Origin of the sequence: Paraburkholderia sp. RL17-347-BIC-D, assembly GCF_046027915.1 — a bacterium.
Taxonomy (GTDB): Bacteria; Pseudomonadota; Gammaproteobacteria; order Burkholderiales; family Burkholderiaceae; genus Paraburkholderia.
Genome location: NZ_JARESS010000022.1, coordinates 1 through 113,466, shown reverse-complemented (window position 1 = coordinate 113,466; position 113,466 = coordinate 1). Strand labels below are relative to the sequence as shown.

Genomic DNA, 113,466 nt, shown 5'->3' with positions numbered 1-113,466 from the left:
GACCGGCAGCAGCATCGCCCCGCCCACGCCCTGCATGATGCGGAAGGCCACGAGCTGGTTCAAGGTATGCGCGTTTGCGCATAGTAACGAGGCGACGGCGAACACGAGGATCGCGCTGAAGAACACGCGTCGCGTGCCGAGCTTGTCGGCGAGCCAGCCGGACACCGGGATCATCACGGCCATCGTCAGTGAATAGGCGATCACCACCGATTGCATGCGCAGCGGCAACTCGCCGAGGCTCGTCGCCATCGCGGGGAGCGCGGTGTTGACGATGGTCGAGTCGAGGGTCTGCATGAAGAAGCCAGTGGCGACGACCCACAGCATCACGGTGAGCGAGCGGGGCGAAGGTGTACTGGACGTACCGGGCGTGGTGGCGGGCGGAGTCGGCGTGGACATGGAGGGCGGCTAGGCGCGCAGGGACGGGCTGGGACTCGCTATTCTAGGGAAAAGCGCGGGCCGGCGCTCATTCAGAACTCACTCCGACGCCGGCAACGCCGCCGCGGCGCGAAAGAACGCCTGCGCACGCGGGTCATTACCGAATGCGATGTGAATCCTGGTCCACGGGCTCACTTCCATATTCGGCCGGAAGTGATTGCCCGGCACGACGGTCACCCCCAGCGGCACGCCGCATTCCACCAGCCGTTCCGCATTGGCGACATGCGGCACGCGAGCCCACACGAATTTCCCGCCCACGGGCTTGTCGAAAATTTCCCAACCCGCGTCTTCGAGCGTCTGAATGGTCGAGCCGAGCGCATCGCGCATACGCCGACGCAGGCGCTCCAGATACTTGCGATACGCGCCGCGCTCCAGCATCGCCACGGCGACCGCTTCGGCAAAACGCGAGCCGCCGATGCTCGTCAGCATCTTGATGTCGACCAGATCCTTGATGATCGCGTGGCTCGCGACCACACAGCCGATCCGCAGCGACGACGACAGCGTCTTCGACAGCCCGCCCACATAGATCACATGTTCGAGCTGGTCGAGCGTGGCGAGCCGATCGGTGAGGTCGGTCTGGAAATCGGCGTAGATATCGTCTTCGATGATCGAGAAGCCGTGCTCACGCGCCAGTTGCAGCAGCCGGAAGGCAACCGGCGGCGCCACATTGGTGCCGGTCGGATTGTGGAACACGGTGTTGATGAACAGCAGCTTGGGCCGATACGACTTCAACTGCTCCTGCATCACATCCAGATCGGGACCGTTGCGTGTGCGCGGAATGCCGACCAGTTTCACGCCGTGCAGCTTCAGCAGACCGTGGAGGTTGTAGTAACCGGGGTCTTCGACAAAGATCGTGTCGCCTGCCTTGAGCATGTAGCGCATCAGCAGATCGAGCGCCTGGCTTGCGCCGTTGGTGATGAGGATCTGCGACGTGTCAGCCTGAATCCCCAACTGGCCGATGCGGCTTTGCAGATGCTCGCGCAACGTCAGGTTGCCGAGCGGGGTGGCGTAATCGACCATGCTCGCGAGATCGGTGCGCGACACGTGGCGGATTGCCTGCGCGATGCTGTCCGTGTCGCGCCACGCTTCAGGGATGAAGCCGCTACCGAGCTTGAGCGTTTCGCCCGGATGGTTGAACTGCTGCAGGAGATGGTCCGACTCGTCCTCGGCGCGGCGGGGATCCGAGGAGCCCTGGCAGTGCGTGCCCGCCGGCTGGCGGTCGGCGACATAGAAGCCGGAGCCGTGGCGCGAGTCGACGTAGCCCAGCGACACCAGCCGGTCGTAAGCCTCGATCACCGGAAAGCGGCTCACGCCGTAGTTGGCGGCGAACTGGCGAATCGACGGCAGCTTTGAACCGGGGTGCGCGATGCGCGAGCGGATCCACGTCGTGACGCCGGTGACGATCTGCTCGGTCAGCGGCACGCCGTTGTCTCGATCGAGCTGGATTTCGAGTTTCATGAGGATCTACCTTCACCGAATCGCAGGCCGGATGCGCTCGAACTCGGCGCTAAAAAACATGCTGCCCGCGCTAACTGTCCGGTTTTTCGACTGAACAGTTCCGACGGAAGTGTTCGGAACTGTGCATTGGTATCTGATCATCGCACGTCAATAATCGGTGCAACAGAAAAGTTCTTTGAAGGAGAGCGCGATGCGTGAAGTCCGGATTTTCGAATTGGAACATGGCGAGCCCGCGACGGCCTGGCGTGTCGCGCGTCCGTCGATCTTCAAGGTGATCTCGGGTGAGATCTGGCTGACTATCGCAGGCGACAGCGAGGATCACTGGCTCGCTACCGGCGAGTCGATCGAACTGCCGCGTCGCGCAGTGGCGTGGATCAGCGCGGGGCAGACCGGCGCGCGCTTTGCGCTGGCAAGCGGCTCCGAGCGCACCGCAACGAAGCCGATGCTGGGTACGCCGGTCTTGAACTGGCTGCCGCGCTGGCTCGGCGCGGTCTGACGATTCGTCGAGCGAATCAGGCGGGTTTGCGGCGCCTCAGTCCGGCCCGGCAGCCTCATATTCCCCGATGTAACGCGCGCGCGGCCGGATCAGGCGGCCGTCGCGCGTCTGTTCCATGGCGTGCGCAATCCAGCCGACCACTCGGCCGACTGCGAACAGCGTGAAGGCGGCGCCAGCCGGCAACGCCAGCACTCGCTCGATGGCGGCGAGCGCGAAGTCCACCGTCGGCTCCGCGCCGGTCGTGTCGCGCACCGTGCGCACGAGTCCCAGCACTTCAGGCAACGGCGAACGCGCCGGCGCGCAGTCGGCGAGCATGGCCAACAACAGCCGCGCCCTCGGGTCGCCGTCCGGATAAAGCTGGTGACCGAAGCCCGACAGCACTGGCCCATGCGCGCCGTGTTCGACGCGGGCGAGACGGTTCGCCAGATAGCGGTCGAGATCCGGCGCGCGCGACGCTTCTTCGAGCAGCGCGGCGATGCGCACCGTTTCGCCGCCATGCCGCGGTCCCGACAAGGCGGCGAGACCGCCCGCCACCGCGCCGAACAGGTGCGTCCCCGTCGACGTGATGCAGCGCACCGTGAAGGTCGACGCATTCAATTCATGATCCGCGCAGGCCACCAGTGCCGCGCGCAGCAAGCCGGCCTGCTGGCGGTTACGCACATGCCACGCTAAAGCCAGTTGCCGATGCAGCGGTTCGTTCGACGGCGCCGCCGAGATCATCGCGGCGGCCAGCAGGCGCATGACGGCGCAGGCCGTATCGAGTTGCGCATCGCGGCCGAGCGCCCACACCCGCGGCATTTGCGCCGCGGCGGCCGGCAACAGCACGAGCGCGCGATCGAGCGGCGTGCTGTCGCCCCAGAGCTTGAGCCACGCGGCCCACTGGGCGGTGGCGAACGGCACGGCCGGCGCATCGGTAATGCGCCTTGTGCTGCATTCCCACAGCAGTGCCGCGATGTCCTCGAGCGACGCGCTTTGCGCCAGTTCGATCGCATCGTGCCCGCGATACAGCAGACGCCCATCGGCGACCAGCGTGATGGACGATTCGAGCACCGGCACGCCCCAGTCCAACACCTTCTGCGCGACCTTGCCCGCGCGCTTGCCGTCTTCCTTGCGGCGCGCGAGGCGTCGCACTTCGCCGGCGTCGTAGAGACGATGCTTGCCCTGCGCATCCGGCGACGAACTCAGCATGCCGCGGCTCACATACGCGTAGAGCGTGGGCAAGCTGATGCCGAGTGTCGCGGCGGCTTCAGCGGCGGTCAGGGAGTTTGAAGTCGGCATGGGTCGGCATGGAAAAGTGCGGAAACCGAAGAAATCAATATATATTGATTATCATAATCAAGATTGATTGCGACGGGGCGAAATTCTAGACTCGGTTCACTTCTTCCTGCTTTGCTAGGGACGACATGACACCTGAACTCGCTCTCAAACATATCTGGACGCTCGCCGGGTGCGATCCGACGGCGCTGCATTCCGTGACGCTGACCGGCGCCGATCCGGGCTTGCCGTCGGTCTACCGGGTCGGCAGCCTGGCCTCGGCGAGCATCGCCGCGACCGGCCTTGCGGCGGCCGAATACCACCGTTTGCGCACCGGACGCAGGCAGCATGTGACGGTGGAAATGCGGCGCGCGCTGGCGTCGTTTCGCAGCGAGCGCTACTTGCGTGTCGACGACGGACCGCCGCCCGCCTTGCGCGATCCGGTGACGGGTTTCTACGAGACGCGCGACGGCCGCTGGATTCAACTGCACACGAACTTCGCGCATCATCTCCAGGGCGTATTGCAGGTGCTCGGCTGCGAGAACGATCCTGCGGCCGTGGCTGCCGCAATTCGCGATTGGGACGGCGCGCGGCTCGACCAGACGCTCGCCGACGCCGGCCTCTGCGCGGCGTTGATTCGCACGCCCGACGAGTGGGCCGCGCTCGATCAGGCGAAAGCGATTGCGGACTTGCCGCTCTTCGAGATCGAGCGCATTGGCGACTCGCCGGCCGAGCCGCCACGCGAGGGCGGTGTGGATCGGCCGCTGGCGGGCGTGCGCGTGCTGGACCTGTCGCGCATCATCGCCGGGCCGGTGGCCGGGCGGGCACTCGCGCAGCATGGCGCGGACGTGTTGATGATCAACGGACCGCATTTGCCGAATATCGCGCCGCTGGTGATCGACAACGGGCGCGGCAAGCGTTCGGCTCTGGCCGATCTGCGCGACGCGGCGGGGCGCGAGGTTTTGCGCGGTCTCGCTGCCGACGCCGATGTATTTCTGCAGGCATATCGCCCGGGAGCACTGGCCGCGCGCGGTTTCGGTCCCGAGGAACTGGCGCGTGTGCGGCCTGGGATCGTCTATGTTTCGGTGTCCGCGTATGGGCACGAGGGACCGTGGGCTCGACGGCGCGGGTTCGATAGTCTGGTGCAGTCGGCGAGCGGGATTGCCTTTACTGAGCGGCAGGCGGCGGGATGGAACGCGCCCAAGCATTTGCCGTGTCAGGCGCTGGATCATGCGACCGGTTATCTGGCGGCTTTCGGCGCAATGGCCGCGTTGGCGCGGCGGGCTACAGAAGGCGGCAGCTGGCATGTGCGCGTCTCGCTCGCGCAAACGGGCCGGTGGCTGCAGTCGTTCGGGCAGATTCCGGAGGGCTGGAAAGCGCCTGACGTCACGCTCGAGGATGTGCGCGATTGCCTCGCTACCGTGGAGTCGGAGTTTGGACGCGTGCTGGGCGTGCAGCCGGCTGAGGCTTTAGACGAGACGCCTGCGTATTTCGCGCTGCCGCCGACCCGAGTGGGCGCGCATCAGGCTAAGTGGGAGTGAGGACTTTAAGTAACCGCTGCCCGTGGCGAGGCGCGTGCCGATACACAACCGGCGCATGCCCCGCACACAGCGCAAAAGACCCGGCCACCTACTTCCTCAACTCCGCGACAAAGTCGTAGTAATCATTGCGGCAGTACGTGTCGGTCAATTCGATCGCCCGCTGATCGGCGGTGTAGCCCACACGCGTGATCAACAGCAGCGCCTCGTTCGGCGCGATGCTCATCTGCTGCGCGATTTCCTCGCTCGCGTTCACCGCGCGGAAATGCTGCAACGCGCGGACAATCGTCAGTCCACGATTCTCCAGATACGTGTACAGCGAATCGCCGATCGCTTGAGGATCGGGAATCACCGCGGCGGGGAAGGTGGAGTTCTCAACCGCCATCACAATGCCGTCGGCCATCCGCAGGCGCCGCAACCGCGTCACCGCCGCCGCTGGCGACAAGCCGAGCTGAATCACTTCGTCGCGATTAGCCGGCAAAATTTCGCGCGAGAGCCACTTCGAACTCGGCGTAAAGCCTCGTCGCCGCAGCATTTCGCTAAAGCTCGACAGACGCGATAGCGGATCTTCGTAGCGTGGTGTGATGAAACTGCCCGCGCCCTGCGTGCGCCGAATCAAACCCTGCTCGACCAGCAAGGCAATCGCCTTGCGCGAAGTGATCCGCGATACGCCGAGCGCCTCGGAGAGCACACGCTCCGAAGGCAGTGCCTCGCCCGCGTTCCAGCGGTTCTCGTGGATGGCGGCGCCGAGTTTGCGAGCCAGTTGCAGATATAGCGGCGTGTCGTTTTCCGGGTCCGGGCGCAGGTCGCGCCAGCGGTCTTCCGAGGCAGAGGTCATGGAGCTCACGCAAGAAGGGCAAGCGGCAATTCTATGACATCGGCGCGTTGTGTTATAGCGGGCTTTTGCCTGGTGGCCGATCGAATGCCGATTGAACCGCTAAACTCGTCGCTATGATTTTCGTGGCATGCGGCGCGCATTCGTCTGCGCAGCGGCTTTGCCGACCATTGAGCCACTTCGAGGAGTCAGCATGACGAGCGACATCGCAAGCGTGAGCCTGCCCGACGGCGAACACATTCCGAAACTGGGTCAGGGCACCTGGGAGATGGGCGAAAAGCCGGCGCGGCGTGCCGCTGAAATCGACGCGCTGCGTTGCGGCATCGAATGCGGCATGACGTTGATCGATACGGCGGAAATGTACGGCGACGGCGCGACCGAAGCGCTGCTGGGCGACGCGCTCGCCGGCTTGCGCGACAAGGTGTTTCTGGTCAGCAAGGTGTATCCGCACAACGCCAGCCGCCGCGGCGTGATTGCGGCCTGCGAGCAGAGTCTCAAGCGTTTGAAGACCGATCAGCTCGATCTGTATCTGCTGCACTGGCGCGGCTCGGTGCCGCTCGCGGAAACGGTCGAGGGCTTCGAGGCATTGCGCCGGGCCGGCAAGATCCGCCATTGGGGCGTTAGTAATTTCGATACCGAGGACATGGAAGAACTCGTCGCCACGCCGGGCGGCGATGCCTGCGCAACGAATCAGATTCTCTATAACGTGGCGCGCCGCGGGCCGGAGTTCGATCTGCTGCCGTGGCTCGCCGCGCGCAAGATGCCGGGCATGGCGTACAGTCCGGTCGATCACGCGCGCCTGCCGAAGCGCTCGCCGCTCGACGATATCGCCGACGCGCGTGGCGTCTCGGTGTTCCAGGTGGCGCTCGCATGGGTGCTGCGCCAGCCCGGCGTGTTCGCGATTCCGAAGGCGGCGCGCGTCGAGCACGTGCGCGACAACCATCGCGCATCGCAACTGCAACTCGGCGCGGACGAACTGACCGCTATCGACGCTTATTTCAAGCCGCCGCGCGGCAAGCGTCCGCTCGAAATGCTGTAAGCGTAGCGGGGCGCCGCGCGCGCCCGTCAATTGCAGCCGTGGTGCATGTGCACGGAGCCGAGCACCGCGACTTCCGCGGGGGTGTGCTTGAGCGAATCTTCATTGACCTGGACGGCGTCCGCGACGAATTCGTCGACGATCGACGACACCTGCGTATTGCGCAGGCACAGCGATACGCGCTGCGTTTCATTGGCCGGCAACGCGGTGCGCTGACTGAGGAACAGCACGCCGTACTGATAGCCGTGGATGATGCCGCGAATCGCGCCGACGCATTGGCCTTGCGCGACGTTGTCGTTCTTCCGCTTGCAGGTCTGAGCAAGCGAATACGCGGAGAAGGTGGGATCGACCGGCGGTGCGGCTTGCGACAATGTCGGTGAGAGCGGCTGAGCCGCTGGCGCTGTTTGCGTTGGTGTTTGCGCTGCCGTTTGCGCATGAGCGAGCGATGCGACGCTGAGCGTGGCGCCCATCCACAAGCTGGTGACCACGCGTGCCGCGGAGGGGGGGACGTTTCGTTGCATGTTGTGGTGCCCTCATATCGAACGTTGAATCTGATATGAGGCGATCGCTTCGGTTTGGTTCCGGTTACGCGCGCACGGGCGGCCGATCGTTCGAGTTATAGCCGCCTGCGAGCGCTTCGGCGTACGCGGTTTGAGTGTGCGGTCCGAATCTGCATCACCGCGGGTTATCGGCCCGCTTATGTGGATCGCTCAAACCAACCGGCCTCGGGCGGTGACGCTCGGCCGGGGGACCGAGACATCACCGCCGATGCCGGCGGACAGCGAACGGTAAACCGGAACGTGACATTGGTGACGTTAGGGCGCGGGGGGCACCCCAACCAGAGACCGGGCGATTGCTAGTGCCCGTTCCCTCCACCATTGCCACCACCGTTACCGCCGCCACCCTTGCCTCCGTGACCGCCGCCGAAGCCTCCGCCAAAGCCTCCGCCGAAACCGCCACCGAAGCCGCCGCCAAAACCACCACCTTTACCACCGCCAAAGCCACCACCTTTACCGCCACCTGCGCCGGCGCCGCCGCTGGAGCCTCCGCAACCGCAGCCGCCGCTTCCGCCGCCACTGCTTGCACCGCCGCTGTTGCCGCCACCGCCGCTTCCGCCGCCACTGCTGCCACCACCGCTGCCCCCATTACTGCTCCCGCCGCCACCCCCTTTCCGCTTCCACCTCCACCGGAGTTGCCGCTGCCCGAACTGGCGCCACCGTTCCCCGAACTCGCGCGCCGTTACTCCCGCTGCCGCCGCCGTGAGGCGCGCATTCACTGACGTTGGCGCCGCTGCAGTCGTGCGGTTGAAATACCAGGGCGGCGTCGTCGGCAGCAGTCGGCTCGCCGGCCGCTGCGCCGGTCGCCAAATCTCCCGGCGCCACACCGTCGTTCTGCGCGAGTTGCGCTGTGCCCTGCATGGCGCTGGCAGGCAGCGGCGCGTCGGCGAGGACCATCCATTTTGGGATCACGTCCGTCGAGGCCGGAAACGCGACTTGATTCGTCAGAGCGACGACACCCGCTACGATCGCCGCACGCCGAATAACCCCGCAGTAGTACTGATTGAGTCTTATGGTTTTCACCGCGTCTCTCCCGAGGGAACGACGACACCTCGTTGCCGCCATTTCTCGCGCCGAGTCTGCATCGGCGGGCCTGTCTGTACGCGGGCCTCGTCGTCCCCCGAATTGTCTTGCCGATGTCGGTCAAACACTCATCGTTATCTTCCCGGCTGCGTAGCCCGGTGTGTACAAGCGCTTCCGCACGCTTGCCCGCTCACCGTTTTGCCCCCGTCGCCATGCAATGCGTCGCGATGTCTGGTCACTACTTAGCGATATCCATGCCATTGGCCGGAAAGCCTTGAGCTAACAGGCGTCGGATAGGGATGTGCGATGCGCACGCTGAAAAAACACGGGAAAACGTTTCGGCGTTGAAACGCGAGGGCTCGATGCCGCGCTATGCCGTGTTATTCGTTACGGCCGGCATTCTCGGGCGCGTTTTCCGAGCCTTTGTCAGGGACTTTGCCCGTGACTTTTCCAGCCTCACCGCGTGATGCGGTTTGCAGCGCGCGCAATTCGTCGACGGGGATGTGGCAGCGGATTCGATGCGCGGACGGCGTTGCGGCGTTGCCTTCGCCTGCATCGGCGAACGGCGGGTCTTGCTGTTCGCAGATCGCGCCGAGCTTGCGCGGGCAGCGCGTGTGGAACACGCAACCGGACGGCGGCGATGCCGCGCTCGGCAAATCGCCGGACAGGCGGATGCGGGTCGCGCCACCGTGACCATCGAGTGTCGGCACCGAGGACAGCAACGCTTCCGTATAAGGATGATGCGGTCCTTCGAACACGGCGGCAGCCGGTCCGATTTCCAGCAGCCGGCCCAGATACAGCACCGCGATGCGATCCGACAGATAGCGAACCACATGCAGGTCGTGCGAGATGAAAACGTAACTGACGCCCCGCTCGCGCTGCAGATCGGCGAGCAGGTTCAGGATCGCGGCCTGCACGGAGACGTCGAGCGCGGAAGTCGGTTCGTCGCAGACCACCACGCGCGGCTCGCCGGCGAACGCGCGGGCAATCGCCACACGCTGTTTGAGCCCGCCGGACAGTTGCCGCGTGCGCGAGCCGAGATAGCGCTCCGGCAACCGCACGGCGGCCGTCAATGTGGCGAGCCGTTCGTCGATTGCCGGCCCACGCAGCGCGGTGAGGCGCGACAGCGCACGGCCGATCAGCCGCTTCACCGAATGCGCCCGATTGAGCGCCGAGTCCGGATTCTGAAAGACGATCTGCAGGGACTTGACCTGATCGTTGTTGCGCCGCGTGACGCGCGCGGCGAGCGGGGCGCCGTCGAGTTCGAGCACGCTGCCGGCATCCGGCGTGAGCAGGCCGAGCATCAGTTTGGCGAGCGTCGTCTTGCCGCTGCCCGATTCGCCGACAAGCCCGAGCGTCTCGCCGCTAGCGAGATCGATTGAGACATTGTCGACCGCGCGTAGCGGGGCACCGGACACGTGAAATGTCTTCGAGAGTTTTTCTGCGCGCAGCACGAGAGCAGGCGGCTTGCCGTCGATCGACGCGCCATTGCGTTCGGGCAAGGCTTCCGCGCTCGCACGGGGCAATTCGATCGCGCGTTCGTGGTAATGGCAGCGCGACATCTGATCGCCGCGCGCGGCGCTCACGCGATACGGCGGCGGCGCTTCACGGCGGCAGCGGTCGTCGGCGAGGCGGCAACGGTCCGCGTAGATGCAGCCCTGCGTGACCGAACCCGGCAAGGGCAGACTGCCCGCGATCGTATCGAGCCGCTCGCTGTCTTTGCTGCGCCCGGCCGTGGGCAAACAGCGCAACAGTCCGACCGTATAGGGATGGCGCGGCCGCGTGAAGACATCTTGCGTCGCGCCTTCCTCGACCAGTTTGCCCGCGTAAAGCACGCCGACGCGTTCGCACATCCGCCCGATCACCGCGAGGTTGTGGCTGATGAACAGCACCGCCGTGCCGAGTTCCTTGCGCAACTGCGCGACGAGGTCGAGCACTTCCGCTTCGACGGTAGCGTCGAGGCCGGTGGTCGGTTCGTCGAGAATCAGCAGCGCGGGGTTCGAGGCGAGCGCCATCGCGATCACCACGCGCTGTTGCATGCCGCCCGACAGTTGATGCGGATAACTCTCCATCACCCGCTCGGGCGATGCGATGCGCACGCGCTGCAGCATCTCATGTGTGCGCCGCAACGCTTCATCGCGCGCGACACCGGCGGCTTCGAACGCCTCGGAGACCTGACGCGCGATCGTCAGCGACGGATTCAGCGCGCGCCCCGGATCCTGATAGACCATCGAGATCGCATTTGCGCGCATGTTGCGCAACGCGTCGGCGTTGAGCTTCTGCACGTCCTCGCCGGCGATGATGATCTTGCCGGCCTTCACTTTGCCGTTACGCGGCAGATAGCGCAGCGCAGCCATCGCGACGGTCGACTTGCCGCAGCCGGACTCGCCGACGAGGCCGTACGCTTCGCCGCGCCGCACGCGAAACGAAATGTCCTGCAGCACTTCGCGATCGCGTCCGCGCATGCGGTACGTGACCGTCAGACCGACGACGGTCAGCGCGTCCGTGCGGTCGCTCTTCGAGACGTCGAAGGCGGGGAACGAGGAGGGCGGCGGGCCGTTCATCGGTCGAGCACGCCTTGCACGCTGTCGGCGATCAGATTCACGCCAACCACCAGGCTGGCAATCGCGCCGGCCGCGAATACGACGGTCCACCACGCGCCGCCCGCCATCAGCGTGTACGACTCGGACAGCGCGAGACCCCAGTCGGCCGACGGCGGCTGAATGCCGAAGCCGAGAAACGATAGCGTGGCGACCGCGAAGATCGCGTAACCGAGCCGCACCGTCGCTTCGACAATGATGGGCGGCAGCACGTTCGGCAGAATCTCGGCGAACATGATGTAGGGCGCGCGTTCGCCGCGCAGTTGCGCCGCGGCGACATAGTCGAGATGCCGTTCGGCGAATACGGCGGCGCGCACGGTGCGCGCGGTGATGGGTGTGAACGTGATGCCGATCACGAGGATGACGGTGAAGTTCGACGCGCCGACCGCGGCCAGCGCGAGCAGCGCGACGATCACGAGCGGCAGCGCGAGCACGGCGTCGATCGCGCGTCCGACCACGTTGTCGACCCAGCCTTCGAAGTAGCCGACGATCAAGCCCAAAGCGGTACCCGCTACCGTGCCGAGCAACGTCGCGAGCGGCGCGATGGTGAGAATGTCGCGCGCGCCGACGATCACGCGCGAGAACACGTCGCGTCCGAGTTGGTCGGTGCCGAACCAATGCGTGCTGTCGGGCGGCGTTAGCGAGTTGAGTGGATCGGACGCGTACGGATCGATGCGTACGATCCACTGCCCGGCAATGGCACAGACGATCCACCACGTGACGATCACCACGCCGACCACGAAAGTGGGCGAGCGCAGCAGCACGCGCAACTGGTCGAAGCGCGGCTCGGCAGCGACACGCGGAGTCGGCGGAACGATGGTACTCATTCGGCGCTCCTCACCCGCAGCCGCGGATTGAGCAGGACATGCAGCGCGTCGGCAACGAGATTGGCGACCGTGTAGACCACGCCGATCGTGAGCACGCCCGCTTCGAGCATCGGAAAGTCCTTGGCTTTGGCGGCGTTGTAGATCAGCGAGCCGATGCCCTGATAGTGGAACAGCGTCTCGACCACCACGAGGCCGCCGATCATATAACCGAGTTGCGTGGCGGCGACCGTGATGGTGGGCAGCAACGCATTGCGCAACACGTGCCGCCAGATCACGACATGGCGCGGCAGGCCTTTGAGAATCGCGGTGCGCGTGTAGTCCGCATCGAGCGCTTCGACGGTGCCGGCGCGCGCCATTCTCGCGATATAGCCGAAGAACACCAGCACGAGCGGCAGCACCGGCAGCACCAGATGGCGCAACTGTTCGAGTGCGCTCGCTTCGGGCGGATACGACGCTTCGATCGGCAGCCAGCGCAGCCACACGCCGAACACCAGAATCAGCACGATTGACGAAACGAATTCCGGCACCACCGTCGCCGACAATCCGGCAATGCTGATCGTGCGATCGAGCCAGCGTCCCGCGTGCATGGCCGACCACACGCCGCCCGCAATGCCGAGCGGCACGACCACGATGAACGCAAGCAAGCCAAGCTTGGCGGAATGCGCGAGCGCCTCGGCGATAAACGGCCCGACCGGCTCGCGATACGCATAAGACAGCCCCATATCGCCGCGCACGAAATGCGAAATCCATTCGACGTATTGCGTCATGAGCGGCCGGTCCGCGCCGAGTTGATGATTGAGCGCGGCGACCGCGCGCGCATCGGCGAGCGGCCCGAGGACCGCGCGGCCGATATCGCCGGGCAGAAGCTGCCCGCCCGCGAACACGATCACCGAGAGCAGCCACAGCGTGATCAGCGACAAGCCGACGCGCGTCGCCAGAAACCGCACGACGCGGCCCGCATTGCCGTTCGGCGCAGAGGAAGCGGAAGGGGTCACCGTGGTCGACATCGTGCTCTCCTGCCGAAACGCCTGCGCTTACGCGCTCAACACCGCGCGGTCGAAATAGAGTTGCGCGAGCGCGGTGAAGCGCACGCCGTTCACACCCTTGCGCATGGCGATCAGTTGATCGTAGAAGAACGGAATGATGATGGGCGTTTCGTCGAGCAGCAGCGTCTGGATTTGCCCGGAGATCTTCTTCTGCGAGCCGAGATCGATGGCGGCGACGAATTGCGCGACCAGTTGATCGTATTGCGGATTTTTGAAGTGCGCGGCGTTCCACGTGCCGGTGCTGGTGAGCGGCGCATTCAGGAACACATTCGGCACGCCGCGATGACCGTAGTCGGTGATGCCGAGCGGCGAGTCCAGCCAATCCGATTTGCCCGGCGTGCCCGCGCCGTAATAGAGCGACTGGCTCTCCACCTTCAGATTGATGCGCACGCCGATGGCCTTCGCCGCGTTCTGCACGACCACCGCGAGATCGGGAATCTCCATGTATTTTTCGGTGGTCAGCGTCACGTCGAAGCCGTTCGGCACGCCCGCTTGCGCAAGCAGTTGCTTGGCCTTCGCGACGTCGATCTTGCGTTGCGGCACGCCCGCATCCGACGACGGAAACACGGGAGCGAACGGACTGTCGTTGCCGAGTTGCGCGCGCCCTTTGAAAAGGCCGCGCACCAGCACGTCGCGATCGAGCGACAACGCCAGCGCCTGGCGCACACGCTTGTCCTTGAACAACGGATTGTCGTTGCGCATGTGAATCTGCCGATGCGCGCTCGACTTCACACCCACGGCCTTGTAATCCGGATTGTTCAGAATGCCGGCGCCGCCCTGCACGGTGAAGGTGCCCATCACATCCGCCTGATGGCCTTGCAGCGCGAGTAACTGCGCCTGTTCGTCGGCGTAGAAGGAGAACTGTACGCGTTGTGGTAGCGCTTTGTCGCCCCAGTAGTCGGGATTACGCACGAACGATGCGCCCACTTTCGCCTGATACTTTTCGAGCTTGAACGGACCTGTGCCGATGAAGCTCTTTTCATAACCGCCCGCATAGTTCGCGGGCAGGATCACGGCGTTGTAATTGTCCGAGGAAACGTAATAGGGGAAGTTGCCGTTCGGCGCATCCAGATGAAACGCGATCGTGTGGTCGTCCACCACTTTCGCGCCGCCTTTCGACAGCACGCCCTTGAGTACGGACAGCGCGGCCGAGCCGCTGGCCGGATCGGCGAGGCGGTCGAACGTGGCGGCCACGTCTTTGGCGGTGAACGGTTGGCCGTCGTGGAACTTGACGTTCGGACGCAGCTTGAAGGTCCACACGTCGCCCTTGTCGTTCGGCTTCCATGACAGGGCGAGCGCCGGCTTCAGCACGAGTTTTTCGCCGTCGTCGTCGATCAGGAATTCGCCGGTCTGATTCAGCAGCGCAAGACTCGCGGCGTCCGTCACCGTGAGCGGATCGACCGCGCCCGCAGGCGTCAGGTGAGCCACGCGGATCGTCTGATTCGACGCGCCAGCGGTGCCTTGCGCGCGGGCTCGCGGCGCATTCAGCACGCCGCCGCCCACCAGCGACAAACCGATCACGCTGGCATAGCGCAGCAGATCGCGGCGCGTGATGCGGCCGGCGAGAAATTCGTCGATGGCGTGGTTGCCGTAGGCGTCGGCGGTGAGGCGGGCTGCGTCGAGTGCGAGAAATCGGTCCGCGGGAGTCTTCATCGATGGAGTGTCCAGTCCGTTCTGTTGCCGGTTCTGAAGGGCCGCGCCAGATGCGCGCGACAGGGCGACGGTATTGCAATGACGAAAGTGACGAGGCGAAGCGGGTTCAGTGTAAGCGATTGCCCGTGGATTCGGAGCGCCTGCGGCGCTGCCGGGGTCCCGATTGGGGGCTAAAAGGGCTGGTGTGTATCGTCACCACAACGCTCTGTATGGCCGCGGCGCGAGGCATGCCCGGTACGCCGACCGCCGCAGCAGCGCAACGGCTAATGCCGCGAATGGAAAGCTTACCGATCGTGTCGCGCGGCCGGTGTTGGATTTACCGCGCGACCGCACCTGGGCGCCGCCAGCGATGGAACAGCACCGAGCCGATCCAGCACGCCATGAACATCGCGACGATGCCGTAACCCAGCACACCGAAGCGCTCGTTCATGCTGGCCACCGCATCCCACACGCCGCCGTTCAGACCGAGCTTGTCCGACAGCAGGCCCAGCGCCTCGACGCCGCCGATCACAATTGCCACCACCGCCGAGACGAAGGTGATGCTCGCGTTGTAGTAGAGCTTGCGTTTCGGGTCGTCCATGGCCCAGCCGTAGGCGTGGACCATCAATACGTTGTCGGTCGAATCGACCAGCGTCATGCCGGCTGTGAAGAGCGCGGGGAACACGAGAATCGAATAAAGCGGCAGACCTTTGCCGGCTTCCGATGCGGCGATCGCCAGCAGGCCGATCTCGGTCGCGGTATCGAAGCCGAGGCCGAACAGCACGCCGACGGGGTACATGTGCCAGCTTTTCGTCACGAGCCTGAAGAGCGGCCGCAGCGCGCGCGACAGCAGACCGGCCGGCGCAATCGAGTCCGGCGTTTGCGCAGGCAATTCGCCGCTGCGTTGGACGTGCCGGTAACGGCGCCACACGTCGCGCAGAATCACGAGGTTGACGGCGGCGAGCACCAGCAGAAAGCTCGCCGACACCAACGTGCCGATCGTGCCGCCCAGCGCCTTGAAGGTCTCGAAACGGCCGTGCAGCGAATGCGCGGTCCACGCGATGCCGATCGTCGCCAGAATCACGATCGTCGAATGCCCTAGCGAAAACGATAGCCCGACGCCGAGCGGACGCTTGCCGGTTTGCATGAGCTTGCGCGTGACGGCGTCGATCGCCGCGATGTGATCCGCGTCGACCGCGTGACGCAGGCCGAAGCCATAGGCGAGCAGCGCGGTGCCGAGCAGCAGCGGATAGTGGCGAAACGCGATCAGGGCCCACGCCCATGCGCCGAGATTGGCGGCGATCAGCACGGCGTACAGCGTGAAGAGGCGTGGGCGCAGGGAAGCGGTCGGCGTCATGAGTCGCGTGGCAAGAGTTAGTGATCGTGCGGATGCTTGTGAATCGGATCGACCCAGAACACCGTCTCGGGCTGTTCCACGGCGTCGATGTTCAGATTGACCACCACCGCTTCGTTGTCGCTGCGTACCAGCACGCATTCGAGCGGGTCGTCGGTGCTTGCATTGATCTCCTGATGCGGAACATACGGCGGTACGAAGATGAAGTCGCCGGGGCCGGCTTCGGCGGTGAACTCCAGATGCTCGCCCCAGCGCATGCGCGCCTGCCCGCGTACCACGTAGATCACGCTTTCGAGCGCGCCATGATGATGCGCGCCGGTTTTCGCATTCGGATGGATCGTCACGGTGCCGGCCCAGATCTTCTGCGCGCCGACACGTGCCGCGTTGATCGCGGCCGCGCGATTCATGCCCGGCGTCTGCGCGGTGTTGCTATCGAGCTGATCGCCTTTGATGACCTTCACGCCGTGCTCGCGCCAATCGACCGGCGCAGCCGGCGGCACGTCTTTGTAATGCGGGTGTTCGTGATCCTGGCTCATGATGTGTCTCCTCGAGGGCGTAAGTCCCGGCGTTCGGCACGGCGCCGTCTGGCATTTTTGCATGTTCAAAAACGTGCGTGTGAAGAAGCCCCGTGTGCGGCGCGGCGGACGAAAAAAAAGCCCGTCCACAGAGGACGGGCTTCGAGCCGTTGGCGTGTGCTGCCTTCGGCTGGATGGTGGATCGCGCTTACTTGTGCTTCGCGTTGATCACGGCTTCAGCGACGTTGTTCGGCGTTTCCGCGTAGTGCTTAAACTCCATCGTGTAGGTCGCGCGGCCCTGGGTCGCGGAGCGCAGCGACGTCGAGTAGCCGAACATCTCCGCGAGCGGCACTTCGGCGCGCACCAGCTTGCCGCCGCCGCCGGCGATGTCTTCCATGCCTTGCACCATGCCGCGACGGCTCGACAGATCGCCCATCACGTTGCCCATGAAGTCTTCCGGCGTTTCCACCTCGACGGCCATCATCGGTTCGAGCAGCACGGGCTTGGCTTTGCGCATCGCTTCCTTGAAGGCCATCGAGCCGGCCATGCGGAACGCGTTTTCGTTCGAGTCGACGTCGTGGTACGAACCGAAGGTCAGCGTCACCTTCACGTCGACCACCGGGTAGCCCGCCAGCACGCCGGCCTTCAGCGTTTCGACGATGCCCTTGTCGACTGCCGGAATGTATTCGCGCGGAATCACGCCGCCCTTGATCGCGTCGACGAACTCGTAACCCTTGCCTTGCGGCGCCGGCTCCAGCGTGATCACCGCGTGGCCGTACTGACCGCGGCCGCCCGACTGCTTGACGAACTTGCCTTCGACGTCTTCGACCTTGTTGCGCACCGTCTCGCGATACGCGACCTGCGGCTTGCCGACAGTCGCCTCGACGCCGAACTCGCGCTTCATGCGATCGACCAGAATTTCCAGGTGCAACTCGCCCATGCCCGAGATGATCGTCTGGCCGGATTCTTCATCCGTCTGCACGCGGAACGACGGATCTTCCTGGGCAAGACGGTTAAGCGCGATGCCCATCTTTTCCTGGTCGACCTTGGTCTTCGGCTCGACAGCCTGCGAGATCACCGGCTCCGGGAAGATCATGCGTTCGAGGATGATCACGTTGTTCGGATCGCACAGCGTGTCGCCCGTGGTCGCTTCTTTCAGGCCGACGGCCGCGGCGATGTCGCCCGCGTAGACTTCCTTGATTTCCTTGCGCTCGTTGGCGTGCATCTGCAAGATCCGGCCAAGGCGTTCCTTCTTTTCCTTGACGGCGTTGTAGACCGTGTCGCCCGAATTCACCACACCGGAATAGACGCGGAAGAAGATCAACTGGCCGACGAACGGGTCGGTCATGATCTTGAAGGCGAGCGCCGAGAACGGATCGGTGTCGCTCGGATGGCGCTCGATTTCCTTGTCGTATTCGTCGTGACCGGTAATGGCGGGCACGTCGACCGGCGAGGGCAGATAGTCGATCACCGCGTCGAGCATGGCTTGCACGCCCTTGTTCTTGAACGCGCTGCCGCACAGCATCGGCACGATTTCGTTGGCGATGCAGCGCGTGCGAATGCCGTACTTGATTTCCTCTTCGGTCAGGGTTTCGCCACCGAGGTATTTGTCGAGCAATTCCTCGTTCGCCTCTGCTGCGGCCTCGACCATCTTGTCGTGCCATTCCTTCGCGGTCGCCGCGAGTTCCGGCGGAATATCACGGTATTCGAACTTGATGCCCTGGTTCTCTTCGTCCCAGTAAATCGCCTTCATCTTGACCAGATCGACCACGCCCTGGAAATGATCTTCCGCGCCGACCGGAATCTGGATCGGCACCGCGACGCCCTTCAGGCGATCGCCGATCTGCCGCTGCACGCGGAAGAAGTCCGCGCCCACGCGGTCCATCTTGTTGACGAACGCAATGCGCGGCACCTTGTACTTGTTCGCCTGGCGCCACACGGTTTCCGACTGCGGTTGCACGCCGCCGACCGAGTCGTACACCATGCACGCGCCGTCGAGCACGCGCATGGAGCGCTCCACTTCGATCGTGAAGTCGACGTGTCCGGGGGTGTCGATGATGTTGATCCGGTGTTCCGGATAGTTGCCGGCCATGCCCTTCCAGAAAGCGGTAGTGGCCGCCGACGTGATGGTGATGCCGCGCTCCTGCTCCTGTTCCATCCAGTCCATCGTTGCCGCACCGTCGTGAACCTCGCCGATCTTGTGGGTCACGCCGGTGTAGAACAGGATGCGTTCAGTGGTGGTGGTTTTGCCGGCATCGATGTGAGCGCTGATGCCGATGTTCCGGTAGCGCTCGATGGGAGTCTTGCGGGGCACGTGAACCTCCTTGGAATGGCGCGCCTGAAACGCTTGCCGGGCGGCAGTCTGTGCTGCCCGGGGAGCCTGGATGCTGCTTTACTAAGATTACTAGGATAGCGCGTCGGCCCGTCTTTTGCAGGAATCTTGCCAGCCGGACGTGAACGCCTGCTGGCAAGGCTTCGGCTGCCGGCGCCGCGCGATTCGATGTGGTGCCAGGCGAGGCGATCGTGCCCGCCCGCCGATGCCGCGGCGCGGAAAAGAAAAAAGCCGGCGCCCTGGAACAAGGCACCGGCTCTCGGAAAGCGGTGGGACGAAGCGGCGGCGTTTTCGCGCGGCCGGCGCGGTTTTATTGCGCGGCCGGCAAGCCCTGGATCTTCATCCCCGGTTTGATGCCCTTCGACGTGAACCAGCCTTTGCTCATCTCCAACGCATACACGCCGTTGTTCTTCGGGCAGTGATTGTTGGTGGTTTCGGCCTGCATCTCGTCGATGTCGGTGACCGTGCCGTCGGCGCGCATGAACGCGATCGACAGCGGGATCAGCGTGTTTTTCATCCAGAAGCAATGCACGGCGTTTTCGCCGAAGACGAACAGCATGCCTTCGTTCGGCGCGAGACTCGTGCGATACATGAGACCTTGCTCGCGGTCCGCGTCGTTCGCGGCGACGGCGGCGTCGATCACGAACATGCCCGCGGTCAGTTTCGCGCGAGGAAATTCGCTGGGCTGTTTGGCGCCGGCCGGCATCTGCTGCGCATGCACGGGAGCAGCAGTGGTAGCGACAAACGACAACGCGGCGAGCGGCAGTGCAACGGCAACAGCGAAACGCGCAATCAACGAGCGCATGGGAAATCGCACGGCATGACTCCTTGCTGGAAATTAACCCGCGAATGTTACGCGAGCGCGTCAAAAACAAAAAGGCAGATCGCCTTGCGGTGATCTGCCTTTCAACGCCGTAAGAACGGCAATGAAGCTAGTTCTTGACTGCGTTTTTACAACAAACTTACTCCGAAGCGCCCGAAGCTGCAGCAGCAGCTGCTGCCTTCTTGTGCGACTTCTTGTGAGCGTGCTTCGTGGTCTTCTTTGCCGACGAAGCTGCTGCTGCCGGAGCTGCCGAAGCTGCTGCCGGTGCCGAAGCTTGTGCGAATGCTGCCGTTGCGAAGAGACCAGCGACCAGAGCGGCGATCAGTTTGTTCATTTTGTGAATCCTCAGCTTTAGTTAATTAACCAAATGACCCGGTTATATATGGAGTCATGTCGGTAAACGTGCCATCCACCTTTCGGTTGACAGCCGCATCGACAAATTTTTCGACACGTCTGCTTTAGCGCTCAGACTCCCTGCACTGACCGCAAGAGCGGCTTGCACAAAGGCCCTTAAGGCTGAATGCCGGATAGCTTCGGGCGGCATCTGCGTCGAATAACGCCTGAGCTCATGCGCCGGTTGACGTGAATTTCGTGGAAATTTATATGCGGCTGCGTTGATGCGAATGAGAGGCCGCGGCGTACGCGCGCATGCAATTGTTTCACGCGTTTTTCACCGTAGTTTCACGCGCTCTTTTGTTTGCTGATACAACGAGTTAGCTTATTTTTTCAGCAGCGTGAAGTGCGAGCGTGTTGCGGATTCCATCATCAGTCGATGCGTGCGTGCAGATGATCAGGCGATGCCTTCCCACGGCGCCTTCGGTGGCAATTCGACGCTCTCTCCCGGTTGCAGCCTGAGCGAAAATATGTCGAGCGCGCCGATGCCGACGCGCACCAAACGCAGCGTCGGGAACCCCACCGCGGCAGTCATGCGACGCACCTGGCGGTTCTTGCCTTCGGTGATCGACAGCTCGATCCATGTGGTCGGTATCGCGGCACGGTAGCGAATCGGCGGCGTGCGTGTCCAGAGCGCGTCGGTCGGTTCGACGTATTCCGCACGGCATGGCCGCGTCACGTAATCGCCGAGATCGACGCCGCGTGCGAGTTTCTTCAGCGTGGCCGCATCGACCACGCCTTCCACTTGCGCCCAATAACGTTTGACAAGCTTGTGACGCGGCTCGGCGATGCGCGCTTGCAATGCGCCGTCGTCGGTGAGAAGCAGCAGGCCTTCGCTATCGGAATCGAGCCGGCCCGCCGGATACACGTTGGGCACCTTGACCCAGTCCGCCAGCGACGCCCGCGTCTCGTGCGGCGAGAACTGACAGATGGTGCCGAACGGTTTGTTCAGAGCGAGAAGGCGCATAGGGAGTGGAGAGTGAGTCGCGCAGCGCCGCCGGTCTCCAGGAGACGCCGGACCAAGAGTAAATGGCGGGATAATAAAGCATATTGCACGTTGGCAGGCTCCATGTCTTGTATAAGACATAAGACTCATGCCTTGCGGATTTGCGTTTCGTCCATGTTGGAAAACCCCGAGCCGTTGCCGCCTCGGGGCAGCGGCCGTGTGGGCTAGAATAGCTGCCAGGCCGCTTGCAGTCGTCCGGCATTGCGCGTAGCGAGGAGCGCCCCATTTCGCAGTCTCCCCATCAGCTTTCAGCACAGCCTTCACTGGAGTCCGATCATGCCGTATCAGCACATCAAGGTTCCGACCGGTGGTGACAAGATCACCGTCAACGCCGATTTCTCGCTCAACGTGTCCGATCAGCCGATCATTCCGTATATCGAAGGCGACGGTACCGGTCTCGACATCACGCCGGTCATGATCAAAGTGGTGGATGCCGCGGTCGAAAAAGCGTACGCGGGCAAGAAGAAAATCCACTGGATGGAAATCTACGCTGGCGAAAAGTCGACCAAGGTGTACGGCCCGGACGTGTGGCTGCCGGAAGAGACGCTGCAGGTGCTCAAGGAATACGTCGTATCGATCAAGGGCCCGCTCACCACGCCGGTCGGCGGCGGCATCCGTTCGCTGAACGTCGCGCTGCGCCAGGAGTTGGACCTCTACGTGTGTTTGCGTCCGGTGCAGTATTTCAAGGGTGTGCCTTCGCCGGTGCGTGAGCCGGAGAAGACCAACATGGTGATCTTCCGCGAGAACTCGGAAGACATCTACGCCGGTATCGAATGGCAGGCTGAATCGGAGCAGGCGAAGAAGGTCATCAAGTTCCTGCGCGAAGAGATGGGTGTGAAGAAGATCCGCTTCCCGGATACGTCGGGGATCGGCATCAAGCCGGTGTCGCGTGAGGGCACGGAGCGTCTGGTGCGCAAAGCGATCCAGTACGCGATCGACAACGAACGCCGCTCGGTCACGCTGGTGCACAAGGGCAACATCATGAAGTTCACCGAAGGCGCGTTCCGCGACTACGGTTATGCGCTGGCGCAAAAGGAATTCGCCGCGGAACTGATCGACGGCGGCCCGTGGATGAAGATCAAGAATCCGAAGACCGGTGGCGACATCGTCCTGAAGGATGTGATCGCTGACGCGTTCCTGCAGCAGATCCTGCTGCGTCCGGCCGAGTATGACGTGATCGCCACGCTCAACCTGAATGGCGACTATGTGTCGGACGCGTTGGCCGCGCAGGTCGGCGGTATCGGTATCGCGCCGGGCGCGAACATGTCGGATTCGGTCGCGATGTTCGAAGCCACGCACGGCACCGCACCGAAGTACGCCGGCAAGGACTACGTGAACCCGGGTTCGGAAATTCTCTCGGCGGAAATGATGCTGCGCCATCTCGGCTGGACCGAGGCGGCGGATCTGATCATCAAGTCGATGGAAAAGTCGATTCTGCAAAAACGCGTCACGTACGACTTCGCGCGTTTGATGGAAGGCGCGACGCAGGTGTCGTGTTCGGGCTTCGGCCAGGTGCTGATCGAGAATTTGTGAGCGGTTCGCGTTGAATTGACGTAGGTCGTATCTGCAACCCCGGCGCTGAGAGGCGGCCGGGGTTGTTTGTTTTCTGGCGCGCGGAACGTCGCGCGATTAGATATTCGCGATGCTGCAAAAAAGCGCTATAGGAACCTGCCATACGGTTGCCTATATTTCGCTCCGTGCTTGCCCCTGATCAGTGCAAAAGACCGACGGACGGCCATCATCGCAAAAGCGGAAGTGGACAGCAGGCCGAAACGCTACCCGATATGTGGGACGTGCATGCAATAAGCACGGCTGGAAGCCGACGTCCAAAAAAAGAAACCCGGCACGAAGCCGGGTTTCAAAGGACGGGTATCGACCAGTATCAGGCAGGTGCCTGGATGTTCGATGCCTGTTTGCCTTTCGGGCCTTGCACGACCTCGAAGGTTACCTTTTGGCCTTCCTTGAGGGTTTTGAACCCATTCATCTGGATGGCCGAGAAGTGTGCAAACAGATCCTCACCACCTTCATCAGGCGTGATGAATCCGAAACCTTTTGCGTCATTGAACCATTTGACCGTACCAGTTGCCATTCCAACTTCCCCTGTAACTCATGTCACTACCACGAGCCCTCGAAAAGCTCGACGACCGCGCGAGGCAGCCGCTCCCTCCTCACAAGCTCACCATCGGCATTTTTTCGAAATTATGGCGCAGTGAAAAAAGTGCCAGCTTGATTGTTGAGGCTCTTTATTCGGGTGTCAAGAAAATTTTGAGACGTAGTTGTGGCGTTGCAAACCGGCACTTTCCAGGGTTTTTCCCGCTTTCGTTATGTGCGGTTGCGCAAGCGGGCCGTCTTGAAAAGTCGCATAATCGACTCACATGCTGTTCTGCGGGTCGCACCGCCGGCGATGAGGCCAGGCGAGCCGTCAGCCAGCTACGGCAGGTTGTGCGATACTCGATCCGACTGCGGTGCAACACAACCGCAAGGCATCACAGGATAGGGGCCGGCTCCGCAATCGGCTCGTCGATTTAACGCACGCATGGCGGGGTAATCACCCATCAAGCGGTAGCGAACGGGCTCACCGGCCGGTCGGCCGGGTTTTGACAGGATTGCGGGCCTGTCCTAGTTGTTTAGAATGGGTGTATGGCGATTATCCCGGACAAGCAGGACGGCACCGTACTGGAGCGGCAGGAGAAGAAGCTCAAGCCGCCATCCATGTACAAGGTGGTGCTGCTGAATGACGACTTCACGCCAATGGAATTTGTCGTGATGATCGTGCAGGAATATTTCAATAAAGATCGTGAAACCGCAACACAGGTAATGTTGAAGGTGCATCGCGAGGGCAGGGGAGTTTGTGGGGTCTATACGCGGGACATCGCGTCGACCAAAGTCGAGCAAGTCGTTACCCACGCACGGCAGGCCGGGCATCCGCTGCAGTGTGTGATGGAGGAAGCATGATTGCCCAGGAACTGGAAGTCAGCCTGCACATGGCGTTCATGGAAGCACGCCAGGCGCGGCACGAGTTCATAACGGTCGAACACCTTTTGCTGGCCCTGTTGGACAATCCGACAGCGGCGGAGGTGTTGCGTGCATGCGCGGCCAATATCGAGGATCTGCGCCAGAACCTGCGCAACTTCATTCATGACAACACGCCGACCGTGCCTGGCACGGATGACGTCGACACGCAGCCCACGCTGGGTTTCCAGCGTGTGATCCAGCGCGCGATCATGCATGTGCAGTCCACCTCGAATGGCAAGAAGGAAGTGACCGGCGCGAACGTGCTGGTTGCGATCTTCGGCGAGAAGGATTCGCACGCGGTGTACTACCTGCAACAGCAGGGCGTCACGCGCCTGGACGTGGTGAATTTCATCTCGCATGGCATCGCCAAGACGAGCAGCACGGACGCCGCGAAAGCGAGCGACGCGAATGCCGAGTCCGACGAAGCCGCCGCGCAGAAGGAAACCCCGCTGGCGCAGTTCACCCAGAACCTGAACCAGATGGCGAAAGACGGCCGCATCGATCCGCTGATCGGACGCGAGTCGGAAGTCGAGCGTGTGGTCCAGGTGCTGTGCCGCCGCCGCAAGAACAATCCGCTGCTAGTCGGTGAGGCCGGCGTCGGCAAGACGGCGATCGCCGAAGGTCTCGCGTGGCGCATTACGCGCGGCGAAGTGCCGGACATTCTCGCGGATGCGCAGGTGTATTCGCTCGACATGGGCGCGCTGCTCGCCGGCACCAAGTATCGCGGCGACTTCGAACAGCGCCTGAAGACGGTCCTCAAAGAATTGAAGGAACGTCCGCATGCAATCCTGTTCATCGACGAAATTCATACACTGATCGGCGCAGGCGCCGCGTCGGGCGGCACGCTGGACGCGTCGAACCTGCTCAAGCCGGCGTTGTCGTCGGGCACGTTGAAGTGCATCGGTGCGACCACGTTCACGGAATATCGCGGCATCTTCGAAAAAGACGCGGCATTGTCGCGCCGTTTCCAGAAGGTCGACGTGACCGAGCCGACCGTCGAACAGACGGTGGCGATCCTGCGTGGCCTGAAGTCGCGTTTCGAAGAGCACCACGGCGTGAAGTATTCGTCGGGCGCGCTGTCGGCGGCGGCTGAGTTGTCGGCACGCTTCATCACGGATCGTCATTTGCCGGACAAGGCGATCGACGTGATCGACGAAGCGGGCGCGGCGCAACGCATCCTGCCGAAGTCGAAGCAGAAGAAGACCATCGGCAAGAACGAGATCGAGGAAATCATCTCGAAGATCGCCCGCGTCCCGCCGCAAAGCGTGTCGCAGGACGATCGCAGCAAGCTGCAAACGCTGGATCGCGATCTGAAGAGCGTGGTGTTCGGGCAAGACCCGGCAATCGACGCGCTGTCGGCCGCGATCAAGATGGCGCGTGCGGGTCTCGGCAAGCTGGACAAGCCGATCGGCGCGTTCCTGTTCTCCGGCCCTACGGGCGTCGGCAAGACGGAAGTGGCGAAGCAACTGGCGTTCACGCTGGGCATCGAGCTGATTCGCTTCGACATGTCGGAATACATGGAGCGTCACGCGGTCAGCCGTCTGATCGGCGCGCCGCCGGGCTATGTCGGTTTCGACCAGGGCGGTCTGCTGACCGAAGCTGTCACGAAGAAGCCGCATTGCGTGCTGCTGCTCGACGAAATCGAGAAGGCGCATCCGGACATCTACAACGTGCTGCTGCAGGTGATGGACCACGGCACGCTGACGGACAACAACGGCCGCAAGGCGGATTTCCGCAACGTCATCATCATCATGACGACGAATGCGGGCGCCGAGGCGATGGGCAAGTCGGTGATCGGCTTCACGAATCGTCGCGAAACCGGCGACGAAATGGTCGACATCAAGCGCATGTTCACGCCGGAGTTCCGTAATCGTCTGGACGCAACGATCAGCTTCCGCTCGCTCGATGAGGAAATCATCATGCGCGTGGTCGACAAGTTCCTGATGCAGCTGGAAGATCAGTTGCACGAGAAGAAGGTCGATGCGCTCTTCACCGACGCGCTGCGCAAGCATCTCGCCAAGCACGGTTTCGATCCGTTGATGGGCGCGCGGCCGATGCAGCGTCTGATCCAGGACACGATCCGTCGTGCACTGGCCGACGAGTTGCTGTTCGGCAAGCTGATGAACGGCGGCCGCGTCTCCGTCGATGTGGATGCGGAAGACAAGGTGCAGTTGACCTTCGACGAGCATCCGGCGCCGCGCAATCCGAATCCGGAAGCGGTGGAAATCGAGTAAGTTCGAGTCGGCATCAGAAAGCAGAACGGCGCGGGTTTAACCCCGCGCCGTTTTCTTTTGTGCGCTCGTTTTTGCTTCGATCTACGCTCGTTACAGTCGGTAGACCGAAGCAATCGAATCGATCAGTGCTTGCCCGTGCTGCCGAATCCGCCGGCGCCGCGCTCGCTGGTTTCGAAGTCGTCGACGATATTGAACTCCGCTTGCACGACCGGCACGATCACCAGTTGCGCGAGGCGTTCCATCGGATTCAGCACGAACGTGGTCTCGCCACGGTTCCACGTCGAAATCATCAGTTGACCTTGGTAATCCGAATCGATCAGGCCGACCAGATTGCCCAGCACGATGCCGTGCTTATGCCCCAGTCCCGAGCGCGGCAGAATCAGCGCGGCATAGCCCGGATCGCCGACGTGAATCGCCAGACCCGTCGGCACCAAAGCGGTTTCGCCGGGTTTCAAGGTCAATGGTTCGTCGAGGCATGCGCGCAGGTCGAGGCCCGCGCTGCCGTTGGTGGCGTAAGCCGGGAGCTGCTCGCGCATGCGCGCGTCGAGGATCTTGAGGTCGAGTTTCATGCAGATTCGAAGGTTAAGAAGTGGAGGCCGGGCGTCCGAGCTGGAACGCTTCGGCGAGAAGTTCATAGGAGCGCAAACGGGCGCGGTAGCTGCCCGCAACGGTGAGCACGATCAGTTCGTCGGCCTCGAACTGTTCCTGCAAGGCATGCAGCCGCTCGGTGACGGATTCCGGCGTGCCGATGATGCTGCGCGGCTTCTCGCGATCGATCACCAGACGCTCGCGCTCGCCGTATTCCTGCGCGACGCCCTGTTCGATCGTCGGGATCGGTTCGTTCAGGCCATAGGCCATTTGCACGCGGCGCAGATCGACGGCTTTCTCCAGATCCGCCGCTTCCTGTTCGGTGTCGGCGCAAATCACGAACACGGCGGCCGCCAGATACGGTTGCTGCATGTCCTGTCCGGCCTTGAAGCGCTCACGATACGCATGCGCGACCTGGTGCCCGAAATGCGCGTTAATGAAGTGCGCAAACGCAAAAGGAATGCCGAGTTGCGCCGCCAGCAAGCCGCCGAATTCGCTCGACCCGAGCATCCACAGTTGCGGACGCGTATCGATTTGCGGCTGCAGCAGCACGCCGCTCGCAATGTGATCGGCGGGCAAGGTGCCGTGCATCAGACCGAGCAGATCGGCCACCTGCTGCGGAAAGATATCGCCGCGATTGTAGTCGCCGGCAGCGACTGCTTGCGCCGTGCGCATGTCGCCGCCCGGCGCGCGTCCCACGCCCAGATCGATGCGATTGGGGAACAGCGCTTCGAGCATCATGAATTGCTCGGCGACCTTGAACGGGCTGTAGTACGGCAGCATCACGCCGCCGGAGCCCAGTCGAATGTGTTGGGTCACGCTGCCGAGCCGCGCCAGCATCACCTCGGGGCAGGGGTTCGACACGCCGCGCAGCCCGTGATGCTCGGCGCACCAGTAACGCGTATAGCCGAGGTCGTCGGCGAGCTGCGCGAGTTCGACCGTGGCGGCAATCGCGTCCGCCACCGAGTGCCCGGCGATCACGGGCGTTTGATCGAGTACGGATAGTCGCGTCATGTCAGTACCGCTCCAGTTGATTCCATTCGCTAGTGCGACGCGTGGCGACTGCGCTGACGCGTCGCGCGCATGGCTCAGCGAATCAGACTTGTGTCGGGCAGACGCCTGGCGATCTCCGCGATCAGAGCGCGCGCGAGCGTGTGCTTGTCGGCGCGTGGCAGCTTCGTCGCGCCGCCTGCTTCGAACAGGATCACTTCGTTGTCGTCGAGGCCGAAAGTCAGTGGGCCGAGATTGCCGATCAGAAGCGGCACATTTTTGCGCACGCGCTTTTCTTCGCCGTGAACTTCCAGATCGCCGCTTTCGGCGGCGAAGCCGACCGCGAACGGCGGATGCGGCAGTTTCGCCACCGAGGCCAGAATGTCCGGATTTTCGACGAAAGTGAAGCTCGGCAGCGCGCGCTCGGCGGTCTTCTTGATCTTGTGCTCGCTGGCGTGATCGACGCGCCAGTCGGCCACCGCGGCCACGCCGATGAAAATGTCGGCGTCCGCGACCGAGCGCATCACCGCGTCATGCATTTGCTGCGCGGTTTGCACGTCCTGGCGGAATACGCCCCACGGCGTATCCAGCGCGACGGGGCCGGCGATCAGGTGGACTTCGGCGCCGGCCTGTTGCGCGGCGCGCGCCAGCGCGAATCCCATCTTGCCGCTGGAGCGATTGGTGATGCCGCGTACCGGATCGAGCGGCTCGAACGTTGGCCCGGCGGTCAGCAGCACGCGCTTGCCGGCGAGGATTTTCGGCGAGAAGAACGAGGCGATCGCTTCGTAAGTGGCCGCGGCTTCGAGCATGCGGCCGTCGCCGACTTCGCCGCACGCTTGCGGACCCGAATCGGGTCCGAGCACTTCGATGCCGTCCGCGCGCAATTGCGCGACGTTGCGCTGCGTCGCCGGGTTCTGCCACATCTGCCGGTTCATGGCCGGCACGACCAGTAGCGGACAATCGCGGGCGACACACAGCGTCGACAGCAGGTCGTCGGCCATGCCGTGGGCGAGTTTGGCGAGGAAATCGGTGGAGGCGGGCGCGATCACGATCGCATCCGCTTCACGCGACAGGTCGATGTGCGCCATGTTGTTCGGCACGCGCCCGTCCCACTGGCTCGTGTAGACCGGACGGCCCGAGAGCGCCTGCATGGTGACGGGGGTGATGAATTGCGTGGCCGCTTCGGTCATGACGACCTGCACGGTCGCGCCGGCCTTGGTCAGCAGACGCGTGAGTTCGGCGATCTTGTAGCAGGCAATGCCGCCCGTCATGCCGAGGACGAGGTGTTTTCCTGCGAGTTCTGCGGTTGCCAACGAAAGCCTCCGACTAAGCGTGGTGGCGGGCAGCGAGGCGTTGCGTCCCCGCCGCCATGTCTTTCAAAGCGTACTGGTGCGCAAACGCCAGCGCGCGCTGTCAGCGCGCGCCGCGCACGCGCCGCAGTTCGTCGAGCACGAGCAGCACCGCGCCGATCGTGATCGCGCTGTCGGCGAGATTGAACGCCGGCCAGTGCCACGTGCGTACGTGGAAATCGAGGAAGTCGATCACGTGGCCATACGCGAGCCGGTCGATCACGTTGCCGAGCGCGCCACCGAGAATCAGCGCGAGCGCCGTGCAGAACATTTTCTGCCCGCCGTGGCGCTTGAGCAGGTAGCAGATCACCAGCGCGGCCACGACGCCGAGCGCGGTGAACGCCCAGCGTTGCCAGCCGCCCGCCATCGCGAGAAAACTGAATGCCGCGCCGCGGTTGTACACGAGGATCAGGTTGAAAAACGACGTGACCTCATGCGCGACACCGTAGGCGAACACTTTCTGGACCGCGATTTTCGTCAACTGATCGAACAGGATGACGATCAACGCGACGCCGAGCCAGGGCGCCAGCGAACCGTTTGCAGCAGATGTTTTCGGCGCGGTTTTCGACATGGTTCTCGCCATTATGCCGCGCTCCTGATTTCACCGTTGCCGAACAGATTGCTGAAGCAGCGGCCGCACAGCGTGGGGTGCTCGGCATTCGCGCCGACGTCCGCGCGGTAGTGCCAGCAGCGTTCGCACTTCAGATACTTCGAGGCGATGACTTCGACGCCTTCTTCCGCTTCGCTGTCGACCTTCACGACGCTCGCCGCCGACGTGATCAGCACGAACTTCAGGTCGTCGCCGAGGCTCGTGAGCGCGTCGTAGCGCGCGCCGCTCGCACGGATTTCGACTTCCGCCTGCAAGGACGAGCCGATCAGGTTCGCCACGCGCGCTTCTTCCAGCGCCTTGGTCACGTCGCTGCGCGCGGCGCGCAGGAGCGTCCATTTGTCGAGCAGGGCGCCGGCTTCGGGCACGGCCGGGAATGCGTGATACGTCTCAGTGAAGATCGTCTCGCTGTTCGGTTGGAAGATCTTCCACGCTTCTTCGGCGGTGAACGACAGGAACGGCGCCATCAGACGCAGCAGGCCGTGCGCGATGTGATACAGCGCGGTCTGCGCCGAACGGCGAGCGACGGAGTCCGCCGCGGTCGTGTACAGGCGGTCTTTCAGCACGTCCAGATAGAAGCCGCCGAGGTCTTCCGAGCAGAACGTCTGCAGCTTGGCGACCACCGGGTGGAATTCGTACTTGTCGTAGTGCGAGAGGATGTCGTTTTGCAGATTCGCCGACAGCGCCACCGCATAGCGGTCGATCTCGAGCCAGTCTTCGACCGGACGCGCGTGCTGCGCGAAGTCGAAGTCCGACAGGTTCGCGAGCAGGAAGCGCAGCGTGTTGCGGATACGGCGATAGCCTTCCGTCACGCGCTTCAGGATTTCTTCCGAGATCGCCAGCTCGCCCGAATAGTCGGTCGACGCGATCCACAGGCGGATGATTTCCGCGCCGAGGCGGTTCGCCACTTCGTGCGGATCGATACCGTTGCCGAGCGACTTGCTCATCTTGCGGCCTTCGCCGTCCACGGTGAAGCCGTGCGTGAGCAGCGCGTTATACGGCGGACGGCCGTCGAGCATCGAAGCGGTCAGCAGCGACGAGTGGAACCAGCCGCGGTGCTGGTCCGAGCCTTCCAGATACAGGTCGGCCGGGAATTGCAGTTCGTCTTTGTGCGAGCCGCGCAGCACGTGCCAGTGCGTGGTGCCCGAGTCGAACCACACGTCCAGCGTGTCGCGGTTCTTTTCGTACATGTTGGCGTCGTCGCCGATCAGCTCGCGCGGGTCGAGGGTTTGCCAGGCTTCGATGCCGGCCTTCTCGACGCGTTGCGCGACTTCTTCGAGCAACTCCAGCGTACGCGGATGCAGTTCGCCGGTTTCCTTGTGCACGAAGAACGCCATCGGCACGCCCCATTGGCGTTGACGCGACAGCGTCCAGTCCGGCCGGTTGGCGATCATGCTGAACAGGCGCTGCTTGCCCCACGCCGGATAGAAGGCGGTGTTTTCGATGCCTTCGAGCGCGGTCTCGCGCAGCGTCTTGTCGGTGTCGTTCGGCTGCACGTCCATGCCGGCGAACCATTGCGACGTCGCGCGGTAGATGATCGGTGTCTTGTGGCGCCAGCAGTGCATGTAGCTGTGCGTGTACTTCTCGGTGCGCATCAGCGAGCCGGCGCCTTGCAGCGCTTCGACGATCTGCGGGTTGGCCGCCCAGATCGACAGGCCGCCGAACAGCGCGAGCGATTCGATATAACGGCCGTCGCCCATCACCGGATTGATGATGTCCGAGTCCGCCATGCCGTGCGCCTTGCACGACACGAAGTCTTCCACGCCGTACGCCGGCGACGAGTGCACGATACCCGTACCCGTTTCGGTCGTCACATAGTCGCCGAGATACACCGGCGCCGTGCGCTTGTAACCAGGATGCGCGGACGCGAGCGGGTGGTTGAAGCGCAGGTTGACCAGCTTTGCACCCGGCGTGGTGGCGACGATCGTGCCTTCCAGGCCGTACAGCTTCAGGCAGGCTTCAACGCGCTCTTCGGCGAGGATCAGCAGGCCGCGCGGCGTGTCGACCAGCGCGTAGACGATTTCCGGATGCAGGTTCAGCGCCTGGTTGGCGGGGATGGTCCACGGCGTGGTGGTCCAGATTACGATGCCGCCTTCGTTGCGCGGCAGCGCATTCAAACCGAACGCTTGCGCGGTCTTTTCCGGTTCGGCGAAGCTGAACAGTACGTCGATGGTCGGATCGGTCTTGTCCTTGTATTCGACTTCCGCTTCGGCCAACGCCGAGCCGCAGTCGAAACACCAGTTCACCGGTTTCAGGCCGCGGAACACGTAGCCTTTTTCCATGATCTTCGCGAGCGCGCGGATTTCGCCGGCTTCGTTCGTGAAGTTCATGGTCTTGTACGGGTTGTCCCAGTCGCCGAGCACGCCCAGCCGGCGGAAGCCGACCTTCTGCTTCTCGATCTGCTCGGTTGCGTAGGCACGCGCCTTCTGCATGACTTCGGCGGCCGGCAGCGACTTGCCGAACTGCTTTTCGATCTGGATTTCGATCGGCATGCCGTGGCAATCCCAGCCCGGCACGTAGACCGCGTCGAAGCCCGCCAGATTGCGCGCCTTGACGATCATGTCCTTCAGGATCTTGTTCACCGCGTGGCCGAGGTGGATGTCACCGTTCGCATACGGCGGGCCGTCGTGCAGGATGAACTTCTTGCGGCCCTTGGAGGCGGCGCGGATCTTCTCGTAGACCTTGCGTTCCTGCCATTCCTTGACCCATTGCGGCTCGCGCTTGGGCAGGTCGCCGCGCATCGGGAACGGCGTGTCGAGCAGGTTGACCGGGTAGCGTGACTGCGGTTTCGAATCGGCTTTCTTGTTGCTCATGATGAGGTCGCGGTGAATTCTTTCTATGCGCAGCAGGGCGCGGAATGCGCACGATGCGCGAGGGCGTTGGGCGCGCCCGGCAGGCATGTCGCGTGATCCACGGACGCCTTTCGATGCGCGCGGCGAGGGTCCACACACGCGGCGCTTGAGCGCCTGCACGGACCACGGCGGTTATCTAATTCGATCAGTGGCCGAGGTGGAGAAGCCGGTGGAGCGGCTGCCCGGCGTGTCGGCGCCGACGGCCGCGAACCACGCGCGCGCGTTGACGACGTCGCGCTTGATGGCGGCGGTTAGCGTTTCGAGGTCGACGTACTTTTCCTCGTCGCGCAGCTTCTTCAGGAATTCGACGCGCACGAGTTTGCCATACGCGTCGCCGTGCCAGTCAAGCAGGTGAACTTCGAGCAGCACGCGGCCGGAATCATCCACCGTGGGGCGCAGGCCGAGGCTCGCGACGCCCGGCAGCGGTTCGTCCGCCACGCCGTGAACGCGCACCACGAAAATGCCCGCGAGCGCCGGACGTTTGTGGGCGATCGGCAGATTGAGCGTGGGAAAGCCGAGATCGCGACCGAGCTTCATGCCGTGCACGACATGGCCGCTGATCAGATAGTCGCGGCCCAGCGCGGCGCGCGCCGAGTCGAGGTCGCCCGCCACCAGCGCGGCGCGCACGCCCGAACTGGAAATGCGCGCGCCCGACGGATCGGCCACGGTAGCCATCTGCTCGACCTCGAAACCGTATTGCTGCCCCGCGGCCTTGAGCGACCCGAAGTCGCCCGCGCGCTTCGCGCCGTAGCGGAAGTCGTCGCCGATCATGACCCAGCGCGCGTGCAGCCCGTTGACGATGATCCGTTCGACGAACGTGTCCGGCGACTGGCTCGCGAACGTGTGGTTGAAGTGCTCGACCACCACCCGGTCGACGCCGTTGGTGCGCAGCGCCTCGAGCTTGTCGCGCAGCATGGCGATACGCGGCGGCGCGCCCGCCGGGTTGAAGAACTCGCGCGGGTGCGGCTCGAAGGTCATCACGCAGACGGGCAGGCCGCGTGCATCGGCGGCGGCGCGCACATGGGCGAGCAAAGCCTGATGGCCGCGGTGGACACCGTCGAAGTTGCCGATGGTCAGTGCGCAAGGCGCACGGCTTTCAGCATTGGGAAGACCGCGGAAGACTCTCACGATAGCGGGTTTGAGGTGGAGCGGGCGGAGTGCCGCAAAACAAACGATTATAAACGTTCAGCGCAGCGGACGGCGGCGCGTCGCGGTTTCGGTGTTCCCGAATGATAAAATCCGCGGATGAAAAAACTCGTCATCCTGATTTCCGGACGGGGAAGCAACATGGAAGCCATCGTTCGAGCCTGCTCGGACGAGGCCTGGCCGGCGCAAGTCGCCGCCGTGATTGCCAACCGTCCTGATGCCGCGGGCCTTGCGTTCGCGGCGTCGCACGGTATTGCCACGGCGGTGGTCGACCACCGCCAGTTTCCGGACCGAGACAGCTTCGACGCCGCGCTCGCCAAAGAAATCGATAGTTTCGCCCCCGACCTGGTGGTGCTCGCTGGATTCATGCGGGTGCTGACAGCCGGTTTCGTCGATCATTACGCCGGTCGCATGCTGAACGTGCATCCGTCGCTGCTGCCGAGCTTTCCGGGACTGAAAACCCATCAGCAGGCGCTCGACGCGGGCGTGCGGCTGCACGGCGCGTCCGTGCATTTTGTCACGTCGCAACTCGATCACGGGCCGATCGTCGCGCAGTCGGCGGTTCCCGTGGAAACAGGCGACACCCCAGCCATGCTCGCCGAACGCGTGCTGGCAACCGAACACATCATTTATCCACGCGCGGTGCGCTGGTTCGTCGAAGGGCGTCTTGCTCTGGATGGCCTGCGTGTCACGCTTACGCCGCCGGAGCCGCAATGGCTCTTTGCCGGTCACACCGCCGGAGAGGGCGCATGAGATTGCATGGTTTTTTGATTGGACAAACTGAGACTTTGTTGGCTGAAGTCCTAAGACTCAACGGCCCTGCCGACGCTACCACGAGCCGTTTCTTCCGCGCGCATCCGAAGCTCGGGCACGGCGAACGCGGCGTGATCGCCGAGGCCGTTTTCGCGGTGCTGCGTCGCCGGATGGAATTCGCCCATCTGGCCGAAGGCGGCGCGGGCAGCCCGGCGCGCCGCATGGCGCTGCTCGGTCTGATGCAGACGGCGGGGCGTAACGCGCTCAAGCCGTTCGTGTCGGAACAGGAGTTGAGCTGGCTCGAACACGTGTCGAAGATCGACCCGGAAAGCCTGCCGCTGCGGATTCGCCTGAATCTGCCCGACTGGATATACCAGGCGCTCAGCAAGCGCTTCGAGCCCGACGAACTGGCGCAACTGGCCGCCGCGCTGAACTACCCGGCGCCTCTGGATCTGCGCGCGAACCCGATCAAAGCGAGCCGCGACGACGTGTTGAACGCGCTGTCGAAGGCCGGCATCGAGGGCGGCGCGACGCCGTTCGCGCCGTTCGGCGTGCGCGTGGTCGGCAAGCCGCCGCTCACCAAGCTCGACGCGTTCCAGCACGGCTGGCTCGAAGTGCAGGACGAAGGCAGCCAGCTGTTGTGCTCGCTGGTCGCGCCCAAACGCGGCGAAATGATCGTCGACTTCTGCGCGGGCGCGGGCGGCAAGACGTTGGCGCTGGGCGCGGCAATGCGTTCCACCGGCCGGCTCTATGCGTTCGACATCTCCGAGCGGCGCCTCGCCAAGCTCAAGCCGCGCCTTGCGCGCAGCGGTTTGTCGAACGTGAATCCGGTACTGATCGACAGTGAACACGACGCCAAGATCAAGCGGCTCGCGGGCAAGATCGACCGCGTGCTGGTCGACGCACCGTGCAGCGGCTTGGGCACGCTGCGCCGCAACCCGGACCTGAAGTGGCGCCAGTCGCCGGAATCGGTGGCCGAACTGGCGCCGAAGCAGGCGTCGATTCTGGCCAGCGCCGCGCGTCTGGTGAAGAAGGGCGGCCGCCTCGTCTACGCCACCTGCTCGATTCTGGAGGCCGAAAACGAAGCGGTGGTGCAGCAGTTCCTCGCCGACCATCCGGATTTCGCGGTGGTGCCCGCGCGCGACGTGCTGGCCGAGCAGCGCATCGATCTGGAAATGGGCGATTACCTTTCGCTGTGGCCGCACCGCCACGCAACCGACGGCTTCTTCGCCGCCGTGCTGGAACGCCAGAGCTAAGCGCAACAGGCTTTTGCCGGCGCGCGCGAGTTCGATTCCTGAACCCGGCCGTGCGCCGGCGATTTCGGCGACATCATGCAAAACCGTCTTTTTCCTCATATGTTCAGCGACCTCGCACGCGACTTCGGCCAGCCCGTGATGCTGTGGCAGGTCGGCGTGCTGGTCGCGACGCTCGCGATCGCGTGGCTGGTCGCGCGCGTGTTGCGCCGTGCGCTGGATCTGCGCCGCCAGACGCGTTACCAGACGCTGCGCTTCGGCGCGGAAAGCCTGAACCGCGCGTTCTTCCCGTTGATCGGCGCGGCCCTCGTGTGGCTTGCGCGGTCGATCACCGGCCAGTTCATGCATACCGCGCTGCTCGATCTGGCGCTGGTGCCGCTCTTCGGCATCGGCTTGATTTACATCGTGTTTTTCTTCGCGCGACGGGTGTTCAGCCACGACGGCGAGACGCACCCGGTGCTGTTCCTCGTCGAGAGGATCGTCTCGACGGTGGTCTGGATCGGCATGGTGCTCACGGTGATGGGCATCCAGGACGACGTGATCACGTGGATGGCCGGGGTCCATTTCAGCGTCGCCAACGCGCATCTGACGCTGCTCTCGCTCATCTCGGGCCTGCTGTGGGTGTGCGTGACGATGATCGTCGCGATGTGGCTCGGCTCCACCTTCGAAGACCGCCTGATGCGCTCGAAGACGCTCGATGCCAACCTGAAGGTGGTCGTGGCGCGGGTCGGCCGGGCGGCGTTCGTGCTGGCGGCGGTGCTGATCAGCCTGTCGCTGGTCGGCATCGATATCACGGTGCTGGGCGTGTTCGGCGGCGCGCTGGGCGTCGGTCTCGGCTTCGGCCTGCAGAAGATCGCCAGCAATTACGTGTCGGGCTTCATCATCCTGATCGACCGCTCGCTGCGCATTGGCGACACGATCAACGTGGGCGGCCTGCAGGGCATGGTCACGCAGATTCGCACGCGCTACACCGTGGTGCGCGGGCTGGACGGCATCGAAACGCTGATTCCGAACGAAAAACTGATCACGGACGTGGTGCAAAACCAGTCGTCGTACCTGACGCGCGGCCATGCAAAGGCGGCCGTGCAGGTCGCGTACACGTCCGACGTCGAGCAGGCCATGGCGCTGCTTGCGCAGGCCGCTCAGGGCGTACCGCGCGTGCTGCAGGAGCCGGCGCCGACAGCTTATCTGGCGGGTTTCGGCTCAGACGGCATCAACCTCGAACTAGGTTTCTGGATCGAGGACGCGGCCACCGGAACCTCGGGCGTGCGCTCGGCCGTCAACCGCAATATCTGGCGTCTGTTCTCCGAGCACGACGTTTCAATTCCCCTCGCGCAACGCGAAGTGCGAATCGTCGGCAACATGGGCGACGCCATGCCGCAGCCGGTAACAATGACTGCTCCGGCAGTCAATCCGTCCGACAGCGCGCGCTGACGGGCACTTTGAGCGCGCCAGTGGGTCTTAGAAAGACCTTCGGCGCGTTCCTTTTGTTGATGCCGCACAAAAAATCCCTATTTGTTACAAACACTTGGAACGGTTCAAGTAGAATGTCGTCCAATCCCGCTGTATGCTTTCACTTTCTTGACACGCGCATTTTGCGTGTGTCTGGTGTCTCTCGTTCCACAGGTAAATTGCCTTGTTGAATTCTTTGCTCGATTTCCTTGCCCACGGTCTGTTGCACTTCTCGTGGTGGCAACTTGTGCTGTACACGGCGATCGCGACGCACATCACGATCATCGGCGTGACGGTCTATCTGCATCGCTGCCAGGCGCACCGCGCGCTGGAGCTGCATCCGATCGTCAGTCATTTTTTCCGCTTCTGGCTGTGGATGACCACGGGCATGTTGACCGGCCAGTGGGCCGCGATTCACCGTAAGCACCACGCCAAGTGCGAGACCGAAGAAGATCCGCACAGCCCGCAAACGCGCGGCATCTGGAAGGTGCTGCTCGAAGGCGCGGAACTCTATCGCGTCGAAGCGAAAAACGAAGAAACGATGCGCAAGTTCAGTCACGGCACGCCGAACGACTGGATGGAGCGCAACGTCTACACCAAGTACCCGATCCTCGGCGTGAGCCTGATGATGGTGTTGAACGTCGCGCTGTTCGGCGTCGTCGGTCTGACGATCTGGGCTGTGCAGATGGTGTGGATCCCTTTCTGGGCCGCCGGCGTGGTCAACGGCCTCGCGCACTTCTGGGGCTACCGCAACTTCAATTCGTCGGATGCCAGCACCAACATCTTCCCGTGGGGCATCATCATCGGCGGCGAAGAGCTGCACAACAATCACCACACGTATGCGACGTCGGCCAAGCTGTCGAACAAGTGGTACGAGTTCGACATCGGCTGGATGTACATCCGCATCATGTCGGCATTCCGTCTGGCCAAGGTGAAGAAGGTGGCGCCCACGCCGCGTCTGACCACTGGCAAGATGGTGCTCGATCAGGACACGCTGCAAGCCGTGCTGGCCAACCGCTACGAAGTGATGGCGCGTTACGGCAAGGCGCTCAAGCGCGCGTATCGTCAGGAACTGGCGCATTTGAAGGAAGTCGGCGCGCGCGAGAAGTATCAGGTCATGCGCGGCGCGCGTAGCTGGTTCCACAAGGAAGAAGCGGGTCTCGACGAGCCGCAGAAACGCCAGCTGCCGCAAATCTTCGCGAACAGCCAGAAGCTCAAGACCTATATCGACATGCGCAATGAGCTCGCCGCCATGTGGGAGCGCTCCAATGCATCGCGCGACCAGTTGCTGATCCAGTTGCAGGACTGGTGTCATCGCGCTGAGCAGAGCGGTATTAAAGCGCTGCAAGAGTTTGCGATGCGACTGCGTCGTTATGCCTGATAGCGAAATCCATTAAAATCTCAGTACGTCACAAAACCCCGCGTTGGCGGGGTTTTGCTTTTTGGGCCGCGGAAACTTCAATGACACGCGATTGACAGTCCGCGGCGGCAGAGCGAAGGCAGAGGAGATCATGGATCAGCAGGCGATCAGGGCCGTGGAATACGACCGGCCGCAGGCGCAGGGCACAACCTGCGGGATCGGGCAGGCGTGGGCGAAGGTGCCCGACGTGCCGTCGGCGGAGGAGAAGGTGGCGCTGAAGGCACGTATCCGCGCATTGCTCGAGCGCGAGAAAGCAGTGCTCGTCGCGCACTATTATGTCGATGCGGAATTGCAGGAGCTGGCCGACGAGACCGGCGGCTGCGTGGCCGACTCGCTGGAGATGGCGCGCTTCGGGCGCGATCACGCGGCGCAGACGCTGGTTGTCGCGGGTGTGCGCTTCATGGGCGAGACCGCGAAAATTCTGAGTCCGGACAAGCGCATTCTGATGCCGGATCTCGACGCGACCTGTTCGCTTGATCTCGGCTGTCCGGTCGATGAATTCTCGGCTTTCTGCGACGCGCATCCGGATCGCACGGTGGTCGTGTATGCGAACACGAGCGCGGCGGTGAAGGCGCGCGCGGACTGGATGGTGACGTCGTCGATAGGCCTTGAGATCGTTGCCGATCTGCATGCGCGCGGCGAAAAGATCATTTGGGCGCCGGACCGGCACCTCGGCAGCTATATCCAGAACAAGACCGGCGCGGACATGCTGCTGTGGCAGGGTTCATGTCTGGTGCACGACGAGTTCAAAAGTATCGAACTCGATCTGCTGCGCGCCGAATATCCGGGCGCGAAAGTATTGGTGCATCCGGAGTCGCCGGCTAACGTGGTTGCGCAAGCGGACGTGGTGGGCTCGACCACGCAATTGATCGACGCGGCGCAAAAACTCGACGCGACGCATTTCATCGTGGCGACCGATCTCGGCATTTTGCACAAGATGCAACTCGCCGCACCCGGCAAGACCTTGATTGCCGCGCCGACGGCCGGCAACAGCGCGACTTGCAAGAGTTGCGCGCATTGTCCGTGGATGGCGATGAACGGCCTCGCGAATCTTGCCGACGTGCTCGAGCGCGGCCACAACGAAATTTTCGTCGATCGCGCGATCGGCGAGCGGGCGCGTCTGCCGATCGACCGGATGCTGGACTTCGCGGCGCGCCACAAGAAGCGGGTGCAAGCGAGTGGCGATCTCGCGCGCGACGCGCAACTGTATTCGAATGTGGGGGCGGCTTGATGGGCGCGGTAGAAAGCAACAAGCTCGAAGCGGTGTCGCCGCTGTTCGCTGAAATTCACGCACAATACGGCGAGGCATTCGACGCCGCGCTGGCGCGTAATGTGGCCGATGCATTGGCCGAAGACATCGGCCCGGGCGACCAGACAGGCCGCCTCGTTCCCGCGGACGACGTTCGCGAGGCACGCATCATCGTGCGCGAAGATGCCGTGCTGTGCGGCGTGCCGTGGTTTGAAGCAGTGATGCGCCAGGTCGATCCGCGTATCGAAGTCCAGTGGCGCTATCGCGAAGGCGAGTTGATGACGGCCGACACAACGGTGTGCGAAATGCGCGGGCCCGTTCGCGCGTTGTTGACCGCGGAACGCAACGCGCTGAACTTCCTGCAACTGCTGTCGGGCGTGGCGAGTGCGACGCGCCGTTATGTCGATGCGGTCGCACATACCCGCACGCGCATTCTCGACACGCGCAAGACCTTGCCGGGCTTGCGGCTCGCGCAGAAGTACGCAGTGCGCGTCGGCGGTGGGGCGAATCAACGGCTCGCGCTGTACGACGGCATCCTCATCAAGGAAAACCACATTGCCGCGGCCGGCGGCGTGGGTGCGGCCATGGACGCGGCATTGGCGTTGAATGCAGGCGTCTCAATCCAGATCGAAGTCGAGACGCTCGAGCAGTTGGAGACCGCGCTGGCTCATCGCGCGCAATCCATTCTGCTGGACAATTTCTCGTTCGATGCCATGTGCGAAGCGGTGCGCATCACAGCGGGGCGCGCGGTGCTGGAGGTATCGGGCGGCGTGAACTTCGATACGGTGCGTACGATCGCGGAAACCGGTGTCGATCGCGTGTCGATCGGCGCGCTGACCAAAGACGTGCGCGCAACGGATTACTCGATGCGGATCGTCTGACGCCCAAGTCCGCAATCACTTGCATTCAATCGGAGAAAAGGCCATCGCCGGTTCATTTCGGCGATGGCCTTTTTGTTTCAGGTGGTCTCGATCACACGTTGCGGTTGCGCACATGCTCCGGTGAGAGCACCGTCGGCAGCGCCTTGGGTAAGGTCGCCGGCCAGTCACGGCTAAAGTGCAGGCCGCGGCTTTCACGCCGCGAACGCGCGCCTTCGACGATCAACGATGCCACGTCCACCAGATTGCGCAATTCGAGCAGGTCGCGGCTCACCTTGAAGTTCGCGTAGTACTCGTGGATTTCGTCGCGCAGCAGGGCGAGCCGGTGCTTCGCTCGCGCGAGCCGTTTGTCGGTCCGTACGATACCGACGTAATTCCACATCAGCCGGCGCAGTTCGTCCCAGTTGTGGGCAACCACGACCTCCTCATCCGGATCGGACACGCGGCTTTCGTCCCAATCGGGCAGCGGTGCGTGGACGGCAGCGCTAAATCCTTCTTCCTCGATAGCCTGCGCGGCGGAGCGTCCGATCACGAGGCACTCGAGCAGGGAATTGCTAGCAAGCCGGTTCGCGCCGTGCAGACCCGTGCATGACGTCTCGCCCACCGCATAGAGGCCGGCCAGATCCGTGCGGCCCGCCAGATCGGTTACGACGCCGCCACACGTGTAGTGCGCGGCCGGCACGACCGGAATCGCTTGCTTGGTGATGTCGATGCCGAATTCCTGGCAGCGCGCCAGAATCGTCGGGAAGTGTTCACGCAGGAATTCAGGCGGCTGATGGCTGATGTCGAGATACACACAATCGATGCCACGCTTCTTGATTTCGAAGTCGATCGCACGCGCGACGATGTCGCGCGGCGCGAGTTCGGCGCGTTCGTCGTGATTCGGCATGAAGCGGGTACCGTCCGGCAGTTTGAGAATGCCACCTTCGCCGCGCACCGCTTCCGAAATCAGAAAGGACTTCGCGTACGGATGGAACAGGCAGGTTGGATGGAACTGGATGAACTCCATATTCGACACGCGGCAGCCGGCCCGCCACGCCATCGCGATGCCGTCGCCCGTCGCAGTGTCGGGATTCGTGGTGTAGAGGTAGACCTTGCCCGCGCCCCCAGTGGCGAGCACGGTGTGGGGCGCCTCGATCGTGACGGTGCGCCCGCTTTGCAGATCAAGCGCGTAAAGGCCGTGACAACGACGTCCTGGCAAGCCGAGGCGGTCGGACGTGATCAGATCGATGGCGTAGTGATCTTCGAGCAGCGTGATGTTCGGGTGACGGCGCACCCGCTCGCTGAGCGTGGCCACCACGGCATGGCCCGTTGCATCGGCAGCGTGAATGATCCGGCGATGGCTATGACCGCCTTCGCGCGTCAGATGGAAACCGAGCTCGGCGGCGTCGTCCTTGGTGAACGGCACGCCTTGCTCGATCAACCATTCGATCGCCGCACGCCCGTGTTCGACGATAAAGCGCGTTGCCGCTTCGTCGCACAGCCCGCCGCCGGCGATCAGCGTATCGCGCACGTGATTTTCGATGCTGTCCGCCGAATCCAGAACCGCGGCGATGCCGCCTTGCGCCCAGTCGCTCGCGCCTTCGGTCATCGATCGCTTGGCGACCACTGCCACCCGCCGGGTCTCCGCCAGATTGAGCGCGACGCTCAAACCAGCCAGACCGCTACCGACAATCGCCACATCGAATTCCATTGCCTACATCTCCGTCTTTTCGTTTTGCGGTGACGGCGTGCCATTTGCTCGCCGCTAAAACGAGAAAGGATACGCGCCGCGACGGATGAGGGAAAGCTGGCCGAACGACATAAGACTGTTCGCGTCGGCGAATAAACAGAAGTAGAAACTCAAAAGCAGAAACATGCGAACGCTGAAAACAAAAAAGCCTCGCACGAATGCGAGGCTTTTTTGCATGTCTTTTGCCTTCGTCAGGCAGGAGCCAAGATTTATTTAATCTTGGTTTCCTTGTACTCAACGTGCTTACGGACGACCGGATCAAACTTCTTGATCAGCATCTTTTCCGGCATGTTGCGTTTGTTCTTGGTCGTCGTGTAGAAGTGACCCGTGCCTGCGGTCGATTCCAACTTGATCTTGTCGCGTGCGCCTTTCGCCATGATTTACTCCTTAGGCTTCACCGCGTGCGCGCAGATCTGCGAGCACAGCGTCGATACCGTTCTTGTCGATCAGGCGCAGGCCGGCGTTCGAAACGCGCAGACGCACCCAACGGTTTTCGCTTTCCACCCAAATGCGGCGGTTTTGCAGGTTCGGCAGGAACCGGCGCTTGGTTTTGTTGTTCGCGTGGGAAACGTTGTTGCCGCTCATCGGCGCTTTCCCAGTTACTTGGCATACGCGTGCCATGAGAGCACTCCTAATACGCTAATTCTGAGTTCGAACGCCGTGAAAGTTTCCCGAAAAGAGCCGCGCTGAAATTCAGGCACGTTTCCTTTCCGGAACGCCTTGGTGGCTTCGGAACAGGGGGTTGGAAATAGGCAAACCGGAATTATAGCGGAAAAAAAGCCGCAAAATCAAACCTTATTTGCGATGCCGGACACGACGCAACGTCTGCGCGACCCTGGTTCATGCCGTCTCACGGCCAGCCGGCGCGGGCGAAGGAGTAGACGCTGTCCGTGCCGATCACCAGGTGATCGACCAGTTGCACGTCGATCAGTGTGAGGGCGTCGCGCAGCGTGTGCGTCAGACGGCAGTCGCTCGCGCTCGGCTGGACGGCGCCGGAGGGGTGATTATGCGCGACGATCAGGCTGGCCGCATTCAGGCTCAGCGCGCGCCGCACGATCTCGCGCGGATACACGGCCATGCGCGTGAGCGTGCCCTGTGCGCTTTCTTCGCAGCGGATCAGCCGATGCCGGGCGTCGAGGAAAAGCGACACGAAAACTTCCTGCGGACGGCCGCCGATCCGCAGGCGCAGGTAGTTTTCCACGGCTTCGGGTGAATTCATCAGCGAGCGCGAGCGCATTTTTTCGACCAGCGAGCGCCGCGCCATTTCCATGATGGCCAGCAGCTGCGCCTTTTTCGCCGGGCCGATGCCGCGCAGGCCGTCGAAATCCGTGTAGGTCGCGTCGAGCATCGCGCGCAGCGAGCCGAAACGGTCGAGCAACGCGCGCGCGACACTGAAGACGTCGTGGCCGGGCAGGCCGGAGCCGAGTATCAGCACGATCATCTCGGTATCCGAAAGCACGCCGGGCCCCAGTTCGAGCAGCCGCTCGCGCGGCATGTCGTTTTTTAGCCATTTACCCCGCAGGAGCGGCGGGGACGCGGGCTCGCCGCAAGCCGCTACGTTGGGCGCCGACGGCTCGGGGGCGGCCGTTTCAGGGGTTGCCTCGTCAAATAGGGTGGCGCGATCTGCCATATATAGAGTGTCCTCCGCTTCGAGTTGGGGGCGCCACGGACGCAAGCCGCCGCCCGCTATGTGGCTTACAATAGACGCTTTGCGCACGGCACCCCGACGGTTTGCCACACGCGTCGACTGCGCCAGCGGCGCACGCGTGCAGCGCGCTTCGACTGAGCGAGCATTGCATGAGCATCATCGACATTTCCGAAGTGAAACCCGGTTCACACGTGACGCTTCACTACCGGCTTTCCCTTGCCGATGGCGCCGAAGTCATCAATACGTTTAACGACAAACCCGCCACGCTGCTACTCGGCGCCGGCCAACTGGCGCCGCCGCTGGAAGATATTTTGCTAGGTTTGAAGGTGGGCCACCATTCGACCTTTCAGCTAGCGCCAGGGCAGGCGTTCGGTCCCCGCAATCCGGAATTGATCCAGCGCGTGTCGTTGGCCACGCTGCGGGAAAACAGCATGATCGGCGAGGATTTTTCGCCGGGCGACCTGGTCGAATTCAACGCGCCAGGTGGCGGCCGCTACGCCGGCGTCCTGAAAGAAGTCGGCGAAACGTCGGCCCTGTTCGATTTCAACCACCCGCTTGCCGGCCAGGCGCTGGCGTTTGAAGTGAAAATCATCGGGATTCTGTAAACATGAGCATCACGGATACGACTCTTGCTGAAACCGAGATCCTGCTGGCGCAGCCGCGCGGGTTCTGCGCCGGCGTCGACCGGGCGATCGAGATCGTCGAGCGGGCTATCAAGCTGCACGGCTCGCCGATCTACGTGCGTCACGAAATCGTCCATAACGCCTACGTTGTCGAGGATCTGCGCAAGAAGGGCGCGATCTTCATCGAGCGGCTGGAAGAAGTGCCGCCCGGCAATACGGTGATTTTCAGCGCGCACGGTGTGTCCAAGGCCGTGCGTTCGGAAGCCGAGTCGCGCGGGCTGCGCGTGTACGACGCCACCTGTCCGCTCGTCACCAAGGTGCATATCGAAGTCGCGAAGATGCGCCAGGACGGCTTCGACATCGTCATGATCGGCCACAAAGGCCATCCTGAAGTCGAAGGCACGATGGGCCAGGCGGGTGAGGGCATGCATCTGGTGGAGGACATCGAAGACGTGCAGGCCTTGCAACTGGCCGACCCCGAGCGGATCGCCTTCGTCACGCAAACCACACTGTCGGTCGACGACGCCGCCGAGATCATCGGCGCCCTGAAGGCCAAATACCCGTCCATCCGCGAGCCGAAGAAGCAGGACATCTGCTACGCGACGCAAAACCGCCAGGACGCGGTGAAATTCATGGCACCGCAGTGCGATGTCGTGATCGTGGTCGGCAGCCCGAATAGTTCAAACTCCAACCGGCTTCGCGAGTTGGCGGAAAAGCTCGGTGTGCCGGCCTATATGGTGGACTCGCCCGACCAGATCGATCCGGTCTGGGTCGAGGGCAAACGCCGCATCGGCGTGACGGCCGGCGCCTCGGCGCCGGAGGTGCTGGCGCAGGCGGTGATCGCCCGGCTGCGTGAGCTTGGCGTGCGCAACGTGCGCGCGCTGGACGGCATCGAGGAAAACATCGCGTTTCCGTTGCCGCGCGGGCTGGGTTTGCCGGCCTGACGATCCGCCGACTGCTGAAAGAAAAGCGCGCCCGAGGGCGCGCTTTTTTTATCTCCAAGTTTGCACAAGCTCGCACTAAATAAAGTGCCAGATCATAGAAAAGTGTTGAATTTGGTGTCCTCTCGCACAAATTTCTTTGAAATGTGATCCGGTTTTTTATAGATTTATAAGCGATGCGTCCCCGTTTTATAAGACCTAAACGGGCTGCGCGGTTTTTTGACGCACTAAGATAGTGCGTGCGTCTCGATATTGCTGGAAACGTAATACTTAACGCCAAGCGCGGTGCAATCGGGCGTCGGGGGAATTCGCCGCAACACTTGATGCCATTGGGTGCAGCGCTGGTGCAACTGATGCACGAAAAATAATCGCAACCGGGTTGCGCCTATTAGCGGATTTCGCTCTCAAAATAAGGTTGCAATGCAGGAAAACCCTGCCGGTTCAACAATATTGCCCGTCGCAAAATTGGAGTTACAATGCGCGCGTTCTCAAGGCCTTAGGGCCCCGAACAATAGTTTTTGGAAGGCGCAGGAGACCTACTTAATGCGAGTCAAATTTGCTTACGCCGTGTCCATCGCGGCCGCGGTTGCGATGTTGACCGCGTGCGGCAAGAAACAGGATGGCGAGGCGGGAGCGGGGGCGTCGGCGGCTACGGCCGCGGCGGCACCGGCGAGCGAAGCGACTATCGTCAAGATCGGTCATGCGGCCCCATTGACGGGCCCCATTGCTCACCTCGGTAAAGACAATGAAAACGGCGCGCGTTTGGCGGTTGATGAAATCAACACACAGGGTTTGACCATCGACGGCCACAAGATCCAGTTGGAGCTCGACGCACAAGACGACGCCGCGGACCCGAAAACGGGAACGGCGGTCGCTGAAAAATTCGTCGACGATCACGTCGTCGCCGTGGTCGGCCACTTGAATTCGGGTGTCTCGATTCCTGCGTCGAAGATCTATAGCGATGCCGGCATCGTGCAAATCTCGCCGTCTTCGACGAACCCGGGTTACACGCAACAAGGTTTCAAGACGACTTATCGTGTGGTCGCGACCGATGCCCAGCAAGGGCCGGCGCTTGCCAACTACGCAACGAAGGTGCTTAACGCGAAACGCATCGCGATCGTCGACGACTCGAGCGTCTACGGCAAGGGATTGGCCGACGAGTTTGCGAAAGCAGCCCAGGCGAGCGGGGCAAAGATCGTCTCGCGTGAATCCACGAATGACAGGGCTACGGAGTTTCAAGCCGTCCTTAAAAAGATCAAGCGTGTTCAGCCGGACGTGATCATGTTCGGCGGCATGGACGCGACGGGCGGGCCGTTCACCAAACAGGCGGCGGCGCTCGGTATCAGGGCAAAAATCCTTGGCGGCGACGGTGTGTGTACCGACAAGGTGGGTGAGCTGGCGGGAACCGCCGTGCAAAACCTGGTCTGTTCGGAGGCAGGACTTGCGCTTTCGAAAATGGACAAGGGAGCGGACTTCGAGAAGAAGTACGTGGACCGCTTCCACACGCCGGTGCAGATTTACGCACCGTTCACGTATGACGCTGTGTACGTGATTGTCGATGCAATGAAGCGCGCTAATTCGATCGAGGCGCCCAAGGTGCTGGCTGCGATGCCGTCGACTGATTACAACGGGGTAATCGGTCACATCGCGTTCGACGACAAGGGTGATTTGAAAGAGGGCGCCATTACGCTTTACGACTTCAAGGACGGCAAAAAAGCAGTTCTCGACGTCGTGAAGATGTGATGACGGGACGTTCAGCCTGACGGCACCGAAACCACCCAACGGTGCCGTTTTTGCATCCGCCCAAGGCAAGCCCGCGACTGTCATCCAGTCGCCAAGGCGAACCGGCAGCGGATAACCCTTACCGGTCTTTTACATCAGTACCCGCAGTGCCGTTGAGATTGGCGTACCGCATCACCGCCCACCGGCTGATGAAGAACGCGAATCCAGTCGCACGGGCTAAGGAGCATTAAATGGATATTTTCATCCAGCAGGTCCTCAACGGGCTGGTGCTTGGCAGCGTTTACGCCATCATCGCACTGGGCTATACGATGGTTTACGGCATCTTGGGCATCATCAACTTCGCTCACGGCGATGTGTTGATGGTGGGCGCGATGGTTGCGCTCTCAGCCATAGGCGTGCTTCAGAACCACTTCCCCGGCCTCGGCAATGTGCCGACGCTCATCATCGCGCTGATCATCGCGGCCATTGTGTGCGCGGCAGTCGGCTACACGATCGAGCGCGTGGCCTACCGGCCGTTGCGTAAAGCGCCGCGTCTCGCACCGCTGATCACCGCGATCGGCGTGTCGATCCTGCTGCAGACGCTGGCCATGATGATCTGGTCGCGCAACCCGCTGCCGTTCCCGCAGCTGTTGCCCACCGACCCGCTCAACGTGATCAAGGCCACCGACACGACGCCTGGCGCCGTGATCTCGATGACTGAAATCGTGATCATCGTGGTGGCGTTCCTCGTGATGGGCGGCCTGCTGCTGCTGGTGCACAAGACCAAGCTCGGTCGCGCCATGCGGGCGATCGCCGAGAACCCGGGCAATGCCTCGCTGATGGGCGTGAACCCGAACTTCGTGATCTCGGCCACCTTCATGATCGGCTCGGCGCTCGCCGCTCTGGCCGGTGTGATGATCGCGTCGGAATACGGCAACGCACACTTCTATATGGGCTTCATCCCCGGCCTGAAGGCCTTTACCGCGGCGGTGCTGGGCGGTATCGGCAATCTCGGCGGCGCGATGGTGGGTGGCGTGATTCTCGGCCTGATCGAACAGTTGGGCGCCGGCTATATCGGCAACCTCACCGGCGGTGTGTTCGGCAGTAACTATCAGGACGTGTTCGCTTTCATCGTGCTGATCATCGTGCTGGTGTTCCGTCCGTCGGGCCTGCTTGGCGAACGTGTTGCGGATCGCGCCTGATCCCGGGAGAAAACAGACATGACCTCAATTCAACCGATCGAGCCGTCCACGACGCTCATCCCTGAAAAGAACCTGACGAAGACGCTGACCGTCGGCATCATCACCGCGATCTTCGTGATCGCGGCGCCGATGATCATCGGCACGGCCGGCGGCAACTACTGGGTCCGCGTGCTCGACTTCGCGATGCTGTACGTGATGCTCGCGCTCGGCCTCAATGTGGTGGTCGGCTTCGCCGGCCTGCTGGATTTGGGCTACATCGCGTTCTACGCGGTCGGCGCCTACACTGCCGCGCTGCTGAGCTCGCCGCACCTGGTGTCGCAATTCGAGTGGATCGCGCATCTCGCGCCGAATGGCCTGCACGTGCCGTTTCTCATCATCGTGCCCTGCGCGATGGCTGTCGCCGCGTTCTTCGGCGTGATTCTCGGCGCGCCGACGCTGCGTCTGCGCGGCGACTACCTCGCCATCGTGACGTTGGGCTTCGGGGAAATCGTGCGGATCTTCCTGAACAACCTCGACCGCCCGGTGAATATCACCAACGGCCCGAAGGGGATCACGGGGATCGACCCGGTGCACGTGGGCGACTTCAGCCTCGCGCAAACGCACTCGCTGTTCGGCTTCCAGTTCCCGTCGGTGTACTCGTACTACTACCTGTTCGTGCTGGCCGCGCTGCTGGTGATCTGGGTGTGTACGCGTTTGCAGCACTCGCGTATCGGCCGTGCCTGGGCCGCGATCCGTGAAGACGAAATCGCCGCCAAGGCGATGGGCATCAACACCCGTAACGTGAAGCTGCTGGCGTTCGCGATGGGTGCGTCGTTCGGCGGCCTGTCGGGCGCGATGTTCGGCTCGTTCCAGGGCTTCGTGTCGCCGGAATCGTTCACGCTGCCGGAGTCGATCGTCGTGCTGGCGTGCGTGGTGCTGGGCGGCATGGGCCACATTCCGGGCGTGATTCTCGGCGCGGTGCTGCTCGCGGTGCTGCCGGAATTCCTGCGCTCGACGATGGGTCCGCTGCAGAACATGATCTTCGGCCATGAAATCGTCGATACGGAAGTGATCCGTCAGCTGGTCTACGCACTCGCGATGGTGCTGATCATGCTGTACCGCTCGGAAGGCTTGTGGCCGTCGCCCAAGCACGAAGACAAGATCGCGAAACTGTCGAAGCGTAGCGGCAAGAAGCCGATACGGGCTTAACGGACCGGAGAGAAAAACATGAGCGACAACATTCGACTGTCCGTGAAAGGCGTCAACAAGCGCTTCGGCGGTTTGCAGGCATTGTCCGACGTCGGACTGGAGATCAAGGAAGGCACGATCTACGGTCTGATCGGCCCGAACGGCGCCGGCAAGACGACGTTCTTCAACGTGATCACGGGGTTGTACACGCCGGATTCGGGCGACTTCAAGCTCGACGGCGTGAACTATACGCCGACCGCGGTGTATCAGGTGGCGAAGGCCGGCATCGCGCGCACGTTCCAGAACATCCGTCTGTTCGGCGGCATGACCGCGCTAGAAAACGTGATGGTTGGACGTCACGTGCGCACGAAACACGGCCTGATCGGCGCGGTGTTCCAGACGCCGGCCGAGCGCAAGGAAGAGCGCGAGATCAAGGAACGCGCGATTGAACTGCTGGAGTACGTCGGCATTGCGCAGTACGCGGACTACACGTCGCGCAACCTGTCGTACGGCCACCAGCGCCGGCTGGAAATTGCCCGCGCACTGGCGACCGATCCGAAGCTGCTCGCGCTGGACGAACCGGCCGCCGGCATGAACGCGACGGAGAAGGTCGAGCTGACCAAGCTGCTCGACAAGATCCGCGCGGACGGCAAGACGATCCTGCTGATCGAACACGACGTGAAACTCGTGATGGGTCTGTGCAACCAGATGACGGTGCTCGACTACGGCAAGGTGATCGCGCAGGGTCTGCCGCACGACGTGCAGAAGGATCCGAAGGTGATCGAAGCTTATCTGGGTGCGGGGGTCCACTAATGGCAACGGCAATGTTGAAAATCAAGGGCCTGCAGGTCAATTACGGCGGCATCCAGGCAGTCAAGGGGATCGACCTCGAGGTCGCGCAGGGCGAGCTGGTCACGCTGATCGGCGCGAACGGCGCGGGCAAGACCACGACGATGAAGGCGATCACGGGTCTGAAGCCGTACACGATCGGCGACATCGAGTACATGGGCGAGTCGATCAAGGGCGTGCCGCCGCATCTGCTGCTCAAGCGGGGTCTCGCGATGGTGCCGGAAGGCCGCGGTATTTTCGCGCGCATGTCGATCGTCGAGAACATGCAGATGGGTGCTTATCTGCGTACGGACACGGACGGCATCAAGGCGGACGTCGATCGCATGTTCGGCTTCTTCCCGCGTCTGAAGGAACGCGCGGCGCAATACGCGGGCACGCTTTCGGGCGGCGAGCAGCAGATGCTGGCGATGGCGCGCGCGATCATCTCGCGTCCCAAGCTGTTGCTGCTGGATGAGCCGTCGATGGGCCTGTCGCCGATCATGGTCGAGAAGATCTTCGAAGTGGTGCGGGCGATCTCGGCGGAAGGCATGACGGTGCTGCTGGTCGAGCAGAACGCGCGTCTGGCGTTGCAGGCGGCGAATCGCGGCTACGTGATGGACTCGGGTCTGGTGACGATGTCGGGGGACGCGAAGCAGATGCTGGATGATCCGAAGGTGCGGGCGGCTTATCTGGGTGAATAAGCCCCGTTAGTTTGCTCTGCCTATGAAAAAAGGCCGCATGCGTGAACTACGCATGCGGCCTTTCTCTATTCTGCGGGGCTTTATACTTTATACGGCAGGCACCGCGTCCGCGAATTCACCCAGGCGCTTGCCGAGACTGACCACCGCATCGGCGCGATAACCGAGCGCCTCGTAAAACGCGCGCACATCGGCCTTCGCGGACAACACCTGCAGATTCAGCTTCGGGCAGCCACGCTCCGTCAGCGCGTTTTCGACATGCGCGACGAGGCGCGTGCCGATCCCATGACGACGCAGCGACTCATCCACCGCGAGCGAATACAGCCAGCCGCGGTGACCGTCGTAGCCGCCCATCACCGTGCCGACGATTCGCTCGCCGAGCACCGCGACAAAGAACAGTTCCGGTTGCGTCGCCAGCTTGTTGGCGATCGACAGATGCGGATTGCGCTGCGGCCTCGTGACGTCCCGATACTCCGGGAAGGCCTCCTGCCACAGTGCGACCACGGCATCGGTGTCGCTCGCTTCGAAGCGGCGGATCGATAACGATGCGCTCGATGTCATACGCGCGGTCCCGTTCGATTACAGCGTGTCGAGAATCGAACGCAGCATCGCCATCATCTGGTCGATTTCTTCGTTCGTCACGTTCAGCGCCGGCATGAAGCGCAGCAGGTTCGGACGCGCCGCGTTCAGCAGCAGGCCGTCGGGTTGCATGTCGCGCGCCTTTTCGACGATCTGGTTGCCGATGTCCTTGCCGAGCAGCAGTGCGCGCAGCAGGCCTTCACCGCGCTCGCCCAGGAAGCCGCGTTCTTCCGACAACTCCAGCAGCTTCGAGCGCAGATACTCGCCGCGCGCCCGCACGCCTTCGAGGAAGCCCGGCGCCGTGAGTTGCGAGATCACCGAGTAGCCGACCGCGGTCATCAGCGGATTGCCGTTGTAGGTGCCGCCCTGATCGCCCGCTTCGAACACGGCGATGTCCGCTTTCGCGAGCAGCGCCGCGAGAGGCACGCCGCCGCCGATGCCCTTGCCGAGCGTCATGATGTCCGGCTCGATGCCCGACAACTCGTATGCGAACAGCGTGCCGGCGCGACCGCAGCCGCTTTGCACTTCGTCGACGATCAGCAGCAGGTTGTGCTTTTTGGTCAGCTCGCGCAGTTGCTGCATGAACTCGCGCGTGGCGGGAATCACGCCGCCTTCGCCCTGAATCGGTTCGAGCATCACGGCAACGGTCTTCGCGGTGATGAGCTTCTCCACCGATGCAATGTCGTTCAGATCCGCCTTCGGGAAGCCCGGCACTTGCGGTGCGTAGATCGTGTCCCAGCCCGGCTTGCCGCTCGCCGACATGGTGGCGAGTGTGCGGCCGTGGAAGCTGTGATCGAACGTGATGATCTCGAACGCGCCGTCCTTGAACTTCTTGCCCCACTTGCGCGCGAGCTTGATCGCGCCTTCGTTGGCTTCGGCGCCGCTGTTTGCGAAGAACACCTTGTCAAAGCAGCTGTGTTGCGTGAGCAGGCCGGCGAGTTGCGCCATCGGCTCGTTGTAGAAGGCCGGCGACGGATTGAGCAGCAGCTTGGCCTGCTTGTTCAGCGCTTCGATCATGCCGTCGTTGCAATGGCCGAGACTGTTGACCGCCCAGCCCTGGATGAAATCCAGATAGCGCTTGCCGTTATTGTCGTAGAGCCACGAGCCTTTGCCGTGCGTGAAAACGATTTCGGGCCGGTTCGTGATGTACATCAGCGACTCGATCGGATATTCATTGAAATTCATGACGGCAGGCTCCAGACAGCGGGGTGAAGGGTGGATGAAGATTGGCCAACTACGAAACCAGGGGCCGAAAAACAGAAAAGCCACGGCATGCCGTGGCTTTCATGATTCGAACAGCTTGCGCCTTTGTGTGGCGCGAATCCGTGACGAAGCCAGCGGCGTCCCTAAGGGAGCGGCGAGCGGCGACGTCGAAGTTCGGATTGGATGCGGTTCATGCGCGAAAGAATACGACAAGGAAAGCGCTGGTGTAAACCATGAATTTGCGTCGGAGGGATATTTTTGTCCATCGCGCGAGTTCATGCTGCTTGCCGATTATGAGATGTCCGGCTGACTAAAATGTGACGGCGGTCGTTTGAACCGCCTGCCCGGCGGGCGGGGCAGGTCACGAAGAACGGCCGCTGGAAATGCAAATGGGCGCTCGACTGAGCACCCATTCTGAATCAGGAAGCCGGGGGTCCGCCCATCCGAAGATAGCTGCCGACGCTGATCCCGACTTGTCGCTGACAATTCTAAAAGCCGAGGAGGCGCACGTCGATGGGCCATCTCACAGACCAGGAAATTTCAGCCGTCGCAACACTGCTTTCCGGAGAGCGCCTGAGCACTTTTCACGCAATGGCGAGCACGACGCGCGCGGCCGTTGCGCTTCATCAACAGATGCTGCAACTCGCCGGGGCGTTGATGAGCGTTACGGCAGTCGTCGAAATAGCACTGCGCAATGCGGTGTGCGACAGGCTGGGCGACCACTTCGGCGTAGACGGCTGGTTGTGTCGTCCACCGTCGCCTGGAAGGACGAGGAGCGAGGCAAGATCGAAGCGGCGGTTCGCGGTGCACAGCGCGCAGCGTATGCCAAGCTGACAGCTTCCGACAAGCGCGCACTCGATCAAGCCGCGTTTCGTCGCGGTGTGCCGCCGGGCCTGGAACATGAGTATCGGGTCGATGCGCGGCAAAAAGCGATCGCTGTTAGAAGCGGTAAGGTGATTACCCAACTCACGATGTACTTCTGGAAGCGCCTTTTTTCCCGCGATTACGAACAGACGCTATGGAAACCAGCGTTGAAGCCAATTTTCCCGAACAAGCGGATCGACCGGTCCGCGGTCGCTGTTCAACTGGAGCGCATCTACCAGACACGCAATCGCGTCGCACATCATGAACCGGTGTATGGTCACCGGCTATTCGACACACTGAACGCGGTGAATTTTCTGGCTTCGAATCTGGGAACGGCCGGCAGCGATGGCCGCACCGCATTGCATAAAATGCTGCGGTCCGAGCATGCCGCGCTCGAGAATCAGGCGCACGTACTTCAGCTCAGAATCGAGACTTGCGCCGGTGCAAATCATCAATGCGCGAAGCGCGGCCATTTGCATAGCCGCGCTTCCAGAAGTCCGCATGGCGAGCATCGACGCATCTGCGCCGACGCCTCTCCCATCAAACCGCGTTCGCGAGATCCGCTGCGCTCGTGAACGAATCCGCGTAGAACTCGTCTTCCGGCAGACCATGATGCTGCGTGAAATCGCGCTGCGCCGACTCGACCATCACCGGCGCGCCGCACGCATACACCTGGTACGCCGACAGATCCGGCAAGTCCTCGATCACCGCGCGATGCACGAAGCCGACGCGGCCCGTCCATGCGTCGCCCGCGTCCGGCTCCGACAGCACTGGCACGAACTTGAAGTTCGGAATCTCGCGCGCCCATTGCTCGGCCAGTTCGAGCAAATACAGATCCTTCTTGCGACGAGCGCCCCAGTAGAGCGTCATCGGCCGGTTCAGGTTCTTGAACACCGCGTGCTCGACGATCGCCTTCAGCGGCGCGAAGCCCGTACCCGAGGCGAGCAGCACGATCGCCTTCTCCGAATCTTCACGCAGGAAGAACGTGCCGAGCGGCGCTTCGAAGCGCAGAATGTCGCGCTCCTTCATGGCGTTGAATACGTGATCGGTGAAGGCGCCGCCGGGCATGTGACGGATGTGCAATTCGATCGGGCCTTCCGTGTGCGGCGCGTTCGCCATCGAATAGCTGCGGCGCTTGCCGTCTTTCAGAATGAATTCGAGGTACTGGCCGGCGAGATATTGCAGCCGCTCGTTGGCGGGCAATTGCAGCTTCAGCACGACGACGTCGTCGGCCTTGCGCTCGATCGCGTTCACGCGGCACGGCAGTTTCTTGACCTGCACGTCGCCGACGCCCGCCACTTCGCGGATATCCACTTCGAGATCGGTGCAGGCAGTCGCGCAGCAGAAGAGCGCCATGCCGCGCGTTTTTTCGTCGTTCGACAAAGCCGACGACGAATGCGCACGCTGCTCGATTTCCCCGCTGACCACAGTGCCCTTGCAGGAACCGCAAGCGCCGTTCTTGCAGCCGTACGGTAGGCCAATACCCTGGCGCAAGGCGGCGCTCAGCACCGGTTCGTCCTGTTCTACCTGAAACTGCCGGCCGCTTTGCCGGAGCGTGACGTTAAATGCCATAAAGTGTTCGAAATCGAAAAAGTCGGTAATCGTTATCGGAGCTGCCGTGTCAACGGCGCGGTGCCTGCCGCGCGTGACGGCTACAATGCGTCCACTATGAAAGCGACACGAAACTTCCGCCGGCCGCGCGTGTTAATCGTAGGTTGCGGCGATGTCGGCATGCGCTGCGTGCCCTTGTTGCGGCCACGCGCGCATGTCTTCGCGCTGACCAGTCACGCCGGGCGCTGCGCCGAATTGCGCGCGGCGGGCGTGACGCCGCTGGTCGGCGATCTGGATGTGCGCCGCAGCCTGAAAAGACTCGCGGGCCTCGCGCCGACGGTGCTGCATCTCGCGCCACCGCAGAAAACCGGCGACGACGACCGCCGTACCCGCGCCTTGCTCGCTACGCTGGGCGCGCGCCGCGATTCAGCGCGGGCCGCTGTGGCGCCTGCCGTTTCGCCGGTGGGGCGGTTGCGCCAACTTCGTGCCTCGTGGGCGGAATCTGGAACAGCCAATATTGTACCCGACGGGGTGCGCCGGACCGCCGGTTCGCGCGCACCGGTGCGACTCGTGTACGCGAGCACGACGGGCGTCTACGGCGACTGCGGCGGCGCGTGGATCGACGAGACCCGCGTGACGCAAGCAGCCAATCCGCGCGCCAAGCGCCGTGTCTCGGCCGAACGGCAATTGCGGCGCGCGACCGCGCGCGGCAGCGTCGCGGCGAGCATCGCGCGGATTCCGGGCATCTATGCGGGCAACCGCCTGCCGCTCGCGCGGCTCGAAAAACGTACGCCGGCCTTGATCGATGCCGACGACGTCTACACCAATCACATTCACGCCGACGACCTGGCTGCGATCCTCGTGCGCCTCGCCACACATGGGCGGCCGGGGCGCGTGGTCCACGCGTCCGACGACACGTCGCTAAAAATGGGCGAGTACTTCGACGAAGTCGCCGATGCGTTCGGCCTCGCGCGTGCGCCACGCATTACGCGAGCCGAAGCAGAGTCGCAGATCGAGCCGACCTTGCTGTCTTTCATGCGTGAATCGAGGCGGCTGGTGAATCGGCGTCTCAAAGAGGAATTGCGCGTGCGCTTGCGGTATCCGAGCGTCGAAGATTTTCTGCGTGAAGGCGTGAAGGCGTGAAGGCGTGAAGGCGTGAAGGCGTGAAGGTCTGAAAGGGAAGGTTGAAGAGCGTCGCTTCAACCTTCCCACACACCGCAAAAACCCACAAAAAAGCGCGGCAAAAAGCCATCTCTCCAGGCACCGCCCGGAAAAAATCCGACCCGCGCCGCGCTCCACTGCAGCGGCGCGGCGCGGCGTCGCGAGGCCTACGTCAGCGCGGGCAATGCTTCCAGCAGCAGGAAACACAGCATCGCGCCGATCAATGCGCCGATCAGGTTCGGATGATATTTGTGCCGCAGCCGCATCATGACCAGCAAGCCGCCGATCACGACCAGTCCAAGGCACAGAAAAGCAATCATCACCGCCGGAATCTGGAAACCGTTTTGGATGATCATGGCGCCCCTCCCTGAACCCTTTGTAGTCATTGTTTAAACGAGTATAGGGCGAGGTGTAAGGAAGATCATGCTGCGACGCAGCGCGCGAGCAGGCGCCGCGCGCGCTATGTGCGCAGCCGCGCATGCGATTTCCTGCTGCATCAAGAGCTTAAATGGGCGCTACCGGTTTACCCGCTCCGTAGAGATCCGAGGTCGGTTTCATCGAGCCATTGCCACGCGCCTGGCGCAAGCGTTTCGGGCAAAGCAAGTCCGCCGATCCGCTCGCGATGCAGCGCCTCGCAGCGGTTGCCGGCTGCGGCGATCATCCGCTTGACCTGGTGATACTTGCCTTCCATCACGGTGAGCGCGAGCGCGTGATCGCCGCGTGCCTTTGCGTCGACGGCTGCAATCGGTTTGGGCTCGCCGTGCAGCAGCACGCCGTCGCGCAGCGCGCTCAATTGCGCGTCGTCGATCGGATGACGCGTGGTCGCGACATACACCTTCGGCACTTTGCGTTTCGGCGACGTGAACAGGTGCACGAACTTGCCGTCGTCGGAGAGCAGCAGCAGGCCGGTCGTGTCCTGATCGAGCCGGCCCACGCATTGCACGCCGCGCTCGGCGAACTGCGGCGGCAACAGACTGAACACGCTCAGATGATGCTGCGGATCGCGCGAACACTCGTAGCCCGCCGGCTTGTTCAGCAGCAAATAGGCCTGCTCGCGATACGGCCAGACGACGCCGTCCACGCAGAAGGAGAAGGTAGTGTCGCCGGTGGGGAAATCGGCGTCGGCATCGGTGCAGACAGCGCCGCCGATGCTCACGCGCGCGTCGGCGATCAGCGCGCGGCATTGGCGGCGCGAGCCGAAACCTTGAGTGAAGAGAATGCTTTCGAGATTCATGGCGAGCGAAGAATAACACCGCAAGAAGCGGAGCGCCTCACGGCCCGAGCCGGACCACGATGAACGCTTCCATGTCCCGTCGCAGGAGCTCATTGATGCACGTCCCATCCTCCGCGTTATCCGTACACCGACTGCCGGCCGCCTTTCAGCGGCTCGCGTGGTCGAACCTGGTCGCGCAATCCGCCGAGCAGATCAGCCTCGCCGCGGCGCCGCTCGTCGCGGTCTTCGCACTCGGCGCCGACGCGCGCGACACGGGTCTGCTGCAAGCCGCGCAGACGCTGCCGTTCCTGTTGCTGTCGATACCGCTCGGCGTCTGGGCCGACCGTCGCTCGCGCCGCACGTTGATGACGCTCGCTGAAAGCGTGCGCGTGATCGCCATGCTGTGCGTGCTGCTGCTCGTGATGACCCATGCGTTGAGCTTGCCGCTGCTCGCCGCGCTCGGCTTCATCGCCGCGACCGGCACGGTGGCCTACAACGTCGCGGCGCCTTCTCTGGTGCCCGCGCTCGTGCCGCGCGAAGCCTACGCCAGCGCGAACGGCCGGCTGGAACTTGCGCGCAGCGTGGCGTATTCCGCGGGGCCGGCGCTCGGCGGACTGCTGGTCGGCTGGATCGGCGCGGGTTGGGCGTATGGCTGCGCGGCCGCGCTGTCGGGGTTGGCCGTCGCGTTGCTGGCGGGCTTGCGCGAGCCGCCGCGCGCGGCCGCTCCGCAGCGTCACTTCATGCTGGAACTGCGCGACGGTACGCGTTTCGTGCTGCGCGATGCGCTGCTGCGTCCGATGCTCGCGACCGCGGTGTTCTTCAACCTCGGCTTCTTCGTGCTGCAAGCGGTATATGTGCCGTACGCGGTGCATCGGCTGGGTCTGAGCGCGTCGGCGGTCGGCGTGACGCTCGGCGCCTACGGTGTCGGCATGGTGTGCGGCGCGCTCGCCGCGTCCGCCATCGCGCGACGCCTCGCATTCGGCCGTGTGCTGATCATCGGGCCGTCGTGCGGACTGCTCGCGTCGCTCGTGATGGTGGCGACACTCGTTGCGCCGTCGTTCTGGCTGGCGACGCTGAGCTTCTTCCTGCTCGGCGCCGGACCGATTCTGTGGGTGGTCGGCTCGACCACGCTGCGCCAGGCCATCACGCCCGAACGGATGATGGGGCGCGTCTCCGCGCTCAACAGCACCGCTACCTACGGTGCGCGGCCGCTCGGTGCATTGCTCGGTGCCGCAATCAGCGCGCGCTGGGGCATGGACGCGTGTCTGGTCGCTGCTGCGGCCGCCTTCCTCGTGCAGGCGCTGATCATCGTCATGTCGCCGGCGGCGCGGCTTGCGCGCATTCCGGAGCAAAGCGCCGCGGCTTGCTGAAAACAGATTTTCACGAAGCCGCGCCGGTGAGCGATTGGGATGCGTAGTTTGTACGCGGGTCGTCGGTGAAAACCCTCGAAAATGAAAATGAATTTTTTTCTGCGAGATTTCCGTGTAAATATACTTTCATTCATTTTCATTACGCCCCCAAGCACCGCGCCCTCGCATGATTCATCAACCGTCCGTTGCTTCCGATTCCGCCGAGCAGGCCATCGCCGCGCGTATCGCCGCGGCCATGCCGACCCTCACGCCGATTCATCGGCGCATGGGCGACTACGTGCTGGCCAATCTGTTTCGCGCGGCGACCATGCGGATCGACGAGCTGGCCAGCGTGGTCGGTGCGTCGGTGGCGACGGCGAATCGCTTTGCGCGCGCGCTCGGTTTCGACGGCTATCCGCAGTTTCGTGAGGCGCTGGTCCGCGGCTTCGAGGCGACGCTCGCACCGGTCGAGCGCTTGCGCAGTGCGCAGGAGTCGCTCGCAGCCGGCGACGATGTGGTCGACGCATCGCTCGAACAGGCCGCCAACAATCTGCACGCCACCCGCACGGCGATCGACAGCGCCGCGGCCGAAGCCGCCGTCGAAGCGATCATCGCCGCGCGCCGCGTGTTTGTGCTCGGCTTCGGCGCCAGCGCGTTTCTCGCGGGTCTGATGGAACACGGCCTGATGCCGTATCACGACAACGTGCAGTCGCTCGCGCTAATGGGCGGACCGTCGCACGCCGCGCGGCGTCTGTTTGCTTCCAACGAGGGCGACCTCGTCATCGGTATCGCTTTTCCGCGTTACGTCGAAGACACGATCGAGCTCGCGCATCGTGCGGCGGGCCGTGGCGCTCGCGTGCTCGCGCTTACCGACAGTCCGCGTTCGCCGCTCGCGCAGTTCGCCGACATCTCGCTCTACGTCCGCGCCGACCGGCGGCTCGCGGCGAATGCCGATTCGGCCGTGCTCGCCGTGATCGAGGCGCTGTGCGACGCGGTGGCGTATCGGGCCAAACGCTCGGTGAAGGCCGCCGCCGAAGTCAGCGAATTCCTGCTGCCGTGGCTCGTCGACCCGCAAGCCGAGGCTGCCGGCACGAGCGCGCGGCCCGCGCGCGGCGCGACCCGAACCACCCGAACTTCCCGCACTCCTCGCACTACGAAAGCCAAACGATGAACTCCAACGCAGTCATTGCCATTCATGGCGGGGCAGGGACGATCCTGCGCTCGTCGATGTCGGCCAGCGCCGAAGCCGACTACCACGCCGCGTTGCACGCGGTGCTGAGCGCCGGCCAGCGCGTGCTCGCCGACGGCGGCAGCGCGCTCGACGCCGTCAGCGAAGCCGTACGCCTGCTCGAAGACTGCCCGCTCTTCAACGCGGGCCGCGGCGCGGTCTACACCGCGGCCGGCACGCACGAACTCGACGCGGCGATCATGGACGGCAGCACGCTCGACGCCGGCGCGATCTGCTGCGTAAAGCGCGTGCGCAATCCGATTCTGGCGGCGCGCCGCGTGCTCGAACGCAGCGAGCATGTGCTGTTCACCGGCGAAGGCGCGGAAGCGTTCGCCGCCGCGCAAGGACTCGAATTCGCCGAGCCCGAGTATTTCCATACCGAAGCGCGCCATCGCCAATGGCTGATCGCGCGCGGGCAACAGCGCGCCATGCTCGATCACGACGGCGCCACGCTCGCCGCCGCGCCGTCTCCCAGTGACGACGATCCGACGCCGCACGAACCGATCGATCCGAACCGCAAGTTCGGCACCGTCGGCGCCGTCGCGCTCGATCAGCACGGACACGTGGCGGCAGCGACATCGACGGGCGGCGTCACCAACAAGCAGGCCGGCCGGGTCGGCGATACGCCGCTAATCGGCGCGGGCTGCTATGCGGACGACGCGACCTGCGCGGTCTCGACCACCGGCTCGGGTGAAATGTTCATGCGCATGGTCGCGGCCTACGATGTCGCCGCGCAAATGGCTTACCGCAATGTGTCGTTGCAGGAAGCAGCCGACGACGTGGTGATGAACCGCCTGCCGAAGATCGACGGACGCGGCGGCCTGATTGCCGTCGATGCGCGCGGCAATGTCACGCTGCCGTTCAATACCGAAGGCATGTATCGCGGTTTTGCGCGGCTCGGCGAAGCGCCGGTGACGGCGATTTACCGCTAGTCAGTCTGGCCGCTTACAGCATGAACCCCCGTTAGCCGCGTTCGAATTCAAAGGAACCACCGTGCCGACCTCATCGCACACCGCCCGTCCGCTTATCGAAACCTTGCCGCCGCAACGCGTGCTCGCGGTCGACGATCTGTCGGTCGCATTCCGCAGCGGCGACACCACCTTCAACGCGGTGCGCAATCTCTCGCTGACAGTCGAGCGTGGCGAGACGCTGGCGATCGTCGGCGAATCGGGTTCGGGCAAATCGGTCACTTCACTCGCGTTGATGCGGCTGATCGAGCATGGCGGTGGGCGCCTTGCCGGCGGCAGCATCGCTTTCCGGCGCCGCGACGGCAGCGTGCTCGACCTCGCGAAAGCGTCGTCCGGCACGATGCGTTCGATTCGCGGCGCCGACATCGCGATGATCTTTCAGGAGCCGATGACATCACTCAATCCGGTCTTCACGGTGGGCGATCAGATCAGCGAGGCCATCGCCTTGCATCAGGGCAAGAGCCGCTCCGCCGCGCACGCCGAGACGCTGCGCCTGCTCGAACTCGTGCGCATTCCGGAAGCGCGGCGCGTGGCGGCGCGTTTTCCGCATCAACTGTCGGGCGGCATGCGCCAGCGCGTGATGATCGCGATGGCGCTGTCGTGCAAGCCGGCGCTGCTGATCGCCGACGAACCGACCACCGCGCTCGACGTGACGATCCAGGCGCAGATCCTGCAATTGATTCGCGGCTTGCAGGACGAGATGAACATGGGCGTGATCTTCATCACGCACGACATGGGCGTAGTCGCCGAAGTGGCCGATCGCGTGCTCGTGATGTATCGCGGCGAGAAGGTGGAAGAGGGCGCGTCCGACGCGTTGTTCGCCACGCCGTCGCATCCTTATACGAAGGCGTTGCTCGCCGCGGTGCCGCGTCTCGGTGCGATGCAGGGCACGGATCAGCCGGCCAAGTTTCCGATCCTGACCGTCGAGCAGGCGAGCCTGAGCGGCACCGATCAGGCCGTGCGTCCCGCTGCCGCCGTCGCCGCGGAAACGCAGCCGCTGGTCCACGAAACTACGCCGCCGATTCTGCGGGTTCGCGATCTGGTCACGCGCTTTCCGGTCAAGAGCGGATTTTTCGGCCGCCTGACGGGCCGCGTGCATGCGGTGGAAAAAGTCAGCTTCGATTTGCGGCCCGGCGAAACGCTCGCGCTGGTCGGCGAGTCGGGTTGCGGCAAATCGACCACGGGCCGCTCGTTGCTGCGTCTCGTCGAAAGTCAAAGCGGGTCGATCGAATTCAACGGCAAGGAAATCAGTTCGCTGACCGGCCCCGCGTTGCAGGCGCTGCGCCGAGATATCCAGTTTATTTTCCAGGACCCGTTCGCCTCGCTGAATCCGCGCTTGACCGTCGGCTTCTCGATCATGGAGCCGCTGCTCGTGCACGGCGTCGCGCAGGGTGCGCAAGCGCAGGCGCGCGTGGCGTGGCTGCTCGAAAAAGTCGGCCTGCCGCCCGAAGCCGCGCGACGCTATCCGCACGAATTCTCCGGCGGTCAACGGCAACGCATCGCGATTGCGCGGGCACTGGCGTTGAACCCCAAAGTCGTGATCGCCGACGAATCCGTGTCCGCACTCGACGTCTCCGTGCAAGCGCAGATCGTCAATCTGATGCTCGATTTGCAGCGTGAACTCGGCGTCGCGTATCTGTTCATTTCGCACGATATGGCCGTGGTCGAACGCGTCAGTCATCGGGTCGCGGTGATGTACCTCGGCCAGATCGTCGAAATCGGCCCGCGCCGCGCGGTGTTCGAAGCGCCACAGCATCCCTACACACGCAAGCTGATGGGCGCGGTGCCGGTCGCCGATCCGGCGCGCCGTCACGCGAAACGCATGCTCGCCGCGGACGAGATTCCGAGCCCGATCCGTGCGCTACACGATGAACCCGTCGTGGCGCCGCTCGTTGCGGTCGGACCGGATCATTTCGTCGCCCAGCATCGTGTGGGCGGCGCGTACTAAAAACCTAAAGCAACACGCTTCTTCTCGCAGCATCACATCCTGTTTTCATTTCGCAGCCTGGAGCCAACCTCATGAACCTGCTGGTCCCGTCTTCTCCGTTTCGTTTGCGCGCGCTGATCAGCGGCGGCGCGGTAGTGTTCGCGATGCTCGCGGGCAATACGGCGCATGCCGACACCACGGCCGTGATGGCCGTCGCCTCCACCTTCACGACGCTCGATCCGTACGATGCCAACGACACGCTCTCGCAAGCCGTCGCCAAGTCGTTCTATCAAGGGCTGTTCGGGTTCGATAAGGACATGAAGCTGGTCAACGTGCTGGCCGATAGCTACGAAGCCAGCCCGGATGCGAAGGTCTACACGTTCAAGCTGCGCCACGGCGTGAAGTTCCAGGACGGCACCGACTTCAACGCCGCCGCGGTGAAAGCGAACTTCGACCGCGTCACCGATCCGGCGAACAAGCTCAAGCGCTACAACATGTTCAACCGCATCGAGAAGACCGAAGTGGTCGATCCGTACACGGTGAAGATCACGCTGAAGGCGCCGTTCTCGGCATTCGTCAACGTGCTGGCGCATCCGTCGGCGGTGATGATTTCGCCGGACGCGCTGAAGAAGTACGGCAAGGACATCGCGTTCCATCCGGTCGGCACGGGTCCGTTCGAACTGGTGAAGTGGGATCCGGCGGGCGATCTGACGGTGAAGAAGTTCGCGGGCTACTGGAAGAAGGGCTACCCGAAGGTCGATGCGATCGACTGGAAGCCGGTGGTCGACAACAACACGCGCGCCGCATTGATGCGCACCGGCGAAGCGGATTTCGCGTTCCAGGTGCCGTTCGAACAGGCCGCGCAATTGCAGTCGAGCCCGAAGGTCGATCTGATCGCGTCGCCGTCGATCATTCAGCGCTACATCAGCCTGAACGTGAACCAGAAGCCGTTCGACAATCCGAAGGTGCGTGAAGCGCTGAACTATGCGGTCAACAAGGACGCGCTCACCAAGGTCGTGTTCGCCGGTTATGCGACGCCGGCCGACGGCGTGGTGCCGCAAGGCGTCGACTACGCGGTGAAGCAGGGCCCGTGGCCGTACGATCCGGCGAAAGCGCGCGCCTTGCTGAAGGAAGCGGGCTATCCGAACGGTTTTGAAACCACGCTGTGGTCCGCGTATAACTACTCGACCGCGCAGAAGGTGATTCAGTTCGTGCAGCAGCAGCTCGCGCAAGTGGGCATCAAGGCGCAGGTCGAAGCGCTCGAGGCGGGTCAGCGCGTCGCCAAGGTGGAAAGCGCGCAGGACGCCTCAACGGCACCGGTGCGCATGTACTACGCGGGCTGGTCGTCGTCGACGGGTGAAGCGGATTGGGCGATCACGCCGCTGCTCGCGTCGGTCTCGTTCCCGCCGAAGATGGTCAATACCGCGTATTACAAGAACGACACCGTCGACAGCGACCTGAAGCAAGCGCTCGAAACCACCGACCGCACGAAGAAGGCCGAGCTCTACACCGACGCGCAAAAGCGCATCTGGGCCGACGCGCCGTGGATCTTCCTCGTCAAGGAGAAGGTCGTGTACGCGCGCAGCAAGCGTCTGTCGGGTGCCTATGTGGCGCCGGACGGTTCGTTCAATTTCGACGAGATCGCGATCAAGTAATGAGCTGACCGTGCGCGCCGGCGTGTCGTTTCATTGGCACGCCGTGCCGCACGGGCGCTGCTTTGCACCATTACGCGCCGCACAAGATCTTTCGTTGCCCGCATCATTGCCGGATTGGATGTCATGCTGAACTTCCTCGTCAAACGTCTCTTTGGCCTGCTGCCGACGCTCTTCATCGTCGCCGTGCTGGTGTTCCTGTTCGTGCATCTGTTGCCGGGCGATCCGGCGCGGCTCGCCGCCGGTCCGGATGCGGACGAGGCGACCGTCGCGCTGGTGCGTGCCGACCTCGGCCTGAACAAGCCGATGCCGCAGCAATTCGCCAGCTTCTTCGTGAAGATCGCGCACGGCGACTTCGGCATCTCGACGCGCAGCAAGCGTCCGGTCAGCCAGGAAATCGGCGAGCGCTTCATGCCCACGCTGCTGCTCACGCTCGCCAGCATGGTGTGGGCGGTCGTGCTGGGCATGGGCATCGGCATCGTCTCGGCCGTGTGGCGCAACCGCTGGCCCGACCGGCTCGGCATGACGCTCGCGGTGTCGGGCATTTCATTTCCCGCATTCGCGCTCGGCATGCTGCTGATGGAGATTTTTTCGGTGAAGCTCGGCTGGCTGCCTATTGTCGGCGATGGCTCGTGGCAGAGCTACGTGCTGCCGTCGCTCACGCTTGGCGCGGCCGTCGCGGCGGTGATGGCACGCTTCACCCGCGCGTCGTTCGTCGAAGTGATGAACGAAGATTTCGTGCGCACCGCGCGCGCCAAGGGCGTGCCCGAACGTCTCGTGATCGTCAAACACTGCCTGCGCAACGCGATGATTCCCGTGATCACGATGATGGGCCTGCAATTCGGCTTTCTGCTGGGCGGCTCGATCGTGGTCGAAGTGGTGTTCAACTGGCCGGGCCTCGGGCGCCTGCTGGTGGACGCGGTATCGATGCGCGACTATCCGGTGATTCAGGCCGAAGTGCTGTTGTTCTCGCTGGAATTCATCATCATCAATCTGGTCGTGGACGTGCTGTACGCCGTGATCAACCCGACCATCCGTTTCAAGTGAGGCCCGCATGAGCACGACCGCCACCGAGCCGACCGCGGCGCAAGCCGCCAAAGCAGAACGCGCGATCCGCACGCCGTGGAGCGAGTTCTGGCGCAAATTCCGTAAGCAGCACGTGGCGCTCGGCGCCGGCATCTTCGTGCTGCTGTTGATTGCGGTCGCGATCATTGCGCCGCATATCGTGCCGTACGATCCGGAGAATTTCTTCGACTACGACGCGTTGAATGCAGGGCCGTCCGCCGCGCACTGGTTCGGCGTGGATTCGCTGGGCCGCGATATTTTCAGCCGCATTCTGGCGGGTTCGCGCATTTCGCTCGAAGCGGGCTTTCTGTCCGTTGCGATCGGCGCGGTGATCGGCACGTTCTTCGGCCTGCTGGCCGGCTACTACGAAGGCTGGTGGGATCGCATCACGATGCGCGTCGCCGATGTGCTGTTCGCCTTTCCCGGCATTCTGCTGGCCATCGGCGTGGTGGCAATTCTCGGCAACGGCATGATCAACGTGATCTGCGCGGTCGCGATCTTCAGCATTCCGGCGTTCGCGCGGCTCGTGCGCGGCAATACCCTGATGCTCAAGCAGCTCACGTATATCGAGGCGGCGCGCAGCATCGGCGCGTCGGATTGGACGATCATCGTGCGGCACATTCTGCCGGGGACGATTTCCTCGGTGGTGGTGTACTTCACGATGCGTATCGGCACTTCGATCATCACCGCCGCAAGTTTGTCGTTTCTCGGGCTCGGCGCGCAGCCGCCGACGCCGGAGTGGGGCGCGATGCTCAACGAAGCGCGCGCCGACATGGTCACCGCGCCGCATATCGCGCTGTTTCCGAGCCTGGCGATTTTCCTGACCGTGCTGGCGTTCAACCTGCTCGGCGACGGTTTGCGCGATGCGCTCGATCCGAAGCTCGACCGGCCATGAATTCGACTTGGGTTCAGAACGCGCCGCATATCGGTACGTTGCCGGCGGGTCCGCTCGGCACGATTGCCGATGTGCCGGGCGTGACGGTTGGTCATTGCACGCTCGATCAGGGTGCCGTGCAAACCGGCGTGACCGTGATTCGTCCGCACGACGGCGATTCGTTTCTCGACAAGGTGCCGGCGGCGTCGTCGGTGATCAACGGGTTCGGCAAAAGCATTGGGCTCGTGCAAGTTGAGGAACTCGGCACGCTGGAAACGCCGGTCGCGTTGACCAACACATTCGGCGTTGCCGCCGTCGCGCAGGCGCAGATTCGTGCGGCCATTCGCGCGAATCCGCAGATCGGGCGCGAGTGGTCGACGGTCAATCCCTTGGTGTTCGAATGCAATGACGGGTATCTGAACGATATCCAGGCACTCGCCGTCACCGCGCAGCATTTCGACGATGCGTATGCAGCGGCCAGCGCGGATGTCGTGAGTGGATCGGTCGGCGCGGGCCGGGGCATGTCGTGCTTCGATCTGAAAGGCGGCATCGGCAATGCGTCGCGTGTGGTGAGCATAGCGAACCGTTGCTATACCGTCGGCGCACTCGTGCTGGCGAACTTCGGCCGCCTGCCGATGCTGACCGTCGACGGCACGCCGCTCGGCCGTGTGCTGGCCGAACGCGCGGCCAAAGCGGCGACGGCGGCGGCAACGAAGCCGGAGCAAGGCTCGATCATCATGATCGTCGCCACCGACGCGCCGCTCGAGGCGCGCCAGCTCAAGCGTCTCTCATTGCGTGCGGCAGCGGGTCTTGCGCGCACCGGCTCGGTGTACGGCCACGGCAGCGGCGATATCGCACTCGCGTTTTCGACGGCCTATACCGTGCCGCACGGTGCCGACTTCATCACGCTCCCGCCATTGCTCGCCGACGAGCGTCTGGACCTGCTCTTTCGCGCGTGTGCGGACAGCGTTGAGCAGGCGATTCTCGATGCGTTGTGGAGCGCTGCGTCCGTCACCGGGCGCGACGGTCACCGGCGGCTATCGCTGCGTGACTCAGTCCCCGATCTCGCCCAACTACTCAAGCCCACTCCCTGATGAAAGTCCTCATTTCCACCGACATCGAAGGCATCGCCGGTGTGTTTCATCCTGAACAAACGCGCGCGGGCAACGGCGAATACGAAGCGGCACGCCGCTGGATGACGCTCGAAGCCAACGCCGCAATCGAAGGCGCATTCGCCGGCGGCGCAACGCACGTGTGGGTCAATGACTCTCACGGTGGCTTTCGCAATCTGCTGCCCGACCTGCTCGACGCGCGCGCCCAGGTGGTGCTCGGCAAGCCGCGCACGCTCGGCATGATGGCCGGGCTCGAATACGGCGCGGCGCTGGTCTTCATGATCGGCTATCACGCGATGTCGCAAACGCGCGGCATCCTCGCGCACACCATCAACAGCTTTGCCTTCGCTCGCGTTTCGCTGAACGGTGTCGAGGTCGGCGAGGCGGGCGTCTATGGCGCGCTGGCGGAAGAATATGGCGCACAGGTCGCGCTTTTATCCGGCGATGACGTCTTCGCCGAAGAAACCGCGCCGCGTTTTCCTGGCGCGCGGTTTGTCGTCACCAAGAGCGCGACGGGGCACGCGAGCGGCGTCACGCAATCGCCGGCAAGCGCGCGCGCCGCTATCGAAGCCGCCGCGCGTGAAGTGGTCCAGCAGCATCTCGCCAAAGGACACGCACGAGAATCCACACGCGCCGAAGCGAAGCCAGTGGAATGCGAACTGCGCGTGCAAACCAGCGCGCTCGCCGATCTGTTCTGCCAATGGCCGACGCTCACGCGCGTCGATGCGGTCACGCTGCGCTTTAGCGCGGCGTCGGCGGAACATGTGGTGCGCATGCTGAATTGCCTGTCGGCGATGTCGTTCATGCTGCGCTGATCGCGCGACAACTGGCTGTCCTCCCAGGCGCGGCCATTTCACCACGCTTACAGCGGCACCGTGACGGCACGTTTCGTGAGGAAGCGTTACTCTCCTGCATTCCGGAGGCAGCGTCTTTCTCACTGAGCGGAGTACAGCATGGGTAAGCAGACTATCGCGGATTATCTGGCCAAAACACTGGCGGCGGCAGACATCGAGCGAATCTGGGGCGTGACGGGCGACAGCCTGAACGGCCTGTCGGATAGCTTGCAGCGCCTCGGTTCGATTCGCTGGATGCACACGCGCCACGAAGAAGTGGCCGCCTTCGCCGCCGGCGCCGATGCCGCCGCGACCGGCAAGCTCGCCGTCTGCGCGGGCAGTTGCGGTCCCGGCAATCTGCACCTGATCAACGGCCTGTACGACTGCCATCGCAATCATCAGCCTGTGCTCGCGATTGCGGCGCACATTCCGTCGTCGGAGATCGGGCTCGGCTACTTTCAGGAAACCCATCCGCAAGAGCTGTTCAAGGAGTGCAGTCACTACGTCGAACTGGTGACGAACCCGTCGCAGTTTCCGCGCGTGCTGGCGCGCGCCATGCGCACCGCGATCGAAGAACGCGGCGTTGCCGTGATCGTGCTGCCGGGCGATGTCGCGCTGGGCGATGCCCCCGAGGAAACGCCAGCATGGGCCGGCACGTTGGAACGCTCGACGGTGGTGCCGTCCGAGGCGGATCTCGACCGGCTCGCCGATCTGCTCAACCAGGCGGGCGGCGTGACGCTGCTGTGCGGCAGCGGCTGCGCCGGTTCGCACGATGAAGTGGTTGCCTTCGCCGATCAGCTCGGCGCGCCGACCGTGCATGCGCTGCGCGGCAAACAATACGTGGAGTGGGACAACCCGTTCGACGTCGGCATGACCGGGCTGATCGGCTTCAGCTCCGGCTACCACGCGATGATGTCGTGCGACACGCTCGTGATGCTCGGCACCGATTTCCCGTATCGCAACTTCTATCCGTCGCATGGCAACGTGGTGCAAATCGACCGGCGCGGCTCCGCGCTGGGCAAGCGCGCGCCGTTGAAGCTCGGTCTGGTTGGCGATGTGAAGGCGACCTTGCAGGCGCTGATGCCGAAGCTCAAGCGCAAGACCGACCGGCGCTTTCTCGAGAATGCGCGCAAGCACTATGCGAGCGCGCGCAAGGACCTCGACGACCTCGCGCGGCCGTCCGATCCGGGGCGCGCCATTCATCCGCAATACCTCACCAGCATCGTCGACAAGGTCGCCAACGAAGACGCGGTGTTCTCCGTCGACGTCGGCACGCCGACGCTCTGGGCCGCGCGTTATCTGACCATGAACGGCAAGCGCACGCTGCACGGCTCGTTCAATCACGGCTCGATGGCCAATGCGATGCCGCAGGCCTTGGGCGCGCAGGCAGCCGAGCCGGGCCGCCAGGTGATTTCGCTATCGGGCGACGGCGGCCTGTCGATGCTGCTCGGCGATCTGCTCACCGCGCGTCAGCTCAATCTGCCGATCAAGGTCGTGGTGTTCAACAACAGCACGCTCGGCTTCGTCGCGATGGAGATGAAGGCGGGCGGCTATCTCGAGGCCGGCACCGATCTGGCCACGACCGACTTCTCGGCGATCGCGCGCGGCGCGGGAATCTACGGTGTCCGAATCGAGCTGTCCGAGAACATCGAGCCGGCATTGCGCGAAGCATTCGCGCATCCGGGCCCGGCGGTGATCGACGTGGTGACCGCGAAGCACGAACTCGCAATGCCGCCGAAAATCCAGTGGGCGCAGGCCAAGGGCTTCAGCCTGTACATGCTGCGGGCCGTGCTGAACGGCCGCGGTGACGAGGTCGTCGAACTGGCGACCACGAATCTGCGCTGAAACGCGTTGGGGTTGGTTCGTTTCGACCGGCGTATGCGCGATGGTATTCGCGCATACGCCTGAACGGGACTACTGCTGCCGGCTCAATTCGCGCGCCGCGCGATCGATCACGTCGGCAATCGCGCCCGCGTGCGACACGGGTGCCAGGTGGCTCGACGCCATCGGCACGATCTTGGCGCCCATCCGGTCGGCCATGAATTTTTCCACGTCCGGCGACACTGCCCGGTCGCGCGTCGTGAGCACGTACCACGACGGCTTTTCCTTCCACGCGACCTGGCTGACCGTTTCATCGAATGCTGTCGCGGCGATCGGCACCTGGGCGGTGGCCAGTACGCGCGTCAGATTCTCAGGGACGTCCGCGGCGAAGTCCGCGTGGTATTTCGTGCGGTCGAGCCAGAGGAAGCCGCTCGAATCTTTCATGATGCTGGCGCCCGCGGGCGCCATGGCGCGCTTCATCAGATCCATGGTCGACTCGTGCAGGTCCGGTGCGATCGCCGCGATATAGACGAGACCGGCGACGTTCGGCGCGTTCGCGCCCGCCTCGGTGATCACGACGCCGCCCCACGAGTGTCCCACCAGTATGGTCGGCCCGTTCTGACGCGCGAGGACGCGGCGGGTCGCGGCAACATCGTCGGCGAGGGAGGTGAGCGGATTCTGCACGGAGCTCACGTGATAGCCCTTCTGCTGCAATTTGGCGACCACGCCGTTCCAGCTCGAGCCGTCGACGAACGCGCCGTGCACCAGCACGACGTTGCGCACTGGCCCGGTCATGGGCGCGGTGGGGGGCGCCGCGGCGGCGGCCTTGGCGGGCGGTGCGGCGGGCGCCACGGGTGCCGGAGCCGGCGCTTCGGGCGCGCTCGCCTCCATGCCCGGCTCGTCGGCCGGCTCGGCAGCGGGCGCCATGCTCGGCGCCACGGTGGGCGCAGGCGCCGGTGCCGCGGCGGGCGCGGTGGTTTGAGCGAGCGCGGCGGCGCCCGTGAAGCAGAGACACAAAGCAGCGGCGCAAAGCAAACGTTTGGGCGACATGTTGAATCTCCGAAAGCTGAAAAGCTCGACTAGGGCAACATACAGAAGCCCTGCGCCAGTGACAATCACTATCCGCGCCGTTAAGTGCGGCGCAGAACCAAGCGCGGGTTGCTCCCAGTATTTAGGCTTTATCGGCCACGGTAAAATTTCAGGTTCTGCCGGACCGGACCATAAGTCCGATCAGGTGATCGATATCCATACACTGGGGCGCAATGTTGAATAGTGCACAGCAGCAAGACGGCCTGAAGCGCGGGCTCAAGAATCGCCATATCCAACTGATCGCGCTGGGCGGCGCGATCGGCACCGGCTTGTTTCTCGGCTCCGCCAGCGTGTTGCAGGCAGCCGGGCCGTCGATGATTCTCGGCTACGCGATCGGCGGCATCATCGCCTTCATGATCATGCGGCAGTTGGGCGAAATGGTGGCGCAGGAGCCGGTGGCCGGTTCGTTCAGCCACTTCGCGTACAAATATTGGGGCGACTTTCCCGGCTTTCTGTCCGGCTGGAACTACTGGGTGCTGTATGTGCTCGTGAGCATGGCCGAGCTGACCGCCGTCGGCACCTATGTGCATTACTGGTGGCCCGGCGTGCCGACGTGGGTGTCGGCGCTGGTGTGTTTCGCCTTGATCAACGCGATCAATCTCGCCAACGTCAAAGCCTACGGCGAAACCGAGTTCTGGTTCGCGATCATCAAGGTCGTGGCGGTGATCGGCATGATCGTGTTCGGCGGCTATCTGTTGATCAGCGGCCACGGCGGCCCGCAGGCCTCGATCTCCAACCTCTGGTCCCACGGCGGCTTTTTCCCGCATGGGTTTCATGGCCTCTTCATGATGCTCGCGGTCATCATGTTTTCGTTCGGCGGGCTGGAGCTGATCGGCATTACGGCGGCGGAAGCCGACGAGCCGCAGAAGAGCATTCCGAAGGCCGTGAATCAGGTGATCTACCGGATTCTGATTTTCTACATCTGCTCGCTGGCGGTGCTGCTGTCGTTGTACCCGTGGAATGAAGTGGCGGCCGGCGGTAGTCCGTTCGTGATGATCTTCTCGCAGATCGGTTCGACGCTGACCGCGAACGTCCTTAACGTGGTGGTGTTGACCGCGGCGCTGTCGGTGTACAACAGCGGCGTGTATGCGAATAGCCGCATGCTGTACGGCCTCGCGGAGCAGGGCAATGCGCCGCGCGCGCTGATGAAGGTCGACCGGCGCGGCGTGCCGTATATGGCGATCGGGTTGTCGGCGCTCGCCACGTTTACGTGCGTGATCGTCAACTACCTGATTCCGGCCGAAGCGCTCGGCTTGCTGATGGCGCTGGTGGTGGCGGCGCTGGTGCTGAACTGGGCGCTGATCAGCCTGACGCATCTGAAGTCGCGCAAGGCGATGGTCGCGGCCGGCGAGACGCTCGTGTTCAAGTCGTTCTGGTTCCCGGTCAGCAACTGGATCTGCCTCGCGTTCATGGCGCTGATCCTAGTGATTCTGGCGATGACGCCGGGTCTGTCGGTGTCGGTGTGGTTGGTGCCGGCGTGGCTCGTGGTGATGTGGGGCGGGTATGTGTTCAAGCGCCGGCGCGCGGCTGTGCACGGTGGCGCGCGGGTGGTGGGGCAGTAAAGATGTCTCGAATGGCGTGAGGGGCGATGTTCGCACTCACGCCGTTTGAGTCCGTTGAGGTTTTCAGGCGGCCCAGAAACGACAAACCCCGCGAGCAGCATGCGCTGGCGGGGTTCGAGGAAATACGGAAACAGCGGTCTTTCGAATTCGTTGGTGCCCAGGGCCGGACTCTAGGAATCGAATCTCAGCCCGCAAAGCCTTACTGGACAGTGTGTTGATGTGGCCGGTTTTTTGAAGTTACCACGGATGTTACCACGCTGCGCTCGTCAGTGTTTATGGCATTATTGCTTGGCACAGAACGGGGAGTGATATGCGAAAGACCACTGGAGTAGTCATGGTTGGCTGCCGCAACATGAGCTTTGAAGAAAGCACATTTGAGGGCACAGACCGTGGTATCGACATGGTGGATTGCGAGAAGGTTAATGTCAGCTCATCTGCTTTCGTAGATGTCACCACCCCCATCCGGGCGCTTCGAGTAGATGGCTTCACTGCCCGTGACAACCAGCATCTAGAACAGCATCGAGCGACAACCTCCACGCCTGGCCGATTATCTTGCGCCGCTGGGCTGGTTCAGGAGTTTATTCGCTCCCTTAAGAAGAGGGGATGACTCGTGGCGATGTTTGAATTTGAAGATTCGAAGGGCCTGAAACTTGAGGGCAATTCGACAAGCAAAGATGAGCTGCTCAAAGCGAAGAACATTGAGGGTCTAACAGCCATCGCCAATGCCGCTGGAATCGCTCCTTTGCAACCACGGCCTACACGGTGGAAGCAATTCGTGAAGTGGCTATGGATTAACTGGCTAGCGCTGGTCATCGGCAGCGCGGCAGGATGTCTGGGCACCTTGGCAGCCCAGTGGTTGACCGCGCATTATCATTTGGCTCACTAGTAAGCTAGGCGTGGGCGGATGACTGGCTTCAGATGCGAACGCTACAGGCGTGCAAATGTTAGCCACAAAAATGTCTGGACCCATCTGATAAGGTCCCGCAGCGGAATTCCCCCCGGTGGCCCTCCCGTTTCCACGCATGGGCATCGTCACGCGCAGCCCCTTGTACGCGCATCAGGTGACACGCGCGATACCTTGACGCGCGCGCGCGCATCTCGTTAGCGGAATCAGTACGGCAGCCAGTCAAGCTGGTTGCATCTCTGGACATGAGTGAGTGCATCGCCTCCGCAAGTTCGCATACATGCTGAGACATCAACAGCTCCATTGCAGGCTGCAATGCATCTGTCAGTCGAGGCTATGACGCTTGTTTGGTCCTGCTTCGCTTGGGCATTAGCCGTGGCAATCGGGAGCGGGTCCAGATGGCCTAGGCGGGGCAGTAGATATCGCTGAAGCCTCCCAGCCCGCTCTTGGCTGCTAGCAAGTAGCTGTTGAACCATCCGCACACCCTGTGCGGTCATCGTGGGCTTTGCCTGATCATCGCTCAGGGCTTGTCGATACATACCGATATCGGCGTTGGCGAGCGTCAGGCAATAGGCTGCTCTGAGGTCTGTATCGCTGGGCAACTCTTGCGCTTTGGCCGCGCCGCGCCCGATGAACAGTGCCATCGCTGTTATTGCAGCTACTCTCCACATCGCTATCCCCAAGTAGAGTCTGTTTGTTTTCGCATAGGGCGGGGGCACTCCACTTATCCACCCGGTAAGTGGTTGTCGGTAGGCTCTGCGTCAACTTGAATGTCCAAAAGCGTTCGGTTTCGTACAGGGGTTCATAGGGCTGTACGAAAATAGGCTTGTAAACATTTCGGACATACTCTAATATTCGGACATCTCTTTCGTACAGGGTTTCCGATATGTCCCGTGTCTTTGCTTATTGCCGTGTGTCCACAACGGACCAGACCACTGAGAACCAACGCCTTGAGATTGAGCGTGCTGGCTTCTCCATCGACAAGCGCCGCATCGTTGAGGAGTCTATCAGCGGTTCGGTAGCCGCCTCTGAGCGCCCAGGCTTTACCCGCCTGATGGACCGCATGGAATCGGGTGACATCCTTGTGGTGACCAAGCTTGACCGGCTAGGCCGCAATGCGATGGATGTGCGTGCAACCGTTGAGGCGCTGACTGGGCTGGGTGTGAAGGTGCACTGCCTTGCATTGGGCGGTGTTGACCTGACCAGTGCTGCTGGGCGGATGACCATGCAAGTGCTCAACGCCGTGGCTGAATTTGAACGGGACCTGCTGATTGAGCGAACCAACGCGGGTATCAGCCGCGCCAAAGCTGAGGGCAAGCAGTTCGGTAGGCCGTCAGCGCTAAGCAGCGAACAGCAAGCGGAAGTGTCCCGTAGGCTGGCCCAAGGGGATGCGGTTGCAGCTCTGGCGCGTGACTTCAACACGAGCCGCCAGACCATCATGAGACTCCGGGAGAAGGCCACAGCGGTGGAGTAATGTGGGCATAACGCGTGACAGCGGTTTACCGCAGCGCGTAAACTTTTGGTTCCATAACGACAATCAAAAGCAGCCATGAGCGAAATCACGCAACCCTCACCCGCAGAAGTGCGCCAGCTACTTGAGGACTCGGGGATGAGCCGCGAGCAGTTTGCTGAACTGGTCCATGTGTCGAAGCTGACCATCCACAAATGGGTGCTGCCCGAGGGGAACCAGAACCACAGGGGCATCCCGCTCGCAGCTTGGGAGCTCTTGCTTCTCAAACTCGGCAAGCATCCTTCGAAGAAACTGGTTGACGCGTAACCCATTGGGTTATTAGAATTACCTCACTGTGTGGCGAGCATCCAGCAAGCCCCGTTACCTGATAAGGTCAAAACATGTTCGACTTCAGTATCACCACCAAATTCTTCAGCATCGAATTCCAAGACCAAGCCTTTTATCTCCGCATCATGCGTCGAGAGCTCACCTGGATTCACCCTGACCGTGGTTATGGCCGTGGCTTCATGGGGTTCGATATTTCCTAAGCCTCCCAGCAGTGCCCCAACAGAAGCGCCCTCCGGTAATCGGTCGGCGCTTTTTTGTTTCCCCTCACGTCAGCAGTAGTAACCCGTGGCCAGCGCGCCTGGGGCCGCATCAAGGCAACCGCAGCAGAACAGCGCCAGCTCTGGAAGGAGGTGGGTGAGGCGCTGATGGTGGGGCGCTCGGAACACCCTACGGACAACAACAAGTTCGGTGAGTGGTGTGCGGCTAACGGTTTTGGTGATGTTGAACGCCACGACCGGGCCGATGCGATGTGGCTGGCTGAGAACTGGTGGGGGTTGGGTGATTGTCCTCCAACCCTCAGCCATCCCCACGCTGTGCGCCGCTGGATGAGGAAGCAGCAGGCCGACACACCACCTTCACCTGAAGTTGACCTCTCAACCTCCCCAGCGCCCCGCCAGCGCATCTCTATCGAGACCGCCAAAAAGGTCAACAAGCTGGCCTCTATGGCTGAGAGCGGAGAAGGGCAGGAGCAGCAGACCGCGAAGAAGTACCTGAAGAAGCAGGCTGAGCTATTCACTTGACTGGGCGGCGTCAGTCGTGTATCACGCGCACGCTCGTACTTGATTAGCAAGTTGCTAAACCCTGACTCACGCACTAGCTGCGGAATTTCCTCACTGTTTTTGATGGTAGGTTTTCGAGTGTTGATTCACTTCTTCTCCATGCTGGTCATTGCCTATGCAGCGCTGAGCGCCTGTTCGGATCACCGGCTGGTTCTCCTGCTCGCCCTGGTGCGTTGACAGGTTGGACGAAAGCAGCCCGTTAGCGCCGCTCTAATCGCGCTTTCCGTTCCTCGCACCTCTTTCACCCGCTTCCATGCTCTTCACGGGCAGGGCTGGTCGCGTCTATCCATCGCCCACATAAGGACCCTTATGAACCCCTCAACAACATCCTTCACCTGGCCGCCAGTGTCACCCTCAGGCCCCATCAGCTACCGCAGAGCAACCCTTGAAGATGCCACAGCGCTGGCCCCCAATCTGCGCAAGGCAGACCTCGCTGAGATGGCGCTAGCCTGGAGCGGGACCCCAGAAGCCCGCCTTCAGGAATCCATCCGCGCATCGTCGGAAGCGTGGGCAGCGCTGCTTGATGGCGAAGTCATTGCGCTGTTTGGTCTAGTGCCGTATTCATGCGCCTCAGCGCCGTGGATGCGCTGCGCCGATGCGGTTGAAGATCACCCGCGCCAGTTGCTTGAGGCTGCCCGCGCGTGGCTGGCAAGCGTCAGCAATCCCGAAGTGCCACTTATCAATGCAGTGGACAGCAAGAACCGTCCAGCCATTCGGTTGATTGAGCGTCTCGGTTTTACGGTTGGCGGTTTCGTGCCGAACTTTGGCGCTGAGCCGGATAGGTTCCGCGTCTTCTTCATGGGAGCCATCCATGTGTGACCCCACTGGCGTCTCAGAGTCAACGCTAATCATGATGGCCATCTCTGCGGCCAGTGCTGCGGCCAGCGCCGTTGAAGCCAAGAACATGGCAGACCGCCAGAGCGAAGCAGCACAGAAGGCGTATGACTCTGATGTGATGCAGACGAAGAATGAGATGGCTCAGGAGACTCAGCAGGCTTCCTCGCAGATGTCTGAGCGAGCTCGCCAGGCGATGGTTGAGACTGGCCACCTCCAGGCCCTTGCGAATGAATCAGGGACCAACGGCGGGGGCAGTAACGACCGCGTAACCAACGAAGCAAACTTCAATGCTGGGCAGGACATGGCAACTATGGAAGCCAATGCATCCTCAGCTCAGCGCCAGCTCGTCAATCAGCTCAACGGTAGCTACTCTCAGGCGGTCTCTCGGGATGCGAGCATCCAGCAGCCAAGCCTGATTGGAACCGGATTGCAGATTGCAAGCGGGGTGGGCAGTGCGTACACGCGCGGCGCTGCTGCTAAGGCACGGGCACAGGGCAGTGTTGCCGCTGATGGTTCTAACCAGTATGGCTTCGCTATGCCAGGTTCCACTAGCTGACCCAGGCAGCCCATCAGATGGACACGCGGAGCCCGTAGCGGGGCTCTGATGGGTCCCTTGGGGCATCCGCCGTATTGCTTCCGTGTTTGCTTGCTTCTCTGTCTCCGCCCCGTGGGGTACTACTTTCTAAGGAAATCAATCATGCGCTATTGCGCCGTATCAGATTGCGGACTCCCCGCTACAGGCCGGGGCCGATACTGCAACGCCCATAAGCGGACCATGCGCCGCCACGGACATCCCACGATGGCAGGCGTGACGATTACTGAACTTAAGCCTTACCGGGCTCGCGTGGCTGCTCGCATTAAGACCAACGCCAATAACCCCACTTGGGCCATCCTCCGCACCCGATGGGATGCCCTTGCGAGCTATTGCCGGGGATGTATCGAGCGGCGTAACGCGGGCGAGCCATATAACCGCTGGGAGTTCCGAGCGCATCAGGAGGTGGTCAAGCTGGCTGCTTACGTGAATGCTGATGAGCTCATGACAATGGTCTTATCGGTCTACCTGCTGAGAGTGGATAGGCCCCAGCGGTTCCGCTCTGATGATGCCTTCCTATTCCAGCTCGTGCGCCGCTGCATGCGGATGACCGATGTGAATGTGGGCGTGAGCTTCAACCATAGAATCGGGCGCAGTGTTCGTGTCTATCGAGAGTGCCCGCCACGGGTGATGGGCATGCTGGGTGACTACCTGATGGACGTGTTTGGGACCGCTGCGGCTCTAGTGGCGGAGCTTGAGACCGCCCATAAGCGTCAGGCTCAGGCCGACAAGGCAAGCCTGTATGCAGCGCTGGAGGCATTGCAATGACCACATCAATGCTGATGCCTTGGGAAGGGGAGGATGAGCTAGTCGAAGCAAAGGCCGCAGCGCTGGCCGTGAGCTGTGGTGAATCCGTTGCCATCCCAGCACCCATCAAGCTCAAGACTTCAGCTCCCAAGCCAGCCATTTGCAAGCCTTCAGACCTCCCCGAGCTGGGGGCATTCGTGCGCCGCTTGGGCTCGCTGAATAGCCTAATGATTTTCAAAGACCTGGTGACCGCTGGCTACTTGCTGAAGCGTGAGGGCCGCTATGCGACATGCAAAGCCACGGCTGGTGAGCCGGTCTATTTCATCAGCGCCACGGCATCAGATGGACGCCACCAGGTACACGTAACGCCAGCCGGTGAGGCTCTGCTGAGGGAGCTGAAGAGGGCGGGGAAGTTGACCAGGGCGAAGACCCTAAAGCCACTGACGGCAGCTCAGCGGGATCAACGGGCAATCAAACGGAAACAGGAGAAGGCAGATAGGGCGCTGAAGAAGGCTGAGGATGCCGCTGCGTTGGCCACCAGCAAGGCTGAAGCGTTGGCGAAGATGGAGCAGACCATCAAGACCAGCATTGCGAAGCGTGAAGCCGCCCGTGCGGTATGGCAGGAAGCAGGGCGGGCTCAGTACCGCCAATCTCAACAATCGAATCAATCAGGCGGAAGGGCAGTGAGTGAGGCGAAGGTTGCTGCGTCGAAACCTGCTGATAGCCAGCAGGCTAGTAAAGATTGAATCGGAATTCAAGGTGAAGATTCCCGCATGCCTGAATGCCTTCGCTGACGCGAGGGCTTTTCATTTTCTAAGGTAGATGCGATGACTGAGGAATTAGATGTATTCACAACGAAAGACCGGCATCTGAACAGCCACCGAGTGGCGCGAAGCGAGCAACTCATGACGTTCGTCCGGTCAATTGCTGCTGAGCTCGAAGCGTATGAGGTGTTTCTGGGGCTGCGAGCAAGAGCGCGTAAGCCAGGTGACCAGCGTGTCTTTGAGCGCCAAGTGGAGTGCTTGGTTTGCGAAGCGCTTCTCAGTGACTTGGTGCACCCGTGTGGTTGGGTGGCCGTGACCCGCTCCAAGCAAATCCTAGGGCACGCGAGCCGCTATTATTCGTCGGTCATGGGTAGGGCGCTGCCTTACATCATGGACCGCTTGGCGAGCCCGGAAATAGGCTTGCTGGAGGTAGTGCCGGGGATGGTCAACCCATTCGGTGGCGTCAACTCCCGAACCACTTACAGGGCCACGGATGGGCTGCTGGCGCGCGCTGCTGAACTAAATTTGACCTATGCCGATTTTGGCCGTGATGATGATGAGGAAGTGGTCATCCTCAAGGCTGAGAAACAGCGCGGGCAGAGTGCCCGGATTCCTTACGCTGACGATGAACGGACCAACGCGCTGCGAGCAGAGGTGCAGACCATCAATGCGTGGCTCGTTGGGGCTGACATCGAGCTGGCTGAAGACTTCCCAAGCGTGGACGCCAGTGACCGCAAGATGACCCGCAGTTTCAATAACGGGTCCTTCGGACACGGTGGAAGGGTCAACGGGGGATTCTGGCAAGGGATGACCAAGCCCCAGCGGCGTAGCATCCTGATTGATGGCTGTGAGACTGTGACCTTGGACTATAGGCAGATGGGACCATCCATCCACTATGGCCTGGCGGGCATCCCATTCAACGGCGATGCTTATGCCGTGCCGGGATACGAACGCCACCGTAGCGGCATCAAGCAGGTCTTCGGAGCGATGACCCACGCAGCACGCAAGTTCAATCGGCTGGATGACCTGGACATGAGCTCACTGCCTGCTGGCGTCAAGCTAACGGAGGTCTGCCGGGACATCGAGCGGCATCATGCGCCGATTGCTGACCGGTTCTATTGCCGTTCTGGGATGGAGGCTATGCGCACGGAGAGCGATATCATCGTGGCCGTGATGCTGGAGTTGCGACAGCGGGGCATCGTAGGGCTGCCAATCCATGATGCTGTTCTAGTGAGTGAAGACCAGGCAGACCAAGCTGAGGAAGTAATGCTTGCAATGTTCACCCAGCACACGGGTAATACCGTGGCAGTGAGCAGGGAGTGTTGAGAGGTAGCCAGCACGGAGCCCAGTGGGCTATGTTCAGTTCATCTTCAGGGAGCCCACTGGTTACCCTGCTGGTGTTCTCTCTTTGTTGGTGGCGGTGTGGGAGGGTGCATGCTAGCCACTGCCAGTGCATTGCTACCAGCTCAGCTCTGTATCTTAAGTATATTGATCCGGGGCTCCATAAGAGGGGCTCGTAAGCCGCAGTTTGCAATACGCTTTGCCGACACGTTGCTATTGATAATCGGGTGACCTATGGCCGTAAAAGTATTTGTGAGCGTTGGGCGCACATCGACCCCAGAACAGGAGCAGCACGTCGAACGGATTTTCGGCTTGCTCCGTACGCAAGGTTTGGACCCCTGTTGTGTCGGGCGAACGTCATTTTCTTCAAAGAGCCCACTGACACAAATACGCGATGAGATGAAGACATGTTCTGGCGTCGTAATCATCGCGTTCGAAAGGTTATTGATTGATTCAGGAACTGAACGAAGAGGTTCGCCCGATGCGGTCAAGCTGGTCGATCAGAAGCTACCCACAGTGTGGAATCAAATCGAAGCCGCTATGGCATACGTTCAGGATAAGCCTTTGCTAGTACTTGTTGAGCGGGGGCTTCGCCTTGAGGGACTGCTGGAGTCGAACTATGACTGGTTCGTCCATCAGATGGCACTGACCAGCGAGTCTGTTGCTTCGAACGAACTCCTGGGACGGTTCACGGATTGGAAGCGCCGAGTTGAGGAGTTGGCCAGTAATCCCAGCAAAGCGGCTGCGGCGAGCGACGTTGAAAAGATTACTCTTGGTCAACTTATCAGTTCACTGACTTTGAAGCAGTTATGGGGGGCGGGCTCTGCAATTCTGGTGTTTCTCGGGGCTTTGATTACGCTTTCCGCGAAGTTTGGGCCGCAGTTCTTGGGGCATTGAAACTGCTCCGGTAAGCGCCAAGGCTATTGAGATCAGAAATGATTTCTGACCGACATTGCTCACCCCAGCCTTGCCAGCAAACCCCTAGGGTCCAGATGCGTGTACCGCTTGAGCATCTGAAGAGTCTTGTGGCCGCTCACGGTGGCGGCCTCCATCATGTTGAATCCCTTCTCGAAGAGCCGGGAGACAGCCTCATGGCGTAGGTCGTGGAAGCGGAGGTTCGGCAGCTCGCATTCAGTCCTTGCGGTGGTGAAGCGCTTCGTGATCCAGTTCTCATGGACACTGAATAGCGGGCCGGTCTTGGCTGATGGCAAGGTTCGCAAGGACGCAATGGCACGGCTGGACAGCGGCACAGTCCGGGGTGTGCCGTTCTTGGTATCGGGCAGATAGGCGAGTTGCTGATGTAGGTCCACGTTTTCCCAGAGCAGGTTCAGCAGCTCACCCCGGCGCATCGCAGTCTCGATGGCCAAGACCAACATGGTTTTGAACAGTGGGTTGTCTGTGCGGTCACACCACGCCATTAGCGCTTCGAACTCCCCAGGCCTCAATCGGCGGTCTCTCTGCCCGCCTAACGGTGCCCTGCGCATGGCCTTCCGTGGGTTGCTGAGGAACTCCAGCCCCCAGTCCGCGCGCGCTACTTCGAACAGATGAGAGATAAGCGCCAGCTCAAGCCGGATGGTGTTCGGCTTTCGACCCAGCTCCAGCCTGATACGTTGATGCTGGGATAGGTCAGCGCCGCTGATGTCACGGAGGGGTTTATCTGCCAGCGGATGGCGCAGCCAGCAGGCAATGCGTTTGAACTCTTGATGCCAACTTTTTTTGTGGGCGGCAACTTCGGTTTTATACCGTAGCAGGGCTTCCCTGAGCGTCATCGCTGCGTCAGCGGGCTTGTGCTCGCCCATGAGTTCGCCCAGCTCCCGCTCTCGGAACGATGCCCATAGCGTGGCGTCTTCGAGTTTATCGAAGGAGTGAGTCTCAATAGGGAATCCCATGACACGTACCACTGCCTGGAATCGTCCGTTCTTGCGTTTGCGAATGTTTGCCACGCTGCTCTCCTAAAGGTGGTTGGAGGCGGCACGGTAGCAACGGGGGAGGGTCTTGCGTAAGCCCCTAGGGTATAGTCGAAAACCGTTCACAGCACGGCAGCGATGCCCTTGTGGAACGCTTGATGGACGGGAATGTGTAGCGCAGTAGTAGCGCCAAAATTGGGCTGATAGCTCGGCCCTTCGGACGCTCACTCAGCTATCATCAGATGCCGCTCAGATGGGCGGTCGGTACGTCTAGATTTTGTACAAGTTTTGTCTACGAATTTCTTGGAGAACCCGTAACTACCTGATTTAAAACTGAAGGTTGAACCTGCCTTCAGAACGGGATTTCGTCGATTACGATGTCCAACATCAGCACAGTGTCGAAGTCGCCGCTAGATGTCGCAATCCGCAAAGCGATTTTCCCTTTTATGCGGTAGCTATCTTCCAGTTGCTCCCCTTTTGTGGCAAACGCCAGATGTCGTTCCATTTTTAGCTTGACCTGCGCCCAGCCTCCTTTTTGCAAGCGGCGCACGGGCGTAGTCAAGAAATGACGTTCACCAAAAGGTTGCAGGTCTGACACAGCAGACGGACATAGCTTGCCGTCTTGGTGTACCCTCCAGCCTTTCTTGCAGTACAGATACAGTGCTTCAATGTCTGGCGACACTTGCGGGGAGCTGTTTGACAGATCAATTTTCAGATTGACTTCCCCTTTGGCTGACCAAGAAGTCTTTTCAAGAAGGCCGCTAGGCTCTTGCAGCGTAACCTTTATGCGGCTATCACGTAGCCGTTCAACCTCGCCCTTTGCCCACAAAAGGTCAGTCTTGAGGCCCTTGCGCAACTTGGTTACCGAGCCGCTGTAGACGATATGCCGGTGATGCTTTAAGTCGAAAGGAATGTCGCTCGTGTCCGAGGTTAGGAGGATGCAAAGCTTTCCCTTTGCGTGGGCATAGCCGACCTCGTAGAACACGTTAGGATTCTTGCCTGACATGTCGGCGATAATCACATCGGCTAAGTCAATCTGCCGATATATCCGCTCCAACATGCTCTCTTGGTAAATCTGCTCGTCAACGCGCTCCGCGATGAACCCGAGCTGAACCGCCGTTTCTTTGATTCCCAACTGATAGATATCATCGAACGCCTTATCGAAAGGCATGAGAACAAACGCAAACGGTTTGAGGGGGTCAGTTGTAGCTGTCATCGGCCTTAGTTGAATTTGGACTGGTCGCGCCTTGGGCGCCCAATTGTAGGGTGAAACGGCGTCTCTATCTCAAAAAAGACACGCGTGTCCAAGGCCAGTCAAACTTCCGTGTCTCCAGCGTGGCCCCGAATTTCCCCGCACGCCACGACTTTCTCCAACCACTGCCGTTTGATGCGCAGGCTGTAACCCTTGCCATAGCCAGCGGCTTCCCCTTTAATCGCCCACCCCCCAATCGAATGGCGAACCTCAGTAGGGCAGGCGACCTCACGCAGGCGGTCAGCCATCGTATGCCTGAACTCGTGTGCTGTGTGGTCCCACTTGTTGGCTCTCAGCCATCCGTTCACCGTAGCCGATGCTCCATCAGCGTTGCAGCCTTCTTCATCCGATGTGTATCTTGGGAAGGCGAATTTTTGATTTGCTTTTGCCATCTCTTTTACCCGCTTGGCTGCCCATAGCGAATGGCCAAGCAGGGGCACCTCTCGCTCGCTTGAGCTGCCAGCGCCGCCCTTTACGGTTCGCCAAGGCTGTTCTTTTATTACGATGTGGGGCACGGGCGCATCCAGAACAATCTCACGCAGCGTCAGCCCAGCAACTTCAGCAATACGAGCGCCTGTATCCGATAGCATCGCAATCAGCCAGCGAATATCGTCATCAGCCTCCCTGCACTTGGCTTGGACAGCTACCAGCTCAGCGGGGTCGAACGGGACGCGTTCCTTGGTATCTTTGCCTTCACCGGCAATCTGTAGCGACTCGAAGGGATTGGTACGCGTCAGCTCCTTCTCTTTGATGTAGGAGGCAAAGACCGCATTGATGGTGCTGAGCCTTCTTCGAACCGTGCCAGTCTTGAGCCCTGCATCTAGCTGGCTCTGCACATACTTGTGGGCATCTTCACGGGTCGTCTTGTCCACTGGCTTATCGCCAATCGCATCCGTTAGGGTCTTGAATGCTGCGCGAGAAAAAGACGTGAAGTTGGTTTCGTCCCGCTTCTTATGGTGGCTGATGTACAGCTCAAGGGCGTCGCTAAGAGAATCCCTCAAGGTTCCGGCTGCCATCTGCATGGCAGTTGACTCGACCATCGTCAGGTACTCACTTCCGCTGGCTTCCCGATATACCTTCTCATCGCCATCGGCGTGAGCTTCCCGCTTTTTCTCCAAGTGGTCATGGAGCAACTGAAGGGCAGTCTCGGTGATCTCGTCGCGCGCTGTTCCAGGCACGATGCCCCATGAGGCCAGGAAAGCCTCAGCATGCTTGCGGGTAGCCTTGAGGGAGGAATCAGGATCAGCCCTCAGCATCCGCCAGTCCTCTTCGAACTGCGCGTTGAGCGCGTCAATCTTCCGCGCTGCCAAGGCAACGTCAGAGGTCTTGAGGTTGATCTTTACGAGCTTCTTACCGTAGTGCTGCTGGAGGTCGCGCGGAATGGGCCGCTGGAAATAGAAGGTATTTCCACGTTGGTAGCTGTGCTTCAAGATGAGCGTGAGTGCGCCTAGGCGTATCTGCATGATGGTAACTACCACATAAGTTACCACAGAAACACGCCCGGATAAGCCGGGGAGGCTTGCTGCGTAAGGCTTTGCTGAAGATTGCTGGTGCCCAGGGCCGGAATCGAACCGGCACGCCTTGCGGCGGGGGATTTTGAGTCCCCTGCGTCTACCAATTTCACCACCTGGGCAGGTCTTGCAGCGCACGCGTCAGAAGCTGGCGCGCGGCGAAGACGCAGATTATGGCCGAAAATTCGACGACGGGCAAGCCAGTTGCTTTCGTCCGCCTCAAGGCCTTCAAACCGTGCGGGAAAATCGTTCGAGTGTCTGCTGGCCGAGATACCGATCGAACACCATCGCGATGTTGCGCACCAGCATGCGTCCGGCCATCCGCACTTCAAGCTTGTCCGCTGCGAGCGACACCAGGCCGTCCTGCTCGAAGCCGTGCAAACGCTCCAGCTCCGGCTCGAACGTCTCGGCGAAGTGGATGCCATAAGCCGCTTCGAATTCGTCGAAGCGCAATTCCAGGTTGCACATGAGTTGCGTGATCACGTCGCGGCGCAGACGGTCGTCGGCGGAAAGGCGCACGCCGCGTGCGATGGCGAGCTTGCCAGCATCGATCGCCGCGGCGTAGCCCGGCAGATCCTTGATGTTCTGCGCGTACACGTCGCCGACTTTGCCGATCGACGATGCGCCGAAGCCGATCAGATCGCATTCAGCCCGCGTGCTATAGCCCTGGAAATTACGGTGCAAGGTTCGTTGCGCTTGCGCGCGCGCGAGTTCGTCCGTGGGCAGCGCGAAGTGATCCATGCCGATGTACACATAACCCGCGCCCGTCAGACGTTCGACCACGCGCTGCAGGATCGCGAGTCGCACTTGGGGCGAAGGCAGCGTGGCAGTGTCCATCTGACGTTGCATCTTGAAGAGCTGCGGCATGTGCGCATAGGCAAACACCGAGAGACGATCGGGCGCGAGCGCGAGCATCGTGTCGAGCGTACGGCTGAAGTTCTCGACCGTTTGATGCGGCAGTCCGTAAATCAGATCGACGCCGATCGAGTGAAAGCCGGTGTCGCGCGCGGCCTGCATCACCGAGGCGGTCATCTCGAGCGGTTGAATGCGGTTGATTGCCTGCTGCACGACCGGATCGAAGTCCTGCACGCCAAGGCTCAGCCGATTGAAACCCAGCTTCCGCAGATGCGCGATGGTCTCAGGCGATGCTTCGCGCGGATCGACTTCGATCGAATATTCGGCGTCAGCATCGGGCAGCAGCGTGAAGTGCTCTCGCGTGGCGGCCATCAACTCGGCTGTTTCGTCGTGCGACAGAAAAGTCGGCGTGCCGCCGCCCCAGTGCAATTGCGACACCGGACGCCGCGTGTCGAAACATGCCGCCTGCAGAGCCATTTCGCGTTTCAGCCGCTCGAGGTACGGACGCGCATGGGCGCGGTTTTTCGTGGCGACCTTATTGCAACCGCAGTAGAAGCACACGGTGTCGCAAAACGGAATGTGGAAGTACAGCGAGAGATCCGTGGCCGACGCGCCCGGGTCGGCGGCGGCGCGCAAATAGTCGGCGGGATCGAAGTTGTCGCGGAACTGCAGGGCGGTCGGATAGGACGTATACCGTGGGCCGTTCGCACTGTACTTGGCGAGCAGGTCAGGGCGGAACAGCATGCTGGCGATGGACATGAAGGACTCGACGGCTGGCGGGCGGCCATCGAGGAAGAAGCGGACCGCCGCGGTTCGCGCGATCGGATCGAACCGCGCGGACGCCTCTTGAGCATGGCCTTTCGGATCCTACGAGTTTACGTGAGCGGGCATTCGCCCGATTGCGTAAAAAGGTCGCACGGAATGCGATGGCACAATGCGGGTCTGATAGTGCGTTGCCCGTCTTCGGGTTCAGGAAAAATGTCGTGAGTGATGTGTCGAACAGCGCCGTGAAGCGCGAGTCTCCGTTCCACGTGGCCGGTCACGCGTGCCGCCCCGATTGCGGCGCGTGCTGTATTGCGCCGTCGATTTCGAGTCCGATTCCGGGCATGCCGAACGGCAAGCCGGCGGGCGTGCGCTGCGCGCAACTCGGCGACGATCTGCGCTGCGCGATCTTCGGCCAGCCGGAGCGACCGGCGTGCTGTTCCGGTCTGCAACCGCAGATGGAAATGTGCGGCACGAACCGCGGCGAGGCCCTCGCGTGGCTCATGCAGCTTGAAACGCAAACTCAACCGCACGCGCAAACGGTGGCTCGCTGCTAACGCGCGCAAGCGAATCGCTGCAAGCCGCAAACTGCAAACCACAAGCCGAAAACAAACAACGCAATCGCATGCCCGTACAAGTTTCCACAGGAGATTTCGCATGACTCGACCCGCTGCGCCGGCCCGGCGCCGCTTCCTGCTTGCCGCGCTGACAGGCTGTAGCGCGCTCGGCATCACCGTTTCGCTCGCAGCCTGCGCGACGTCGACTTTTCCGTTCATCCCCTCGCAGTACACGTTCTCGCGGCAACAGGTGCAGGACGCGGTGCAGCGCAAATTTCCCTATCAGCGTACGGTCTCGCAAGTGTTCGATGTCGCGCTCACCAACCCGGTGGTCGGCTTGCTGCCGGACGCGAACCGCGTCTCGGTGAAGCTCGACGCGCGCCTCGTAAGTCCCTTCATGCCGCAGCCGGTCGACGGCGTGTTCACGCTGTCGAGCGAACTAGCCTACGACGCCGCCAGCAAATCGGTCGTGCTCAAGTCGCCGAACGTCGACAACGTCAGCGTGAGCGGGCAGGCGCAGGCCTACACGCAGCAGATCAACGCTGCGGCGGCGGTGCTCGCCACGCAGTTGCTGACCAACTATCCGATCTACACCTTCAAGCCCGAACAATTGCAATTTGCCGGAGTGAATTACGAACCCGGTACAATCACCATCCTTACAAACGGCATACGCGTGCAGATCGTCGAAAAATGACGCGGCGCGCGGCCGGCAGGGCCGCGCGCTTTCCGTGCCGGCCCTGTGCGTTCCGACTATCTACAGCGATGAGGGGCACGGATGGACTGGCTATTGGCTTGCAAGGCGCTGATTCTGGGCGTCGTCGAAGGGTTGACGGAGTTTTTGCCCGTGTCGAGCACCGGGCATTTGATCGTCGCGGGCAGTCTGCTGAACTTCACCGATGAGCACGCGAAAACCTTCGATGTCGTGATCCAGCTCGGCGCGATTCTCGCGGTGTGCTGGGAATTTCGCCGCCGCATCGGCAGTGTGGTGTCCGGCTTGCCGAGCCGGCCGGATGCGCGCCGTTTCACGCTGAACGTGATCATCGCCACGATTCCGGCGATCGTGCTTGGCTTGCTGTTCGAAAAATCGATCAAGGCGGCGTTGTTCTCGCCGGTGCCGGTCGCGTTCGCGCTGGTGGCGGGCGGCGTCGTGATCCTGTGGGCGGAATCGCGTCAGCGCGCGCGCGGCGAGCCGGCGGCGCGTGTGCAGAGCGTGGACGACCTGAACGCGCTGGACGCGCTGAAAGTCGGCCTCGCGCAATGCTTCGCGCTGATTCCGGGCATGTCGCGCTCGGGTTCGACGATCATCGGCGGGATGCTGTTCGGTCTCGACCGGCGCGTCGCCACGGAGTTTTCCTTCTTCCTCGCGATTCCGATCATTTTCGGCGCGACCGGTTACGAGCTGTACAAAGACTGGCATGTGCTTTCCGTCGACGCGCTCGGCACCTTCGCGGTCGGTTTCGTGGCGGCCTTCGTCAGCGCTTTCGCCTGCGTGCGCTGGCTGTTGCGCTACATCGCCGCGCACGATTTCACCGCGTTTGCGTGGTATCGCATCGGCTTCGGACTGCTGATCCTGCTGGTCGGCTACAGCGGCGCGTTGAGCTGGACGGATTGAGCGCTTCCGTTTCGCACGATCCATGAGAAAAGGTCCGCATGTGCGGACCTTTTTTATTTGCCGGCCAACCTCGCTGCGCGCTTACGCAGCGCCGCGTTTGCGGAAGACCAGATCCCACACGCCGTGTCCGAGCCGCAGCCCACGGCGTTCGAACTTCGTCACCGGACGGTACTCCGGACGCGGCGCATAGCCGTCGGCGGTGTTTTCCAGCGCCGGATCGGCGCCCAGCACTTCGAGCATCTGTTCGGCGTAGTTCTGCCAGTCGGTCGCGCAATGCAGGTAGGCGCCGGGTTTCAGGCGCGATACCAGCAGCGCGACAAACTTCGGCTGGATCAGCCGGCGCTTGTGGTGGCGCGCCTTGTGCCACGGGTCTGGAAAGAAGATATGCACGCCGTCGAGGCTGTCTGGAGCGATCATCTGTTCGAGCACTTCGACGGCGTCGTGCTGAATGATGCGGATGTTCGCCACATTCTGTTCGCCCATCAGTTTCAGCAGTGCGCCGACGCCCGGCTCATGCACCTCGACGCCGAGGAAATCGTCGCCGGGACGGTGCGAGGCGATTTCAGCGGTTGTCGCTCCCATGCCGAAGCCGATTTCCAGCACGCGTGGCGCCTCGCGGCCGAATACGCTGTTCCAGTCGGGCTGCTGCGGAGCGAAGGGCACCACGAAGCGCGGGCCGAGTTCGTCCATGGCGCGGCGCTGGCCTGTCGAGACGCGGCCGGCGCGCGTGACAAAGCTGCGGATGCGGCGCCGATGCAGAGCTTCTTCTTGCGGCGCGTCGTCGCCGGCGGGCCGGTGTTCGGTTTCGCTGGAGGGCGTCGGGAGTTCGTCCGGCAGACCGGCGTCGTTTGGATCGTGGATCATCTTCGATGCTGCTACAAGGGTGAGGGCTTTCGCGGCAAGCCTCGCGTGCTGCACGGTGCCTGTCGATGCTCACGCGTTATGGGGCGCGAGCGCCGATCGGCACGGCTGGTGAGCACAAGGTTTACGGCTCGCTGCGCCGGGCTGCCGCTATGACAAAAAAGCCGCCTTCATGGAGGCGGCTCGTGCTGGATTCTGCTGAAGGCATCAGCAGGAAAGTGGAGCGGGCGTTGCAAGTGCGCGTAAGGTAGCACAACCGAAAAGGGCGCGTCCAGACGGACCGGGGACGACGGGGAGTATGAATGCGGGTGGGGATATTACATTTAAGTAACGCGGATGGCTGTGCAATTGATTTAATCGTTTTGTAAGGTATTTGCTTGGGCCGATTATCTGGATGAGAAACTAGCATCAGCAAGCGTTCGCATTTTCGCCGCCGGTCTTCCCGCGGTTTACAGTTACCGGTGGCATGCACTTCGTTGTCCGATGCCAATCGAGGCGGTGTCGCTTACTCGACGTTTTTCTCGGCCGGTTTGCGCAAATGAATCGATTGTCGAATTTGTCGTTCGAGAAAAAATTCCCAGGAAGCGACGGAGGAAGAGAGCGGTAGAGGCAGACCTTTTCGCGAAGCAGCCCGCTTATTCACGGGCTGACTGAAAAGTATCTGGAGCGGGCGATGGGAATCGAACCCACGGCTCTAGCTTGGGAAGCTGGGGTATTACCATTATACGACGCCCGCAGAGCACGCCATTCTACGCGGGTTTCACGCGATTTGGCAAACGTGGACGTCAGCGGCCTGTCTGAATGGGCGCTCGCTGCGGGAGCGTTGGCGCGGCGCGCGCGGTGTTCAGCGCCACGGCACAACGATTCACCTCACTAAGCCAGCCACGTATTCAGCGCTTCCTTGCGTGTTGTCGCGCATTCGGTCGGCTATGTCTCTCGCGAGCTTTACCTGCGACGGGGATCCTGAAGTGACTTCTGCTGTCATCAGGCGCCGCGGCCGGGTAGATCGAGGCCGGATCCACCCGCTACCACGCACAACGGAACGCGGCGAGTAACGCTTCGGCTGTCAATCAGATCGCGGAAATTGAATGCAGATGGAAGCCTATCTAAATACAAGACCAATCAAATAGATACGCGCAACCCGCTTCGATTTTAATTCGTTATGCATGATATTTCATCGGCATCAACGGATGCGGCTATCGAAAACTTCAAACAAATATTAAAGCTTGTCGAAATCCCGCCGTTTACTCCTCTAGCGTCCTTTCCAATTATTACAGGAGTTCATGCGATTTGATTCTGTCAAGTGGATTTTTGGAATGATTCAACGAATTGGCGCTGACGGCAAACATCGAGATCAAAACTACTAACGGCGTAATACAGCCAATCTGAGTGGCTGCGCAGTCGCCCAAAAACAAAAATGGATATGAAAATTAAGGCTAAATTGACGTTATCCCTGCTCGCTTCGCTCGCTCTGGCAGCGTGCGGCGGCGGTGGCGGCGGGGGCAATTCGGCGGCGACGCCGTCGGCCGGCAGCGCTTCGGCGCCGGCGGTGGCAAGTGCTCCCGGTCCCGCAAGCGCGCCGGATCCGGCTTCTTCGCCCGCCCTCAGTGGCGAGCCACTGCCGAGTCTGTCCAGTCCGCAGAGCGGTTCGGCTGCGGCCTCGGGCAACGGCGTAGAAGGAGTCTGGACCACGCAGTTCGGCGTCGACAAGACCACGGCGCTCGTCGATGCGCAGGGCAACATCTCTTACCTGAATACTGTAAGCGGCATCGGCTTGTCGGAATTCTTCGGCGTCATCGCGGCCACCGCGCCGAACTGGACGCTCACCTCAGGTGCGGCATTCATCGGCAACGTCTATTTTCCGACGACCTCCGGCTCGGGCTCGTTCGTCAATAACCAGACGTTCACGGGCAGCTATGTCGAGAATGGCACCACGGTGAATCTGTCCTGGAACTACGACGCGGCGAATGCGCTAGCTGTCACGCAGTCGAGCGTCGCGGGCACGTGGGCGGAAACCGGCTCGTCGCTGACGATTGCAAGCGACGGCACGTTAAGCGGGACATTGAGCAACTGCCCGGTCTCCGGCACGTTGCTGCTCGCCACGCCGTCATCCAGCAAGAATCTCTACACGTTGAGCGTGACCGGCACGACCGCATCCTGCACGTTGAAATCGGGCGCGACGTATTCGGGCAATGCGGCGATTACGTTCCTGCCGATCACGGGCAGCAACCTGTACGTGCGCACGATTTTCTTCATGATCAAGACAGCGACCAACACCACGGTCGCCTACGGTCAGCTAACGAAGCAATAAGCGGAAGCAATTAGCGGAAGCAATAAGCGACGCACGAAACAAAGCCGCCGCCTTTTTGATGGGCGGCGGCTTCTGAATGCTCGCTACATGTGCCTTCAGATCACAAAGTAAGTCAGTTGAACGGCCGCGCGGGTGACCACCATCAGCAGCACCTGCACGATCACGAACAGCAGGATCGGCGAGAGGTCGATGCCGCCGAGTTGCGGCACCACGCGGCGCAGCGGATTCAGAAACGGCGCCGTGAGCTGGTACAGGATCGGCATGGCCGGCGAACGTGGATTGAGCCACGACAGCAGCGCCATCAGGATCGTCAGCCAGATGATCAGATTCAGCGCCCACTTGATCAGCGTCAGCACCGCGACGATCAGCAGCGTCGGCAACAGCGTGAGCGGATCGGCGCCGGTCAGCACCACCATCAGCACCACATACACCATCGCCGCGAGCAACGCCGCGACGAGGCTCGCCCAATCGATCTTGCGCGTGCTCGGCAAGATATGCCGCAGCGGCAGCACGATCCAGTTGGTGACTTGCAGCACCGCGTTCGTGACGGGGTTGTAGGGCGGCATGCGCACGACCTGCAGCCATGCGCGCAGCAACAGCGCCGCGCCGAACAGCGTGAAGACGGTATTGAGCAGAAAACGGGCGATATCGCCAAACATCTCGTGTCCTTATCCTTCGGATGACGGCCGCCGACCGGCCGCAGGGTGCCGGCGCTCTCCGAACGGCGCGCCGGCGGTTTCATTTGGATTTCCCGCGCCTTTGCCGCACTGGCGCGTTACGCGTCGTTTGAAGCGGCCGCGTAGTTTTGCGATGCCAAGGTTCGCGGGTCACGATCAACGGCTCACTGTATTAAAGGCCGCGATTCGTCCCGCTTCCGCGGGGCATCACACGGAAATCTTGATCTCGCTGATCAGAATCGTGCCGTTGCCACCGTCCGTGTAGTTGGGGATGTCGGCCATCAATTTCTCGGAGGCCGGCTTGAAGACTTTGTAGAAGTCGTCTGCGCTGTCGAACAGGAAGTGGCCCGCGGCGACGTACGGCGGCGGCGTTCCAGGCGGGCCGGCATTGATGCCGACGTCGACCGACCAGCTCTTCAGCGACGGCCCGAACAGCTTCGCCGCGAGCGGCATATGCGCGACGCAGTAATAGTCCACGTCGAAGTGGCCGTTTTCCCGGTACGGATAGAGGATGCTGACCTTGATCATTGTGCGTTCTCGTCTGTTGGTCCCGATGCGCGGCGCTGGCGGATTGCGCGCGGCGCCGGACGTCACATTATCACGGCTTACTTGACGCTTGCACCTGCTGCGGCCTGATTCAGCGACCGCTCGAGGGATTCTTCCACGACCTCGGAGATGGCGTCGATCGCGGCTGGCGGCGTGGCGCGGCGTTCGGCCAGCCCGACCGCGCGCCGCGACATCAGCCCGTACAGCGCGGCGTGGTCGCCGCCGAGGCCTTCCAGCAACGCCAGCTGCTTCTGCACGACGCCCGTGTCGCCGCGCGATACGGGGCCCGCGAGCGCGTTGGGCAAACCCTTGTCACGGGCGGTTTCGATGGTGCCGGAGAGCATCGGCAGCAGCGCGCGCAGCGCGTCGTCTTCGGCAAAACCCAGCGTGCGCCACAGCGCGACGCATTCCGCGAGGCTGCACAGCGCGAAGCTGGCGGCGTAGTGCGCGGCGGCGTGATAGAGCATGCGGCCGCCCGCCGGAATCGATAGCGGATGGCAGCGCAGCGCGACGGCGAGCGCCGTCAGGGTGTCTTTTAGTGCGCCGTCGGCCTCGATCGTCACCGAGCAGCCGGCGATGCGCTCGAGATCGGCGAGTTCGCCGCTAAAGAGGTACAGTGGATGAAAACCGCCGATCGAGGCGCCCTGGTCACGTGCCGGGGCGAGCAATTCGACCGGCGAGGCGCCGCTGCAATGCACGAGCGCCTTGCCGTGCGCGCCGGCCGCGCCGTCCGGCCCGTACCGGAGTGTGTGCGCTGACGTACCGATGCTGTCATCGGGAACAGCTAAAAAGACGATATCGGCGGCGTCGACCACCTGTTGTGGGTTCTCGAATGCCGCGCAATGCTCGATTTGACTGGCGAGCCGGCCGGCGGAGGCCGCCGAGCGGCTTGCCACCGCCGTGACCGGATAGCCGGCGCGTGAAAAGCTCAGCGCGAGACAACGCGCGAGCCGGCCCGCACCGATAAAGCCGAGGCGCGGCAGAGAGGACTGGGACATGGTTGCCTGCTCCACACGGAACATTGGGAAAGCAGAAGTATCGCGCATCCGCCACGCCCGCGGCGCGGCTTGGCGCTGGCTTTTCCTTGACAAGTGCGCGCGCGATATGGCGCGCCCGTCCGGTCATCCGGCGGCGCGCCCCCCGCGGGTTTGAAAACTGCTCACAATTCTTCAGAGCCGGTTTGGCAGTTGCTGTCCTGGGTATTTCGTCTCGCAGTCAGATTCGGGAGGTTCACGATGAATATTTTTTCTTACCGAAAGCACTTGCGGTTCCTGACGCATGCACAGCGTCGTCGCTGGTGGGACCAGAAAAAGCGCCTGACGCCGCGCGTGCGGATCAGCGGCGCCTATGTCCCGCCGAGCGTGTCCCGCGAGTTCGCGTATGTGAAGGTCGGCTGACGTAGCGGCCTTCGCTGGTAAGAAATGCCCGGTCAGTCGGCCGGGCATTTTTCATTTTGGGGCTCAATTGATGCCGTCAGGATTGAAGCTAATTTGTAATCAAAGATTACCGTGAAGCGAATGCCTCAAGCCGTAATGCGGGCATTGCGACTGATTGCGGTGCGGTCGGACACCTGCAATCCTTGAGTTTTCAGCGTATTGCGAAGCTCATTGGTCACTGACGGCGTCCTCAGGAATTGCGGGCTTCTGCCGCCAATTGCAATTTGCAACAAATGCGAACAGATAGGCGTGGTCTTTTTCGATACATTGGTTTCATAGCATGCAGGGCATGCGAAGTCGGCGACCTTGGTGGGCCGCGCTAGGAGAATAAAAGTGAAAAAGATCGTTCCGTTTGTCGTTGCCGGAGCACTCGGCTTGGGACTTGCCGGTGCCGCTCAGGCGCACGTTTCTGTCGGTATCGGTATTGGGGTTCCGATTGCGCCGGCTTACCCGGTTTATGCCGCGCCGCCGCCGGTTTACTACGCGCCGCAGCCGGTTTATGCGCCGCCGGTCGTATATGCGCCGCCGCCAGTCGGTTACTACGGTGGCTACGGACGCCCTTACTACCACCACCACGGCTATTACCGCGGTTATTACGGCCACGGCTACTATCGCCGCTAATGGCGGCACGCAACGCTATTCTTTAACGGCGTAACGCCGGCTTGATCGCCGGGTTACGCCGTTTGTTTTTTTGTGGCCGCTTTTCATGCAGCCAATGCTGCGCTTATTGTCGGAGTGACGATTTGAATGGGCGTTTGCCGGTTAGGGCGGAGAGTCGCCACCGAAGCTCGCCGCACGCCTGACGTTCCAAACTTGGGTCGAAGCTGGGAGAATGGCGGTTTCGCCACCGCTTTGGAGAGTTTCGCCGATGCAAGCGCTTCCCGCTCCCACTTTCGACGACGTACTCGACGCCGCTGCGCGTCTCGAAGGCGTCGCCCACCGCACCCCCGTTCTAACCTCGAGCACTTTCAATGAGCGCACGGGGGCGGCGGTGTTCTTCAAGTGCGAAAATTTTCAGCGCATGGGCGCCTTCAAATTTCGCGGCGCTTATAACGCGATCTCGCATTTCGACGCGGAGCAGCGCAAAGCCGGCGTGCTGACGTATTCGTCCGGTAACCATGCTCAGGCGATCGCCTTGTCTGCACGCCTGGCCGGCATCCACGCGACGATCGTCATGCCGCAGGACGCACCCGCGGCCAAAGTCGCGGCCACCAAGGGCTACGGCGGTGAAGTGATCACCTACGACCGCTACACGGAGAACCGTGAAGAGATCGGCCGGCGGCTTGCCGAAGAGCGCGGCATGACGCTGATTCCACCGTATGACCATCCGCATGTGATCGCCGGGCAGGGCACGGCGGTGAAAGAGTTGATCGAGGAAACCGGTCCGCTCGACATGCTGTTCGTGTGCCTCGGCGGCGGCGGGCTGATCAGCGGCAGCGCGTTGTCCGCGGCGGCATTGAGCCCGGCGTGCACGGTGATCGGCATCGAACCGGAAGCGGGCAACGACGGCCAGCAGTCGCTGGCGCGCGGCGAGATCGTGCATATCGACACACCGCGCACGATCGCCGATGGCGCCGCCTCCACGCATCTCGGCGACTACACGTTCGCGATCATCCGGAAACTGGTCGCGCAGATCGAAACGGTCAGCGACGCGCAGTTGATCGAGACGATGCGCTTTTTCGCGCAGCGCATGAAGATCGTGGTCGAGCCGACGGGCTGCCTCGCCGCGGCTGCGGTGCTCAACGGCATCTTGCCGGTGAAGGGCAAGCGTGTCGGGGTGGTGGTGAGCGGCGGCAACGTCGATCTGGAAAAGCTCGCGCAATACCTAGCCTGATACATTGCGCCGGCTGGCGTTGTTGCGCTTACCGTAGCTGATGCCTGACGCGTGATCGAAAACGGCTCGCCAACGCGAGCCGTTTTTATGTCAACTTGCCACGTGCGCGGTTTGCACGATCAGATCGCGATATCCGTTGACGATCACGCTGTACGAGAAGTACGCAAACAGCAGCGCGGACAACACGTGACAAGCGCGCAGCAAACCGGTGCCGGCGCGTTTGCGTCCGTGGCTGCCGAGTCCGCAGATAAAGATCGTCCAGCACAGGCCGCCGAGAAAAAATCCGCCGAGAAACACCGGCGCGGTCGTGACGCTCGTGGCGCCCGCTTTCGCGATCAACGCGCCGCCGACCGCGGCGAACCACAGAATCGCCGATGGTGACGACACCGCCAGCAAGACGCCGCGCAAGAAACCGCGCCACGCCGACAGATGCGGCACACTCGCGTCCGCTTCACCGGCCGCGGCCGGTGCCGTCGCCGGGAACATCGCTTCACGCGCCATCTTCCAGGTCAGGAAGAGCAGGATCGCCGCGCCACCGAGCCACACCACCCAGCGCACCGACTCGAACTGCAGCAAGGCGGCCATGCCCGCGAGCGCGAGCGCCGCGTAAATCAGATCGCCGATGCACGAACCGAGGCCGAGCCAGAAGCCCGGTTTGAAGCCATGCGAGAGCGCCAGGGAAATCATGGCGACGTTCACGAGACCGATATCCAGACACAGCGACAGCGACAGAAAGAATCCATCCGACATCATTGAAAAGGCATGCATCCGCGCAACGGCTCCGATCGCTTTGTTATTCAGTCTTGTTGTACGGCTTGCCTCAGAGGCCCAACTCGTTCCACAAGGTGTCGATGCGCTGTTTGACCGCGTCGTCCATCACGATGGGACGGCCCCATTCGCGATCGGTTTCGCCGGGCCACTTGTTGGTCGCGTCGAGGCCCATCTTCGATCCCAGTCCGGCCACCGGCGAGGCGAAATCCAGATAGTCGATCGGCGTGCGATCCACCAGCACCGTGTCGCGCGCCGGATCGATGCGCGTGGTGATTGCCCAGATCACTTCCTTCCAGTCGCGGATATTCACGTCCTCGTCGACCACGACGATGAACTTCGTATACATGAACTGCCGCAGGAAGCTCCACACACCGAACATCACGCGTTTGGCGTGGCCGGGATAGCTCTTCTTCATCTGCACGATGGCCATGCGGTAGCTACAGCCTTCGGGCGGCAGATAGAAGTCGGTAATCTCGCTGAACTGCTTTTGCAACAGCGGCACGAACACTTCGTTGAGGGCGACGCCGAGTACGGCAGGTTCGTCGGGCGGTTTGCCGGTGTAGGTGGAGTGGTAGATCGCGTCGCGCCGCATGGTGATGCGCTCGACCGTGAAGACAGGGAACCATTCCTGCTCGTTGTAGTAGCCGGTGTGATCGCCGTACGGGCCTTCCAGCGCATGTTCGTAGGCCGCCGACGCGCCCTTGACCGGACGTGGCGGAGCGCCTGCGGGAGCGGGCGAGGGCGTACCCTCCTGCGGGTAGATGAAACCTTCGAGCACGATCTCGGCGCGCGCGGGCACCTGCAAGCCGTCGACGCCCGGCGTGATGCACTTCGCCAGTTCGGTGCGGCCGCCGCGCAGCAGGCCGGCGAACTGGTATTCGGACAGCGTGTCGGGCACCGGCGTGACCGCGCCGAGGATCGTCGCGGGATCGGCGCCCAGCACGACGGCCACCGGATAAGGCTTGCCCGGGTTCTGCAGCGCGAACTCGCGAAAATCGAGCGCGCCACCGCGATGCGCGAGCCATCGCATGATCAGTTTGTTACGTCCGATCAATTGCTGGCGATATATCCCTAAGTTTTGTCGGCTTTTGTTCGGGCCTTTTGTGACGGTCAGGCCCCATGTGATCAGCGGGCCGGCATCGCCGGGCCAGCAGGTCTGAATCGGCAGCCTGGCGAGGTCCACGTCGTTGCCTTCCCAGACGATTTCCTGGCAGGGCGGCGCGCTTACCGTCTTGGGCGCCATGTCCCATACCGCCTTCGCCAGCGAGAACAGTTTGCCGGCGTCCTTGAGCCCCTTCGGCGGCTCCGGTTCCTTCAACGCGGAGAGCAGCCGGCCCACATCGCGCAGCGATTCGAGCGCGGCGCCGTCGCCTTCGCCGGCTTGCGCGTCGACACCCATGCCGAGCGCGACCCGCCGAGGCGTGCCGAACAGGTTGCCGAGCACCGGGAACGCATGCTGTGCCTTGCTCTCGAACAGCAAAGCGGGACCACCGGCGCGCAACACGCGGTCGCACAACTCGGTCATTTCCAAGACCGGCGAGACGTTTTGTGAGATGCGGCGCAGTTCACCGATCGTCTCGAGACGGCCGACGAAATCGCGCAGGTCTTTGTATTTCATCTGGTGCTGTTCAGTGCCGCGCAAGCGGCGAAAAAGGGAGGCGCAGCAGGGTTTAACGGCGCCAGAACGATTGTCGATTTTACCTGTGTTGGTAAGCGCACGTAGATCGGCGAAACGGCCTAAGTGAGACGGATGAGTCGAGATAGCTCAAAAGGCGCGTGCCGCGCGGTTTTGGACGGTCTGAACACTGTTCATTATTACAATTAGTTATACATTTGCCTATCTATAGTGTTGACGATCTATAAAACCCTGCATAGAATCCGTCCACATTGGTTGCAGGGCGTGAACGTTTTTACCACTGCCCCCGGTCCCATCAGACGCAACGCGTCACCGCTTACCGACCCCTGCACGGTATCTAACGGCCTTATTGATGTCCTGCCAGCGCCAACTGACGCTGGTTTTTCGCGTGGGAGCCACCGCCCGCATGCTTTTTTGACATGCCGCGGTCCTCTTTCAGGATGGCTCCCCACAAACGGTATTTGCCGTTTTCCCGACGTCGCTGCTGCCCTAACCAGACAGAGCACGCGATGTCTTGATTCTGCGAACGTGCCTCACCGCTTCTTCATCCGGCGGGGTTCGCGGATCATGCAACATGGGAGATCTGAATGAACGCCTGGTTATCGTGGCGTCCCGATGAGCGTATCGCGCAAGTTGTGCGTGGTGTGCTGCGTCGCGGGACGCGAATGAGTCATCACCTGTTCAGCATCGTCGGCGGGATCGCCGTTGTGCTGACAGTCGCACTGTGGCTGATGCCGGCCCTGCGCGGCACGCTAGCCGCCAAGTTGATGCCGGTCATTTCCGCCGCTGTGCAAGCCGGTCCCGCCCGTCTGCTGCAGGGCAACCCGCTGCCGGCTTTCGGACCGCCCGCCCGCGCGTCCTCTGACGACTCGCTGTCCGCGAACACGAACGTCCCCGATGCCTTGAGCGGCACGAACAGTGGTAGCAACGGCAACACCGACGTCACCGCGGGCAACACCAGCTTTGACGGCGCATTCGACACCACCGGCTCGACCGGCGTGAGCGGTATGGGTGTCGCGGCGCTAAACGGTCTCGACCCGCGCACCATGCAAAGCGTGACCGCGCTGGCACGGCTGATCCCGGCGCAACGCGTATCCGCCGACGCGCGCGACGACCGCGTGCTGATCTCGACCCGCGAGCAGGATCTGGTTGCATCGTATCTGGCACGGCGCTATCGCGTCGCTCAGGAGCCCGTCAGCGAGCTCGTGAAGGCCGCGTTTGACACCGGTCGCGAAGTCGGTCTCGATCCGCTGCTGCTGCTGTCCGTGATGGCGATTGAATCGGGCTTCAACCCGTACGCCGAGAGCGGCGTGGGCGCGCAAGGCCTGATGCAGGTGATGTCCAAGGTGCACTCGGACAAATTCCAGTATTTCGGCGGCCAGAGCGCGGCGCTCGAACCGGTCGCGAACATCAAGGTGGGCGCGCTGGTGCTGAAGGATTGCATCGCACGCGGCGGCTCGCTGCCGGGCGGCTTGCGCCTGTACGTCGGCTCGACCTCGCAGGACGACGGCGGCTACGGCGCCAAGGTGATGGCCGAGCGCGGCCGTCTGCGCGACGTAGCGCGTGGCCGCAAGGTGCCGATCAACGCGCCGCAGGCGCCGGTTCTGACTGCGTCGACCAATACGACTGCGGCTGCACCTGCCGGCAACGGCAAGCGCGTGCAGGTGACGCTTGAAGGCAGTCATCAATTGAGCGCAGCGACATCGGTGAAGACACCGGTTTCCTCCGAGCAGGACGACGCGAGCGCCAACGCGACCAAGCACGTGGCATCGGCTTCGGAGTTGGGCGCTTGAGGTCGGTAGCGCAAAGTTGACGGCTCGATGCTGAAGCAAGCGGCAACAAAAAAAGGACACCCATCAGGAGTGTCCTTTTTTTCGTCTGGCGATTGAGAGCGCGCCGCTTCGCTCAACCCTTGCCGAAGAACTTCGCTAGCCGCTCGACCGCTTCTTCCAGCTTCGGATAGGCGGTGGCGTACGACAGCCGGATGTACTCCTTCGGCGCGTGCGTACCGAAATCCATGCCCGGCACCAGCACCACGCCGGCATCGTGCAGCATGGCCTTGGTGAGCGCCGCGCTGTCGCCGGCCGCGGGATGCGCGACCGTGCGGCAATCGGCGTACACGTAGAACGCGCCGTCGGGCATGACCGGCACCGAGAAACCAAGCGATTCCAGCGCCGGCGCGATGAAGTCGCGGCGACGCTTGAATTCCAGACGCCGCGCTTCGTAGATTGCGATCGTTTCCGGCTCGAAGCAGGCAAGCGCCGCGTGTTGGGCGAGCGCGGAGGCGCAGATGAACAGGTTTTGCGCAAGCTTTTCGAACGCGCTGACCATGCCGGGCGGCACTACCAGCCAGCCCAGACGCCAGCCCGTCATGTTGAAGTACTTCGAGAAGCTGTTGACGGTGATCACGTCGTCGCCGAACGAGAGCGCCGACACCGGCTTTGCGTCGTAGCTCAGGCCCTGGTAGATCTCGTCGACGATCGTAAAGCCGCCACGCGCCCGCACGGCCTTGACGATGCGCTCCAGTTCAGCCGGTTCGATAGACGTGCCGGTCGGATTCGACGGCGACGCCAGCAGCACGCCACGGGTGCGCTCGTTCCAGAGGCGCTCGACGTCGGCGGCGGTGAGTTGGAAACGTTCGGCCGGGCCGCTGGGCACCATCACCGGCTTGCCTTCGGCTGCGATTACGAAATGGCGGTTGCATGGATAGCATGGGTCGGGCATCAGCACTTCGTCGTCGCGATCGACCAGCGCCGCGCACGCCAGCAGCAATGCGGCTGATGCGCCGGCGGTGACGACGATCCGCGCCGGATCCACGTCGACGCCGTAGAAGTCGGCGTAATGCGCCGAGATCGCTTCGCGCAGCGCGTGCAGGCCGAGCGCGCTGGTGTATTGCGTGACGCCACGGCGCAGCGCACTCGCGGCCGCCTCGATGACCGGCCCGGGCGCGGTGAAATCGGGTTCGCCGATTCCCATGTGAATGATGTCGCGCCCCTCGCGCTCGAGAAGCGCGGCCTCCTTGGCCAGCTCCATCACATAGAAAGGCTGGATGGCGTCCACGCGTGCAGCAAGCCGCACCAAGGGTTCGGTCACGGAGTTCATACGATCAAATCCAGTTCAAAAGCAAAAGCGGGACGACGTTTGGCGCGAGTGTTCACGCGCGAAGCGGCGTCCTTGCAAACGGTCCGGTTGCGCCGCCGCGTTTAGCGAGGCGCATGACGACGATCATGCATGCCGCTCATGCGCCTTGCGCTCAACGCTTGCGAGCCGCCTGCGTTTCATCCACGCGCAGTTGTGCCGACAGCTTGTCCAGCACGCCGTTCACGTACTTGTAGCCATCCGCGCCGCCGAACGTCTTGGCGAGTTCGACCGCTTCGTTGATGACCACGCGATACGGAATATCGACGTGATTCTTCAGTTCGAACGCGGCCACCAGCAACACGGCGCGTTCGACCGGCGAGAGTTGCTCGATCGGACGGTCCAGACACGGAGCGATTGCCGCGGACAACGCTTCCGAATCGCGGATCACGCCGTGCAGAATGGCGTTCAGATGTTCGTGGTCGGCCTTGTCGAAGCCTTGCGCGCCGCGCAGTTGCGCGTCGATTTCGCCGCCGGGCGAGCCCGACAGCAGCCACTGGTAAAGCCCCTGCGTGGCCAGTTCGCGGGAGCGTCGGCGTGCGCTCTTCATGCCTCTTCCTCTTCTTCGTCTTCTTCCTCGTCATCGCCGCCGAGTTGTTCGAGCGCGACGGCGAGATTCGCCATTTCGACGGCTACGCGCGCTGCGTCACGACCCTTTTCGGTCATGCGCGCGACGGCCTGTTCGTCGTTTTCGGTGGTCAGCACCGCATTCGCGACCGGAATGCCGAAGTCGAGGCCGATACGCGTGATGCCCGCGCCGCTTTCGTTCGAGACCAGTTCGAAGTGGTACGTTTCGCCGCGAATCACCGCGCCGAGCGCGATCAGTGCGTCGAATTGCGCGCTTTCGGCGAGCTTTTGCAGCGCCAGCGGGATTTCCAGCGCGCCCGGCACGGTGACGAGCAGCACGTCTTCGCCGGTCACGCCGAGGCGTTCGAGTTCTTCGATGCAGGAGTCCGCGAGGCCGTTGCAAACGGGTTCGTTAAAGCGCGCCTGGACGATGCCGATACGCAGTCCGTCGCCGTCGAGATTCGGTTGGTATTGTCCGATTTCCATGTGAATTCCGTAGTGTTTTGAGTGGGCGCTAAGCGCGTGAATGGTCGGATCAGCCTTGTTGCGGAGATTGTGGCTTGCTGCCCGGCATCGGCACGAAGCCCGTGACTTCGAGACCGTAGCCCGACATGCTGCCCAGCTTGCGCGGGTTCGACAGCACCTGCATCTTGCCGACACCGAGCTCACGCAGAATCTGCGCGCCGATGCCATACGTCTTGAAGTCGACCGGGCGCCGTTTGAGCGCGTCGGCTCTTTCCTTAGAGTCGAACGCCTTGAAAACGTCGATCAGATGGTCCTTCGAGTCGCCGCAGTTCAGCAGCACGATCACGCCGCAGTCGCGTGCGGCGATCTCTTTCATGGCCGCGTCCAGCGTCCACGAGTGGGTGGATTCGCCAACTTCCAGCAGATCCAGCACCGACAGCGGTTCATGCACGCGCACCAGCGTGTCCTGATCCGTGCATGGCGTGCCGCGCACCAACGCAATGTGCGGCTGGCCGCTCGGCTGGTCCAGATACATGACCGCGCGGAACGCGCCGTGCGCGGTCTGCATGGTGCGTTCGCAAATCCGCTCGACGATCGACTCCGTGCGGCTGCGATAGTGGATCAGATCCGCAATCGTGCCGATTTTCAGATCGTGTTCTTTGGCGAATTCCATCAGGTCCGGCAGGCGCGCCATCGTGCCGTCGTCCTTGATGACTTCGCAGATCACCGCGGCCGGCGTGAGGCCCGCCAGCGCGGTGAAGTCGCAGCCCGCCTCGGTGTGGCCGGCGCGCACCAGCACGCCGCCGGGCTGGGCCATGATCGGAAACACGTGGCCCGGCTGCACGATGTGCTCGGCCTTGGCGTCCGGCGCCACCGCGGTGGCGATCGTGCGGGCGCGGTCCGCTGCCGAAATGCCGGTCGTGACGCCTTCGGCCGCTTCGATACTGACCGTGAACGCCGTTCCGTACTGCGTGCCGTTGCGGTAGGTCATGAGCGGCAGGTTCAGCAGCTTGCAGCGTTCCTGCGTAAGCGTCAGGCAGATCAGGCCACGGCCGTAACGGGCCATGAAATTGATCGCTTCCGGCGTGACGAATTCGGCGGCGATCACGAGGTCGCCCTCGTTTTCGCGGTCTTCTTCGTCGACGAGGATCACCATCCGGCCTGCTTTCAGTTCGGCAATGATCTCTAGAGTGGAGGCGAGCGTCATGTTGGCGAGAGTTTCGAAGAAAGCGCGTATTTTACGCCACGCGCGAGCCCAAGTCGCCTCCGCCGAACGGCATAGGCCGTTTGGCCGACTGGCGATGAGCCGTCCGCCGTTGCTATGCTCGTCGAAACGATGGACGCATGAACCGGCTGAAAGCGGCGGGGCGCCGCCGCCGGGCCATGCGTGGCAGGGCTTGCGGCCGTTTATTTCGGCGCGTTCAGCATGCGCTCGACGTAGCGCGCGATCAGATCGATCTCCAGATTCACCTGTGTGCCTTCACTCAGACGCTTGAGCGCCGTCACTTCGACGGTGTGCGGAATCAGGTTGATCGAGAATTCGCAGCCATCGTCGCGATCTTTAACCGAGTTGACGGTCAAGCTCACGCCGTTGACAGTGATAGAGCCTTTGTACGCCAGGTAGCGGCCGATCTCGCGCGGCGCCAGCACGCGCAGTTCGTGCGATTCGCCGACCGGCGCGAAGTGCGTGACCGTGCCGAGGCCGTCCACATGGCCGGAGACGATATGGCCGCCGAGCCGGTCGTGCGCGCGCAGCGCTTTCTCGAGATTGACGTCGCCGGTCTCGCCGAGCCCCGCCGTGCAGTTCAGGCTTTCGCGCGAGACGTCGACTTCGAACGAGTGGGCGGTCTTCGCGACCACGGTCATGCAGGCGCCCTGGATCGTGATGCTGTCGCCGAGCTGCACGTCGCCGAGATCGAGACCACCGGCTTCGACGTTCAGGCGTACGCCCGCGTCGCCGTCGGTGCCGAGCGGCTTGACTGATTCAATGCGGCCCACGGCCGCGACGATTCCTGTGAACATCGTACTAATCCTTGATCATTTCGAAACGGGTTGGGACGCGGGATCGCCGCCGGGTCCGGGCGTGGCCTCGGGCGCGTGTTGGGGCACAAAGCGCGCGAGAATCCGCAGATCCTCCCCGATCCGGTCGATCGCGTGGAAGTTCAGTTTGACGCGGCCTTCGAGCGTTTCGGGCGCGGCCAGATTGAACATGCTCATCGAATCCATGCCGAGGAGGCTCGGCGCGAGATACACGAGCAGTTCGTCGACACAGCCTTCGCGCAGCAGCGAGCCGTTCAGCTTGTAGCCCGCCTCGACATGCAGTTCGTTGACGTTGCGCTCGCCGAGCACTTTCAGCACCCCAGGCAGATCGACCTTGCCGGCCGGGTTGGCCAGCTGGACGATCTCGGCGCCGCGATCGCGCAGTGCGTTGGCGCGATCGGTATGGCGCTGATCCAGATTGCCGCAGAAGATCAGCGTAGGTGCGCCGGCCAGAATCTGCGCCTCGGGCGGCACGTCGAGCTGGCTGTCGATCAGTACGCGTTGCGGCTGGCGCGGCGTGTCGACCGCGCGCACCGTCATGCGCGGATCGTCTTCCCTGACCGTGCCGATGCCGGTCAGGATCGCCGACGCGCGAGCGCGCCAGGCGTGGCCGTCCGCGCGTGCCGCTTCACCGGTGATCCACTGGCTATCGCCCGAAGGCAAACCGGTGCGGCCATCCAGCGAGGCCGCCACTTTCATGCGTACCCACGGGCGGCCGCGCGTCATGCGCGAGACGAAGCCGATATTGAGTTCGTGCGCTTCGAGGGCGAGCAGTCCGCAGCGCACTTCGATGCCGGCGTCGCGCAGCATGGCGAGACCGCGTCCGGATACCTGCGGATTGGGGTCTTCCATCGCCGCGACCACGCGCGCGACCTGCGCTTCGATGAGCGCGTTCGCACACGGCGGCGTGCGCCCGAAGTGGCTGCACGGCTCCAACGTCACGTAGGCCGTGGCGCCGCGCAGGTCATGGCCGCGCGAGCGCGCGTCTTTCAACGCGCGGATCTCGGCATGATCCTGACCGGCCGGTTGCGTGAAGCCTTCGCCGATCACCTCGCCGTTCTTGACGAGCACGCAGCCGACCCGAGGATTCGGGTCGGTGGTGTACATGCCGCGCTTGGCCAACGCGAGCGCGCGTTCCATATGGACGAAATCGGTTTGCGAAAACATCGGTGTCCGGTCGGGTACGGTGGCTAGGCTGTAATGGGTTTCGATTTTAGCGATGTTGTCTCGCCGGCTTCAGGCAGCGAGCGAGGCGAACGCGCCGCGCGCAGCGTCGATCGTGGCGTCGACGATTGCGTCGTCGTGAACGATCGACACGAAGCCCGCTTCATACGCCGACGGCGCGAAGTACACGCCGGCGTCGAGCATTTTGTGAAAGAACGCGTTGAAACGCGGCACGTCGCTCTTCGTGACCTCGGCGAAGCTGGTCGGGATCGAGTCCGTGAAGTAGAGGCCGAACATGCCGCCGAGCGAGTCGGCCGCGAACGGCACTTTGGCTTCACGCGCGACCTTCGCGAGACCTTGCACGAGGCGAGTGGTGCGCGCGGCGAGCGTGTCGTAAAAGCCCGGCGCCTGGATCAGTTGCAACGTTTTCAGGCCGGCCGCAACCGCGATCGGGTTACCCGACAGCGTGCCCGCCTGGTAGACGCCGCCGAGCGGCGCGAGGTGAGCCATGATGTCGCGCCGGCCGCCGAAAGCCGCCGCCGGCATGCCGCCGCCTATCACCTTGCCGAGGCAGGTCAAATCCGGCGTGATGCCGTACACCTCTTGCGCGCCACCCAGGGCAACGCGGAAGCCGCACATCACTTCGTCGAAAATCAGCACCGAGCCGTACTCGGTGCACAGGCGCCGCAACGCTTGCAGGAATTCCGGCGTGGCGCGCACGAGGTTCATGTTGCCGGCCACCGGCTCGACGATCACCGAGGCGATCTCGTTGCCGAACGCCTTGAACGCTTCCTCGAGTTCAGCGACGTTGTTGTACTCGAGCACGGTGGTGTGCTTGGCGATATCCACCGGCACGCCCGCCGAAGTCGGATTGCCGAAGGTCAGCAGCCCCGAGCCGGCCTTGACCAGCAGGCTGTCCGCGTGGCCGTGATAGCAGCCCTCGAACTTGACGATGCGGCTACGGTTCGTGAAGCCGCGCGCGAGACGCAGCGCGCTCATGGTCGCTTCAGTACCGCTCGACACCATGCGGACCTGCTCGATGGAGGGCACCAGCTTGCAGATTTCTTCGGCGATTTCCACTTCCGATTCGGTTGGCGCACCGAACGAGAAGCCATTGCCCAGCACGCGCTGCACGGCTTCGAGGACTTCCGGATGGACATGACCGAGGATCATCGGGCCCCATGAGCCGATGTAGTCGATATAACGCTGACCGTCCGCGTCCCAGAAGTAGGGGCCCTGCGCGCGTTCGATGAAGCGCGGCGTGCCGCCGACCGAGCGGAAGGCGCGCACAGGCGAGTTCACGCCGCCGGGAATGGTGCGTTGCGCGCGTTCGAAAAGGGTTTCGTTTTTGGACATGGCGATGGCTGGAATCGGGGTTGCGCAGCGGCGCAGCTTGCCTGTCGGCGAGTCGCGCGGCGCTGGGATAGGTGGGGAAATTGTACCGGAGTCAGCGTGAACAGGTTTTCCGGATGCGCCTGCGCAGCGGGTCGCCCGCTCAGTTTTTGTGCGTGCGCTTCGCGGCTGCAGTGTTTGTTACCGGCCGGGTCGCCGGTTTCGTGATCCGCTTGCTGTCCCGCGTGGCAACTGATTGGGATGGCGGATTCGCCACGTGCGTAGCGACCGGTTTAGCCGCCTCCTTCGCCTTCGTGACGGTGCGGCCGTCCGCCGCGCGCTTTTCCACCGCCGCGTGAGCCGTGACCTTGCTCGAGCGTGTGGGACCCGCCGGCATATCGAACTTCGGCGGCTTGCGCTTGCCGGTCAGTTCCGCCCAGCGCTTTTCCAACGCGCCTTCGGCCATCGGCTTGATCACGGTGCCCGAACTCTGCGCGTCCCAGGTCTGCACGGAGAAAGGATGTGCGCGCAACATCTCGCGTGGAATCACCACACCTTCGTGGGCATCGACCACCCAGTCGTACACGAAGTCGATGCACAAACGGTAGCCTCGCTTCGTCGCCGGATCGGGGACCTCGTATGGCGCACGCGTCACATAGCCGGAGCCGAAGATGCCCTTCGGTTCCTGCGCGACCCGATGCAGGAAGACGCGGTCACCCGGCAGGATGCTGCGCGCAAATCCGCAGCCCCATACGTCGGCTACCGCGACGCCCGCGGCCACGCGTTTGGCGAGGTCGGGCAACTCGGGCCACGGCCATTTCTTGGGGCTCCAGATCAACAGGAATGCGGTCATCGCATGGTCGGTACAGGATGGCGGGGAAGGGCGCTGCGCACAGCTTCGCGCGTCGCCCGAGGCGTTCAGGCGGCAGCTTAACCGATTGGCGGCGTGCTTGCCGCATGTCGCCGATGCATCATTCGCGTCTTCGCGATCATGGCCTCGATCATGTCCGAAGCCCGGCTGCCGTGTTAACCGTCGCGTACAATTGAGGCCGTCAAGTTGCTGTTTTCCCCGTTTCACCTGTTCCGCTGCCGACAACGGTGCGGCGCTTCATCTGGATTCCCATGTCTCACGTCACCAGAAGCCGGCCCGATGGCCGGCTGATTCTGTTGCTCGGTGCGCTTGCCGCATGCGGGCCGATTTCGATCGATATGTACCTGCCGAGCCTGCCGACCATCGCGCAGGCGTTCGCCATCAGCACTGGCGCCGCGCAGACGACGCTCACCAGCTTCATGTTCGGCTTTTCGATCGGCATGCTGTTGTATGGTCCGCTGTCCGATACCTATGGCCGCCGGCCGGTGTTGCTCGGCGGCATCGTGATGTATGCGCTGGCCAGCGTGGCCTGTGCGATGTCGTTCTCGATCGGCTCGCTGGTGACGTTCCGTTTCGTGCAGGCGCTGGGCGCGGGCGCGGCTTCCGTGCTGGCGCGCGCCATTGCCCGCGATGCACACGGCCCGACCGATGCCGCTCGCGTGCTGTCGATGCTCGCCATCGTCACGTCGATCGGGCCATTGCTGGCGCCGCTGCTCGGCGGGCAGTTGCTGCTGATCGGCGGCTGGCGTGTCGTCTTTATCGTGCTGACGCTATTCGGCACGGTGTGCGCGGTGACCGCGTTTCTCAAGGTGCCGGAAACGTGGCCGCGTGAGAAGCGTGCGCATTCGGCGTTGCTGAAGTCGTTCGGCGCGTACGGCAAGTTGCTGCGCGATCCGGTTGCGTGGGGGCACATGCTGTGCGGCGGCATGGCGTTCGCGTCGATGTTTGCGTATATCACCGCGACGCCGTTTGTCTACATCGAGTATTTCCATGTGTCGGCGCAGCATTACGGCTTCCTGTTCGCGCTAAATATCGTCGGCATCATGTTTGGCAACTTCATGAATACGCGGCTTGTCGGCCGGCTCGGCTCGCTGCCGATCATTAGTTTTGCTGCAACCGTAAGCTGCATTGCCTCGCTGTTTGTTTGTCTCGTCTCGTTGACCGGTTGGGGCGGTCTGTGGTCGATCGTGTTCGGACTGTTCTTCGTGGTCGGCGTCGTCGGACTTCTGTCCGCGAACTGCACGACCGATCTGATGCATCGCTATCCGATGAATGCCGGCGCCGCGGCCGCCGTGTTCGGCGCCGTGCAGTTGGCGCTCGGCGCGTTGTCGAGCCTCGCGGTTGGACTCTGGCAGGACGGTTCGCCCAAGGGCATGGGCGTGACGGTCGGCGTGGCGGGCTTGCTGTGTTATCTCGGCCGGATTCTGGTTGTCAGGTGGCATGGGATCAAGGCGCCTGTCGCTGCCGTTTGAGGACGGGCGAGGCGCGAGCCGCGCGGCGTCTACGGAAAACACCAGGTGTTGCGCGCGCGCGACCGTGTGTCTCAATTTGCATTGCTATGATGGAGCCACTGTTCCTCGGAGCGGCATTCATGGCGATCAGAGATTTGATGAACGGCGAACGGCAACAAGCTGCATTCGCTGAAGCGCAGAAGCTGGCGGACAGCGGCGCCTATCACGATTACACAGACATCGAATACGTCTTGCGCTTTGATTATGGTTTGTCTGATGTATCGACACTGCTCGACAGTCAATTGATGCATCGCGACCTGAACCACCGTTGTGCGGATGCGCGCGAGAAGCTGGAGATGCTTAGCGTGTGATGCGTGCGGCTTATTTGTATAAGCGTGTTTATTATGCGAGGCGCTGTGCCTGAAGTGGGCAGCGCTAGTGCGTTGCATGATTCCTCGCGTGATCACTTCATCGCTTTTGCGAAACGGGATGCGGTCGTGCGGATGAGTCGTACGCAGTGTCGTGTGCCGCCGTCACACCTGGAGTGATATTCATGGCTGGTAGCCTGCACGACCCGCATCTGCCGCATACAGACAATCCCGCTACGCTTTCGCAGCCGGGCGGTCATTACAGTCACGTCGCGGTCGCAAATGGTTTCGTGTTCGTCTCGGGACAATTGCCGATCACCGCGCAAGGCGACAAGCTATCCGAGGCCTCGTTCGAGGATCAGGCCGAACAGGTGTTGGCCAATGTGCAGGCCGCGCTCGAAAGCGTCGGCAGCAGCGTCGCGCAACTGGTGCAGGTGCGCGTCTACATCGTCGATGTCGAGAACTGGATGAGCTTCAATCAGATCTACGCGCGCTGGGCCGGTGAAGCGCGTCCGGCGAGAGCCGTCGTGCCGGTTCCTCAACTGCATTACGGTTTCAAGATCGAGGTCGAGGCGACCGCGCTGGTTTAGCTAGCGGCGTTGGTGTCTTGAGTTTTGGCGCGCGTTCGGGGCAGTGGGATAACGGCGTTCAACGGGTCGCGTCAATGCTTAAGCTCGGTGAACCACGAGTCCATTGAACTGGGCATTGCTCACACCGGCCGCGATATTCACGCCGACATTGCCGCTCATGTTCGTCATCGCGCACGCGCCGATCGACGCAGTCGATGCGCCGAGCTTCGCGCTGGCTCAGAAACCGACGCCTACTCCAACACCAACGCCGCCGCCAACGCTCCCCCCACCAACGCCGACGCCAATATTAGTGCGCGGCGCGTAATAGCCGGGGCCATAGTCGTACGCAGGTACTGGCCCATAACCGTAGCCGTCCTGGTATGGCGGGGCCACCACACAGCCCGCGAGACCGGCCCCTAAGGCCAATATGCCGAATAGTCTGATCATGATCTTTTCCCCCTTCATGAACTGGACAGCAATATCCGGTCCCCAAGGCGTCACGAATCGGGACTAGGCCCACGATAGGACGCCAGCGGTACCAAAACCGGAACTGTCCCAAATTCGAGACCGTCTTGCAGGGCGTGTAACGCACGGCAACGCAGCCCAACGCGATGCAACGAGGGTGCTTGAAGGAATGCTTGGAGCATCCGGCAAGGATGTATCTAGAAGTGCTTGGCATCTGCCTAGCAAGTGCACACGGATGATTACACCCAAGGCGACACCCAAGGCGGGCATTGGTGCAAGCTGTCGCCTAAAATTTAAGCGTGGCCATGACTTTGATGGAGGCTGCCATGAGCGACTCAATGTTGGCGATTTTGATAGGGACGATCGTGGTTGTGTTTGGCGCAGGGATCTGGGTCGTTTCGGAGAACGAGGAGCGACTATCCCGCTGGTTCCGGGAACATCATCTGCGGGATTTGGTGCGCCACAAGTCCTAATGTACTCATCCAAGGACATTCGCATGGTGGCGGGTTGTTTGGCGGGTAGAAACGAAAAACGGGCCGAAAGGCCCGTATTCATTGATGTTCTGGCGGAGGCGGTGTCCGCCTATTGCCCTTTATTTGCTGGGGTTGCGTGGATTTTTGTTGCAAAAGTACCCGAAAAAGTACCCGAATTCTGAGAGTATTTCGTCAGATGAGGCTTTGGCGAGGTCGATCGAGCCACATCGCCTTGTTTTGCGCCAGACACCGATATATCACGGGCCTCTCAGTCGAAATATTGAAAAACTACTCGACTGGAACGTGGCGTCTCGTCAAGCGTCCTCGGCTCTTCGCGGCGTATCAACTCCCATGCAAAAAACCGTGGAGACATGGAGACAGGTGTAATTTTTTCCCGAAACCCTTATTCGGTAAGGCTTTGGCTGTCTCCGAGTGTGTCTCCAACACACATATTTTCTTGGAGACACTTTGGAGACAGATGCCAGTCAACCACTGCGCGTCGCCAGCACTGAGACTTGCCTACGAGGACGGCTAGCTCTGCTCTTCGCTCAAATGCCGCTGCTCTGGAACGTTGCGCGCAAAAGACTCCCGCGCCGCCCATCTTCCGTCGCCAAATTGGATCGGGCCACAAGGCCTGGAAAAGTGACTTTGAAAGCACCGACAGGGCAGTTGATTGGGTCGTACCCGGGCGCCGCGATCTTCGCAAACCGGCCAC

At 62.4% G+C, this 113,466-nt stretch carries 107 protein-coding genes, 2 tRNA genes and 2 pseudogenes (1 of these 111 only partly in view); 58 read left to right on the top strand and 53 right to left on the bottom strand.

The genetic code is table 11. The features are described from left to right. Positions 1-324, bottom strand: partial view of a multidrug transporter subunit MdtD gene (gene mdtD, locus P0D96_RS26960; RefSeq protein WP_408316423.1) — the 5' end (the start) only. Its footprint begins 1,062 nt before the window's first position; the window shows 324 of its 1,386 coding nt (coding positions 1-324); the start codon lies at positions 322-324; the stop codon falls past the left edge of the window. Positions 325-474: 150 nt separating this feature from the next. Next, positions 475-1,893: an aminotransferase-like domain-containing protein gene (locus tag P0D96_RS26955; RefSeq protein ID WP_408316386.1), complete on the bottom strand. Its 1,419-nt coding sequence runs from the start codon at positions 1,891-1,893 to the stop codon at positions 475-477. 190 nt (positions 1,894-2,083) lie between these two features. Here P0D96_RS26955 and P0D96_RS26950 point away from each other — a divergent pair, with 190 nt between their 5' ends. Beyond that, complete coding sequence (locus tag P0D96_RS26950; RefSeq protein ID WP_408286782.1) at positions 2,084-2,389, top strand: DUF2917 domain-containing protein; 306 nt, start codon at positions 2,084-2,086, stop codon at positions 2,387-2,389. Positions 2,390-2,425: 36 nt separating this feature from the next. On the opposite strand, the gene P0D96_RS26945 is transcribed toward P0D96_RS26950, so the two are convergent. After that, positions 2,426-3,667 carry a citrate/2-methylcitrate synthase gene (locus P0D96_RS26945; protein WP_408179813.1) on the bottom strand — a complete coding sequence of 414 codons (1,242 nt, stop codon included), beginning with the start codon at positions 3,665-3,667 and terminating at the stop codon, positions 2,426-2,428. A gap of 125 nt (positions 3,668-3,792) precedes the next feature. Here P0D96_RS26945 and P0D96_RS26940 point away from each other — a divergent pair, with 125 nt between their 5' ends. Further along, a complete protein-coding gene (locus P0D96_RS26940; RefSeq protein WP_408316383.1) occupies positions 3,793-5,184 on the top strand; it encodes a CoA transferase in 1,392 nt (463 codons plus the stop codon). A gap of 88 nt (positions 5,185-5,272) precedes the next feature. Here P0D96_RS26940 and P0D96_RS26935 read toward each other — a convergent pair whose 3' ends face one another. After that, positions 5,273-6,019, bottom strand: coding sequence for a GntR family transcriptional regulator (locus tag P0D96_RS26935; protein WP_012434145.1), 747 nt, complete (start codon positions 6,017-6,019; stop codon positions 5,273-5,275). 190 nt (positions 6,020-6,209) lie between these two features. Here P0D96_RS26935 and P0D96_RS26930 point away from each other — a divergent pair, with 190 nt between their 5' ends. Continuing rightward, on the top strand, positions 6,210-7,055 hold the full coding sequence (locus P0D96_RS26930) for an aldo/keto reductase (protein WP_408316381.1): 846 nt from the start codon (positions 6,210-6,212) through the stop codon (positions 7,053-7,055). Between the two features lie 26 nt (positions 7,056-7,081). On the opposite strand, the gene P0D96_RS26925 is transcribed toward P0D96_RS26930, so the two are convergent. Further along, positions 7,082-7,573, bottom strand: coding sequence for a hypothetical protein (locus P0D96_RS26925; protein ID WP_408316379.1), 492 nt, complete (start codon positions 7,571-7,573; stop codon positions 7,082-7,084). Between the two features lie 338 nt (positions 7,574-7,911). Here P0D96_RS26925 and P0D96_RS26920 point away from each other — a divergent pair, with 338 nt between their 5' ends. Next, the gene (locus P0D96_RS26920) at positions 7,912-8,331 is read left to right on the top strand and encodes a hypothetical protein (RefSeq protein WP_408316377.1); all 420 of its coding nucleotides are present in this window, start codon (positions 7,912-7,914) and stop codon (positions 8,329-8,331) included. Between the two features lie 681 nt (positions 8,332-9,012). On the opposite strand, the gene P0D96_RS26915 is transcribed toward P0D96_RS26920, so the two are convergent. The 10 genes from P0D96_RS26915 to P0D96_RS26870 all read right to left on the bottom strand — a co-directional run bounded on the left by P0D96_RS26915 (position 9,013) and on the right by P0D96_RS26870 (position 21,121). Beyond that, on the bottom strand, positions 9,013-11,196 hold the full coding sequence (locus P0D96_RS26915) for an ABC transporter ATP-binding protein (RefSeq protein ID WP_408316375.1): 2,184 nt from the start codon (positions 11,194-11,196) through the stop codon (positions 9,013-9,015). Continuing rightward, positions 11,193-12,059: an ABC transporter permease gene (locus P0D96_RS26910; protein ID WP_132373375.1), complete on the bottom strand. Its 867-nt coding sequence runs from the start codon at positions 12,057-12,059 to the stop codon at positions 11,193-11,195. Before P0D96_RS26910 ends, P0D96_RS26915 begins: the two co-directional genes overlap by 4 nt. Then, a complete protein-coding gene (locus P0D96_RS26905) occupies positions 12,056-13,066 on the bottom strand; it encodes an ABC transporter permease (RefSeq protein ID WP_408179807.1) in 1,011 nt (336 codons plus the stop codon). The genes P0D96_RS26910 and P0D96_RS26905 overlap by 4 nt, the downstream gene beginning before the upstream one ends. A gap of 27 nt (positions 13,067-13,093) precedes the next feature. Beyond that, complete coding sequence (locus P0D96_RS26900) at positions 13,094-14,758, bottom strand: ABC transporter substrate-binding protein (RefSeq protein WP_408316372.1); 1,665 nt, start codon at positions 14,756-14,758, stop codon at positions 13,094-13,096. 316 nt (positions 14,759-15,074) lie between these two features. Further along, positions 15,075-16,094: a HoxN/HupN/NixA family nickel/cobalt transporter gene (locus P0D96_RS26895; RefSeq protein ID WP_408286796.1), complete on the bottom strand. Its 1,020-nt coding sequence runs from the start codon at positions 16,092-16,094 to the stop codon at positions 15,075-15,077. Between the two features lie 17 nt (positions 16,095-16,111). Beyond that, complete coding sequence (locus P0D96_RS26890; RefSeq protein WP_408179804.1) at positions 16,112-16,627, bottom strand: cupin domain-containing protein; 516 nt, start codon at positions 16,625-16,627, stop codon at positions 16,112-16,114. Positions 16,628-16,814: 187 nt separating this feature from the next. Continuing rightward, a complete protein-coding gene (gene fusA, locus P0D96_RS26885) occupies positions 16,815-18,920 on the bottom strand; it encodes an elongation factor G (protein ID WP_408179803.1) in 2,106 nt (701 codons plus the stop codon). A gap of 328 nt (positions 18,921-19,248) precedes the next feature. Next, positions 19,249-19,755: a DUF192 domain-containing protein gene (locus tag P0D96_RS26880; RefSeq protein ID WP_408316370.1), complete on the bottom strand. Its 507-nt coding sequence runs from the start codon at positions 19,753-19,755 to the stop codon at positions 19,249-19,251. A 145-nt stretch (positions 19,756-19,900) separates the two neighbouring features. Next, positions 19,901-20,095, bottom strand: coding sequence for a hypothetical protein (locus P0D96_RS26875; RefSeq protein WP_011489640.1), 195 nt, complete (start codon positions 20,093-20,095; stop codon positions 19,901-19,903). Between the two features lie 456 nt (positions 20,096-20,551). Then, the gene (locus tag P0D96_RS26870) at positions 20,552-21,121 is read right to left on the bottom strand and encodes a pseudouridine synthase (protein ID WP_408316368.1); all 570 of its coding nucleotides are present in this window, start codon (positions 21,119-21,121) and stop codon (positions 20,552-20,554) included. A gap of 315 nt (positions 21,122-21,436) precedes the next feature. Here P0D96_RS26870 and icd point away from each other — a divergent pair, with 315 nt between their 5' ends. Next, positions 21,437-22,693, top strand: coding sequence for an NADP-dependent isocitrate dehydrogenase (icd, locus tag P0D96_RS26865; RefSeq protein WP_408316366.1), 1,257 nt, complete (start codon positions 21,437-21,439; stop codon positions 22,691-22,693). Positions 22,694-23,042: 349 nt separating this feature from the next. On the opposite strand, the gene P0D96_RS26860 is transcribed toward icd, so the two are convergent. After that, positions 23,043-23,249 (bottom strand): cold-shock protein, encoded by a 207-nt coding sequence (locus tag P0D96_RS26860; RefSeq protein ID WP_007180614.1) that lies wholly within the window; start codon positions 23,247-23,249, stop codon positions 23,043-23,045. 551 nt (positions 23,250-23,800) lie between these two features. Here P0D96_RS26860 and clpS point away from each other — a divergent pair. Both clpS and clpA read left to right on the top strand, forming a co-directional pair. Continuing rightward, positions 23,801-24,115, top strand: coding sequence for an ATP-dependent Clp protease adapter ClpS (clpS, locus tag P0D96_RS26855; protein ID WP_006050100.1), 315 nt, complete (start codon positions 23,801-23,803; stop codon positions 24,113-24,115). Next, on the top strand, positions 24,112-26,409 hold the full coding sequence (gene clpA, locus P0D96_RS26850) for an ATP-dependent Clp protease ATP-binding subunit ClpA (RefSeq protein ID WP_012434129.1): 2,298 nt from the start codon (positions 24,112-24,114) through the stop codon (positions 26,407-26,409). The genes clpS and clpA overlap by 4 nt, the downstream gene beginning before the upstream one ends. A 122-nt stretch (positions 26,410-26,531) precedes the next feature. Here clpA and dut read toward each other — a convergent pair whose 3' ends face one another. The 6 genes from dut to P0D96_RS26820 all read right to left on the bottom strand — a co-directional run bounded on the left by dut (position 26,532) and on the right by P0D96_RS26820 (position 33,923). Then, the gene (gene dut / locus P0D96_RS26845) at positions 26,532-26,978 is read right to left on the bottom strand and encodes a dUTP diphosphatase (RefSeq protein WP_408179801.1); all 447 of its coding nucleotides are present in this window, start codon (positions 26,976-26,978) and stop codon (positions 26,532-26,534) included. A gap of 13 nt (positions 26,979-26,991) precedes the next feature. Then, a complete protein-coding gene (locus P0D96_RS26840) occupies positions 26,992-28,011 on the bottom strand; it encodes an LLM class flavin-dependent oxidoreductase (RefSeq protein ID WP_408316364.1) in 1,020 nt (339 codons plus the stop codon). 74 nt (positions 28,012-28,085) lie between these two features. Next, a complete protein-coding gene (gene coaBC / locus P0D96_RS26835; RefSeq protein WP_408316362.1) occupies positions 28,086-29,300 on the bottom strand; it encodes a bifunctional phosphopantothenoylcysteine decarboxylase/phosphopantothenate--cysteine ligase CoaBC in 1,215 nt (404 codons plus the stop codon). A gap of 100 nt (positions 29,301-29,400) precedes the next feature. Beyond that, positions 29,401-29,919 carry a signal peptidase II gene (gene lspA, locus P0D96_RS26830; protein ID WP_408316360.1) on the bottom strand — a complete coding sequence of 173 codons (519 nt, stop codon included), beginning with the start codon at positions 29,917-29,919 and terminating at the stop codon, positions 29,401-29,403. After that, positions 29,919-32,756, bottom strand: coding sequence for an isoleucine--tRNA ligase (gene ileS / locus P0D96_RS26825; RefSeq protein WP_408316358.1), 2,838 nt, complete (start codon positions 32,754-32,756; stop codon positions 29,919-29,921). Before ileS ends, lspA begins: the two co-directional genes overlap by 1 nt. A 171-nt stretch (positions 32,757-32,927) precedes the next feature. Further along, positions 32,928-33,923 (bottom strand): bifunctional riboflavin kinase/FAD synthetase, encoded by a 996-nt coding sequence (locus P0D96_RS26820; RefSeq protein WP_408179796.1) that lies wholly within the window; start codon positions 33,921-33,923, stop codon positions 32,928-32,930. A gap of 117 nt (positions 33,924-34,040) precedes the next feature. Between P0D96_RS26820 and purN the strand changes: the two genes are divergently transcribed. The 6 genes from purN to nadC all read left to right on the top strand — a co-directional run bounded on the left by purN (position 34,041) and on the right by nadC (position 40,949). After that, positions 34,041-34,694, top strand: a complete 654-nt coding sequence (gene purN, locus P0D96_RS26815; RefSeq protein WP_132373387.1) for a phosphoribosylglycinamide formyltransferase — start codon at positions 34,041-34,043, stop codon at positions 34,692-34,694. Continuing rightward, positions 34,691-35,950 carry an RsmB/NOP family class I SAM-dependent RNA methyltransferase gene (locus P0D96_RS26810; RefSeq protein WP_408316355.1) on the top strand — a complete coding sequence of 420 codons (1,260 nt, stop codon included), beginning with the start codon at positions 34,691-34,693 and terminating at the stop codon, positions 35,948-35,950. The genes purN and P0D96_RS26810 overlap by 4 nt, the downstream gene beginning before the upstream one ends. Before the next feature lie 75 nt (positions 35,951-36,025). Further along, the gene (locus P0D96_RS26805) at positions 36,026-37,381 is read left to right on the top strand and encodes a mechanosensitive ion channel family protein (protein WP_408316354.1); all 1,356 of its coding nucleotides are present in this window, start codon (positions 36,026-36,028) and stop codon (positions 37,379-37,381) included. Positions 37,382-37,583: 202 nt separating this feature from the next. Next, positions 37,584-38,780 (top strand): DesA family fatty acid desaturase, encoded by a 1,197-nt coding sequence (locus tag P0D96_RS26800; RefSeq protein ID WP_132373390.1) that lies wholly within the window; start codon positions 37,584-37,586, stop codon positions 38,778-38,780. 130 nt (positions 38,781-38,910) lie between these two features. Beyond that, positions 38,911-40,050 carry a quinolinate synthase NadA gene (gene nadA / locus P0D96_RS26795; protein WP_408316352.1) on the top strand — a complete coding sequence of 380 codons (1,140 nt, stop codon included), beginning with the start codon at positions 38,911-38,913 and terminating at the stop codon, positions 40,048-40,050. Beyond that, positions 40,050-40,949, top strand: coding sequence for a carboxylating nicotinate-nucleotide diphosphorylase (gene nadC / locus P0D96_RS26790; RefSeq protein ID WP_408316350.1), 900 nt, complete (start codon positions 40,050-40,052; stop codon positions 40,947-40,949). The genes nadA and nadC overlap by 1 nt, the downstream gene beginning before the upstream one ends. A gap of 91 nt (positions 40,950-41,040) precedes the next feature. Here nadC and nadB read toward each other — a convergent pair whose 3' ends face one another. From nadB to radC, 4 genes are all read right to left on the bottom strand, one after another. Beyond that, the gene (gene nadB, locus P0D96_RS26785; protein WP_408179791.1) at positions 41,041-42,639 is read right to left on the bottom strand and encodes an L-aspartate oxidase; all 1,599 of its coding nucleotides are present in this window, start codon (positions 42,637-42,639) and stop codon (positions 41,041-41,043) included. Positions 42,640-42,887: 248 nt separating this feature from the next. Beyond that, complete coding sequence (rpmG, locus tag P0D96_RS26780) at positions 42,888-43,055, bottom strand: 50S ribosomal protein L33 (protein ID WP_007180630.1); 168 nt, start codon at positions 43,053-43,055, stop codon at positions 42,888-42,890. 10 nt (positions 43,056-43,065) lie between these two features. Further along, positions 43,066-43,299 (bottom strand): 50S ribosomal protein L28, encoded by a 234-nt coding sequence (gene rpmB, locus P0D96_RS26775; protein WP_007180631.1) that lies wholly within the window; start codon positions 43,297-43,299, stop codon positions 43,066-43,068. Positions 43,300-43,528: 229 nt separating this feature from the next. Further along, positions 43,529-44,308, bottom strand: coding sequence for a RadC family protein (gene radC, locus P0D96_RS26770; protein WP_408316348.1), 780 nt, complete (start codon positions 44,306-44,308; stop codon positions 43,529-43,531). Positions 44,309-44,475: 167 nt separating this feature from the next. Between radC and P0D96_RS26765 the strand changes: the two genes are divergently transcribed. From P0D96_RS26765 to P0D96_RS26735, 7 genes are all read left to right on the top strand, one after another. Continuing rightward, on the top strand, positions 44,476-44,931 hold the full coding sequence (locus P0D96_RS26765; protein ID WP_075302429.1) for an FKBP-type peptidyl-prolyl cis-trans isomerase: 456 nt from the start codon (positions 44,476-44,478) through the stop codon (positions 44,929-44,931). A gap of 2 nt (positions 44,932-44,933) precedes the next feature. Continuing rightward, entirely contained in the window at positions 44,934-45,893 is a 960-nt protein-coding gene (ispH, locus tag P0D96_RS26760; protein WP_132373394.1) for a 4-hydroxy-3-methylbut-2-enyl diphosphate reductase, read from the top strand. A 540-nt stretch (positions 45,894-46,433) separates the two neighbouring features. After that, positions 46,434-47,633 (top strand): branched-chain amino acid ABC transporter substrate-binding protein, encoded by a 1,200-nt coding sequence (locus P0D96_RS26755; RefSeq protein WP_408179841.1) that lies wholly within the window; start codon positions 46,434-46,436, stop codon positions 47,631-47,633. A gap of 230 nt (positions 47,634-47,863) precedes the next feature. Continuing rightward, entirely contained in the window at positions 47,864-48,814 is a 951-nt protein-coding gene (locus P0D96_RS26750; RefSeq protein ID WP_012434109.1) for a branched-chain amino acid ABC transporter permease, read from the top strand. Positions 48,815-48,832: 18 nt separating this feature from the next. After that, positions 48,833-50,002 carry a branched-chain amino acid ABC transporter permease gene (locus P0D96_RS26745; protein ID WP_408179788.1) on the top strand — a complete coding sequence of 390 codons (1,170 nt, stop codon included), beginning with the start codon at positions 48,833-48,835 and terminating at the stop codon, positions 50,000-50,002. Between the two features lie 18 nt (positions 50,003-50,020). Then, the gene (locus P0D96_RS26740) at positions 50,021-50,794 is read left to right on the top strand and encodes an ABC transporter ATP-binding protein (RefSeq protein WP_132373397.1); all 774 of its coding nucleotides are present in this window, start codon (positions 50,021-50,023) and stop codon (positions 50,792-50,794) included. Continuing rightward, a complete protein-coding gene (locus P0D96_RS26735; protein WP_116139411.1) occupies positions 50,794-51,510 on the top strand; it encodes an ABC transporter ATP-binding protein in 717 nt (238 codons plus the stop codon). The genes P0D96_RS26740 and P0D96_RS26735 overlap by 1 nt, the downstream gene beginning before the upstream one ends. 87 nt (positions 51,511-51,597) lie before the next feature. Here P0D96_RS26735 and P0D96_RS26730 read toward each other — a convergent pair whose 3' ends face one another. Next, positions 51,598-52,068, bottom strand: a complete 471-nt coding sequence (locus P0D96_RS26730) for a GNAT family acetyltransferase (protein ID WP_132373398.1) — start codon at positions 52,066-52,068, stop codon at positions 51,598-51,600. Between the two features lie 18 nt (positions 52,069-52,086). After that, entirely contained in the window at positions 52,087-53,271 is a 1,185-nt protein-coding gene (locus P0D96_RS26725; protein ID WP_408179787.1) for an acetylornithine transaminase, read from the bottom strand. Positions 53,272-53,305: 34 nt separating this feature from the next. Between P0D96_RS26725 and P0D96_RS26720 the strand changes: the two genes are divergently transcribed. Both P0D96_RS26720 and P0D96_RS26715 read left to right on the top strand, forming a co-directional pair. Continuing rightward, positions 53,306-53,599, top strand: coding sequence for a hypothetical protein (locus P0D96_RS26720; protein ID WP_408286824.1), 294 nt, complete (start codon positions 53,306-53,308; stop codon positions 53,597-53,599). Positions 53,600-53,678: 79 nt separating this feature from the next. Continuing rightward, positions 53,679-54,728, top strand: coding sequence for a hypothetical protein (locus P0D96_RS26715; RefSeq protein ID WP_408316346.1), 1,050 nt, complete (start codon positions 53,679-53,681; stop codon positions 54,726-54,728). Here the strand turns inward: P0D96_RS26715 and P0D96_RS26710 are convergent. Further along, positions 54,694-55,725 (bottom strand): CDP-6-deoxy-delta-3,4-glucoseen reductase, encoded by a 1,032-nt coding sequence (locus P0D96_RS26710; protein WP_408316344.1) that lies wholly within the window; start codon positions 55,723-55,725, stop codon positions 54,694-54,696. The two genes, P0D96_RS26715 and P0D96_RS26710, sit on opposite strands and share 35 nt — an antisense overlap. Positions 55,726-55,821: 96 nt before the next feature. Here P0D96_RS26710 and P0D96_RS26705 point away from each other — a divergent pair, with 96 nt between their 5' ends. After that, the gene (locus tag P0D96_RS26705) at positions 55,822-56,847 is read left to right on the top strand and encodes a Rossmann-fold NAD(P)-binding domain-containing protein (RefSeq protein WP_408179784.1); all 1,026 of its coding nucleotides are present in this window, start codon (positions 55,822-55,824) and stop codon (positions 56,845-56,847) included. Between the two features lie 185 nt (positions 56,848-57,032). On the opposite strand, the gene P0D96_RS26700 is transcribed toward P0D96_RS26705, so the two are convergent. Together P0D96_RS26700 and P0D96_RS26695 are read right to left on the bottom strand one after the other, a co-directional pair. Then, positions 57,033-57,221 carry a hypothetical protein gene (locus P0D96_RS26700; RefSeq protein ID WP_132373404.1) on the bottom strand — a complete coding sequence of 63 codons (189 nt, stop codon included), beginning with the start codon at positions 57,219-57,221 and terminating at the stop codon, positions 57,033-57,035. Between the two features lie 167 nt (positions 57,222-57,388). Then, positions 57,389-58,099: a pseudouridine synthase gene (locus P0D96_RS26695; protein WP_408286831.1), complete on the bottom strand. Its 711-nt coding sequence runs from the start codon at positions 58,097-58,099 to the stop codon at positions 57,389-57,391. A gap of 95 nt (positions 58,100-58,194) precedes the next feature. Here P0D96_RS26695 and P0D96_RS26690 point away from each other — a divergent pair, with 95 nt between their 5' ends. From P0D96_RS26690 to poxB, 10 genes are all read left to right on the top strand, one after another. After that, entirely contained in the window at positions 58,195-59,448 is a 1,254-nt protein-coding gene (locus P0D96_RS26690; RefSeq protein ID WP_408316342.1) for an MFS transporter, read from the top strand. Between the two features lie 166 nt (positions 59,449-59,614). Then, positions 59,615-60,598 (top strand): MurR/RpiR family transcriptional regulator, encoded by a 984-nt coding sequence (locus P0D96_RS26685; protein WP_132373407.1) that lies wholly within the window; start codon positions 59,615-59,617, stop codon positions 60,596-60,598. Next, the gene (locus P0D96_RS26680; protein ID WP_408316340.1) at positions 60,595-61,587 is read left to right on the top strand and encodes an isoaspartyl peptidase/L-asparaginase family protein; all 993 of its coding nucleotides are present in this window, start codon (positions 60,595-60,597) and stop codon (positions 61,585-61,587) included. The genes P0D96_RS26685 and P0D96_RS26680 overlap by 4 nt, the downstream gene beginning before the upstream one ends. Positions 61,588-61,648: 61 nt before the next feature. Beyond that, a complete protein-coding gene (locus P0D96_RS26675) occupies positions 61,649-63,571 on the top strand; it encodes a dipeptide ABC transporter ATP-binding protein (protein ID WP_408316338.1) in 1,923 nt (640 codons plus the stop codon). 71 nt (positions 63,572-63,642) lie between these two features. Further along, positions 63,643-65,205 (top strand): glutathione ABC transporter substrate-binding protein GsiB, encoded by a 1,563-nt coding sequence (gsiB, locus tag P0D96_RS26670; protein WP_408179778.1) that lies wholly within the window; start codon positions 63,643-63,645, stop codon positions 65,203-65,205. Between the two features lie 123 nt (positions 65,206-65,328). Beyond that, a complete protein-coding gene (gsiC, locus tag P0D96_RS26665; RefSeq protein ID WP_132373411.1) occupies positions 65,329-66,249 on the top strand; it encodes a glutathione ABC transporter permease GsiC in 921 nt (306 codons plus the stop codon). Between the two features lie 7 nt (positions 66,250-66,256). Continuing rightward, the gene (gsiD, locus tag P0D96_RS26660) at positions 66,257-67,162 is read left to right on the top strand and encodes a glutathione ABC transporter permease GsiD (protein WP_408179777.1); all 906 of its coding nucleotides are present in this window, start codon (positions 66,257-66,259) and stop codon (positions 67,160-67,162) included. Next, positions 67,159-68,235, top strand: coding sequence for a DmpA family aminopeptidase (locus P0D96_RS26655; RefSeq protein ID WP_408316336.1), 1,077 nt, complete (start codon positions 67,159-67,161; stop codon positions 68,233-68,235). Before gsiD ends, P0D96_RS26655 begins: the two co-directional genes overlap by 4 nt. Then, positions 68,235-69,068, top strand: coding sequence for a M55 family metallopeptidase (locus P0D96_RS26650; protein WP_408316334.1), 834 nt, complete (start codon positions 68,235-68,237; stop codon positions 69,066-69,068). The genes P0D96_RS26655 and P0D96_RS26650 overlap by 1 nt, the downstream gene beginning before the upstream one ends. A gap of 138 nt (positions 69,069-69,206) precedes the next feature. Then, positions 69,207-70,931: a ubiquinone-dependent pyruvate dehydrogenase gene (poxB, locus tag P0D96_RS26645; RefSeq protein ID WP_408316332.1), complete on the top strand. Its 1,725-nt coding sequence runs from the start codon at positions 69,207-69,209 to the stop codon at positions 70,929-70,931. A 69-nt stretch (positions 70,932-71,000) separates the two neighbouring features. Here poxB and P0D96_RS26640 read toward each other — a convergent pair whose 3' ends face one another. Next, a complete protein-coding gene (locus tag P0D96_RS26640) occupies positions 71,001-71,957 on the bottom strand; it encodes an alpha/beta fold hydrolase (RefSeq protein WP_408316330.1) in 957 nt (318 codons plus the stop codon). Between the two features lie 215 nt (positions 71,958-72,172). Between P0D96_RS26640 and P0D96_RS26635 the strand changes: the two genes are divergently transcribed. From P0D96_RS26635 to P0D96_RS26575, 13 genes are all read left to right on the top strand, one after another. After that, positions 72,173-73,558 carry an amino acid permease gene (locus tag P0D96_RS26635; RefSeq protein ID WP_408316421.1) on the top strand — a complete coding sequence of 462 codons (1,386 nt, stop codon included), beginning with the start codon at positions 72,173-72,175 and terminating at the stop codon, positions 73,556-73,558. A 310-nt stretch (positions 73,559-73,868) separates the two neighbouring features. Further along, entirely contained in the window at positions 73,869-74,165 is a 297-nt protein-coding gene (locus tag P0D96_RS26630; protein ID WP_408316328.1) for a hypothetical protein, read from the top strand. 3 nt (positions 74,166-74,168) lie between these two features. Further along, positions 74,169-74,444: a hypothetical protein gene (locus P0D96_RS26625; protein WP_408316326.1), complete on the top strand. Its 276-nt coding sequence runs from the start codon at positions 74,169-74,171 to the stop codon at positions 74,442-74,444. A 904-nt stretch (positions 74,445-75,348) separates the two neighbouring features. Further along, entirely contained in the window at positions 75,349-75,936 is a 588-nt protein-coding gene (locus P0D96_RS26620; protein WP_408316324.1) for a recombinase family protein, read from the top strand. A gap of 75 nt (positions 75,937-76,011) precedes the next feature. Then, entirely contained in the window at positions 76,012-76,239 is a 228-nt protein-coding gene (locus P0D96_RS26615; protein WP_408316322.1) for a helix-turn-helix domain-containing protein, read from the top strand. A gap of 74 nt (positions 76,240-76,313) precedes the next feature. Next, the gene (locus P0D96_RS26610; RefSeq protein WP_408316320.1) at positions 76,314-76,460 is read left to right on the top strand and encodes a hypothetical protein; all 147 of its coding nucleotides are present in this window, start codon (positions 76,314-76,316) and stop codon (positions 76,458-76,460) included. 54 nt (positions 76,461-76,514) lie between these two features. Beyond that, on the top strand, positions 76,515-77,000 hold the full coding sequence (locus P0D96_RS26605) for a hypothetical protein (RefSeq protein ID WP_408316318.1): 486 nt from the start codon (positions 76,515-76,517) through the stop codon (positions 76,998-77,000). A 348-nt stretch (positions 77,001-77,348) separates the two neighbouring features. Then, complete coding sequence (locus P0D96_RS26600) at positions 77,349-77,858, top strand: hypothetical protein (RefSeq protein WP_408316316.1); 510 nt, start codon at positions 77,349-77,351, stop codon at positions 77,856-77,858. Positions 77,859-77,889: 31 nt separating this feature from the next. Beyond that, on the top strand, positions 77,890-78,432 hold the full coding sequence (locus P0D96_RS26595) for a virion core protein, T7 gp14 family (protein ID WP_408316314.1): 543 nt from the start codon (positions 77,890-77,892) through the stop codon (positions 78,430-78,432). Between the two features lie 243 nt (positions 78,433-78,675). Then, positions 78,676-79,236 (top strand): hypothetical protein, encoded by a 561-nt coding sequence (locus P0D96_RS26590; RefSeq protein ID WP_408316312.1) that lies wholly within the window; start codon positions 78,676-78,678, stop codon positions 79,234-79,236. Further along, positions 79,233-79,961, top strand: coding sequence for a hypothetical protein (locus P0D96_RS26585; RefSeq protein ID WP_408316310.1), 729 nt, complete (start codon positions 79,233-79,235; stop codon positions 79,959-79,961). The genes P0D96_RS26590 and P0D96_RS26585 overlap by 4 nt, the downstream gene beginning before the upstream one ends. A gap of 81 nt (positions 79,962-80,042) precedes the next feature. Then, the gene (locus P0D96_RS26580; RefSeq protein WP_408316308.1) at positions 80,043-81,305 is read left to right on the top strand and encodes a hypothetical protein; all 1,263 of its coding nucleotides are present in this window, start codon (positions 80,043-80,045) and stop codon (positions 81,303-81,305) included. A gap of 249 nt (positions 81,306-81,554) precedes the next feature. Continuing rightward, positions 81,555-82,217, top strand: coding sequence for a hypothetical protein (locus P0D96_RS26575; RefSeq protein ID WP_408316306.1), 663 nt, complete (start codon positions 81,555-81,557; stop codon positions 82,215-82,217). A gap of 59 nt (positions 82,218-82,276) precedes the next feature. Here P0D96_RS26575 and P0D96_RS26570 read toward each other — a convergent pair whose 3' ends face one another. From P0D96_RS26570 to hemN, 5 genes are all read right to left on the bottom strand, one after another. Beyond that, the gene (locus P0D96_RS26570) at positions 82,277-83,263 is read right to left on the bottom strand and encodes a site-specific integrase (RefSeq protein ID WP_408316304.1); all 987 of its coding nucleotides are present in this window, start codon (positions 83,261-83,263) and stop codon (positions 82,277-82,279) included. A gap of 316 nt (positions 83,264-83,579) precedes the next feature. Beyond that, the gene (locus tag P0D96_RS26565) at positions 83,580-84,443 is read right to left on the bottom strand and encodes a hypothetical protein (RefSeq protein WP_408316302.1); all 864 of its coding nucleotides are present in this window, start codon (positions 84,441-84,443) and stop codon (positions 83,580-83,582) included. A 98-nt stretch (positions 84,444-84,541) separates the two neighbouring features. Then, positions 84,542-85,942 (bottom strand): phage integrase, encoded by a 1,401-nt coding sequence (locus tag P0D96_RS26560; RefSeq protein WP_408316300.1) that lies wholly within the window; start codon positions 85,940-85,942, stop codon positions 84,542-84,544. Between the two features lie 85 nt (positions 85,943-86,027). Beyond that, positions 86,028-86,112: transfer RNA gene (locus P0D96_RS26555), tRNA-Leu, on the bottom strand. 106 nt (positions 86,113-86,218) lie between these two features. Further along, entirely contained in the window at positions 86,219-87,604 is a 1,386-nt protein-coding gene (hemN, locus tag P0D96_RS26550; protein ID WP_408316298.1) for an oxygen-independent coproporphyrinogen III oxidase, read from the bottom strand. 224 nt (positions 87,605-87,828) lie between these two features. Between hemN and P0D96_RS26545 the strand changes: the two genes are divergently transcribed. The 3 genes from P0D96_RS26545 (at position 87,829) to P0D96_RS26535 (ending at position 89,776) form a co-directional block, all read left to right on the top strand. After that, entirely contained in the window at positions 87,829-88,164 is a 336-nt protein-coding gene (locus tag P0D96_RS26545; protein ID WP_408316296.1) for a YkgJ family cysteine cluster protein, read from the top strand. A 100-nt stretch (positions 88,165-88,264) separates the two neighbouring features. After that, positions 88,265-88,858, top strand: coding sequence for a DUF1439 domain-containing protein (locus P0D96_RS26540; RefSeq protein WP_132373420.1), 594 nt, complete (start codon positions 88,265-88,267; stop codon positions 88,856-88,858). Between the two features lie 81 nt (positions 88,859-88,939). Then, entirely contained in the window at positions 88,940-89,776 is an 837-nt protein-coding gene (locus P0D96_RS26535; RefSeq protein WP_132373421.1) for an undecaprenyl-diphosphate phosphatase, read from the top strand. An 81-nt stretch (positions 89,777-89,857) separates the two neighbouring features. Here the strand turns inward: P0D96_RS26535 and trmB are convergent, their stop codons facing one another. After that, positions 89,858-90,640: a tRNA (guanosine(46)-N7)-methyltransferase TrmB gene (gene trmB / locus P0D96_RS26530; protein WP_408179770.1), complete on the bottom strand. Its 783-nt coding sequence runs from the start codon at positions 90,638-90,640 to the stop codon at positions 89,858-89,860. A 659-nt stretch (positions 90,641-91,299) separates the two neighbouring features. Next, positions 91,300-91,373: transfer RNA gene (locus tag P0D96_RS26525), tRNA-Gly, on the bottom strand. Between the two features lie 681 nt (positions 91,374-92,054). Here P0D96_RS26525 and P0D96_RS26520 point away from each other — a divergent pair. Beyond that, positions 92,055-92,948: a hypothetical protein gene (locus P0D96_RS26520; protein ID WP_408286850.1), complete on the top strand. Its 894-nt coding sequence runs from the start codon at positions 92,055-92,057 to the stop codon at positions 92,946-92,948. 95 nt (positions 92,949-93,043) lie between these two features. Here P0D96_RS26520 and P0D96_RS26515 read toward each other — a convergent pair whose 3' ends face one another. The 3 genes from P0D96_RS26515 to P0D96_RS26505 form a co-directional block, all read right to left on the bottom strand. Further along, positions 93,044-93,607: a YggT family protein gene (locus P0D96_RS26515; protein WP_132373424.1), complete on the bottom strand. Its 564-nt coding sequence runs from the start codon at positions 93,605-93,607 to the stop codon at positions 93,044-93,046. Positions 93,608-93,832: 225 nt separating this feature from the next. Next, positions 93,833-94,153 carry an EthD family reductase gene (locus tag P0D96_RS26510; protein WP_408182456.1) on the bottom strand — a complete coding sequence of 107 codons (321 nt, stop codon included), beginning with the start codon at positions 94,151-94,153 and terminating at the stop codon, positions 93,833-93,835. Between the two features lie 77 nt (positions 94,154-94,230). After that, positions 94,231-95,169, bottom strand: coding sequence for a Rossmann-like and DUF2520 domain-containing protein (locus P0D96_RS26505; protein WP_408182455.1), 939 nt, complete (start codon positions 95,167-95,169; stop codon positions 94,231-94,233). Between the two features lie 237 nt (positions 95,170-95,406). Between P0D96_RS26505 and P0D96_RS26500 the strand changes: the two genes are divergently transcribed. From P0D96_RS26500 to P0D96_RS26490, 3 genes are all read left to right on the top strand, one after another. After that, positions 95,407-95,568, top strand: a complete 162-nt coding sequence (locus P0D96_RS26500; RefSeq protein ID WP_007180743.1) for a hypothetical protein — start codon at positions 95,407-95,409, stop codon at positions 95,566-95,568. A gap of 372 nt (positions 95,569-95,940) precedes the next feature. Beyond that, positions 95,941-96,228: a hypothetical protein gene (locus tag P0D96_RS26495; RefSeq protein WP_132373427.1), complete on the top strand. Its 288-nt coding sequence runs from the start codon at positions 95,941-95,943 to the stop codon at positions 96,226-96,228. A gap of 247 nt (positions 96,229-96,475) precedes the next feature. Further along, a complete protein-coding gene (locus P0D96_RS26490; protein WP_408182454.1) occupies positions 96,476-97,441 on the top strand; it encodes a threo-3-hydroxy-L-aspartate ammonia-lyase in 966 nt (321 codons plus the stop codon). 90 nt (positions 97,442-97,531) lie between these two features. Here the strand turns inward: P0D96_RS26490 and P0D96_RS26485 are convergent, their stop codons facing one another. Then, on the bottom strand, positions 97,532-98,209 hold the full coding sequence (locus P0D96_RS26485; RefSeq protein WP_408316294.1) for a LysE family translocator: 678 nt from the start codon (positions 98,207-98,209) through the stop codon (positions 97,532-97,534). Positions 98,210-98,261: 52 nt separating this feature from the next. Then, on the bottom strand, positions 98,262-99,830 hold the full coding sequence (locus tag P0D96_RS26480; RefSeq protein ID WP_408316292.1) for a UbiD family decarboxylase: 1,569 nt from the start codon (positions 99,828-99,830) through the stop codon (positions 98,262-98,264). A 605-nt stretch (positions 99,831-100,435) separates the two neighbouring features. Between P0D96_RS26480 and P0D96_RS26475 the strand changes: the two genes are divergently transcribed. Next, positions 100,436-101,641: a transglycosylase SLT domain-containing protein gene (locus tag P0D96_RS26475; protein WP_408316290.1), complete on the top strand. Its 1,206-nt coding sequence runs from the start codon at positions 100,436-100,438 to the stop codon at positions 101,639-101,641. A 112-nt stretch (positions 101,642-101,753) separates the two neighbouring features. Here P0D96_RS26475 and P0D96_RS26470 read toward each other — a convergent pair whose 3' ends face one another. From P0D96_RS26470 to P0D96_RS26435, 8 genes and pseudogenes are all read right to left on the bottom strand, one after another. Then, on the bottom strand, positions 101,754-102,950 hold the full coding sequence (locus tag P0D96_RS26470) for a pyridoxal phosphate-dependent aminotransferase (protein ID WP_408316288.1): 1,197 nt from the start codon (positions 102,948-102,950) through the stop codon (positions 101,754-101,756). A gap of 151 nt (positions 102,951-103,101) precedes the next feature. Further along, positions 103,102-103,536 carry a transcription antitermination factor NusB gene (gene nusB, locus P0D96_RS26465; protein ID WP_132373433.1) on the bottom strand — a complete coding sequence of 145 codons (435 nt, stop codon included), beginning with the start codon at positions 103,534-103,536 and terminating at the stop codon, positions 103,102-103,104. Continuing rightward, the gene (ribH, locus tag P0D96_RS26460; RefSeq protein ID WP_006050161.1) at positions 103,533-104,039 is read right to left on the bottom strand and encodes a 6,7-dimethyl-8-ribityllumazine synthase; all 507 of its coding nucleotides are present in this window, start codon (positions 104,037-104,039) and stop codon (positions 103,533-103,535) included. The genes nusB and ribH overlap by 4 nt, the downstream gene beginning before the upstream one ends. 49 nt (positions 104,040-104,088) lie before the next feature. Further along, positions 104,089-105,225 carry a bifunctional 3,4-dihydroxy-2-butanone-4-phosphate synthase/GTP cyclohydrolase II gene (gene ribBA / locus P0D96_RS26455; protein ID WP_132373434.1) on the bottom strand — a complete coding sequence of 379 codons (1,137 nt, stop codon included), beginning with the start codon at positions 105,223-105,225 and terminating at the stop codon, positions 104,089-104,091. Positions 105,226-105,425: 200 nt separating this feature from the next. Beyond that, on the bottom strand, positions 105,426-106,040 hold the full coding sequence (locus P0D96_RS26450) for a riboflavin synthase (protein WP_408316285.1): 615 nt from the start codon (positions 106,038-106,040) through the stop codon (positions 105,426-105,428). Between the two features lie 15 nt (positions 106,041-106,055). Further along, complete coding sequence (gene ribD, locus P0D96_RS26445; protein ID WP_132373436.1) at positions 106,056-107,225, bottom strand: bifunctional diaminohydroxyphosphoribosylaminopyrimidine deaminase/5-amino-6-(5-phosphoribosylamino)uracil reductase RibD; 1,170 nt, start codon at positions 107,223-107,225, stop codon at positions 106,056-106,058. A 69-nt stretch (positions 107,226-107,294) separates the two neighbouring features. Then, positions 107,295-108,578 (bottom strand): glutamate-1-semialdehyde 2,1-aminomutase, encoded by a 1,284-nt coding sequence (hemL, locus tag P0D96_RS26440; protein WP_408316283.1) that lies wholly within the window; start codon positions 108,576-108,578, stop codon positions 107,295-107,297. A gap of 307 nt (positions 108,579-108,885) precedes the next feature. Continuing rightward, positions 108,886-109,407, bottom strand: a pseudogene (locus P0D96_RS26435) (hypothetical protein); the annotation flags it as partial. 269 nt (positions 109,408-109,676) lie between these two features. Here P0D96_RS26435 and P0D96_RS26430 point away from each other — a divergent pair. The 3 genes from P0D96_RS26430 to P0D96_RS26420 all read left to right on the top strand — a co-directional run bounded on the left by P0D96_RS26430 (position 109,677) and on the right by P0D96_RS26420 (position 111,834). Further along, positions 109,677-110,897: a Bcr/CflA family multidrug efflux MFS transporter gene (locus P0D96_RS26430; RefSeq protein WP_408316281.1), complete on the top strand. Its 1,221-nt coding sequence runs from the start codon at positions 109,677-109,679 to the stop codon at positions 110,895-110,897. A gap of 119 nt (positions 110,898-111,016) precedes the next feature. Next, positions 111,017-111,247: a hypothetical protein gene (locus tag P0D96_RS26425; protein WP_132373439.1), complete on the top strand. Its 231-nt coding sequence runs from the start codon at positions 111,017-111,019 to the stop codon at positions 111,245-111,247. 182 nt (positions 111,248-111,429) lie between these two features. Further along, positions 111,430-111,834, top strand: coding sequence for a RidA family protein (locus P0D96_RS26420; protein WP_408316279.1), 405 nt, complete (start codon positions 111,430-111,432; stop codon positions 111,832-111,834). A gap of 78 nt (positions 111,835-111,912) precedes the next feature. On the opposite strand, the pseudogene P0D96_RS48820 reads toward P0D96_RS26420, so the two are convergent. After that, a pseudogene (locus tag P0D96_RS48820) lies at positions 111,913-112,023 on the bottom strand (FapB/FapC family functional amyloid domain-containing protein); the annotation flags it as partial. A gap of 490 nt (positions 112,024-112,513) precedes the next feature. Between P0D96_RS48820 and P0D96_RS26415 the strand changes: the two are divergent. After that, positions 112,514-112,933 (top strand): hypothetical protein, encoded by a 420-nt coding sequence (locus tag P0D96_RS26415; protein ID WP_408316277.1) that lies wholly within the window; start codon positions 112,514-112,516, stop codon positions 112,931-112,933. The last annotated feature ends 533 nt before the right edge of the window (positions 112,934-113,466 follow it).

Excerpts from the sequence above, each read along its gene's own strand:
- P0D96_RS26925 (WP_408316379.1), bottom strand. The coding sequence starts at position 7,573 with ATGCAACGAAACGTCCCCCCCTCCGCGGCACGCGTGGTCACCAGCTTG.
- P0D96_RS26415 (WP_408316277.1), top strand. The coding sequence starts at position 112,514 with ATGATTACACCCAAGGCGACACCCAAGGCGGGCATTGGTGCAAGCTGT.
- P0D96_RS26870 (WP_408316368.1), bottom strand. The coding sequence starts at position 21,121 with ATGCGCCTTCTCGCTCTGAACAAACCGTTCGGCACCATCTGTCAGTTC.
- P0D96_RS26715 (WP_408316346.1), top strand. The coding sequence starts at position 53,679 with ATGGGCGCTCGACTGAGCACCCATTCTGAATCAGGAAGCCGGGGGTCC.
- P0D96_RS26705 (WP_408179784.1), top strand. The coding sequence starts at position 55,822 with ATGAAAGCGACACGAAACTTCCGCCGGCCGCGCGTGTTAATCGTAGGT.
- P0D96_RS26700 (WP_132373404.1), bottom strand. The coding sequence starts at position 57,221 with ATGATCATCCAAAACGGTTTCCAGATTCCGGCGGTGATGATTGCTTTT.
- P0D96_RS26860 (WP_007180614.1), bottom strand. The coding sequence starts at position 23,249 with ATGGCAACTGGTACGGTCAAATGGTTCAATGACGCAAAAGGTTTCGGA.
- P0D96_RS26580 (WP_408316308.1), top strand. The coding sequence starts at position 80,043 with ATGACTGAGGAATTAGATGTATTCACAACGAAAGACCGGCATCTGAAC.
- P0D96_RS26615 (WP_408316322.1), top strand. The coding sequence starts at position 76,012 with ATGAGCGAAATCACGCAACCCTCACCCGCAGAAGTGCGCCAGCTACTT.
- P0D96_RS26910 (WP_132373375.1), bottom strand. The coding sequence starts at position 12,059 with ATGAGTACCATCGTTCCGCCGACTCCGCGTGTCGCTGCCGAGCCGCGC.
- P0D96_RS26680 (WP_408316340.1), top strand. The coding sequence starts at position 60,595 with ATGAACTCCAACGCAGTCATTGCCATTCATGGCGGGGCAGGGACGATC.
- lspA (WP_408316360.1), bottom strand. The coding sequence starts at position 29,919 with ATGGCGAGAACCATGTCGAAAACCGCGCCGAAAACATCTGCTGCAAAC.
- P0D96_RS26745 (WP_408179788.1), top strand. The coding sequence starts at position 48,833 with ATGACCTCAATTCAACCGATCGAGCCGTCCACGACGCTCATCCCTGAA.
- P0D96_RS26690 (WP_408316342.1), top strand. The coding sequence starts at position 58,195 with ATGCACGTCCCATCCTCCGCGTTATCCGTACACCGACTGCCGGCCGCC.
- P0D96_RS26655 (WP_408316336.1), top strand. The coding sequence starts at position 67,159 with ATGAATTCGACTTGGGTTCAGAACGCGCCGCATATCGGTACGTTGCCG.
- P0D96_RS26610 (WP_408316320.1), top strand. The coding sequence starts at position 76,314 with ATGTTCGACTTCAGTATCACCACCAAATTCTTCAGCATCGAATTCCAA.
- ispH (WP_132373394.1), top strand. The coding sequence starts at position 44,934 with ATGAGCATCACGGATACGACTCTTGCTGAAACCGAGATCCTGCTGGCG.
- P0D96_RS26600 (WP_408316316.1), top strand. The coding sequence starts at position 77,349 with ATGAACCCCTCAACAACATCCTTCACCTGGCCGCCAGTGTCACCCTCA.
- rpmB (WP_007180631.1), bottom strand. The coding sequence starts at position 43,299 with ATGGCACGCGTATGCCAAGTAACTGGGAAAGCGCCGATGAGCGGCAAC.
- P0D96_RS26485 (WP_408316294.1), bottom strand. The coding sequence starts at position 98,209 with ATGCATGCCTTTTCAATGATGTCGGATGGATTCTTTCTGTCGCTGTCG.
- P0D96_RS26840 (WP_408316364.1), bottom strand. The coding sequence starts at position 28,011 with ATGACGCGACTATCCGTACTCGATCAAACGCCCGTGATCGCCGGGCAC.
- P0D96_RS26940 (WP_408316383.1), top strand. The coding sequence starts at position 3,793 with ATGACACCTGAACTCGCTCTCAAACATATCTGGACGCTCGCCGGGTGC.
- rpmG (WP_007180630.1), bottom strand. The coding sequence starts at position 43,055 with ATGGCGAAAGGCGCACGCGACAAGATCAAGTTGGAATCGACCGCAGGC.
- nadC (WP_408316350.1), top strand. The coding sequence starts at position 40,050 with ATGGGCGCGGTAGAAAGCAACAAGCTCGAAGCGGTGTCGCCGCTGTTC.
- nusB (WP_132373433.1), bottom strand. The coding sequence starts at position 103,536 with ATGAAGAGCGCACGCCGACGCTCCCGCGAACTGGCCACGCAGGGGCTT.
- P0D96_RS26735 (WP_116139411.1), top strand. The coding sequence starts at position 50,794 with ATGGCAACGGCAATGTTGAAAATCAAGGGCCTGCAGGTCAATTACGGC.
- P0D96_RS26765 (WP_075302429.1), top strand. The coding sequence starts at position 44,476 with ATGAGCATCATCGACATTTCCGAAGTGAAACCCGGTTCACACGTGACG.
- ribH (WP_006050161.1), bottom strand. The coding sequence starts at position 104,039 with ATGGAAATCGGACAATACCAACCGAATCTCGACGGCGACGGACTGCGT.
- P0D96_RS26560 (WP_408316300.1), bottom strand. The coding sequence starts at position 85,942 with ATGCAGATACGCCTAGGCGCACTCACGCTCATCTTGAAGCACAGCTAC.
- P0D96_RS26755 (WP_408179841.1), top strand. The coding sequence starts at position 46,434 with ATGCGAGTCAAATTTGCTTACGCCGTGTCCATCGCGGCCGCGGTTGCG.
- P0D96_RS26540 (WP_132373420.1), top strand. The coding sequence starts at position 88,265 with ATGACTCGACCCGCTGCGCCGGCCCGGCGCCGCTTCCTGCTTGCCGCG.
- P0D96_RS26810 (WP_408316355.1), top strand. The coding sequence starts at position 34,691 with ATGAGATTGCATGGTTTTTTGATTGGACAAACTGAGACTTTGTTGGCT.
- P0D96_RS26480 (WP_408316292.1), bottom strand. The coding sequence starts at position 99,830 with ATGAAATACAAAGACCTGCGCGATTTCGTCGGCCGTCTCGAGACGATC.
- P0D96_RS26630 (WP_408316328.1), top strand. The coding sequence starts at position 73,869 with ATGCGAAAGACCACTGGAGTAGTCATGGTTGGCTGCCGCAACATGAGC.
- P0D96_RS26585 (WP_408316310.1), top strand. The coding sequence starts at position 79,233 with ATGACCACATCAATGCTGATGCCTTGGGAAGGGGAGGATGAGCTAGTC.
- P0D96_RS26805 (WP_408316354.1), top strand. The coding sequence starts at position 36,026 with ATGCAAAACCGTCTTTTTCCTCATATGTTCAGCGACCTCGCACGCGAC.
- P0D96_RS26900 (WP_408316372.1), bottom strand. The coding sequence starts at position 14,758 with ATGAAGACTCCCGCGGACCGATTTCTCGCACTCGACGCAGCCCGCCTC.
- P0D96_RS26575 (WP_408316306.1), top strand. The coding sequence starts at position 81,555 with ATGGCCGTAAAAGTATTTGTGAGCGTTGGGCGCACATCGACCCCAGAA.
- P0D96_RS26420 (WP_408316279.1), top strand. The coding sequence starts at position 111,430 with ATGGCTGGTAGCCTGCACGACCCGCATCTGCCGCATACAGACAATCCC.
- P0D96_RS26520 (WP_408286850.1), top strand. The coding sequence starts at position 92,055 with ATGGATATGAAAATTAAGGCTAAATTGACGTTATCCCTGCTCGCTTCG.
- P0D96_RS26490 (WP_408182454.1), top strand. The coding sequence starts at position 96,476 with ATGCAAGCGCTTCCCGCTCCCACTTTCGACGACGTACTCGACGCCGCT.
- P0D96_RS26650 (WP_408316334.1), top strand. The coding sequence starts at position 68,235 with ATGAAAGTCCTCATTTCCACCGACATCGAAGGCATCGCCGGTGTGTTT.
- icd (WP_408316366.1), top strand. The coding sequence starts at position 21,437 with ATGCCGTATCAGCACATCAAGGTTCCGACCGGTGGTGACAAGATCACC.
- P0D96_RS26950 (WP_408286782.1), top strand. The coding sequence starts at position 2,084 with ATGCGTGAAGTCCGGATTTTCGAATTGGAACATGGCGAGCCCGCGACG.
- P0D96_RS26710 (WP_408316344.1), bottom strand. The coding sequence starts at position 55,725 with ATGGCATTTAACGTCACGCTCCGGCAAAGCGGCCGGCAGTTTCAGGTA.
- ribBA (WP_132373434.1), bottom strand. The coding sequence starts at position 105,225 with ATGACGCTCGCCTCCACTCTAGAGATCATTGCCGAACTGAAAGCAGGC.
- P0D96_RS26945 (WP_408179813.1), bottom strand. The coding sequence starts at position 3,667 with ATGCCGACTTCAAACTCCCTGACCGCCGCTGAAGCCGCCGCGACACTC.
- P0D96_RS26535 (WP_132373421.1), top strand. The coding sequence starts at position 88,940 with ATGGACTGGCTATTGGCTTGCAAGGCGCTGATTCTGGGCGTCGTCGAA.
- P0D96_RS26730 (WP_132373398.1), bottom strand. The coding sequence starts at position 52,068 with ATGACATCGAGCGCATCGTTATCGATCCGCCGCTTCGAAGCGAGCGAC.
- P0D96_RS26750 (WP_012434109.1), top strand. The coding sequence starts at position 47,864 with ATGGATATTTTCATCCAGCAGGTCCTCAACGGGCTGGTGCTTGGCAGC.
- P0D96_RS26475 (WP_408316290.1), top strand. The coding sequence starts at position 100,436 with ATGAACGCCTGGTTATCGTGGCGTCCCGATGAGCGTATCGCGCAAGTT.
- poxB (WP_408316332.1), top strand. The coding sequence starts at position 69,207 with ATGGGTAAGCAGACTATCGCGGATTATCTGGCCAAAACACTGGCGGCG.
- trmB (WP_408179770.1), bottom strand. The coding sequence starts at position 90,640 with ATGATCCACGATCCAAACGACGCCGGTCTGCCGGACGAACTCCCGACG.
- clpS (WP_006050100.1), top strand. The coding sequence starts at position 23,801 with ATGGCGATTATCCCGGACAAGCAGGACGGCACCGTACTGGAGCGGCAG.
- gsiB (WP_408179778.1), top strand. The coding sequence starts at position 63,643 with ATGAACCTGCTGGTCCCGTCTTCTCCGTTTCGTTTGCGCGCGCTGATC.
- hemN (WP_408316298.1), bottom strand. The coding sequence starts at position 87,604 with ATGTCCATCGCCAGCATGCTGTTCCGCCCTGACCTGCTCGCCAAGTAC.
- P0D96_RS26515 (WP_132373424.1), bottom strand. The coding sequence starts at position 93,607 with ATGTTTGGCGATATCGCCCGTTTTCTGCTCAATACCGTCTTCACGCTG.
- P0D96_RS26915 (WP_408316375.1), bottom strand. The coding sequence starts at position 11,196 with ATGAACGGCCCGCCGCCCTCCTCGTTCCCCGCCTTCGACGTCTCGAAG.
- radC (WP_408316348.1), bottom strand. The coding sequence starts at position 44,308 with ATGGCAGATCGCGCCACCCTATTTGACGAGGCAACCCCTGAAACGGCC.
- P0D96_RS26595 (WP_408316314.1), top strand. The coding sequence starts at position 77,890 with ATGATGGCCATCTCTGCGGCCAGTGCTGCGGCCAGCGCCGTTGAAGCC.
- P0D96_RS26935 (WP_012434145.1), bottom strand. The coding sequence starts at position 6,019 with ATGACCTCTGCCTCGGAAGACCGCTGGCGCGACCTGCGCCCGGACCCG.
- P0D96_RS26905 (WP_408179807.1), bottom strand. The coding sequence starts at position 13,066 with ATGTCGACCACGGTGACCCCTTCCGCTTCCTCTGCGCCGAACGGCAAT.
- P0D96_RS26895 (WP_408286796.1), bottom strand. The coding sequence starts at position 16,094 with ATGACGCCGACCGCTTCCCTGCGCCCACGCCTCTTCACGCTGTACGCC.
- clpA (WP_012434129.1), top strand. The coding sequence starts at position 24,112 with ATGATTGCCCAGGAACTGGAAGTCAGCCTGCACATGGCGTTCATGGAA.
- P0D96_RS26720 (WP_408286824.1), top strand. The coding sequence starts at position 53,306 with ATGAAGATTGGCCAACTACGAAACCAGGGGCCGAAAAACAGAAAAGCC.
- P0D96_RS26640 (WP_408316330.1), bottom strand. The coding sequence starts at position 71,957 with ATGTCGCCCAAACGTTTGCTTTGCGCCGCTGCTTTGTGTCTCTGCTTC.
- P0D96_RS26590 (WP_408316312.1), top strand. The coding sequence starts at position 78,676 with ATGGCAGGCGTGACGATTACTGAACTTAAGCCTTACCGGGCTCGCGTG.
- P0D96_RS26500 (WP_007180743.1), top strand. The coding sequence starts at position 95,407 with ATGAATATTTTTTCTTACCGAAAGCACTTGCGGTTCCTGACGCATGCA.
- purN (WP_132373387.1), top strand. The coding sequence starts at position 34,041 with ATGAAAAAACTCGTCATCCTGATTTCCGGACGGGGAAGCAACATGGAA.
- P0D96_RS26685 (WP_132373407.1), top strand. The coding sequence starts at position 59,615 with ATGATTCATCAACCGTCCGTTGCTTCCGATTCCGCCGAGCAGGCCATC.
- P0D96_RS26890 (WP_408179804.1), bottom strand. The coding sequence starts at position 16,627 with ATGAGCCAGGATCACGAACACCCGCATTACAAAGACGTGCCGCCGGCT.
- P0D96_RS26955 (WP_408316386.1), bottom strand. The coding sequence starts at position 1,893 with ATGAAACTCGAAATCCAGCTCGATCGAGACAACGGCGTGCCGCTGACC.
- ribD (WP_132373436.1), bottom strand. The coding sequence starts at position 107,225 with ATGTTTTCGCAAACCGATTTCGTCCATATGGAACGCGCGCTCGCGTTG.
- P0D96_RS26875 (WP_011489640.1), bottom strand. The coding sequence starts at position 20,095 with ATGAACAAACTGATCGCCGCTCTGGTCGCTGGTCTCTTCGCAACGGCA.
- gsiC (WP_132373411.1), top strand. The coding sequence starts at position 65,329 with ATGCTGAACTTCCTCGTCAAACGTCTCTTTGGCCTGCTGCCGACGCTC.
- hemL (WP_408316283.1), bottom strand. The coding sequence starts at position 108,578 with ATGTCCAAAAACGAAACCCTTTTCGAACGCGCGCAACGCACCATTCCC.
- P0D96_RS26505 (WP_408182455.1), bottom strand. The coding sequence starts at position 95,169 with ATGTCCCAGTCCTCTCTGCCGCGCCTCGGCTTTATCGGTGCGGGCCGG.
- P0D96_RS26930 (WP_408316381.1), top strand. The coding sequence starts at position 6,210 with ATGACGAGCGACATCGCAAGCGTGAGCCTGCCCGACGGCGAACACATT.
- nadA (WP_408316352.1), top strand. The coding sequence starts at position 38,911 with ATGGATCAGCAGGCGATCAGGGCCGTGGAATACGACCGGCCGCAGGCG.
- ileS (WP_408316358.1), bottom strand. The coding sequence starts at position 32,756 with ATGAGCAACAAGAAAGCCGATTCGAAACCGCAGTCACGCTACCCGGTC.
- P0D96_RS26510 (WP_408182456.1), bottom strand. The coding sequence starts at position 94,153 with ATGATCAAGGTCAGCATCCTCTATCCGTACCGGGAAAACGGCCACTTC.
- P0D96_RS26565 (WP_408316302.1), bottom strand. The coding sequence starts at position 84,443 with ATGACAGCTACAACTGACCCCCTCAAACCGTTTGCGTTTGTTCTCATG.
- P0D96_RS26740 (WP_132373397.1), top strand. The coding sequence starts at position 50,021 with ATGAGCGACAACATTCGACTGTCCGTGAAAGGCGTCAACAAGCGCTTC.
- P0D96_RS26620 (WP_408316324.1), top strand. The coding sequence starts at position 75,349 with ATGTCCCGTGTCTTTGCTTATTGCCGTGTGTCCACAACGGACCAGACC.
- P0D96_RS26450 (WP_408316285.1), bottom strand. The coding sequence starts at position 106,040 with ATGTTCACAGGAATCGTCGCGGCCGTGGGCCGCATTGAATCAGTCAAG.
- P0D96_RS26470 (WP_408316288.1), bottom strand. The coding sequence starts at position 102,950 with ATGAACTCCGTGACCGAACCCTTGGTGCGGCTTGCTGCACGCGTGGAC.
- P0D96_RS26725 (WP_408179787.1), bottom strand. The coding sequence starts at position 53,271 with ATGAATTTCAATGAATATCCGATCGAGTCGCTGATGTACATCACGAAC.
- nadB (WP_408179791.1), bottom strand. The coding sequence starts at position 42,639 with ATGGAATTCGATGTGGCGATTGTCGGTAGCGGTCTGGCTGGTTTGAGC.
- P0D96_RS26430 (WP_408316281.1), top strand. The coding sequence starts at position 109,677 with ATGTCTCACGTCACCAGAAGCCGGCCCGATGGCCGGCTGATTCTGTTG.
- P0D96_RS26695 (WP_408286831.1), bottom strand. The coding sequence starts at position 58,099 with ATGAATCTCGAAAGCATTCTCTTCACTCAAGGTTTCGGCTCGCGCCGC.
- gsiD (WP_408179777.1), top strand. The coding sequence starts at position 66,257 with ATGAGCACGACCGCCACCGAGCCGACCGCGGCGCAAGCCGCCAAAGCA.
- P0D96_RS26425 (WP_132373439.1), top strand. The coding sequence starts at position 111,017 with ATGGCGATCAGAGATTTGATGAACGGCGAACGGCAACAAGCTGCATTC.
- dut (WP_408179801.1), bottom strand. The coding sequence starts at position 26,978 with ATGAAACTCGACCTCAAGATCCTCGACGCGCGCATGCGCGAGCAGCTC.